The 83,251-nt window shown below is 50.1% G+C and carries 72 protein-coding genes, 1 tRNA gene and 5 pseudogenes; 41 read left to right on the top strand and 37 right to left on the bottom strand.

From position 1 onward, the window contains the following. The 5 genes from BGE37_RS25345 to BGE37_RS21185 all read right to left on the bottom strand — a co-directional run. A partial coding sequence (locus tag BGE37_RS25345; protein WP_157944754.1) for a protein YahH occupies positions 1-248 on the bottom strand: 248 nt, incomplete at its 3' end. Positions 249-273: 25 nt separating this feature from the next. Next, positions 274-1,692 carry a DUF1116 domain-containing protein gene (locus BGE37_RS21200; RefSeq protein ID WP_105288416.1) on the bottom strand — a complete coding sequence of 473 codons (1,419 nt, stop codon included), beginning with the start codon at positions 1,690-1,692 and terminating at the stop codon, positions 274-276. After that, positions 1,692-3,239, bottom strand: coding sequence for an acyl-CoA synthetase FdrA (gene fdrA / locus BGE37_RS21195; protein ID WP_105288415.1), 1,548 nt, complete (start codon positions 3,237-3,239; stop codon positions 1,692-1,694). The genes BGE37_RS21200 and fdrA overlap by 1 nt, the downstream gene beginning before the upstream one ends. Further along, positions 3,229-4,092, bottom strand: a complete 864-nt coding sequence (locus tag BGE37_RS21190; protein ID WP_105288414.1) for a DUF2877 domain-containing protein — start codon at positions 4,090-4,092, stop codon at positions 3,229-3,231. Before BGE37_RS21190 ends, fdrA begins: the two co-directional genes overlap by 11 nt. Positions 4,093-4,131: 39 nt before the next feature. Further along, positions 4,132-4,737, bottom strand: a complete 606-nt coding sequence (locus BGE37_RS21185; protein WP_105288413.1) for an ankyrin repeat domain-containing protein — start codon at positions 4,735-4,737, stop codon at positions 4,132-4,134. Positions 4,738-4,994: 257 nt separating this feature from the next. Here BGE37_RS21185 and BGE37_RS21175 point away from each other — a divergent pair, with 257 nt between their 5' ends. Together BGE37_RS21175 and BGE37_RS21170 are read left to right on the top strand one after the other, a co-directional pair. Continuing rightward, positions 4,995-5,492, top strand: a complete 498-nt coding sequence (locus BGE37_RS21175; RefSeq protein ID WP_039021042.1) for a DUF1097 domain-containing protein — start codon at positions 4,995-4,997, stop codon at positions 5,490-5,492. 91 nt (positions 5,493-5,583) lie between these two features. Next, positions 5,584-6,516 carry a LysR substrate-binding domain-containing protein gene (locus tag BGE37_RS21170; protein ID WP_032183360.1) on the top strand — a complete coding sequence of 311 codons (933 nt, stop codon included), beginning with the start codon at positions 5,584-5,586 and terminating at the stop codon, positions 6,514-6,516. Between the two features lie 41 nt (positions 6,517-6,557). Here the strand turns inward: BGE37_RS21170 and BGE37_RS21165 are convergent, their stop codons facing one another. From BGE37_RS21165 to betT, 3 genes are all read right to left on the bottom strand, one after another. Further along, a complete protein-coding gene (locus tag BGE37_RS21165) occupies positions 6,558-7,646 on the bottom strand; it encodes an EAL domain-containing protein (RefSeq protein WP_000146382.1) in 1,089 nt (362 codons plus the stop codon). Between the two features lie 141 nt (positions 7,647-7,787). Continuing rightward, a complete protein-coding gene (ehaA, locus tag BGE37_RS21160) occupies positions 7,788-11,771 on the bottom strand; it encodes an autotransporter adhesin EhaA (protein WP_105288411.1) in 3,984 nt (1,327 codons plus the stop codon). Positions 11,772-12,343: 572 nt separating this feature from the next. Next, positions 12,344-14,377 carry a choline BCCT transporter BetT gene (gene betT / locus BGE37_RS21155; RefSeq protein ID WP_105288410.1) on the bottom strand — a complete coding sequence of 678 codons (2,034 nt, stop codon included), beginning with the start codon at positions 14,375-14,377 and terminating at the stop codon, positions 12,344-12,346. Positions 14,378-14,505: 128 nt separating this feature from the next. Here betT and betI point away from each other — a divergent pair, with 128 nt between their 5' ends. The 4 genes and pseudogenes from betI to BGE37_RS21130 all read left to right on the top strand — a co-directional run. Beyond that, the gene (gene betI / locus BGE37_RS21145) at positions 14,506-15,093 is read left to right on the top strand and encodes a transcriptional regulator BetI (protein ID WP_001355152.1); all 588 of its coding nucleotides are present in this window, start codon (positions 14,506-14,508) and stop codon (positions 15,091-15,093) included. A gap of 13 nt (positions 15,094-15,106) precedes the next feature. Further along, entirely contained in the window at positions 15,107-16,579 is a 1,473-nt protein-coding gene (gene betB / locus BGE37_RS21140) for a betaine-aldehyde dehydrogenase (protein ID WP_105288409.1), read from the top strand. Between the two features lie 13 nt (positions 16,580-16,592). Beyond that, positions 16,593-18,281, top strand: a complete 1,689-nt coding sequence (gene betA, locus BGE37_RS21135; RefSeq protein WP_032183353.1) for a choline dehydrogenase — start codon at positions 16,593-16,595, stop codon at positions 18,279-18,281. Positions 18,282-18,488: 207 nt separating this feature from the next. Continuing rightward, positions 18,489-18,743, top strand: a pseudogene (locus tag BGE37_RS21130) (hypothetical protein); the annotation flags it as partial. A gap of 318 nt (positions 18,744-19,061) precedes the next feature. Here BGE37_RS21130 and BGE37_RS21115 read toward each other — a convergent pair. The 4 genes from BGE37_RS21115 to rclR all read right to left on the bottom strand — a co-directional run bounded on the left by BGE37_RS21115 (position 19,062) and on the right by rclR (position 23,279). Next, positions 19,062-19,757, bottom strand: coding sequence for a LutC/YkgG family protein (locus BGE37_RS21115; protein WP_032183351.1), 696 nt, complete (start codon positions 19,755-19,757; stop codon positions 19,062-19,064). Beyond that, positions 19,750-21,177, bottom strand: a complete 1,428-nt coding sequence (locus BGE37_RS21110) for a LutB/LldF family L-lactate oxidation iron-sulfur protein (RefSeq protein WP_000023919.1) — start codon at positions 21,175-21,177, stop codon at positions 19,750-19,752. The genes BGE37_RS21115 and BGE37_RS21110 overlap by 8 nt, the downstream gene beginning before the upstream one ends. 10 nt (positions 21,178-21,187) lie before the next feature. Continuing rightward, positions 21,188-21,907 (bottom strand): (Fe-S)-binding protein, encoded by a 720-nt coding sequence (locus BGE37_RS21105; protein WP_001102123.1) that lies wholly within the window; start codon positions 21,905-21,907, stop codon positions 21,188-21,190. A 517-nt stretch (positions 21,908-22,424) separates the two neighbouring features. After that, positions 22,425-23,279, bottom strand: a complete 855-nt coding sequence (rclR, locus tag BGE37_RS21100; RefSeq protein ID WP_032183347.1) for a reactive chlorine-specific transcriptional regulator RclR — start codon at positions 23,277-23,279, stop codon at positions 22,425-22,427. A 225-nt stretch (positions 23,280-23,504) separates the two neighbouring features. Here rclR and rclA point away from each other — a divergent pair, with 225 nt between their 5' ends. The 3 genes from rclA to rclC all read left to right on the top strand — a co-directional run bounded on the left by rclA (position 23,505) and on the right by rclC (position 25,780). Further along, on the top strand, positions 23,505-24,830 hold the full coding sequence (gene rclA, locus BGE37_RS21095; protein WP_105288408.1) for a reactive chlorine resistance oxidoreductase RclA: 1,326 nt from the start codon (positions 23,505-23,507) through the stop codon (positions 24,828-24,830). A gap of 108 nt (positions 24,831-24,938) precedes the next feature. Next, positions 24,939-25,175 carry a reactive chlorine resistance periplasmic protein RclB gene (rclB, locus tag BGE37_RS21090; RefSeq protein WP_000474001.1) on the top strand — a complete coding sequence of 79 codons (237 nt, stop codon included), beginning with the start codon at positions 24,939-24,941 and terminating at the stop codon, positions 25,173-25,175. A gap of 11 nt (positions 25,176-25,186) precedes the next feature. Next, positions 25,187-25,780 carry a reactive chlorine species resistance protein RclC gene (rclC, locus tag BGE37_RS21085; protein ID WP_001355150.1) on the top strand — a complete coding sequence of 198 codons (594 nt, stop codon included), beginning with the start codon at positions 25,187-25,189 and terminating at the stop codon, positions 25,778-25,780. 159 nt (positions 25,781-25,939) lie between these two features. On the opposite strand, the gene BGE37_RS21080 is transcribed toward rclC, so the two are convergent. Next, on the bottom strand, positions 25,940-26,809 hold the full coding sequence (locus BGE37_RS21080; RefSeq protein WP_123057345.1) for an aldo/keto reductase: 870 nt from the start codon (positions 26,807-26,809) through the stop codon (positions 25,940-25,942). A gap of 248 nt (positions 26,810-27,057) precedes the next feature. On the opposite strand from BGE37_RS21080, the gene BGE37_RS21075 reads away from it, so the two are divergent. Next, positions 27,058-27,915 (top strand): helix-turn-helix domain-containing protein, encoded by an 858-nt coding sequence (locus BGE37_RS21075; RefSeq protein ID WP_032183341.1) that lies wholly within the window; start codon positions 27,058-27,060, stop codon positions 27,913-27,915. 120 nt (positions 27,916-28,035) lie between these two features. On the opposite strand, the gene fdeC is transcribed toward BGE37_RS21075, so the two are convergent. Next, positions 28,036-32,289, bottom strand: a complete 4,254-nt coding sequence (gene fdeC, locus BGE37_RS21070) for an inverse autotransporter adhesin FdeC (RefSeq protein WP_105288406.1) — start codon at positions 32,287-32,289, stop codon at positions 28,036-28,038. Between the two features lie 565 nt (positions 32,290-32,854). On the opposite strand from fdeC, the pseudogene BGE37_RS21065 reads away from it, so the two are divergent. Together BGE37_RS21065 and BGE37_RS21060 are read left to right on the top strand one after the other, a co-directional pair. Further along, positions 32,855-33,415: pseudogene (locus BGE37_RS21065) on the top strand (aldo/keto reductase); the annotation flags it as partial. A gap of 207 nt (positions 33,416-33,622) precedes the next feature. Beyond that, positions 33,623-33,979, top strand: a complete 357-nt coding sequence (locus BGE37_RS21060) for a hypothetical protein (RefSeq protein ID WP_001038968.1) — start codon at positions 33,623-33,625, stop codon at positions 33,977-33,979. Between the two features lie 288 nt (positions 33,980-34,267). Here BGE37_RS21060 and BGE37_RS21055 read toward each other — a convergent pair whose 3' ends face one another. Next, positions 34,268-35,194: a LysR family transcriptional regulator gene (locus BGE37_RS21055; protein ID WP_001307603.1), complete on the bottom strand. Its 927-nt coding sequence runs from the start codon at positions 35,192-35,194 to the stop codon at positions 34,268-34,270. A gap of 156 nt (positions 35,195-35,350) precedes the next feature. On the opposite strand from BGE37_RS21055, the gene BGE37_RS21050 reads away from it, so the two are divergent. The 5 genes from BGE37_RS21050 (at position 35,351) to ykgO (ending at position 38,928) form a co-directional block, all read left to right on the top strand. Beyond that, positions 35,351-36,271, top strand: a complete 921-nt coding sequence (locus tag BGE37_RS21050) for an alpha/beta hydrolase (RefSeq protein ID WP_000860032.1) — start codon at positions 35,351-35,353, stop codon at positions 36,269-36,271. 172 nt (positions 36,272-36,443) lie between these two features. Then, complete coding sequence (locus BGE37_RS21045; RefSeq protein WP_105288405.1) at positions 36,444-37,586, top strand: NADH-dependent flavin oxidoreductase; 1,143 nt, start codon at positions 36,444-36,446, stop codon at positions 37,584-37,586. Positions 37,587-38,058: 472 nt separating this feature from the next. Then, the gene (gene ykgR, locus BGE37_RS26040; RefSeq protein ID WP_000662258.1) at positions 38,059-38,160 is read left to right on the top strand and encodes a small membrane protein YkgR; all 102 of its coding nucleotides are present in this window, start codon (positions 38,059-38,061) and stop codon (positions 38,158-38,160) included. 364 nt (positions 38,161-38,524) lie between these two features. Then, the gene (locus BGE37_RS21030; protein WP_000803998.1) at positions 38,525-38,788 is read left to right on the top strand and encodes a type B 50S ribosomal protein L31; all 264 of its coding nucleotides are present in this window, start codon (positions 38,525-38,527) and stop codon (positions 38,786-38,788) included. Continuing rightward, a complete protein-coding gene (gene ykgO, locus BGE37_RS21025) occupies positions 38,788-38,928 on the top strand; it encodes a type B 50S ribosomal protein L36 (protein WP_000866436.1) in 141 nt (46 codons plus the stop codon). The genes BGE37_RS21030 and ykgO overlap by 1 nt, the downstream gene beginning before the upstream one ends. 34 nt (positions 38,929-38,962) lie before the next feature. Here ykgO and ykgL read toward each other — a convergent pair whose 3' ends face one another. Beyond that, positions 38,963-39,190: a protein YkgL gene (ykgL, locus tag BGE37_RS21020; protein WP_105277152.1), complete on the bottom strand. Its 228-nt coding sequence runs from the start codon at positions 39,188-39,190 to the stop codon at positions 38,963-38,965. A gap of 825 nt (positions 39,191-40,015) precedes the next feature. Between ykgL and ecpR the strand changes: the two genes are divergently transcribed. The 7 genes and pseudogenes from ecpR to BGE37_RS20980 all read left to right on the top strand — a co-directional run bounded on the left by ecpR (position 40,016) and on the right by BGE37_RS20980 (position 47,452). Next, entirely contained in the window at positions 40,016-40,558 is a 543-nt protein-coding gene (gene ecpR, locus BGE37_RS21010; protein WP_024166199.1) for an ECP biosynthesis operon DNA-binding transcriptional regulator EcpR, read from the top strand. A 74-nt stretch (positions 40,559-40,632) separates the two neighbouring features. Then, entirely contained in the window at positions 40,633-41,220 is a 588-nt protein-coding gene (gene ecpA / locus BGE37_RS21005) for a common pilus major fimbrillin subunit EcpA (protein WP_105288404.1), read from the top strand. A gap of 57 nt (positions 41,221-41,277) precedes the next feature. Further along, positions 41,278-41,946, top strand: coding sequence for a fimbrial chaperone EcpB (gene ecpB / locus BGE37_RS21000; RefSeq protein WP_105277149.1), 669 nt, complete (start codon positions 41,278-41,280; stop codon positions 41,944-41,946). A gap of 25 nt (positions 41,947-41,971) precedes the next feature. Next, a pseudogene (gene ecpC, locus BGE37_RS20995) lies at positions 41,972-44,497 on the top strand (fimbrial usher EcpC). Continuing rightward, complete coding sequence (gene ecpD / locus BGE37_RS20990; RefSeq protein WP_105277147.1) at positions 44,487-46,130, top strand: fimbrial adhesin EcpD; 1,644 nt, start codon at positions 44,487-44,489, stop codon at positions 46,128-46,130. The pseudogene ecpC and the gene ecpD overlap by 11 nt, the downstream one beginning before the upstream one ends. Continuing rightward, positions 46,099-46,809 carry a fimbrial chaperone EcpE gene (gene ecpE / locus BGE37_RS20985; protein WP_105288403.1) on the top strand — a complete coding sequence of 237 codons (711 nt, stop codon included), beginning with the start codon at positions 46,099-46,101 and terminating at the stop codon, positions 46,807-46,809. Before ecpD ends, ecpE begins: the two co-directional genes overlap by 32 nt. 313 nt (positions 46,810-47,122) lie before the next feature. Beyond that, complete coding sequence (locus BGE37_RS20980) at positions 47,123-47,452, top strand: YkgJ family cysteine cluster protein (protein ID WP_001307600.1); 330 nt, start codon at positions 47,123-47,125, stop codon at positions 47,450-47,452. Between the two features lie 248 nt (positions 47,453-47,700). Here the strand turns inward: BGE37_RS20980 and BGE37_RS20970 are convergent, their stop codons facing one another. After that, positions 47,701-48,315: a YagU family protein gene (locus BGE37_RS20970; RefSeq protein ID WP_001019923.1), complete on the bottom strand. Its 615-nt coding sequence runs from the start codon at positions 48,313-48,315 to the stop codon at positions 47,701-47,703. Positions 48,316-48,720: 405 nt separating this feature from the next. On the opposite strand from BGE37_RS20970, the gene paoA reads away from it, so the two are divergent. The 4 genes from paoA to paoD are packed head-to-tail and all read left to right on the top strand — an operon-like array spanning position 48,721 to position 53,524. Continuing rightward, positions 48,721-49,410: an aldehyde dehydrogenase iron-sulfur subunit PaoA gene (gene paoA, locus BGE37_RS20960; protein WP_000070682.1), complete on the top strand. Its 690-nt coding sequence runs from the start codon at positions 48,721-48,723 to the stop codon at positions 49,408-49,410. After that, positions 49,407-50,363, top strand: a complete 957-nt coding sequence (paoB, locus tag BGE37_RS20955; RefSeq protein WP_000643332.1) for an aldehyde oxidoreductase FAD-binding subunit PaoB — start codon at positions 49,407-49,409, stop codon at positions 50,361-50,363. The genes paoA and paoB overlap by 4 nt, the downstream gene beginning before the upstream one ends. Continuing rightward, positions 50,360-52,558 (top strand): aldehyde oxidoreductase molybdenum-binding subunit PaoC, encoded by a 2,199-nt coding sequence (paoC, locus tag BGE37_RS20950; RefSeq protein ID WP_000667032.1) that lies wholly within the window; start codon positions 50,360-50,362, stop codon positions 52,556-52,558. The genes paoB and paoC overlap by 4 nt, the downstream gene beginning before the upstream one ends. A gap of 9 nt (positions 52,559-52,567) precedes the next feature. Next, on the top strand, positions 52,568-53,524 hold the full coding sequence (gene paoD / locus BGE37_RS20945) for a molybdenum cofactor insertion chaperone PaoD (RefSeq protein ID WP_105288402.1): 957 nt from the start codon (positions 52,568-52,570) through the stop codon (positions 53,522-53,524). A 178-nt stretch (positions 53,525-53,702) separates the two neighbouring features. Here paoD and BGE37_RS20940 read toward each other — a convergent pair whose 3' ends face one another. Further along, positions 53,703-54,830 carry an MFS transporter gene (locus BGE37_RS20940; protein WP_123057344.1) on the bottom strand — a complete coding sequence of 376 codons (1,128 nt, stop codon included), beginning with the start codon at positions 54,828-54,830 and terminating at the stop codon, positions 53,703-53,705. 141 nt (positions 54,831-54,971) lie between these two features. Further along, complete coding sequence (locus BGE37_RS20935; RefSeq protein ID WP_122987197.1) at positions 54,972-56,030, bottom strand: alpha/beta hydrolase; 1,059 nt, start codon at positions 56,028-56,030, stop codon at positions 54,972-54,974. A gap of 264 nt (positions 56,031-56,294) precedes the next feature. Here BGE37_RS20935 and BGE37_RS20930 point away from each other — a divergent pair, with 264 nt between their 5' ends. Together BGE37_RS20930 and ykgR (BGE37_RS20925) are read left to right on the top strand one after the other, a co-directional pair. Further along, positions 56,295-57,179, top strand: a complete 885-nt coding sequence (locus tag BGE37_RS20930; protein WP_001119037.1) for a LysR family transcriptional regulator — start codon at positions 56,295-56,297, stop codon at positions 57,177-57,179. Positions 57,180-57,408: 229 nt separating this feature from the next. Then, a pseudogene (gene ykgR / locus BGE37_RS20925) lies at positions 57,409-57,477 on the top strand (small membrane protein YkgR); the annotation flags it as partial. Positions 57,478-57,889: 412 nt separating this feature from the next. Here ykgR (BGE37_RS20925) and BGE37_RS20920 read toward each other — a convergent pair. Together BGE37_RS20920 and BGE37_RS20915 are read right to left on the bottom strand one after the other, a co-directional pair. Then, positions 57,890-58,168, bottom strand: a complete 279-nt coding sequence (locus BGE37_RS20920) for a hypothetical protein (RefSeq protein ID WP_032183320.1) — start codon at positions 58,166-58,168, stop codon at positions 57,890-57,892. 163 nt (positions 58,169-58,331) lie between these two features. After that, complete coding sequence (locus BGE37_RS20915) at positions 58,332-59,054, bottom strand: SDR family oxidoreductase (protein ID WP_032183319.1); 723 nt, start codon at positions 59,052-59,054, stop codon at positions 58,332-58,334. Between the two features lie 98 nt (positions 59,055-59,152). On the opposite strand from BGE37_RS20915, the gene BGE37_RS20910 reads away from it, so the two are divergent. After that, the gene (locus BGE37_RS20910) at positions 59,153-60,052 is read left to right on the top strand and encodes a LysR family transcriptional regulator (protein WP_032183318.1); all 900 of its coding nucleotides are present in this window, start codon (positions 59,153-59,155) and stop codon (positions 60,050-60,052) included. Between the two features lie 127 nt (positions 60,053-60,179). Here BGE37_RS20910 and BGE37_RS20905 read toward each other — a convergent pair. The 3 genes from BGE37_RS20905 to proB form a co-directional block, all read right to left on the bottom strand. Further along, a tRNA-Thr gene (locus BGE37_RS20905) sits at positions 60,180-60,255 on the bottom strand. A gap of 114 nt (positions 60,256-60,369) precedes the next feature. Then, complete coding sequence (gene proA / locus BGE37_RS20900; protein ID WP_105288399.1) at positions 60,370-61,623, bottom strand: glutamate-5-semialdehyde dehydrogenase; 1,254 nt, start codon at positions 61,621-61,623, stop codon at positions 60,370-60,372. Between the two features lie 10 nt (positions 61,624-61,633). Beyond that, on the bottom strand, positions 61,634-62,737 hold the full coding sequence (proB, locus tag BGE37_RS20895) for a glutamate 5-kinase (RefSeq protein WP_001285288.1): 1,104 nt from the start codon (positions 62,735-62,737) through the stop codon (positions 61,634-61,636). 287 nt (positions 62,738-63,024) lie between these two features. Here proB and phoE point away from each other — a divergent pair, with 287 nt between their 5' ends. Beyond that, positions 63,025-64,080 (top strand): phosphoporin PhoE, encoded by a 1,056-nt coding sequence (gene phoE / locus BGE37_RS20890; RefSeq protein ID WP_105288398.1) that lies wholly within the window; start codon positions 63,025-63,027, stop codon positions 64,078-64,080. A 38-nt stretch (positions 64,081-64,118) separates the two neighbouring features. Here phoE and crl read toward each other — a convergent pair whose 3' ends face one another. From crl to gpt, 3 genes are all read right to left on the bottom strand, one after another. After that, positions 64,119-64,520, bottom strand: a complete 402-nt coding sequence (crl, locus tag BGE37_RS20885; RefSeq protein WP_000174676.1) for a sigma factor-binding protein Crl — start codon at positions 64,518-64,520, stop codon at positions 64,119-64,121. A gap of 57 nt (positions 64,521-64,577) precedes the next feature. Next, on the bottom strand, positions 64,578-65,822 hold the full coding sequence (frsA, locus tag BGE37_RS20880) for an esterase FrsA (RefSeq protein ID WP_000189544.1): 1,245 nt from the start codon (positions 65,820-65,822) through the stop codon (positions 64,578-64,580). A 91-nt stretch (positions 65,823-65,913) separates the two neighbouring features. Beyond that, a complete protein-coding gene (gene gpt, locus BGE37_RS20875) occupies positions 65,914-66,372 on the bottom strand; it encodes a xanthine phosphoribosyltransferase (RefSeq protein WP_001291990.1) in 459 nt (152 codons plus the stop codon). A gap of 260 nt (positions 66,373-66,632) precedes the next feature. Between gpt and pepD the strand changes: the two genes are divergently transcribed. Next, complete coding sequence (gene pepD, locus BGE37_RS20870; RefSeq protein ID WP_001293012.1) at positions 66,633-68,090, top strand: cytosol nonspecific dipeptidase; 1,458 nt, start codon at positions 66,633-66,635, stop codon at positions 68,088-68,090. 56 nt (positions 68,091-68,146) lie between these two features. On the opposite strand, the gene prfH is transcribed toward pepD, so the two are convergent. The 5 genes from prfH to lafU all read right to left on the bottom strand — a co-directional run bounded on the left by prfH (position 68,147) and on the right by lafU (position 72,575). Next, positions 68,147-68,761 (bottom strand): peptide chain release factor H, encoded by a 615-nt coding sequence (gene prfH / locus BGE37_RS20865; protein WP_000602123.1) that lies wholly within the window; start codon positions 68,759-68,761, stop codon positions 68,147-68,149. After that, on the bottom strand, positions 68,758-69,897 hold the full coding sequence (locus BGE37_RS20860; protein ID WP_198598471.1) for an RNA ligase RtcB family protein: 1,140 nt from the start codon (positions 69,895-69,897) through the stop codon (positions 68,758-68,760). The genes prfH and BGE37_RS20860 overlap by 4 nt, the downstream gene beginning before the upstream one ends. A 317-nt stretch (positions 69,898-70,214) precedes the next feature. Then, positions 70,215-70,667 carry a GNAT family N-acetyltransferase gene (locus tag BGE37_RS20850; RefSeq protein WP_088542288.1) on the bottom strand — a complete coding sequence of 151 codons (453 nt, stop codon included), beginning with the start codon at positions 70,665-70,667 and terminating at the stop codon, positions 70,215-70,217. After that, complete coding sequence (dinB, locus tag BGE37_RS20845) at positions 70,664-71,719, bottom strand: DNA polymerase IV (protein WP_105270901.1); 1,056 nt, start codon at positions 71,717-71,719, stop codon at positions 70,664-70,666. Before dinB ends, BGE37_RS20850 begins: the two co-directional genes overlap by 4 nt. A 70-nt stretch (positions 71,720-71,789) precedes the next feature. Next, positions 71,790-72,575: a putative lateral flagellar export/assembly protein LafU gene (lafU, locus tag BGE37_RS20840; RefSeq protein WP_161399933.1), complete on the bottom strand. Its 786-nt coding sequence runs from the start codon at positions 72,573-72,575 to the stop codon at positions 71,790-71,792. Between lafU and BGE37_RS20835 the strand changes: the two are divergent. The 3 genes and pseudogenes from BGE37_RS20835 to BGE37_RS20825 all read left to right on the top strand — a co-directional run. After that, positions 72,541-74,259, top strand: a pseudogene (locus BGE37_RS20835) (flagellar biosynthesis protein FlhA); the annotation flags it as partial. The gene lafU and the pseudogene BGE37_RS20835 overlap by 35 nt on opposite strands. Positions 74,260-74,363: 104 nt before the next feature. Then, positions 74,364-74,642: a type II toxin-antitoxin system HicA family toxin gene (locus BGE37_RS20830; protein ID WP_000598759.1), complete on the top strand. Its 279-nt coding sequence runs from the start codon at positions 74,364-74,366 to the stop codon at positions 74,640-74,642. Continuing rightward, positions 74,635-74,991: a type II toxin-antitoxin system HicB family antitoxin gene (locus BGE37_RS20825; protein ID WP_001030482.1), complete on the top strand. Its 357-nt coding sequence runs from the start codon at positions 74,635-74,637 to the stop codon at positions 74,989-74,991. Before BGE37_RS20830 ends, BGE37_RS20825 begins: the two co-directional genes overlap by 8 nt. A gap of 22 nt (positions 74,992-75,013) precedes the next feature. Here BGE37_RS20825 and BGE37_RS20820 read toward each other — a convergent pair whose 3' ends face one another. Beyond that, on the bottom strand, positions 75,014-75,763 hold the full coding sequence (locus BGE37_RS20820) for a C40 family peptidase (protein WP_064735797.1): 750 nt from the start codon (positions 75,761-75,763) through the stop codon (positions 75,014-75,016). A 209-nt stretch (positions 75,764-75,972) separates the two neighbouring features. Between BGE37_RS20820 and dinJ the strand changes: the two genes are divergently transcribed. From dinJ to dpaA, 3 genes are all read left to right on the top strand, one after another. Then, on the top strand, positions 75,973-76,233 hold the full coding sequence (gene dinJ, locus BGE37_RS20815; RefSeq protein WP_032183287.1) for a type II toxin-antitoxin system antitoxin DinJ: 261 nt from the start codon (positions 75,973-75,975) through the stop codon (positions 76,231-76,233). A gap of 2 nt (positions 76,234-76,235) precedes the next feature. Beyond that, a complete protein-coding gene (gene yafQ / locus BGE37_RS20810) occupies positions 76,236-76,514 on the top strand; it encodes a type II toxin-antitoxin system mRNA interferase toxin YafQ (protein WP_057696079.1) in 279 nt (92 codons plus the stop codon). 155 nt (positions 76,515-76,669) lie between these two features. After that, the gene (gene dpaA, locus BGE37_RS20805) at positions 76,670-77,410 is read left to right on the top strand and encodes a peptidoglycan meso-diaminopimelic acid protein amidase (RefSeq protein ID WP_001225681.1); all 741 of its coding nucleotides are present in this window, start codon (positions 76,670-76,672) and stop codon (positions 77,408-77,410) included. Here the strand turns inward: dpaA and BGE37_RS20800 are convergent. Continuing rightward, on the bottom strand, positions 77,381-78,148 hold the full coding sequence (locus BGE37_RS20800; protein WP_000333380.1) for a class II glutamine amidotransferase: 768 nt from the start codon (positions 78,146-78,148) through the stop codon (positions 77,381-77,383). The genes dpaA and BGE37_RS20800 overlap by 30 nt on opposite strands. Before the next feature lie 205 nt (positions 78,149-78,353). After that, positions 78,354-78,932 carry a D-sedoheptulose 7-phosphate isomerase gene (gene lpcA / locus BGE37_RS20795; RefSeq protein ID WP_000284050.1) on the bottom strand — a complete coding sequence of 193 codons (579 nt, stop codon included), beginning with the start codon at positions 78,930-78,932 and terminating at the stop codon, positions 78,354-78,356. Positions 78,933-79,171: 239 nt separating this feature from the next. Here lpcA and fadE point away from each other — a divergent pair, with 239 nt between their 5' ends. Further along, complete coding sequence (gene fadE, locus BGE37_RS20790) at positions 79,172-81,616, top strand: acyl-CoA dehydrogenase FadE (RefSeq protein ID WP_000973094.1); 2,445 nt, start codon at positions 79,172-79,174, stop codon at positions 81,614-81,616. 42 nt (positions 81,617-81,658) lie between these two features. On the opposite strand, the gene ivy is transcribed toward fadE, so the two are convergent. After that, positions 81,659-82,105, bottom strand: a complete 447-nt coding sequence (gene ivy / locus BGE37_RS20785) for an Ivy family C-type lysozyme inhibitor (RefSeq protein ID WP_001308392.1) — start codon at positions 82,103-82,105, stop codon at positions 81,659-81,661. 180 nt (positions 82,106-82,285) lie between these two features. Here ivy and yafV point away from each other — a divergent pair, with 180 nt between their 5' ends. Further along, entirely contained in the window at positions 82,286-83,056 is a 771-nt protein-coding gene (gene yafV / locus BGE37_RS20780; RefSeq protein WP_105288396.1) for a 2-oxoglutaramate amidase, read from the top strand. Positions 83,057-83,184: 128 nt separating this feature from the next. On the opposite strand, the gene BGE37_RS25690 is transcribed toward yafV, so the two are convergent. Further along, positions 83,185-83,251: hypothetical protein (locus BGE37_RS25690; protein ID WP_231347632.1), on the bottom strand; the 67-nt coding region annotated here is incomplete at its 5' end.

Here is an 83,251-nt window from a genome sequence, read left to right as displayed (position 1 = left end):
TGCGCTACGCTTATCAGGCCTACAGATTCTTGTGCCATTCGTAGGCCGGATAAGGCGTCCACGCCGCATCCGGCAATCGTGACAAATGCCTGATGCGCTACGCTTATCAGGCCTACAGATTCTTGCGCCACTCGTAGGCCGGATAAGGCGTTCACGCCGCATCCGGCAATGGTGACAAATGCCTGATGCGCTACGCTTATCAGGCCTACAGATTCTCGCGCCACTCGTAGGCCGGATAAGGCGTTCACGCCACATCCGGCATGAACATGTCAGTCAGACGCCGTAACGTTCGCACCAGCCAAGAATGGCTTTCTCGAAGCAGGCGAATGGTGGATGCACAATGCCCGCGCCAATCATGCCGACGCCTGCATCTTTATGGGCAATGGCGGTGTTGATCACCGGCAGAATGCCACTGCTACCCACGCGGGTGATGTCGATTGCCGTCGGCACACCCATAAAACCGAGCAGCGGAATGGTCACGTTGGGGTTTTCGCCGAGAGTGATTTCGCACATCTGACGGGAGAAATCGATAGCCTCTTCCACCGTACCGCCCACCAGCGCGACGATTGCAGGCGCGGTCGCCATAGCAAATCCACCAATGCCGTAGGTTTCGGTGATGGCGCTGTCGCCAATATCCAGCCCCGAATCTTCCGGCTTATAACCGGCAAACATCGGGCCGATGACCTGTTGCGCCGGGCCGGTAAACCACTGCCCCGGCAGGCCGCTGACTCGCAGGCCGAACTCGACACCATTACGCGCCATCGTGGTCACCACGGTGCTGTATTCGATGCCGTGCGCCGCATCCATCGCCGCTTTACACATCGCCATCCACGTCGGGCCGGAGAAGTAGTCGCTGCTGGCGACAAACTCAAACACTTCGCGCTGTTGCTCGACGGAATAACCCGCCTGAATAATCCCCGGCGTCAGCGCCTGAATCAGCAGCGTCGTCCCGGCGTTATTGCGGTTATGGCATTCATCGCCCATATGCAGCGCCTGCGCCAGCATCAAGCGCAGATCAATCTCACCGAGAATTTTCATCGCGTCACGCAGCATTGGCCCCTGCACATCGCGCATCCAGTTGAGGCGGTCAATCACGCTCTGATCGTTGGCACCCATACGCAAAATCTTCGCCATCTGCTCGCTCATATTGGTGTAAGCGATGTTGCCGAAGGTTTTGTTTTTCACGATGTGCATAAACATCGAGGCAGAGGTAACACCCGCCATCGAACCCACGCAGTCATGCTCGTGGCACGGCGAGAAAGTGATCTCCCCGGAAGCCGCCAGTTCAGCCGCCTCGTCAAGATCTTTCGCCAGCCCTTCGAACACCAGCGCCCCGGTGACCGCGCCTTTCATCGCGCCGCACATTTTTTCCCAGGTCACTGGCGGCCCGGCGTGAAGAATGGTTTTCACCGTCATGCCTGGCACCACGTTAATCGCCTGATCAAAACCAATCAGCACCGGATGCGACTGGATAATGCGTTCCAGCGCCTGCTGGTTAGCGGCGGCGATTTTGTCTGCCAGCGGCGAATCGGCAATGTTGTCCAGTGCCTGCACCACCTGCATATTGCCCTGCCCCGGCGGCGTCCAGTCGAGTTGGGTTACTTCTACATGCTGCTTTTTCAGATCATCGCTAAACATAGCGATGCCGACATTAATAACGTTCAACGGTTGGCTAAACAGTGACTGGCTCATCAGGCTTCCTCCCCTTTGCAAATAAATTCACGCGCCAGCAATCCGGTATTGGTGCTGCTGCTGGCCAGAATCACCCCGGCATCAAGCAGCATCTGGCTTTGTTGTGCTAACGATGGCGTATCGAGATCGGTACCCAGCACATAGGCGAGAATGATCAACTCGCGGCCTTCGGCGGCAGCGATCGCTTTCGCTTCTTTGATCGCCTCGATGGTGGAACCGACCGGATCTTCATGCGATCCAAATCCGAGCACAAAATCCATCACGATCACCGCCACTTCTGGATCGCGCGCTTCTTCGATCAACCGGCTGATGCGGTTGGTGGGGTCAATCATTGGATGCGGCTTGCCGTTGGTGAAGTCGTCATCGCCAAAGTCGAGGAAGGTGTGTTTGATGCTGCGGTTGATATCTTGCAGGCGGAATTCCGGATCGGGCTGAATGTTGCTGTAGACATCGCCATGTTTTTCCATCACCGCGAACATGGTTTCGTCACACAGCGTACCGCCGCAGAACAGTCCTCGAATGTATTTCTGCTGCGGTTGCAGGCGAGCGCGCACGTCAGCAATCAACGGCTGGTTCAGCGTATGCAGCTCGAGATGTTCCTGTTTCACGCCGGAGAGCATCACCGCTTTCAATGCCGCCTCTTTACTGCCGCGGGCAAACTGTAGCCCCTGCTCATCCACTGGTGTTTCGCCACGGCCGAGGAAGCAGACCACCACCGGCTTGCGGCAGGCGCGTGCGCGTTCCAGCACTTTGCGGGCCACCGCAGGCGCAGGCGGTTTGGAGATAAGTACAATGATTTCAGTTTGCGGATCGTTTTCCAGCATCCCGATGGCGTCGAGCATCATCAGGCCGCCGATTTTCTCGCTCAGGTCGCGCCCGCCGGTGCCAATCAGTTGCGAAATGCCGCCACCAAATTCATGAATGCGGACGCTCAGCTCCTGGCTACCGGTGCCGGATGCGCCAACAATACCGATGTTGCCGCGACGCACAGCGTTACCAAAGCAGAGCGCCGCGCCGTTGATAATCGCCGTGCCGCAGTCTGGCCCCATCATCAGCAGCCCTTTTTCGTGGGCCAGTTGCTTGAGCGCCAGTTCATCTTCAACTGAGACATTATCGGAAAACAGCATCACGTTAAGATCGTTTTGCAGCGCCTGACGTGCTTCGCGAGCGGCAAACAGACCGTTGACCGAAATCACTGCCAGGTTATTTTCCGGGATATGCTTTTTGGCGCTGGCAATCGTGGCATAACGCGCCTCGTGCGAGCCGCTTTGCGCTTTGCTGTTGAACAGTTCTTCAATCTCCACCAGCAACTGCTCGTTGTCTGCGCCCGCTTTGCCGTTGATGACAATCATCAGGTCGCCGTTTTTCGCCTGCTCCAGCTCCGGCGTCAGCAGCCCTAAATTCTTCAGCACGCCTTTGTTCATTTCTGTCGCCATCGCCACAAATGCCTGCTCGACGCCGTCGAGTTTATTTGCACGCGTGGAGATAGACATCAGCGAGACAGAATCAAAATAGGTATTCGGTTTAATGACTATTTTAACTGACATAATTCCCTCCGTAGGTTTGGCTCAGCGCACAACCATCGGCCATGCCATACAGCATGTCGCAGCCGGAACTGGAGCCAATATGTTTAATTTTTTCTATTGCCTGAGTTGCGTTCCCAGGTATGTCATAAATAATGTTATGAATAAAACGATGAATATTTTCCCGGCAGCGTTGTTGTAATGCGGCTTCCAGCGTTATGGCACTTAATAACGTGGTATTATTTCTGCCGTGTTGCAGACCGAGATAAAATTCCTCTTTGTATTTTTCCGCCGGATGCCCAGGAACAAATAAAATAAGCGCCAGACCTGTTAAATAATCGTCGGCTGATGGCGTAAGGCCAATCCCTAACCCCATCATACTGACGACCGCTGAGGCGATATTTTGTTTATCGTTTACGGCCTGAATAACTGCCCGTCGTTTAATATGTAATTCTTTATTTAACGCCTGATAAAACGGATTATCGCCGCGATAATTAAACAGGGTTTCATTTTCCCCCAGGTGCTGATGAATAATGTCGTGCCACTGTTGCCAGGCGATAAGGTGAAAATTTTCAGCGGTCATTTGCAAAGCTGGGGACAGCCAACGCTGGCAATGACTCATCTCTATATGAAGATGTTGACCAACCGTAATACCTTGATCATCAAACTGAACCTTATCACCATGACGGAACAGACCATCAAAGTGAGTGAGTGCCAACCGACAACTGTTTGGCGCATTGTCGTACTCTTCACAAAGCAGCGTTAGCAACTGCTGGCGAACCGGGAGTGCGATATTTACCGCTCTGGCAAAGACCTGTTCAACCTGTCCTTGCCCCCGCTGTACCAGAAAATCTGCATCCGCAGTTAGCGCCCACACACACCGTCTTTCTGGTGTGTTGATAGCAAACCTCCCGGTTTATGCGCCTGCGGCAATCAGCAACTGAGCAATCTCTTCAAAGCCCCGTTCCCGTGCCAGTTCCAGCGGCGTTTTACCATATTTATCCGTCATGTGCGGGCTGGCACCGTGTTCCAGCAATAACTGGACAATCGCCTGCTGTTTTATCCCGCCATCATTAAGCACAATTGCTTCCAGTAGCGGCGTCCAGCCAACATGGTTGGTCTGGTTAACGTTAATCTCCGTATGCGCCAAAAGCTCTTTTACAATACTTAAATGGCCTTTTTCACAGGCAGGCGTCAGGCCGACACCGCCGAAACGGGTTACACAATTAAGGTCTGGTTTAGCCGGTAAAATAATCCGTAACAGGGTTAAATCGCCGGTCAGGCAGCTCATTAAAAAAGGATTTAAACAGGTCTGGTCTTGTTTATTAATATCCGCACCGGCATCAATTAACGCCTGAACGCAAGCATATTGCTGATATAAACTTGCCAGCGTAATTGCCGTTTTCCCCTGGCGATCGCAGGTATTAATATCGACACCCAGAGCAAGGCAGGCTTTTACTTTATCGATATCACCCTGTTGCGCAGCCAATAAATAGTCGGCAGGTAGATTTTTTATACTCATTAACATTCCCCTGGTTTTTGTGGCTGTTTTCGATGAATTGAGAATAGCAACGATAATCTGATAAAAGAACCCGCTTAAATTTAATTCGCCGTATTTCGCCTTTTTGTTGAATGATGTTCAACAATCTTTTCGCAGTGTGCGGTAGTGCAATATTTGTTTCTTTGACCCGATACCCTTCCACTCAATCAGGTTTTATTTCTCTATAGTCTGCACATGTAAGAGTAGCTTTCGTCCATGTCTAACCAGAGGGGAACAAGATGAACGGACTCACGGCAACGGGTGTCACCGTCGGTATTTGTGCAGGGCTTTGGCAGTTAGTGTCTTCACATGTTGGGCTTTCTCAGGGATGGGAATTATTAGGAACCATTGGCTTTGTCGCCTTTTGCAGTTTTTATGCCGCAGGCGGCGGTAAATCGGGGTTTATCAGAAGCCTGGCGGTTAATTATTCCGGGATGGTGTGGGCGTTTTTCGCCGCGCTGGCTGCCGGTTGGCTGGCCTCGGTGAGTGGGATTTCCGGCTTCTGGGCGAGCGTGATTATGACTGTACCCTTCTCGGCGGTGGTGGTCTGGCAAGGACGTTTCGGTTTACTGTCTTTTATTCCCGGAGGCTTTCTCGGCATGACGCTATTTTTTGCCAGCGGGATGAACTGGACGGTGACATTACTGGGTTTTCTGGCGGGTAACTGCGTGGGGATAATTTCAGAATATGGCGGACAAAAATTAAGCGAAGCGACGACTAAACGCGACGGGTATTAAAAGTTATTCAAAAATGATTATCTATCTTTAACCGATACCTCTACAGTCATAGCTGGAGAAATTCATAGTAGATAATGGCGGGAATGGTTTAATGAACTCAATTTTTACCGAAGAGAATCTGTTGGCATTTACTACCGCTGCGCGTTTTGGCAGCTTCAGTAAAGCCGCAGAAGAGTTGGGTTTAACCACTTCCGCCATTAGCTACACCATCAAGCGAATGGAAACAGGGCTGGATGTGGTGCTGTTCACTCGCAGTACCCGCAGCATTGAGTTAACGGAGTCCGGGCGTTATTTTTTCCGCAAAGCTACCGACCTGCTGAATGATTTTCACGCCATCAAACGCAGCATCGATACTATTTCGCAGGGCATAGAAGCGCGTGTGCGTATTTGTATTAATCAGCTGCTTTATACGCCCAAACACACCGCACGCTTATTACAGGTACTGAAAAAGCAGTTTCCAACCTGCCAGATTACCGTCACCACCGAAGTGTATAATGGCGTCTGGGATGCGATTATTAATAATCAGGCGAATATCGCTATCGGCGCACCCGACACGCTGCTGGACGGCGGCGGCATTGATTACACGGAGATTGGCGCGATTCGCTGGGCTTTTGCTATCGCCCCGGATCACCCGTTAGCCTTTGTGCCGGAACCCATCGCCGAAAGCCAACTGCGTCTCTATCCTAATATCATGGTGGAAGACACCGCGCATACGATTAATAAAAAAGTGGGCTGGTTGCTGCATGGGCAGGAGTCGATTCTGGTGCCAGATTTCAACACCAAATGTCAGTGCCAGATTTTAGGCGAAGGAATTGGTTTTTTGCCGGATTACATGGTCCGCGAGGCGATGGCGCAAGCGCTACTGGTTACCCGACAAATTCATAACCCGCGCCAGGATTCGCGCATGTTACTGGCAACTCAACACTCTGCCACCGGTCAAGTGACGCAGTGGATTAAAAAGCAGTTTGCGCCAAAGGGTATATTAACAGGGATCTATCAGGATTTACTGCATCGGGAGAATTGATATCTACCAACCTCCCGATGCGCTGTGAATAGCGGTTTACATCAACCACCTGCTTTCATTACCCATTCAGAGATAAATTTATTACCCGGTACTGGCGGAGAGTACAAATAGCCCTGCAAAAAGTGAACGCCTTTGCCGATCATTAAATCCGCCTGCTCCTGGGTTTCTACCCCTTCCGCCACGATACTCAGACCAGGCTTACGCGCCAGTTCGACAATATTGTCCACAATATGACCGGAAATTTCGTCGACACTCGCCATTTGCACAAACGACTTGTCAATTTTAATAAAATCGACCGGAAACGCCTGCAGATAACGATAGGTCGCATAACCCGTACCAAAGTCATCCAGCGCAAAGGTAATGTTGTGCTGATGAAGGCTGTCAAATATCGCTCTGGCTTCTGGCGTTACCGGAATGGGGTTGCGTTCCGTTAGCTCAAGAACCAGCTTGATTTTATCGTTACCTAATTTCTTGACCAGGTTCAGACACTCTTTTTCAAATCCTGCGGCCAAAAAACATCCTGCCGAGACGTTGATTCCAATATGGAAATTATCCGGCAGCAAATGTTTTACTGGCATCAGAATATCCGCAGTCTGTTTCATCAGCTGGCGAGTCATTATGACAATAAGACCGGATGACTCCGCCAGAGGAATAAACTGATCCGGTGGGATAATTCCCGTTTGCGGATGTTCCCAGCGAACAAGCACTTCACAGCCCGTCAGTACCCCTGTCTGCGCGCAGAAAACGGGCTGGATCCACGGTTTGAATTCGTGATTTTCCAACGCCAGACTGATGGCTTCAGGCGTGACGATATGGTGACAACGGTTATCAGGAATATAAAAATTATTTTTATTTCCCTTGCCACTGATGACTTGCGGATGATATTGAAAAAAGATATCCCGCCAGAAAGTAATATCACTCTGGATGCCTAATTTTTCATACAACTGCTTCTTCTGATGTGAAATTGTCTTTGCGCTACGATTTCTGTATTGTGATATTTCTGTAACCGACATTCCCTCCATTAGCAGCTTGAGTAAAAGCCGTTCTTTTTCGGACACGATACCAGGCAAGGTCAAATTAACCGTTGCCCCGAACTCTTCCAAAAAAACACTCAAATCATGCGAAGCCATTGAACACACCTTGATGAAATCTTGTGCGCCAGCTAAATCTGCTTGTCTTCACTCTAACTGATAAAGCTGACTGCAAGAAAATGACACAGAGAGCCGAATTATCTCCCGTTCGGCTCTCTCTCCTTTTACTCATTATTCAGATCAGAATTGCCACTTAATGCCCACCATTGCAGAGGTGTCATTATATCCTCTATCGGCAACCTGAACGCCCACATTCCCCCAGACATTCAGGTTGGCATTTAGCTGTCCTTCCACCCCGGTTTTTATCTCAGCAATATTTCGGGCGCCATCCTGAGTGACGGAGACGCCATCCATGCTGGTGCTGAAATCCTTACTGTTATGCAGCCAGTTCACTTCTACAAACGGCTGGAACTCGCGGGATTTACCCTCATCCATTTTATGGTGGCTCTTCAGCCAGGTTTTTACGCCAAGTCGGGTTTGAACATTGCCATCACCGTTGCTATGAACGAGGGTTCCGTTGCTTTCGCGGTGATTATCGGCTTTGACTCCCATCCAGGTAACCTGTGCTTGCGGCTGAACATACCATTCATTACGCGTTCCCTGGCTGCCATTAAATTCAGCTAATTTGTGTTTGTATCCAGCTTCCAGTGAAGCGGTAAATCCTTTTGATTTATAGGATTCACTTTGTAAGTCATCCCCTTTCACTGTGTTATCAAACCAACTGTACTGCGCCCAACTGTCGAGATACGCGCCATTACGCGACTCGTCATCGGCATACCAGGTGGCATAGAGGCCTGTGCTATATCCGTTCACACTCGCTTTTGCACGATAACCAGTTCGCGAGGAAATGGTTTTGCTGTCGCTGTTGCCATATCCCGCCATGACCCCAACATGCCAGCGATCGCTGCCGTTTTGGCTCCACTGCGCGATATCGCCTCCCAGTTGCAGAACATAGCGATTGCTTTGGGTTTTCAGCTGGCCGCTGCCATCACGCCATTTATTATGACCACCTTCATGGCGCATCCACATAGTGGTTTGTTTCTGCTCACCCGTCACCATGTCGGTATAGTACGTATTACCCAGACGCTCATGCAGACGCGTGTTGAACATGGTATTCGCTGCTGCAAGGTTCGCAATGTAGCTACCCGCCTCCGGTCGCAGGTCATTATCCACATTCAGATCCGGACCCGGCGTAGGTGTCGGGTTAGGGTTCGGCTCTGGATTCGGGTTTGGCTCCGGATTCGGCATCGGGTCGGGCTCCGGCTGCAGTTCAGGAGAATCACTGCCGCTGGTCAGATACCAGTTACCGCTATTTGCCCCCTGTCCACGCGCGAGAGTGTAGTCATATGCCCCCGCAACGATACGCCCAGCCTGAACAAATTCGCCCTCAGACTTACCGTCTACATGGATAAGTTCGATACCGTTAAGGGTTTTCGCACCTGTACCGCCAGCGTTATTCACCGTAACGGCAGTCGTGCCGCTAGTATCGCCCTCGACAACCAATTTATCGGTTACTGAGTCATCGCCATTCAGTACCGTATTCATTACTAGTTGACCGTTATTACCGTGGTAGTTCCCCTTCACCACCAACACGTTGCCAGCTTGCTGTCCTGACATTCCGGTCATCAGCGTACCGTTGTTGGTCAGATTGCCACCCAGGGTGTAATTCACTGGTGCAGCCGCTCTTTTTTCAGCGCTATTATTCAGCGCCAGGGTGCCGTTGTTCTCAATGTTTGCGTTACCCATTCCCTGCGCATGACTAACCAGGACATTAGCCGAGCTAGCAATGTTCACATTCGCCGTCAGGTTGCTATTATCGCCCGCTATGTCCAGCGTGCCGCCCTGGATATTCAGTTCCCCGTCGCCGCTTAACGAACCGCTTGAAGTCCCCCCGTTGGCAACCGTCAGAGTGCCGCCGTTTAAGTTCAGCAACGAATCGGCGCTAGCCTTGAGCGTACCCACGGTCTGGCTGTGACCATTCATATCCAGTTCAGTCTCTGCCGCCAGACGCAGTTCATGGGTATTACCCAACACGTTATCGTTATTCAACAAAAGCGTCCCGCTACGCAGATCGGTAACACCGGTATAGTCATTGTCTTTGTTTGAAAGCGATACGGTCTGACCTTTCTGGCTGCTGAAGGCCAGGTCACCACTGCCGGTAACCTTTGCACTGAGATCGGCGGCATTCTCGCTCTTACCGTTGGCACTCAGCACCAGGGCGTCACTGTCGGTAGCCTGCAAATCAAGCTGGGTCAGGCCGTAACCGATATACAGACCGTCATTGTTTACCCCACTCGTCAGGCGATAATCATAAGTGCCGACGGCCGCTTTTTGCCCATTCTGCTGAATATCACGCTGTGATCTGCTGGAGAGGATTTGCCCATTTTTATTCTGTAGTTGAAGATTACCCGCATCCCCCAGAACTTCCGCACCCTGTGCATCAACCAGCTTAATGGTGCTGTTACCATCATCGACTTCAGTGAGCGATAACGCAGAGTCAATATCACGAGAAACAGAGCGTACAACGTCACTGTCAGTAACCTGAATCACACCCTCGCCGCGCAAATCCAGCGTTTTACTAACGTTGACCGTCCCTTCTGTCATCTGCGCGCCAGCGGCCAGGGCACCAAAATCAACGGTTCCGCCCGAGAATCCCAGAGTGCTAATGGAGTGAGCGCCCTTACCCACTGTTATCTGGCTTCCCTGACCCGCAGTGATCCCGCCTTTCTGCAGAAACTCAGCATTTTTTTCCAGGTTAAATGTCGTGTTCTGGAACGCCAGTGAACCCTGGAACCAGTCTGTATAAGCAAACTCATCGAAGGAGAATTCGTGATTCCCCATGTTTATTTCAACAATGCCTTTACCTTCAAGATCGTTATCAAATACCCAATCTTTGTTGGCATTAATTTGCAGTTTGCCATCAACATCCAGTTCTGCACGGCCGATGTTCTTATCTTCAGAAATAACAGCGACAGCATCGGAAGCGACATCAATATATCCGCTGAATGCATAGTTATTGCCGGTCAACTCCACCGTCCCACTGTCGATACTTATTGTACCGTTGCCGGAAATCTTATTGGCAAAGGTCATGCTATCGTCAGCCTTCAGGTGTAATTTCCCGCGGTTGGTGATTTCTGCTGTACCTATATTTTGGGTGATCCCTAAAGCCCCGTTTTTCTCAATTTTGACTTTACCGCTAAAGGCGGAGTTATCCCCGGTTAAGTAAGTTGTACCATTGAGCGCATTGATATAGCCCAGGCCCTCGCTGCCACTGACAATATCCGCGGAAATAGTCGCGTTTTTATCCGTGTGGTTTAAAGTGATTTTCTTATCTGATGTCGAAGCCCACACAAACTCAATTTTTTCGGCATCAATAATCCCTGCCGCTTTCGCATCACTCCCTTCCTGGGCACCTAACGCCAACTCAGAGTTGGTGCTTAAACTAATAGTCGGCGCAGAAACTTTACCGCCTTCTGAAACGGCAAGTGTTGTATCGGAGTTTTGGTTATAATAGCCCAGGCTAATTTGCTTACTGGCATTAACTTCACCGCCGTTATTAACTGACAGGTACTGATTACCACCGTAACTGCTGTAAACGCCCATAAAGAAGGTTTCAGAATTTACCTGGCTGCCTTCACCACTGACATTTCCCTGCAAATAGGTCAGACGACTGGTGCCCTTAACATGGATTTTGCCGCCATTGGAGACGTTAAAATAGCCGCGATCATGCCAGGAGCCGGAGTTTGAGTCATATAAATCATCTGCATACAACTCACTACCAGCATTGGAGACGTTCAGGAAACCTGTACCTTTCAGCAGGACGTCAAGCTGACCATTGATATACACTTTCCCTCCGGTGATATCCAATCCACCACCAGAATTGAGCGTAAAGCGTGGACGCGAGGTGTCTGTTACGTTAATAACCAGATTAGCATTATCAGTCACCGTAATACGGTAATCGATGTTCTGATCGGTTTTGCCGTAATCAACAGTCTTATCCTGGTTCACGATGAAATCACCAGAGAACGCCAGAGATGAATATAAACTTATCGCGCTAATTAAAACAGCCCGGGACTTTTTTCCTTTTACTCTGCTCCCCAGCTCCGAGCAGACGCTCCAACAGTTACGGGACCTGTTCCACTTTAGCCGATATATTTTATTCATCACAATCTCCAGCAATACATCCAAATAAAACTAAGATTGCATAAACAGCAACGCATTAAATGCCATTCCGGTTACTGTTCATCGCATATAAAAATTCAAAAATTTTGCATAGCATTGACAACCACATATCTGAGTATGTAGTTCAGAGGGTAATAAAATAGCAAGTTACTACTGAAAACTTATTTTAAGTTAACACTATTAACTTTATCATTACATTCCACCCAGTCTCGAATACATGCGCATTATATGTATCCAGGAACTCAAATCAACTCAAAATATAAACAAAAGCAGGAGGAATACATTTAATATACAGCCGGTAAAAGTGGTAACTCTTATTAGGTATCAAAATATAAGAATCGTCTTATTAATAAATATATAACTCTATAGGACTGAATCCATTCAGCTAATGCAAAATAAAATCGTTAATTAATAAAATATAAAATCATGAAGTGATACAAGAGGAATTGCAGGATATGACATGACAATCATATATAATATATGCATAATTTTTTACAGCGAGTCAATGATTTCCGCGCCATATGCAGACATGGCGCGGTTTTATGCAAAAATAATCACACGTCCGGGAACATTACGCTATTACCCGGCGCTTCACGATGGAGATGGATAAAGTTTAGGTGCCGCTCGTACTGATCGAGAATATCGGTGATCACCTGCTCTTTGCTGTAGTCCATCAGGTCGTTGCCCTGGCTGCCTTCTAACAGGAAGGTTTCCAGCCGGTAGTAGGTCGATTTACCGCTACGTGCGCGGTAGGTAAAGCCCGGCACCGAATATTGCTGCGGCCAAATCTGATAGACAAAGTTTTGCTCTTCGCCCATATGCACCAACAAATCCAGATGCCCCAACTGTTGTCCCTCTTCCGGCGGCAGGCTTTTTAGCTCCACGTACGCGCCGCGCAACCGCAGCTCCTGCGCCACTTCTTCCATTGCCGGGTAACAGACCGTCTCCATCATCTGTTTAGTGTAACGCGTGCCCGGATAATTCATCAGGCGCGAGAGACGTTTTTTCCAGCTCAGGCGATCCTGAAGCCCCAGCGGTCGCGGCGCGGTATCACGGTTGGCACTTTCACGGCGGTAATCTTCTACCTTCAGAGATTTATACAATCCCGCCATCACGAAGAAAATCACAAAGCTGAACGGCAGCCCCATGATTACCGTGGTGTTTTGCAGCGCGGATATCCCGTTGGTCATCAGCATGCCAAGCGTCAGCAGACCAATGGCAACCGACCAGAAGACACGCAGCCAGCCCGGCGCGTCGCTGTTGATATCTTTAAGCTGCGAGGTGAAATTCCCCAGCACCAGCGCCCCGGAATCCGCCGAAGTTACGTAGAACAGCAAGCCAGTGATGGTGGCAACCGAGGCGCTAAAGGTAAATGCCGGATATTGCGCCAGCAGGCTGTAGAAGCCGCGCTCCGGATGGACCATCGCTTCCTCGGCAAATGCCGCGCCGCCGTGGATGATTTCATACAGCGCGCTATTGCCGAATACCGAGAGCCATAACAGCGTGAAGGTAAACGGAATAATCAACGTGCCCAGCACGAACTGGCGAATGGTACGCCCGCGCGAGATACGCGCCAGGAACAGGCCGACAAACGGCGACCATGCCACCCACCATGCCCAGAAGAAGAGCGTCCAGTTATTCATCCACTCAACCGGACGGTCGAAGGCAAAACTGTTGAGCGTCATTCCCATAAAGCGATTCACATAGTCGCCAACGTTCAGCACCAGCGCATTAAGCAGGAACGAGGTGTCGCCCATAAACAGCACGAACAGGATCAACCCCAGCGCCAGCGCAACGTTGAGTTCCGATAACACGCGAATGCCCTTATCGACACCGGAGGTGACAGAGATCGTTGCGATGATCACCGACAAGGCGATCAGTGCCGCTTTCGCCGCCATCGAATCGGGAATATCAAACAGTACGCTCAAGCCATAGTTAAGCTGCACCACGCCAATACCGAGCGTGGTCGCAATACCGAAAATGGTGCCGATTACCGCCGCGATATCTACCGTGTGACCAATCGGCCCGTTGATCCGTTTGCCGAAAATAGGATACAGCGCCGAGCGGATCGTGAGCGGTAAATTATAACGATAGCTAAAGTATCCAAGCGCCATGCCCATCAGCGCATACATCGACCAGCCGGTTAAGCCGTAGTGAAACAGCGTCCAGACCATCGCCTGACGCGCGGCCTCAATTGTCTGTCCCGCGCCTTCCGGCGGCTGCATATACTGCGTGACCGGCTCAGCAACGGAGAAGAACATCAGATCAATACCAATCCCGGCAGCGAACAGCATCGCCGCCCAGCTCAGTAGACTGAATTCCGGTTTGGATTGTTCAGGCCCGAGCTTCACCGAACCAAAACGCGAACAAGCGATGCAGACCACAAAGACAATATAGAGCGTTGCCGCCAGCAGATAGTACCAACCGAAGGTTTTAGAAACCCAGTCCAGCGTGCGGCCAATCCACAGGGCCGAGAAGTCGCGAAACAGGATCGTTGTCAGGGAAAACAACAAAATCAGTCCGGCGGAGGTGTAAAACACCACCGGATTGATTTTGTCCTTTTCCCTGCTGTGCGAAAGGTCTGTCATCCAGTATCCCCACTGTTATTGTTACCATTTAAAATCAAATTAGTAACAATTAAGACACATTTTATATTGAACGTCCAATCAATAACGGCTTTAATAGATTAACAACGCTGATGAATGGAGTGGCAAAAATGCCCAAATTGGGGATGCAGTCGATCCGGCGCAGACAACTGATCGACGCCACGCTGGAAGCAATAAATGAAGTAGGTATGCACGATGCGACGATCGCGCAGATTGCCCGCCGGGCGGGCGTTTCCACCGGGATCATTAGCCACTATTTCAAAGATAAAAATGGTCTGCTGGAAGCAACCATGCGTGATATCACCAGCCAGCTGCGTGACGCGGTCTTGAACCGCTTACACGCGCTACCGGATGGCAGCCCTGAGCAGCGATTACAGGCGATTGTTGACGGAAATTTCGATGAGACTCAGGTCAGTAATGCTGCGATGAAAGCCTGGCTGGCGTTTTGGGCCAGCAGTATGCATCAGCCGATGCTTTACCGTTTGCAGCAGGTGAGCAGCCGCCGCTTGTTGTCGAATCTGGTGAGCGAATTTCACCGCGAGTTACCGCGCAAAGAGGCACAGGAGGCAGGTTATGGCCTGGCCGCGCTGATTGACGGTTTATGGCTGCGCGCGGCATTGAGCGGTAAACCGCTGGATAAACCTCTCGCACACTCGCTCACCCGCCACTTTATCACTCAGCATTTACCCACCGATTAACCGAGGAGACGTGATGTCCCGAATGGCAGAACAGCAGCTTTATATACATGGTGGTTATACCTCCGCCACCAGCGGTCGCACCTTCGAGACCATTAACCCGGCCAACGGTAACGTGCTGGCGACCGTGCAGGCCGCCGGGCGTGAGGATGTCGATCGCGCCGTGAAGAGCGCCCAGCAGGGGCAAAAAATCTGGGCGGCGATGACCGCCATGGAACGCTCGCGCATTCTGCGTCGGGCCGTTGATATTCTGCGCGAACGCAATGACGAACTCGCTAAACTGGAAACCCTCGACACCGGGAAGGCGTATTCAGAAACCTCAACCGTCGATATCGTTACCGGCGCGGACGTACTGGAGTACTACGCCGGGCTGATCCCGGCGCTGGAAGGCAGCCAGATCCCGCTACGCGAGACGTCGTTTGTTTATACCCGCAGTGAACCGCTGGGCGTGGTCGCCGGAATTGGCGCATGGAACTACCCGATTCAGATTGCTTTGTGGAAATCCGCTCCGGCACTGGCCGCAGGCAACGCGATGATATTCAAACCGAGCGAAGTTACCCCGCTTACCGCGTTAAAGCTGGCTGAAATCTACAGCGAAGCGGGCCTGCCGGACGGCGTATTTAACGTGTTGCCGGGCGTAGGTGCGGAAACCGGGCAGTATCTGACCGAGCATCCGGGCATCGCCAAAGTGTCGTTTACCGGCGGCGTCGCCAGCGGCAAAAAGGTGATGGCTAACGCGGCGGCCTCTTCCCTGAAAGAGGTGACCATGGAGCTGGGCGGTAAATCGCCGCTGATCGTTTTCGACGATGCAGACCTCGATCTCGCCGCCGATATCGCCATGATGGCGAACTTCTTTAGCTCCGGTCAGGTGTGTACCAATGGCACCCGCGTCTTCGTTCCGGCGAAATGCAAAGCCGCGTTTGAGCAGAAAATACTGGCGCGCGTTGAACGCATTCGCGCGGGCGACGTTTTCGATCCGCAAACCAACTTTGGCCCGCTGGTCAGCTTCCCGCATCGCGATAACGTGCTGCGCTATATCGCCAAAGGTAAAGAGGAAGGCGCACGCGTGCTCTGCGGCGGCGATGTGCTGAAGGGTGATGGCTTCGATAACGGCGCATGGGTTGCACCGACCGTGTTCACCGATTGCCGCGACGAAATGACTATCGTGCGCGAAGAGATCTTCGGCCCGGTGATGTCGCTCCTCACGTATGAGTCTGAAGACGAAGTGATTCGCCGCGCCAATGATACCGACTACGGTCTGGCGGCGGGTATCGTCACGGCGGATCTGAACCGCGCGCATCGCGTCATTCATCAGCTGGAAGCCGGCATTTGCTGGATCAACACCTGGGGAGAATCCCCGGCGGAGATGCCCGTTGGCGGTTACAAACACTCCGGCATTGGCCGCGAGAACGGCGTGATGACGCTCCAGAGTTATACCCAGGTGAAGTCCATCCAGGTTGAGATGGCTAAATTCCAGTCCATATTCTAACCAGGAGGTTTATTTGCAATTTGACTACATCATTATTGGCGCCGGCTCTGCCGGCAACGTCCTCGCGACACGTCTGACTGAAGATCCGAACACTACCGTGCTGCTGCTTGAAGCGGGCGGCCCGGACTATCGCTTTGACTTCCGTACCCAAATGCCCGCTGCGCTGGCGTTCCCGCTACAGGGTAAACGCTATAACTGGGCGTATGAGACCGAGCCGGAACCGTTTATGAACAACCGTCGCATGGAGTGCGGACGCGGTAAGGGGCTTGGTGGATCATCACTGATCAACGGCATGTGTTACATCCGTGGTAACGCGCTGGATCTCGATAACTGGGCGAAAGAACCCGGTCTGGAGAACTGGAGCTACCTCGACTGTCTGCCCTACTATCGCAAGGCCGAGACTCGCGATGTGGGCGAGAACGACTACCACGGCGGTGATGGCCCGGTGAGCGTCACCACCTCCAAACCCGGCGTCAATCCGCTGTTTGAAGCGATGATTGAAGCGGGCGTGCAGGCGGGCTACCCGCGCACGGACGATCTCAACGGCTATCAGCAGGAAGGTTTTGGCCCGATGGATCGCACCGTCACGCCGCAGGGCCGTCGCGCCAGTACCGCGCGCGGTTATCTCGATCAGGCCAAATCGCGCCCTAACCTGACGATTCGTACTCACGCTATGACCGATCACATCATTTTTGACGGCAAACGCGCGGTGGGCGTCGAGTGGCTGGAAGGCGACAGCACCATTCCGACCCGCTCGGCGGCGAATAAAGAAGTGCTGTTATGTGCAGGCGCGATTGCTTCACCGCAGATCCTGCAACGCTCCGGCGTCGGCAACGCTGGACTGCTGGCGGAGTTTGATATTCCGCTGGTGCATGAATTACCTGGCGTCGGCGAAAATCTTCAGGATCACCTGGAGATGTATCTGCAATATGAGTGCAAAGAACCGGTTTCCCTCTACCCTGCCCTGCAGTGGTGGAATCAGCCGAAAATCGGTGCGGAGTGGCTGTTTGGCGGCACCGGCGTGGGTGCCAGCAACCACTTTGAAGCAGGTGGATTTATCCGCAGCCGTGAGGAATTTGCGTGGCCGAACATTCAATACCACTTCCTGCCGGTAGCGATTAACTACAACGGCTCGAATGCGGTGAAAGAGCACGGTTTCCAGTGCCACGTTGGCTCAATGCGCTCGCCAAGCCGTGGGCATGTGCGGATTAAATCCCGCGACCCGCACCAGCATCCGGCGATTTTGTTTAACTACATGTCGCACGAACAGGACTGGCAGGAGTTCCGCGACGCGATTCGCATCACCCGCGAGATCATGCATCAACCGGCGCTGGATCAATACCGTGGCCGCGAAATCAGCCCCGGCGCGGAATGCCAGACAGATGAGCAGCTCGATGAGTTTGTGCGTAATCACGCCGAAACCGCCTTCCACCCATGCGGTACGTGCAAAATGGGGTACGACGAGATGTCCGTTGTGGATGGCGAAGGCCGCGTGCACGGGCTGGAAGGATTACGCGTAGTCGATGCGTCAATTATGCCGCAGATCATCACCGGCAATCTGAACGCCACGACCATTATGATTGGCGAGAAAATGGCGGATATGATTCGCGGACGAGAAGCGTTGCCCAGAAGTCTGGCGGCGTATTTTGTGGCGAATGGGATGCCAGTAAGAGCGAAAAAACTGAATCGCGATTTGAACTAACGCAGGAACTTACAAGATTGAGAGTTACCGTTCTACGATAAGGACCGAATCCTTATATAAAAAACATAGGTAACTCTCATGCTTCATATCCAGTATTCATGATGCTGGTTTTTTGCTGATGTTTTTACCAGAATATTCCTGATACAGACTATTAATTCAAGCTTATCTGCGACAGATTTCATTTTCTGGATATATTATGAGTGACAAATCAAACAGGATATCGATCTGATTGAAATTTTATTTTATCTGAAGAAAAAGATTCGTGTTATTCTGTTTATTATAGCTGTTTGTATGACAATGGTGCTATTATTTCTGTACATCAATAAAGACAATATAAAGCTGAGTTACAGCCTAAAAATAAACCACACAACATCAGGCATACTTGTAAGCTGTGATAGCAATAATAACTTTGCCTGTCAGACCACAATGACTGAAGATGTTATTCAGCGAATTACGAGTTTTTTAGACCAGTACTAATGCTAAAAATTGCCTTGTCAAAAAAATGGTAGATGAATACAAACAAAACTCTGGGCAGTAATAAACAGCATTCTGATAGAGAGTGCCTGTATAAAGCTGAAGTGACAATGACCGGGAAGGGAGCCCGTCTTCAGGAATGGATTCCTGTCTTTTTCACTGTAAATATCCTGGCATTATTAATGTCAGGATATTTACAGAAGAGCAGCATAACCATGACGGAACGGGGTTAAGTCAGGTTGTCCTTAACGCTATTCACAACCTCGTATACCGCCTTCAGGTTTATGTCCAGACTTCATATCTCTCTCAGCAATCCTCAATAATCAGATACACCGCTTTCACCGGACCATGAACCCCGACGACTTTGATAAGCTCAATGTCCGCCGTTGAACTAGGACCACTGATGATGTTAATACATGACGGCATTCGTTCACCGGCCTGCGCTTTCTGATGCAATTTTTCTGCGAGTTGCGCTACACGCGGCAGGATTGTGCTTTTACGCAGGATAAAAAGAGAAGATTCCGGGAGCAGGCTCAATGAACGCCCGCGCCCGGCGGCGGAAAAAAGAACCACGCCACCCGATTCGGTTAAACCATATTCAGCATATACGACGCCCACTTTAGCCTGCTCTGCTTGTGATATGTTCTCAATACCTTTCGCCGGATCCCAAACAACGGCATTGCATTCCTGCTGCAAACGTTCGCTAATCCCCAATTCCTCCAGCCTCGTGTCACCGCTAATCACGACCGACTGCTCTCCCAGCTCTTTACACAGACATATTGCAGCTTCTGCGGCCTGCGCCTCGCTGGTCAGTTCACAGCGCGTCAACATAACATCGCTGGCAAACTGGATAAACGCGTCACAGCGCTGCTGTTGGTTAAGTTCGGTAAGCCGCTCGTTAGCATAGTTGTTAAGCGGCGCATCTTCTGCTTGCGGTTCAAGTCGCTGCGGGCGACCCAGTGCCTGAGCAACGTTATTCAAAAATTCGCTCCGATTATCCATTCTTTTTCTCCTGCGCCTGATGTTTCTTAAACCAACTACGGAAACTCTCTCCGTCAGCTTCAGGAAGATCGCGTGCTTCCATCCAGTCGCTAATCGCGCCAAATTTGAGTGGTGTTTTGCCGCCATTGATAAACCAGCTTGCCGCATGAGCACCAGCCATCATCCCGACTTTCCACAATCCTGGATGACTATTGGCATAAGCGAACATTTTTATCGCCCGTTGCTCTGCTTTTGCGGTGATCCCTTTTTCAGCCATCACCCGACGATGACGCAAAATCAGTTTTGACAGCGGAATACGCACCGGACACACGCTGTCACAAGCTGTGCATAAAGAGCAGGCGTAGGGTAAATCTTTAAAATCTTTATAGCCGCCAAGTAACGGGGAAATCACCGCACCAATTGGCCCTGGATAAATAGAGCCATATCCATGACCGCCAATATGGCGATATGCCGGACAAGTATTCATACAAGCCCCGCAGCGAATACAGCGCAGCACATCCCGAAATTCAGAAGCCAGCACCTCAGAACGCCCGTTATCGACAATAACCAGATGAAACTCTTCAGGACCATCAACGTGCCCCGCTTCGCGCGGTCCTGTCAGCCAGGTGTTGTATCCCGTCAAACGTGCACCAACGGCACTGCGCGCCAGCATGGTGATCAATACATCTACCTCGGCAAACGTGGGGGCAATACGCTCCATTCCCATCACTGCAATATGCGTTTTAGGCAGCGTGGTACACATTCGCGCATTACCTTCATTGGTCACCAGGCATACCGAACCGGTCTCTGCCACCGCGAAATTACAGCCGGTAATACCTATTTCAGCACTGAGGAAATCTTCGCGGATTTTTTGCCGAATGAATAAGGTCATCGCTTCAGGCGTTTCCGGCCCCTCATAACCCAGACGTTCGTGTAGCACTCGACGGATCTGATGGCGATCTTTATGAATTGCCGGGACCACAACATGAGAGGGCGGATCTTGATCCAGCTGGAGAATGTATTCACCCAGATCGGTTTCAATCACCTGAATACCAGCATCCTGCAACACATGATTGACACCAATCTCTTCGGTCACCATCGATTTAGATTTCACCACCTTCCGGGCATTTTTGCGTTGGGCGACCTGTAAAATGTAGCGGGTGGCGTCTTCTTTGGTTTTTGCAAAATAGACGTGACCGCCGTTTTGCGTCACTTTTTCAGAGAGCTGGTACAGATAAGCGTCGAGATTACTCAGAACATGATCACGTATCTGGGCGGCCCGGTCGCGCCACTCCTCCCAGTGCCCTAATTCATCGACCATTTTTTGCCGATTTGCCCCAATACGCTGCTGCGCGTTTGCCACCGCTTTGCGCATGATCGGATCTTCAATTTGCTGACGGATGCGTGTCTTAAAATCTGTATTACTGGTTTTGATCGACATCTTTATATCCTCAGCGGCTCATCAGCACTTCAGCAATATGCATCACTTTGACTTTCTGCCCTTCCCGTTGTAATCGTCCACTGATGTTCAGCAGGCAACTCACGTCAGCACCAATTAAATACTCAGGGCGGACTTCCATCAGGTGCGCAACCTTTTCTTTCACCATCTCGCCGGATATTTCGGCCATTTTGACCGAGAACGTGCCGCCAAATCCGCAGCAGGTATCCTGTTCAGCAAAGGTCAACAGCTCCAGTCCACGCACATTTTTCAGCAGCGTAAGTGGCTCGTCCTTCACCCCCAGCTTACGGGCCAGGCTACAAGATGGGTGATACACCGCTCTCCCTTGCAAACTGGCACCTACATCGACTACCCCTAATGTATTAACAATAAAAGAGGTGAGATCCTGCATACGCGCGGCAACCTTTTCGGCACGTGATGCCCATTCAGGCTCATCCGCCAGATACGTTGGGTAACTTTTTACGGCATAGGTACAGGAGCCAGCCGGTGAAATAATGGGATCGTCGTTATCCTCCAGTGCGGCGATCAGATTTTTCATCCCTGGAATCGCTTCTTTGATATAACCACTATTGATCGCAGGCTGACCGCAGCATCCCTGTTTCTCCGGGAAATTTACGCGACAGCCGAGTTTTTCCAGTAGCAGCACGGAGTCTCGTGCCATTCTTGATTTCAGGGCGTCACCAATACAGGTGACAAAGAAATTGACATTCACAACTAATACTCCATTACTTCATGCCCATTTATGCCCGATGCTTCCCCCCACCTGGGGATCAATCATCAATAAATATGGCGTTCTTTTTTAATTGGCTAGCAACATACCACCCCTCATTTGTATGACAAATGATAATCTTTCATCCAAACTTCAAATGCAATAACTAATTTTATTTCTTTCGGCATCGCTCACATTTTATAGGGAAATCGACGATCATTTTTGGCATAAGAAATTCATTTAAAAAGGCCACATCCCTTATACCTATTCAGAGCTACTTATTCAGGGGTTGTTGAGATATACAATGATGGTGTACTAACAAAATCACCGGCAATAATCAGGTATCAAGTAATAGTCGGCATTTTATTTAATTAAAGCAATTTAGTTTGCGTTTTTATTTACATACTGGGCCTGCATTCTTCAAAAAAACATATAAAACACAGTTGGAAATAGAAATAGTTGAAAGGCTCACAACACCCGGAATGCTGATTATCTTTGCTCCGATTCCTGGCGGTTTTATTCAGGGTGCAAGCTGTCTGACTCTTTCCCGATATTCTCCCGGGGTACAACCAAACTCGCGGACAAACGCCTTGTGAAAAGATGATTCACTGGCATAGCCTACTGACTCAGCGATCACCACAACAGGGAACGTTTCCCGGGAAAACATCTGGGCCGCTATTTGTAGACGCAACTTTGTTAATACAGCCAGCGGCGTGGTTCCGGAAACATCACGGAAAAGCTGGGCAAAACTTGCCCGGGACATGTGGGCGATGCTGGCCAGCGATTCGACGGTCCAGGCGTGTCCTGGCATTTCCAGCATTTGCTGTATTACCGCACCAAGACGTGGATGCAGAAGCAAACTGAGAATGTTTTTCTCAGTATTAACCTGTGCAATCCACTCACGCACCGCGAGGGTAAAGAATGTAGCGCAGATCTGGCTACACAGTGCATCCACTCCCGGCATTGCCGATCTGGACTCCTGTTGTAAAAACGGGATCGCCTCCCTCAGCCAGTTATATTCCACGCTGTGGTTAACCGGTGCTAAAAACAGCGTTTCCGGCAAAGACGTTAAAAAATAACGCGCCGAATGTTGTAGCCGAAGAGTGCCACAGACAATACAGGTCGATTCATTATCGACATGACTCAGGCGATGAGCTGAATTTTGTGGTAGCAGGACCACATTTCCCGGGCGTAATGTAAAAATCTCCCCCGTCGGCATTTCCAGCTTCGCCGCTCCTTGCGTTAACGCATGCCAACGAATAACCGATAATTCCCCGGCACCATGTGGAAGCTGCCAGTCACTTCCTAACACGCAATTCTTATCGATCGTTCCTTGTGGAGCGTTAAGCATCAACAAACGGCTAAGGGCATCCATATCAGACTCCTGAGTGGTTTTTGATTACAAACACCAACAATCTTAGACAATAATTAATCTAATACCATCAAATGGTTAATCATGATTTTTGTTTTGTGATTCTGATTAATAAAAAGAAAATACCAGACGATAAGACAAAATATCAAGCGTTGTGAAGAAATGTTATTTGCTCTTTTGCGTCTATAGTCATGATGTCAAATGAACGCGTTTCGACAGGAAATCATCATGAATAAATATCAGGCAGTTATTATTGGTTTTGGCAAGGCTGGAAAAACATTAGCCGTCACGCTGGCAAAAGCAGGTTGGCGTGTGGCTCTCATCGAACAATCAAATGCAATGTATGGCGGGACCTGTATTAATATCGGCTGTATCCCAACCAAAACATTGGTTCATGACGCACAGCAGCACACAGATTTTGTCCGTGCCATACAGCGTAAAAATGAAGTGGTTAATTTTTTACGTAATAAGAATTTTCATAATCTTGCGGATATGCCCAATATCGACGTGATCGACGGCCAGGCGGAGTTTATCAATAATCATAGCCTGCGTGTTCATCGGCCTGGGGGAAATCTGGAGATTCATGGCGAGAAAATTTTTATTAATACCGGTGCACAAGCCGTGGTTCCGCCAATTCCTGGAATTACCACCACGCCTGGTGTATATGACAGCACCGGATTACTTAATCTAAAAGAATTGCCTGGGCATTTAGGTATTTTGGGCGGCGGATATATTGGCGTTGAGTTCGCCTCTATGTTCGCTAATTTTGGCAGCAAAGTAACCATTTTAGAGGCATCTTCGCTGTTTTTGCCTCGGGAAGATCGGGATATTGCTGATAATATCGCGACGATTTTACGCGATCAGGGCGTCGATATAATCCTCAATGCCCATGTGGAGCGAATCAGTCACCATGAAAATCAAGTGCAAGTGCATAGCGAGCACGCCCAACTGGCGGTGGATGCACTGTTAATAGCTTCCGGTCGTCAACCGGCTACCGCTTCGTTACATCCAGAAAATGCAGGTATCGCAGTAAACGAGCGCGGGGCAATTGTCGTTGACAAGCAATTACATACCACCGCAGACAATATTTGGGCGATGGGAGATGTTACCGGCGGGCTGCAATTTACTTACATTTCACTGGATGATTACCGCATTGTACGTGATGAGTTACTGGGTGAAGGCAAACGTAGTACTGATGATCGGAAAAATGTGCCTTATTCCGTATTTATGACACCGCCCCTGTCCAGGGTTGGTATGACAGAAGAACAAGCCAGAGAGAGTGGTGCTGATATTCAGGTGGTGACATTGCCTGTAGCTGCAATTCCGCGCGCCAGAGTGATGAACGATACCCGTGGGGTATTAAAAGCGATTGTTGATAATAAAACCCAACGTATATTAGGGGCATCACTGCTGTGTGTTGACTCCCACGAGATGATTAATATAGTGAAAATGGTGATGGATGCCGGGCTGCCTTATAGCATATTACGCGATCAGATATTTACTCATCCGTCGATGAGCGAATCACTCAATGATCTATTTTCATTAGTCAAATAAACTCAAAATCAGACGCCAGGACAAATATTCTGGCGTCTCAGAGAAAAGAATCTTATTAATTCCTTGTTATTATATAACTTCTTAATCACTTCATTGATGGTATTTTATATGTTTAAAAAACCTGTTTTATTTGCAACACTATTATCTGGCGTTATGGCATTTTCCACCAATGCAGATGATAAAATAATTCTGAAACATATCAGCGTCTCGTCAGTATCAGCATCACCGACAGTTCTGGAGGATGCCATTGCTGATATAGCCAGAAAATATAATGCTTCATCCTGGAAAGTCACATCGATGCGAATTGATAATAATTCAACCGCAACAGCAGTATTGTATAAATAAGGATGTTCACAATGGAAAAATACCTGCACCTGTTAAGTCGGGGAGATAAAATTGGCCTGACATTGATTCGTCTGAGTATTGCGATTGTTTTTATGTGGATTGGGTTATTAAAGTTTGTCCCTTACGAGGCAGACAGCATTACACCATTCGTCGCAAACAGTCCACTAATGTCGTTCTTTTATGAACACCCGGAAGACTATAAACAGTATCTGACTCACGAAGGCGAATACAAACCAGAAGCAAGGGCATGGCAATCGGCCAATAATACCTATGGTTTTTCCAACGGTCTTGGCGTCGTGGAGGTGATTATTGCTCTGCTGGTTTTGGCTAATCCTGTCAATCGCTGGTTAGGTTTATTGGGAGGGCTGATGGCATTTACCACACCGTTGGTAACACTCTCATTTTTAATCACCACCCCGGAGGCATGGGTACCCGCATTGGGTGACGCTCATCATGGTTTCCCTTATTTATCTGGTGCTGGTCGCCTGGTATTGAAAGATACTCTGATGCTGGCAGGTGCTGTCATGATAATGGCAGATTCGGCGCGGGATATTCTTAAACAACGCAGTAATGAATCCAGTTCAACGTTAAAAACTGAATATTGATAATCCGAACACTGTCTGTTGTTCACTTTTTCAGGCGTCAGGCTCCCTTTCTGATGATGAAGCCTGACGCCATATTACCGGAGATATGACAGAGTGAAGATCAATATCACTCCCCTGTTAAAAGATTCTTGTCGTCTCAGGTAAAATAAGTGATTAATATCAATCATGTATTTTTACAGCAAGACAACCACGAACAAACTCAGGATTAAAATGTTTTACCGATTCCCCAACATAACCCAAATCAAGCGAACTAATTTGCGCCATTTCTTTCTCTGTCAGTGAGAAATCCCAGATAGCAAAATTTTCTTCGATACGCTGTTGATGTGTCGATTTCGGAATAACGACCACTCCCCGTTGAATATTCCAACGCAGAATGACCTGAGAAATCGATTTTTGATGGGCATCTGCAATATTCTGAAGCAGACTATTTTCAAAGGTTTTATGTCTTCCACCGCCTAACGGAGCCCATGCTTCAGGCTGCACGTTATAATACTTCATGGTTGCCAGCGCCTCTGGTTGGGCAAAATAGGGATGCAACTCGACCTGGTTGACCATCGGTTTAACTCTTACCGTCTCACAAAAGTTCGCCAGAACATGAGGGTAGAAATTGGAAACCCCAATCGCTTTTAATTTTCCCTCTTCATAGGCATCTTCGAGTGCACGCCACGCACTAAAATAATCGCGCATGGCCTGGTGTAATAAATAGAGATCGAAGTATTCCAGTCCCGATTTTTTTAATGATGCTTCAATACCTGCTGCTGCAATATCCTGATTCAACATATCCTGCACCCACAATTTAGACGTTATAAATAACTCTTCTCGGGTACATAAACCTTCAGATATGGCTTCACGAACGGCTTCACCGACGGCATCTTCATTACCGTATACCGCTGCAGTGTCGATGAGTCGATAACCCGTGCGGATAGCATTCAACACTGACTGTTTGCACACGTCTTTATCGGTAACCTGAAAAACACCAAATCCCATCATCGGCATTTTCAGATTGTTACTTAATACGGAAAATTCCACTGTCAGTCCCTCCATTAGGTATGAACAATGAGTCTACGTTAAAACGTAACCTCAAATTAGTATGTGGATTTTGATATCACTTATGCAAAAAATTCATTAATAATGTAGGACTGAAACCTCTCTATTTTCGGGGACAACGAAGCAGACGCTACCAGTGCTTTTGCCTTCGCCCTTGCTGTTTTTGATACACTTAGGGCCCAGGGCATAACGAAAATGTGCGATATGACAAAGAATTAACGGAGAATGTGATGATCAGGCAGAAGATTCTACAGCAGCTCCTGGAGTGGATTGAGTGCAATCTTGAGCACCCTATTTCAATCGAAGATATCGCACAGAAATCTGGCTACAGCAGACGCAACATCCAGCTTCTGTTCCGAAATTTCATGCATGTGCCTTTGGGAGAATACATTCGCAAACGAAGGCTTTGTCGCGCCGCCATTCTTGTCCGGCTCACCGCGAAATCTATGCTTGATATTGCACTCTCTTTGCATTTTGATTCACAGCAGTCATTCAGCCGCGAATTTAAAAAGTTATTCGGCTGCTCTCCCCGTGAATACCGCCACCGTGATTATTGGGATCTCGCAAATATCTTCCCTTCTTTTTTAATACGTCAACAGCAAAAGACGGAGTGTAGATTAGTCAACTTTCCTGAGACGCCTATTTTTGGCAATTCATTTAAATATGATATTGAAGTGTCGAATAAATCACCGGATGAAGAAGTCAAACTGCGACGTCATCATTTAGCCAGATGTATGAAGAATTTTAAGACGGATATCTATTTCGTCTCCACGTTCGAACCGTCAACAAAATCGGTCGATTTGCTCACAGTTGAAACTTTTGCCGGTACGGTATGCAAACAAACCGATTCAGAGATGTCGAAAGAGTGGACAATTAACCGAGGACTGTATGCCTCTTTCCGCTATGAAGGTGAGTGGGAGCACTACCCTGAATGGGCGCGAAACCTCTATCTGATGGAATTACCTGCCAGGGGGTTAGCCAGAGTGAACGGCAGTGATATTGAGCGATTTTATTACAATGAAGATTTCGTAGAAAAGGATAGCAATGATGTTGTTTGCGAAATATTTATCCCTGTTCGTCCGGTTTAGTTATCGCTATGTCTAAATGAATTTATAACAAGACTACTGTCAGGCAATTCAATAAATAATGGCGTTGAAGATGTCAACGCCATTATTGTTTATTAGAATGTTACTTTCATACTCTTAATATTATTTCATCGCCTCCTCGCCCGTTGCCGTATTGGCATCCACCGCGGTAATGGTCACCGTCACTGGCTTCATTTCGTACCCGCCATAGGTCAGGGCGTTAAATGTGAACGTATAGACACCAGGCTTGCTGGTACTAAATGTACGCGTGATTTTTCCGCTCACGAAATGGTCATTTTTCGACGGCAGGAACTGATAATCCTTCTCCGTCACCCCTTCCGGCGTCTGAATGTCGACCCACATATTCCCGCCAACGGGGTTATTTGCCGACATCAGGGTCACCTCCAGCTTCGCAGTCGATTTCCCATCCGCCACCAGCGAAGGCACATTAGATGATGCGGTGAGCTGCGCGTTTTTATCATCCGCGACGAATTTAGCTTCGGCGGTTTTCGTTGATACCTGACCGTTGTTCTGACTCACTTGCGCCGTGAGTGTATATGTCGCCGCAACAGTCGTGGTGGCGGTGAAAATAGCCTGCCCTTGCTCATTCGTTGTCGCAGTGCCATTCGGTTCCAGGTTTAACGAAGCCGGGCTGGCGGTCAGCGTCACTTCGCTATCTTTCACCAAATTCTTATTGGCATCAGTCACCGTAACTTTATACGTTTGTTTGGCTTTGCCGTCCGCCAGTGCATAGTTGCCAATCACCTCAATACTGGAGACGGTTGCGGTAGCCTTATCGGCTACAAACGTTATAGTCTGCGTATTCGAAGGCTGGCTATTCCCTGCCGATGCCGTGATCTCATACGTTCCGGCAGTCACTGAAACCACCTGCAACTCTGCTTTCCCCTCATCGTTGGCTTTCACCCAGACATTATCGCCAGTAAGCGGCTTGACACCCCGGGGCAGATTAAATGTCACCAGAGTTCCTGGAACAGGGTTACCGTTTTTATCCTCAACGGTCGCCGTCAGCGTAAAGGCATCTTTGCCGTTTGCCACTTTTTGAACGGCGGTGTCTACCTGCAGGTTTGCCTGACCGGTGCTGGCATCCGCGTTGAATTTCACCGTGACCGTCTTCTGAGAGTTTTTCACCGCGGCCGCGATTTCAAGTTCCCCTGCAACGGTTGATATCAACTCAATATCCGCTTTACCTGCCGCATTGGTTGTTACTGTATTCCCCGTCTTGCTAGTCACACCCTGCGGTAAAGTCAGCGTAACTTCTTGCCCCTGCAACGGGTTACCATAGCTGTCCACGACGGTCAGGGTTACCTGGTTAGCAGACTGTCCATTTGCCAGTTGGTTATTCACCTTCACCGCCATATCACTGATCACTGCCCGGGAAGCGTCGCCTGCAACATTCAGCACCAATGGCTGAGCAACGGCATTTTGGCCGTTCACGCGTGGCATGACAGACAACTGACCTGCAGCCGATCCCAGCGTTAAGGTCGCCACGTAGACCCCATTACCTTTCTCTGTCCAGTTACCTGCTGAAGGACGCTCACTCCCCGTGCTGGCGGCACCGCTAAACACGGGTGCATCGAGTTTCAGGTTACTAACAGGGTTGCCATACGCATCCTTCACGGTGAAGGTAAGTTCCGTCGTCGTTTTAACCGTTGGAGTCTTATTGTCCGCAACAAGCGTAGAGTTCGCTGATGACATCTCCCCGGCGATGACCGTCAACTGCGCGGCTTCGGTGGCTGCTGGCTGGCCGTTGAAGAGCGGCATGACACGAAGTTCGCCCGTCTTTCCGCCTGTGGTCAACGTAGCAACATAGGAACCGTCACCTTTTTCGGTCCAACTGGAAATAGTCGCCCCTTCAGAGGCGGTCCCCGTCAAACTTGCCGACAACGAAAGACCACTGATAGCGTTGCCATGCGCATCTTTCGCCACCAGCGTCACGGTTGTGCTTTCGCCTGCTTTTACGCGATCTGCGGCTACAGACACTGTCGACTGGCCTGAAGATAACGCATCAGCCACCACGGTTACTTTTGCCGCGTTTGCTGCCGCATCCTGTCCATTTAGCTTCGGCATAACTTCTAATTCACCCGCCGTAGAGCCGAGAGTAATCTGCGCAGTCCACGTCCCATCACCATTATTTGTCCAGCCAGATGCCGTAGAACCAGCAGCTGCTGCGCCCGATAATGACGGTGCATCCGGATTGAGGCCTGTTACAGGGTTGTCATTGGCATCTTTTGCCGTCCAGATTGCCGTAAGCGTACCGCCGACCACCGGTTTATCAGGATTCAGGGTGATGGACGAGTGTGCTGCATCAAGCGGCCCGGCAACGAACTTCAGCGTTTGTTGTAATGTGCCCAGCTGATACTGCTCGCTGAAGGCACGCACAACAACGTTTCCGGCACGGGTCGAAGAAACCGTGGCGCTGTAAACCCCTGGTTTTATTTCCGAAATGGCACCAACGGTTACACCATTAGTGTCTTGCGGAACAAGTCGCAGGCGGCTGGCTTCTCCCGTCACCGGATTACCCTCGGAGTCCACCGCTGTCAGTGTCAGCGTGTAGGCTTGCTGACCATCAGCAACCACGTCACCTGACGGCTCGTTAGCGCTCAGGGTGGAGTTTGCCACATCCATCATCGTGGCCCGCAGTTCTGCAGTGACGGTTTTGCTCATGCCATCAACGCTAACAGTAATCGTTGCCTCACCTGACTGCGTTCCGGTCGTAAAGACAGACTGGTACACCCCTGCTTCAGTTTCGGTGAACTCACCCAGTGTGGGTTTTGCCTGTGATTTAGTGGCCTTCAGGGTACGAGTCACAATATTTCCAGCCGGTTTGAAGGATAGTTCAGTCTTGATCTGATCTTTCATGCCCTTGACTGGCTGGCCCTCTGCGTCGCGCAGAGACAGCACCAGCGGCTTTTGCTCATTACCGTTAGCAAGCATTTGAATACGGCTCTGACCGTCAAGCGTTAACGCCGTACGATCGGCGCTCATACCAGCTCCGCTAATAACCACTTCTGTCTGCACACGTTTCGAGGCATTGCCTTTGTTATCGTAGGCAACTGCTGAAATCGCATAATAATTGTCTTTGCCTGGACGGTAAGCCGGGAGCGTTACTTGCCACTGACTACCCTGACCGGTAATTTTGCCACCTTCAGCCAGTAATGACGGCGCTTCCCACTGCACATTTTTCAGTCCGTGAGTTGCTTTGCTGACCACAAGCCCCAGGGAAACCGTCTGACCGCCCTTGCCTTCAATACGCTCAGGCAGAGCAATACGGATCACTTCAGATTTGCGGTACTCAAGAACGATGTTGTTATTACGCTCAACCAGGTCATAGCGGCTGCCTGCCAGCATTCGACGCTCGCGAATGCTGTCTGTATCGAGTTGTTTTTGCAGAGGTTCGCCAATTCGGTAGTTAACTTCCAGGCCAAAGCGAGTGTCATTCTCACCACTCTTGCCCTGCTTATGCCCGGCGCTCAGTGTCAGAAGAGGCACTGGTGTATAGGTTACCTCGGCAGAAATAGCATGCGGGTCTTTCTGGCGTTTATCTTTACCAAACAGCCCGACTTCATCGCCATAATACTGCTCATACATCAGGCTTGCGCCAAGCTGCGGCCAGGCAGGTAAATAGCCCTCAGCACGAATATCCCAGCCATTCGCCGGGCGTTCCTGATAATCCTCAACATCCGGCGATTTTTTCCAGCCAGAAGCCCGGATATAACCATTGGCGCTCAGTTTCAAATAATCACGCCAGTATTCCGCACCAACACCAATGCGGGTATGACTACGGGATAAATCATGATCGATAAAAGTATTCACCCCCGCCATCCAGTCATTTCCTGAAAAATGACGCCAGCCAAAACCAATATTTGACTGAGTACGATCGTCGGTACGATGTATTGCCCCCTGAGTGAACAACATATTTGTCGGCGTGTCATAAATCGGATAAAGCATTTCCAGCGAAGAATCCTTCAGCGAGAAATCTTTATCGACATTCAGTTTGACGCGCGCTGTACCATATTTCCCGAGCCACTCCTGTATTTCCTGGTTAGCTTTAGCGGTGGCCATTCCGGTAATAAAATTACGTGTCGCATCGCTATCTGGCTGACTGCTTAAAAATGTCCCGGCATTCGCGGCAAGCGACGCGACATTTTTCTCCACGTTATTATCAGCAGTTACCGTAGTATTTTCCATGCTCAATCGTGGCTGAACCGCATGCTGCGCATGTGCCGCCATTACTGGGGTAAAAGTGACTGCGAGTGGGAAAAGAACCTGAACAGAGATATTTGCCCACGCCACGCAGCGGGCCAGAACTGAATAACGAAATCGTGGTTGTTTATGACCTGTTTTATAACGTGACATTGAGATAATTTCCTGATGAACGAATTAACGAACATAGGCAGACACAAATAATGGTGTCTGCTTGTCAGAAAAACCGGGGATTTCCCGGTTTCCTTTTCCGCAGAAAAGGAAATACCTTTATGTAAGAAAGTACACCGCCACCTAATATATCCAGTGCCTGTAGCCACTCATCAGGTGGTTGGGCGCGGGATTATATTTTTATTTATGGGTGAGAATTTAGCTTTTTGTGCAAACCATTAAATAGATACCTAAGTTATATTTCTTACTCTGCGGACAGTGAATAATTCATTATTCAGAGTGAATAATAATGACCTACCTTTAATTAGCAACTATCGGAAATACGTCGAAGTAGGTATATACGCCAGGATAAACCGATATATTTTTTATGGATATTCATTTTCCTTCATCAGACTGTGAATTGCAGGGATATCGAACTTGCACGACTCATCGCAACACTCAAACAGATTTATGAATTTCGTTCATAACCCCTGACAAATCCTGCCGTCTAATCGCGTGACTCCCTTTACGTTATGCTTCTCATGAACGATAACGAAAGGATAACACCATGCAAAAAGTAAAACTGAACAACGGTATTGAAATGCCCCTGTTGGGCTTTGGTGTATTTCAGATGACCGATGCCGCCGAATGCGAAAGAGCGGTCATTGACGCTATTAACAGCGGTTATCGACTGATTGACACCGCCGCCTCTTATCAAAATGAAATCCAGGTCGGGAACGCACTGAAACAAAGCGGTATCGCCCGTAACGAACTCTTTGTCACCACGAAACTCTGGTTGCAGGATACCAGTTACGAAGGGGCCAAAGCCCAGTTCGAACGCTCTCTGAATCGACTGCAACTTGATTACGTTGACCTGTACTTGATTCACCAGCCATATGGCGATGTCCACGGAGCCTGGCGTGCCATGGAAGAGCTGCAACAGGCCGGTAAAATTCGCGCTATTGGCGTAAGTAACTTCCATCCTGACCGACTGGCTGACCTTATCGCCTTTAATAACGTCGTTCCGGCGGTAAACCAGGTTGAAGTTAACCCTTTCAATCAGCAGCTACAGGCCGTTCCCTGGATGCAAAGTCGTGGCATTCAGCCAGAAGCCTGGGCACCGTTTGCGGTTACAGGGCGGTAAGCGATTATGCATCTACCTATTTACGTCGGTCACTCAGTCAGAGTCTTGCCCATATTCAATGAGGTTCAACACCGCAGCCAATGAAAAGTAGGCCATGCGGGGATTAATAGCATTACTCATTAATCAATCGCTCTTTTCATTTACGTGCTCTTTATGTAACATATTGCTTTTATTGATCTTCCTGGAGTTTGCATGAATAAGAATCTCATCCTCGCATTTGCATTATTTTCCTTACCTGTATTTGCAGAAGAAGATCTGGGGCCAGGCAAATATGTTTGTGACATTAGGATTTCCAGCCTGGATACCGCTACTCAAATTCTGTCAAAATCCGCAACAGTTCTCGATAATGGAAACAATTTCATCGTTCAAATGCCAAATGGAGATCAATTGTACTCTCCAGATCTGGAAAATGTTGATGATGGTATAAAACAAAAAGCAACAATAGGTGGAGTGACATTTATTCGTCGTCCAACTTTTAACGATCGCTTCATCGTGGAAGATGGAAATACAGGATTCTTCTATAAGATGCGAAACTGCGAGAAGAAATAAAGGAAGTTTGATAGCGATATCCTCCTGATTTTCAGGCTTTGTACCTGTTCAAGACTTACAACTACAAGCCGCTACGTGTTAACGCCTCCCAAAATAACCACCGTTAACCGTAGCGGTCATAGATACTATTATTTTAGCCACATTACTGGTGATAATGATAATTGATATTATGGCCGTATAGAAAATAAGCATTAATTATCAGAAAGTTTATTATGTAAACGCGTCCTAATGATTACGTTATTCCTCTTACCGATATTCGCCCAGAGCAACCATCAATTACACATATCATCAATTTTCGAGTTTTACTCTTTTCTCCACCATAAAATCAATAAAAGCACGAACTTTAGAGGGCATTCTCACCCGTGATGAAACATAAATATAAAATCCAGGAAATGAAACAGCCCAATCCTCAAGAATCGGCTGTAACTTGCCCGCATTGATATGTTCAGCGATTGCAAAATCCAGATGTTGAATGATACCCGTTCCATTCAGCGCCATTCGTATCATGCTTTCGTCATCATTAGAAATATACTTACCTGAAACCTCTATTTCGAACTCTTCATTACCCCCCACAACATTAGAAAACTCCCATGCAGAGAGTGCACCGCTACTTTTATGCCGCAACCGAAGGCAATTATGGTTACTCAGTTCCTGAGGCGTTTCAGGAATACCGTGTTCTTTTAAATAATCTGGCGATGCCACAGTAACCAGTTTAATAAGCGGAGAAACAGGAACGGCAGTCATATGCTCATCCAGTCCTTGCTCAAGACGTATGCCCACATCACAGCCGTCCGCAATAATGTTAGATAAACCGTCATCCATAATGAGTTCTATCTTTGTTTTGGGGTAACGAGTAAGAAACTCGCCAATATGAGGCTCAACAAGCATCCGTGCTGCAACACGGGAGGAATTTATTCTCAACAGGCCTGTAGGTTCAAGTTGGGTATCACCAACATCTTTCAAAGCATCATCAATTTGCCCCAAAGCCGACACCAGCACTTCATACAGACGCTGTCCTTCCTCAGTAAGCGACATATTGCGGGTCGTACGGTATATCAGCTTGGTGTTAAGACGTTCCTCAAGAGATTTTAAATTCTGGGACAATGCGGCCCGCGTAATACCCATTTCAGAAGCGGCTCTGGAAAAACTGCCGGCACGAACAATCAGCGCAAACCAGGCAAGAGAAGGCAAAATTGAAGGCTCTATTTTCATCATTGTAAACCTTAACTTAACACTGTGATAGATATTAGACCATTGATGATAACCAATACAAGTCATACTATTACGCCGTTCTCGATATGAACACAAATGCCAGTTGCGGATAATAGAAATGATATTTAAATCTGTTTAGGCAAATCCCTGGAGCTTGAAATGAAAACGGTTTCGATAAAACACACTTACTGGGATATAGCTGCTGATATCTATTTCCCTGACGATTTTAATAGTGAAAAAAAGTATCCTGCCATTATCAGTGCCCATCCAATTGGAAGCTGCAAAGAACAGACATCGGGTAGTGTGTATGGTGCCGCCCTGGCAAAAGCTGGCTTTATCGTCATTGCTTTTGATGCCAGTTTTCAGGGAAGCAGCGGTGGAGAACCGCGTTATCTGGAAGATCCAACAATGCGAGTAAAAGACTTCAGCATTGTCGTTGATTACCTTACCACCTTACCTTACGTTGATGCCGGGCGTATTGGTGTACTGGGTATTTGTGGTGGAGGTGGATATGCCATTAATGCCGCAATGACAGAACGTCGGATTAAAGCCATTGGTACTGTCACGGGTGCTAACTACGGGCGTCTTATGCGTGAGGGATTTACAGCGTTTAATCCTATCGGAGCACTCGAAGCAATGGCGCAACAAAGAACAGACGAAGCTAACGGCGCAAAACTTCGCGTAGATGATTTGCTCCCTTCTTCTCCGGAAGCAGCTCTTGAAGCGGGATTAACAGAAATAGACCTTTTTGAAGCAACAGAATATTATCGTTCGCCACGAGGCTGTGCGCCTAATGGGGTAAATCGTTCGCTATTTTCACATCAGACTGTTGCCGTGGGCTGGGATGCTTTTCATCTTGCAGAAGTCCTGTTAACTCAACCACTAATGGTTGTAGTGGGCGATAGAGTGGGCGCTTTTGGTGCCTATCGTGACGGCTGCGAAATTATTGGTCGTGCAGCCTCAAAACATAAAGAGTTGGTCGTGGTTGAAGGTTATTCACATTACGACCTGTATGATAAGCCAGAACCTGTGAAACAGGCGCTCGATAAATTAATTCCTTTTTACAAAACACATTTGTAATAACCTTGCAGGGAGATTCATTATCTCCCTGAGATTTATCCTTTATTGACTACACGACAATAATAAAATTACTCAAAAAGAATTCTATTAAAGGAAAAAAGCATCAAAAAGTAGCAACTCAACTTATTAAGATTATACGCATTAAAATCAGATAAACATTTGAGGTATTGTTATGATAAATAAACACCCATCATTGTTTTCTCCTTTTATGCTGACAGAAAAAATAAAGCTACGTAATCGTATCGTTATGGCCCCTATGACGACCTGGTCAGCTAATCCTGATGGAACCATCTCTGAGCAAGAACTCGAATTTTATAAACGTCGCTCACAAAATGTTGGTTTAGTAATAACAGGATGCACCTATGTCACGCCAAGCGGCATTGGGTTTACTCATGAATTTGCCGCATATGACGACCGTTTCATTAACAGCCTTGAAAAGTTAGCTGCTGCAGCCAAAAGTGGCGGTGCTCCGGCTATTTTGCAGATTTTCCACGCCGGTAATAAAGCCATCCCGGAGCTTGTGCCAAATTACGATGTTATTAGTGCCAGCGCATCAAGCGTAAAATCTGGTGACTTTATGAAGAGAGTGGTACAAAGCAGGGAAATGACTGAAAACGAAATTCAGGAAACCATTAGAGCATTCGGAGATGTCACAAAAAGGGCGATTAAAGCAGGTTTTGATGGCGTTGAACTTCATGGTGCGCACGGATTCCTTCTGCAGAATTTCTTCTCCCCTCTATTTAACCAGCGTAATGACCGATGGGGAGGAGATCTTGAAGGACGTATGCGCTTCCCGCTGGCCGTATTACAGGAAGTAAAAAATGTAGTCTATGAATATGCGAAAAAGCCCTTTGCCATCGGTTACAGAATATCTCCTGAAGAATCTGTAACAGGGGGGCTGCGGATAGAGGATACTTATAAACTCCTTGATCGGCTCATTTCATCCGGTATTTCGTATATACATACCTCGCTGGTCAGTATTAACGATAGCTACCCTGTTGAGTCGCCAAATGGCCCCCGAACTATTGAATTGATTTTAAATCATATTGCAGGCAGAGTGCCGGTAATCGCCGCAGGTAAAATACGCACACCTTCTCAGGCTCAAGAAGCAATTTCCGCTGGCCTGCCACTTGTTGCGATCGGTAAAGGGCTGGTGATAAATCCAGAATGGGTGACTTTAGCTGAATCAGGTAGAAGTCATGAAATTCAAACAGCCCTTAATCCACAACGCGTTCCTGAATTAACCATTCCGGATAAACTATGGGATCAAATTCAGGCATCGAAAGGAACTGGCTGGTTTCCGTTAATGGATTAAATATCTATTACTCTCCCGAGAGTAAAACTATCAAACCAATGAGTAACCGATACAGCCTCGCAAATTCTTTCAGATAATTAACCCGTCACTGCGGCACGTTCTCTCATAAGGCGTGCCTGCTGTGTAATCCAGTATGTATCCGGCATACTTGACGGTTTAATAGAACTCAATTCCTTTCCCAGGTAACCAACAACGATATCTTGTATAACACCCCAGGAGATACGACATTATGATGAGATGAGGTATGCTCCTCAGCGCCAATCAACGCCAGGGCTGGGCCAGTTTTGAGATCAGACTCATTCCCGGACTGACTTCAGGCGACATATATCAATGACGTTGGGGCAATAAAAGATAGCCGATGTAATACATCTATTCAAATTTGTGATACATGTCAAAAAATTGGTTGACCAAACTCGTTATTTATATAAGGGCACTTACGAAGTGCACTCTTTTTTAAAGCGAGGAAGTACCAATGAAAGAGAATAAAGTACAGCAAATCAGTCATAAACTGATTAATATCGTTGTTTTTGTCGCAATTGTAGAATACGCCTATTTATTTCTCCATTTCTATTAATAACGGCAATAAACTGTTCACTTCAGTGATATTTAAAATATGCATCCTCTCCCTTTTTTTTAAGTGATTATTATATCCGTGGGAGAGGAATACACGCTATCAGGTAATCAATCAAACTGCGATAAATCATCGGCCAGTAAAGTGGAGATAGCCTCCATTCTCGAAAAATTCATACTCTCAGCGAAACCATCATCAATCACTCATCCAGGCGTTTATGGGAGCGTCGCCAATGGCTGCTAACAATGCCAGACTTCCCCGTTGCCGAAATTCCACATACCACAAATGGTCACAGGGATTGGGTGTTGAAATGATCCGGATGAGCATGTATCTTTACGGTTATGTTATAACATAACAGGTAAAAATGATGAAACCCAATATCCATCCTGAGTATCGTACTGTGGTGTTCCACGACACCAGCGTTGATGAGTACTTTAAAATCGGCTCGACTATCAAAACAGACCGTGAGATTGAGCTGGATGGCGTAACGTATCCGTACGTAACAATTGATGTCTCTTCGAAATCGCACCCGTTCTATACAGGGAAGCTGAGAACAGTGGCATCAGAAGGAAATGTTGCACGGTTCACCCAACGTTTTGGTCGTTTTGTTAGCACGAAAAAGGGGGCGTGATGAAAGTCCTTAACTCTCTGCGTACCGCAAAAGAACGCCATCCAGACTGTCAGATTGTGAAGCGAAAAGGACGGCTGTATGTGATTTGTAAATCTAATCCACGTTTTAAGGCCGTTCAGGGGCGTAAGAAAAAGCGTTGATTCATAATTCGCCGGATTAACGATATTTGTCTGATTAATAATCAGACCGGATTAATGTTGGTGTATTGATTACACCAACATTAATTTTCCTGGAAATATATTCTTTAAGTTCATTTAAAGCCAACTGCCTGACGTTTCTCTCCGAATATTCCATTATATTAATGTTGATTTGTTGACCAACTTCGCCCCTGTATGCTGGTATCAACTCTCTTTTAGACTGAACAAGCCACTCCGCCCCCTCCCTTTGCGGAGCAGCCTGCATTTACACTCAAACTGTTAAGATGATAAATGTGGTAAATCTGTTGGTACTAACATAAAAACGTTTACGCCACAGGAACAGCCTGATCCACCGGTAACCCCATCGCCGACGTTCGAGTGCCAGTTAGAGTAACGCGCACAGATGACTGCACGCAGTGCCCTGTCAAAGAGGCCATCGTTCCTGTGACAGCTGGCAGCCTTCGTTTAACTTCACTTAATTTGGCTCTTGGGGGGGCTTACCGAACAGATGACGTAGTCACACCTATTCAATTTTTCACCACTTATTGGAGTAAACACCCATAACCATTTTGTGCGGCATGTTAATCCATTAAAACACCTTATTTATTGTCAAATCTTCTTTAATGATGGTCAATAATAGTTTTATGTTCTATTTATTATCATTAAAACTTGTTTTTTTACTAGTCGAGCACAAAACGCATTAAGACTATTCCTAACACCTCAGGGCAAAGTTCCTGGCTAATATAAAATGCAAGTAAGAATTGAACGTTATATTGCCAATAACCTTATGAAACTGAATGTCTTTTTCTTCTTATCAAAAAAGCAATATTTTCATTTTTAGTAAATATTGACTTAACCATGGAATTCCTTTTCTGTTCACATATTGACACTCATCAGGAAAAAAACATAAATTTAAGCCCAATCGAAAATAATTAAAACTTAATCTCGTTTAACCTATATTGATATGTGCTACGTATCTTATTTACTTCCGATTTACTAACAACACTGAATGTACTTGTAAAAATTACAGGTTTGGAAAGTAGTGACATGGCAAAATGATTACAGCAGGGACTATGAGGTTAAAAACCATATGGAATATCAAAACCGTTCTGATAAATACATCTGGTCTCCCCATGACGCCTACTTCTATAAAGGACTCTCTGAACTGATTGTGGATATCGACAGATTAATTTATCTATCGCTGGAGAAAATTAGAAAAGATTTCGTGTTTATCAATCTCAATACGGATTCTTTAACTGAGTTTATAAACCGTGATAACGAATGGTTATCCGCGGTAAAGGGGAAACAAGTCGTATTGATTGCGGCCAGAAAGTCAGAAGCCTTAGCAAATTATTGGTATTACAACAGCAATATTAGGGGCGTGGTATACGCTGGGCTGAGTCGTGATATTAGAAACGAATTGGCCTATGTGATTAATGGCAGGTTTCTCAAAAAAGATATTAAGAAAGATAAAATCACGGACCGGGAAATGGAAATTATCCGCATGACGGCCCAGGGAATGCTGCCTAAATCGATTGCCAGAATTGAAAATTGTAGTGTGAAGACAGTGTATACCCATCGGCGTAATGCTGAGGCCAAGCTGTACTCAAAAATATATAAGTTGGTTCCGTAAACTCCAGGCAAGTTAGTTTTAAAAAATGACTCACAGGGACATCATGTCCTCAATTTAACTCGGGAAGAAAAGCAATGAAAAAAAAGGTTCTGGCAATAGCTCTGGTAACGGTGTTTACCGGCATGGGTGTGGCGCAGGCTGCTGACGTAACAGCTCAGGCTGTAGCGACATGGTCGGCAACAGCCAAAAAAGACACCACCAGTAAACTGGTGGTGACGCCACTCGGTAGCCTGGCGTTCCAGTATGCCGAAGGCATTAAAGGCTTTAACTCACAGAAAGGTCTATTTGACGTGGCTATTGAGGGTGACTCAACGGCTACCGCCTTTAAACTGACCTCACGTCTTATCACCAACACCTTAACCCAGTTGGATACCTCAGGTTCCACACTGAATGTGGGCGTGGATTATAACGGCGCGGCAGTCGAAAAAACTGGCGATACCGTGATGATCGATACCGCCAACGGCGTACTGGGCGGCAACCTTAGCCCGCTGGCTACCGGTTACAATGCCAGCAATCGTACCACCGCACAGGATGGTTTCACCTTCTCCATCATCAGCGGTACCACCAATGGTACCACCGCAGTAACCGATTACAGCACTCTACCGGAAGGCATCTGGAGCGGCGACGTTAGCGTACAGTTCGACGCGACCTGGACCAGTTAATCTCTCTGATGTACCAGCAGGGGTAGCCCCCCTGCTTTATTCCTGGACGGAATTGTTATGAAAAAGCACCTTCTGCCTCTCGCTCTGCTGTTTGCCGGAATATCTCCGGCCCATGCGCTGGATGTCGGCGATATATCATCGTTTATGAACAGTGACAGCAGCACGCTGAGCAAAACAATCAAAAACAGTACCGACAGTGGTCGCCTCATCAATATCCGTCTCGAACGGCTCTCTTCACCGCTTGACGACGGGCAGGTTATCGCAATGGACAAGCCGGATGAGTTGCTACTCACTCCCGCCAGCTTGCTGCTACCCGCCCAAGCCAGCGAAGTGATCCGCTTCTTCTATAAGGGACCAGTAGATAAAAAAGAGCGCTACTACCGCATTGTCTGGTTTGATCAGGCCCTCAGTGATGCGCAGCGCGATAATGCCAACCGCAGCGCTGTGGCCACTGCTTCCGCCCGCATCGGCACCATTCTGGTCGTCGCCCCCCGCCAGGCGAACTACCGCTTTCAGTACGCCAACGGCTCCCTGACAAATACAGGAAATGCGACGCTGCGGATCCTCGCCTACGGCCCCTGCCTGAAAGCCGCCAATGGTAAGGAGTGTAAAGAGAACTACTACCTGATGCCGGGCAAGTCGCGTCGTTTTACCCGCGTGGACACGGCGGATAACAAAGGACGGGTTGCACTTTGGCAGGGTGATAAGTTCATTCCCGTGAAATAGATAGCTGTGCAGATGGATAACGACAATGCCTTTACGACGGTTCTCCCCAGGACTGAAAGCCCAGTTTGCCTTCGGCATGGTCTTTTTGTTCGTTCAGCCCGATGCCAGCGCTGCTGACATAAGCGCGCAGCAAATAGGTGGGGTGATTATTCCGCAGGCCTTCAGTCAGGCGCTTCAGGACGGCATGAGCATCCCGCTCTATATTCATCTCGCCGGTAGCCAGGGTCGCCAGGACGATCAGCGAATCGGCAGCGCTTTTATCTGGTTGGATGATGGACAGTTACGCATCCGGAAAATACAGCTGGAAGAGAGTGAAGATAACGCCAGTGTCAGCGAACAAACTCGACAGCAACTGATGACTCTGGCCAACGCCCCGTTCAATGAGGCCCTTACCATCCCCCTGACTGACAACGCGCAGTTGGATCTCAGCTTGCGCCAACTGCTGCTGCAGCTGGTGGTCAAGCGCGAAGCACTGGGCACCGTACTACGCTCACGTAGCGAAGACATCGGGCAATCCAGTGTTAACACCCTCAGCAGTAACCTGAGCTATAACTTCGGCATCTATAACAACCAGTTGCGTAACGGCGGGAACAATACATCCAGCTATCTGTCGCTAAATAACGTGACAGCACTGCGCGAACATCATGTGGTGCTCGACGGCTCGCTGTATGGGATCGGTAGCGGTCAACAGGACAGTGAATTATATAAAGCGATGTATGAACGCGATTTTGCTGGTCACCGATTTGCCGGTGGAATGCTCGACACCTGGAACTTGCAGTCCTTAGGGCCGATGACCGCCATTTCAGCAGGGAAGATTTACGGCCTTTCCTGGGGAAACCAGGCCAGCTCCACCATCTTCGACAGCAGCCAGTCGGCCACGCCAGTGATCGCCTTTTTACCGGCGGCGGGCGAAGTACATCTCACCCGTGATGGGCGGCTACTAAGCGTTCAGAACTTCACCATGGGCAATCATGAAGTGGATACCCGAGGTCTACCGTACGGTATTTACGATGTGGAAGTTGAGGTGATCGTTAACGGTCGCGTGATCAGCAAACGCACCCAGCGGGTCAATAAGCTGTTTAGCCGGGGGCGCGGTGTCGGTGCGCCGCTGGCGTGGCAGATATGGGGCGGCAGCTTTCATATGGATCGCTGGTCGGAAAACGGGAAAAAGACGCGACCAGCTAAAGAGAGTTGGCTAGCAGGAGCCTCGACCTCCGGCTCACTGAGTACGCTTAGCTGGGCGGCAACGGGATATGGGTACGATAATCAGGCAGTAGGTGAAACCCGTCTGACGCTGCCGCTTGGGGGAGCAATCAACGTTAACCTGCAAAACATGCTGGCCAGTGACAGCTCATGGAGCAATATCGGCAGCATCAGCGCCACACTACCGGGAGGCTTCAGTTCGCTGTAGGTTAACCAGGAGAAAACCCGCATTGGCAATCAATTGCGGCGTAGCGATGCCGACAACCGTGCAATCGGCGGCACACTCAACCTGAACTCACTGTGGTCGAAGCTGGGCACATTCAGCATCAGCTACAATGATGACCGCCGCTACAACAGCCATTATTACACGGCAGATTACTATCAAAGTGTTTACAGCGGTACCTTTGGTTCGCTTGGCCTGCGAGCCGGTATTCAGCGCTATAACAACGGCGACAGCAGCGCCAATACAGGGAAATATATCGCTCTCGATCTCTCGCTACCTCTGGGCAACTGGTTTAGCGCAGGGATGACTCATCAAAACGGCTACACCATGGCAAACCTGTCAGCACGCAAGCAGTTTGATGAAGGAACCATTCGCACTGTTGGTGCCAATCTGTCACGAGCCATCTCCGGCGATACCGGTGATGACAAAACCCTCAGCGGTGGGGCGTATGCACAGTTCGACGCTCGTTACGCCAGCGGAACGCTGAACGTCAATAGCGCGGCGGACGGCTACGTCAATACCAACTTGACCGCCAATGGCAGCGTCGGCTGGCAGGGTAAAAACATCGCTGCCAGCGGGCGGACTGATGGCAACGCTGGGGTGATATTCAACACCGGGCTGGAGGACGACGGTCAGATCAGCGCCAAAATCAACGGGCGGATTTTCCCGCTTAACGGCAAGCGCAACTACCTCCCGCTCTCTCCGTATGGGAGATATGAGGTGGAGTTGCAGAACAGCAAAAACTCACTCGACAGCTACGATATCGTCAGCGGCCGCAAAAGCCATCTGACCCTCTATCCAGGCAATGTCGCCGTCATTGAGCCAGAGGTGAAGCAGATGGTTACCGTCTCCGGTCGTATCCGTGCAGAAGACGGCACACTGCTGGCTAACGCACGGATTAACAACCATATCGGCCGAACCCGAACCGATGAAAACGGCGAGTTTGTCATGGACGTGGATAAGAAATACCCCACTATCGATTTTCGCTACAGTGGCAATAAAACCTGCGAAGTGGCACTGGAACTCGACCAGGCGCGCGGTGCCGTCTGGGTCGGTGATGTGGTCTGCAGCGGCCTCTCATCGTGGGCGGCGGTGACGCAGACAGGAGAAGAGAATGAGAGTTAACCTACTGATAGCGATGATAATCTTTGCGCTATTCTGGCCAGCAACCGCGCTCAGAGCTGCAGTGAGCAAAACAATCTGGACGGATGCACCGGCACGCGAGTTTGTGTTTGTCGAAAACAACTCAGACGACAACTTTTTCGTCACGCCTGGCGGGGCGCTGGATCCGCGCCTGACCGGTGCCAACCGCTGGACCGGTTTAAAATACACTGGCTCAGGAACCATCTATCAACAAAGCCTCGGCTACATTGATAACGGTTACAACACCGGCCTTTATACCAACTGGAAGTTTGATATGTGGCTGGAAAATTCGCCGGTTTCATCTCCTTTAACTGGCTTGCGCTGCATCAACTGGTACGCAGGGTGTAATATGACCACCAGTCTTATCCTGCCGCAAACCACCGACGCCAGTGGATTTTATGGCGCGACGGTGACCAGCGGCGGCTCGAAGTGGATGCACGGCATGTTGTCAGACGCGTTTTACCAGTATCTGCAACAAATGCCCGTTGGCAGCAGCTTTACGATGACCATCAATGCCTGCCAAACCTCAGTGAACTATGACGCCAGCAGCGGCGCGCGCTGTAAGGATCAGGCCTCCGGCAACTGGTATGTTCGCAACGTCACCCATACGAAAGCAGCAAATTTGCGGTTGATAAATACCCACTCGCTGGCGGAGGTATTTATCAACAGCGACGGAGTACCGACTCTGGGCGAAGGGAACGCCGACTGCCGGACGCAAACCATCGGCAGCCGTTCAGGATTAAGTTGTAAGATGGTTAACTATACCCTGCAAACAAACGGGCTCAGCAACACCTCAATCCATATATTCCCGGCGATCGCCAACTCGTCGTTAGCCTCGGCCGTCGGGGCGTACGATATGCAGTTCAGTCTGAATGGTAGTTCATGGAAACCGGTGAGCAATACCGCTTATTACTACACCTTCAACGAGATGAAGAGCGCAGACTCGATCTATGTTTTCTTCTCGAGCAACTTCTTTAAGCAGATGGTGAACCTGGGGATCAGCGATATCAACACCAAAGATCTATTCAACTTTCGCTTTCAGAACACCACATCACCGGAGTCTGGCTGGTATGAATTTTCTACCTCCAACACGCTGATTATCAAACCCCGTGATTTCAGCATCAGTATTATCTCCGATGAATATACTCAGACACCGTCGCGGGAGGGATATGTTGGCAGCGGCGAGTCGGCACTCGATTTCGGCTATATCGTAACCACCAGCGGTAAAACAGCTGCCGACGAAGTGCTGATCAAGGTGACCGGACCCGCGCAGGTGATTGGCGGACGCTCCTATTGTGTCTTCAGCTCCGATGACGGTAAGGCGAAAGTACCGTTCCCGGCGACGCTTTCCTTTATTACCCGCAACGGAGCTACAAAAACCTACGATGCCGGGTGCGATGATAGCTGGCGGGATATGACCGATGCGCTGTGGCTAACCACACCGTGGACTGATATCTCTGGCGAAGTGGGGCAGATGGATAAGACCACTGTCAAATTTTCGATTCCAATGGATAACGCCATTTCGCTGCGTACGATAGATGATAACGGCTGGTTTGGCGAAGTTAGCGCTTCAGGAGAGATTCATGTTCAGGCGACATGGCGTAACATTAACTAAGGCCCTGCTGACAGTGGTCTGTATGCTGGCGACACCTTTGACACAGGCGATTTCGGTCGGCAATCTGACTTTTTCACTGCCGTCCGAGACTGACTTTGTCAGCAAACGTGTAGTGAATAACAACAAAAGCGCGCGGATATACCGTATTGCCATCAGTGCCATCGATAGCCCAGGCAGCAGTGAATTGCGCACTCGACCGGTGGATGGTGAACTGCTTTTCGCTCCCCGCCAGCTGGCGTTGCAGGCTGGTGAGAGTGAGTATTTTAAATTTTACTATCATGGCCCCCAGGATAACCGCGAGCGCTACTACCGGGTCTCATTTCGCGAGGTCCCCACTCGCAACCAGACAAGACGCAGCCCAACCGGCGGCGAGGTCAGCACTGAGCCGGTGGTGGTGATGGATACCATTCTGGTAGTACGACCTCGTCAGGTTCAGTTTAAATGGTCCTTCGACCAGGTGACAGGAACGGTAAGTAACACCGGCAACACGTGGTTTAAGCTACTGATTAAACCAGGATGTGATTCGACCGAAGAGGAAGGCGACGCCTGGTATCTACGTCCGGGAGACGTAGTTCATCAGCCTGAGTTACGTCAGCCGGGGAATCATTATCTGGTCTATAACGACAAATTCATTAAGATTAGCGATTCCTGTCCTGCTAAGCCCCCTTCGGCGGACTAAGACTTATCCATCGGACGAGGGAAGAATTCCACCTCAGAGACTCAAATAATCGTTTAAATGATGTGGAAGCGATCGTCAATGTCACCTGTAATGATGGGCTTTCTCATATGTACACCATAGTGTTCAGGAGACACGGAAAAGTGCCAGGCAGCCTGCTAACGAGTGGTTTCTTCACGAATTAGTACGTAAAATCGGTAACGGCTGGAAATCATTCAATACTCACACTATCGAAAGTTCCCCAGCCAACCGCGGTACGTTCTTACATACGATGTACCGCTGTTCTCTTTACGATTTATAGCTGTACTGGTGAATTATGAGCAATCTGAATCCATGCATGACGTGTGGTGCCTGTTGTGCATTTTTCCGCGTCTCTTTTTACTGGGCCGAAGCCGACGATGCTGGCGGTACCATTCCCGCCAGGCTCACTGAACAAATATCCCCTTTTCACCGATGCATGAGCGGTACCAATCAGAAAAACCCCAGATGTATTGCCCTTGCAGGAACACCGGGCAAAAATGCCTGCTGCACGATATATAAAAATCGATCGTCCACGTGCAGAGAATTCGCCATGTCTGGTGAGAACGGAGAAGTCAATGAGGCTTGCAATCGTGCAAGAGCTAAATACGGGCTGACACCGTTATAAAGATGCAATAATTAATTGCACTGCCCCGCCAGCTATAATCGCGGGGCTTCGTTTTTCAGGGATAACAAAACCCGAAACTTCTTCCATCTGCCAGCAACAATGCCTCTTCCTCTATAGGGTTCTCCGGATCTACAGCATCCTGAAGTAGCGCGATGTACTCACTGGCTATCTGCATCAGAAAGTTAAAAACAATGTTTTTAACCTATAAAAATGGCGCTGTATTTGCGCCATTTTTATCATTCAATGCATTATCTGTTTGAGCCTAAAGGGATCTCAGGGTCTGGCTCATGAGTAATTCTGTTTCGTAAATCTCTGCGAATAATTTCAATGGACCAGAACCAGACTAAATGTCCAAAAATTTCAGAAACATTCTCATACCACGGGAGATCAAACAGAGGTGGCGTCAGTCCCATGAGAGGGAATGAAATCATATGAACAAAAAGTTGGGCTAAAGCACCTGCCAGTAAGCCCTGCCAGAGTTTAATTTTTGGAAATACTTCAGCGACCACACAATAACCGACAGCAAACACTATCGAAAAGATAATGTGCGTAACACCAACCCAGTTAAAGACATGCCCGGCAAAGGTATAAACAGCCGAATTTGGATCTGTCAGTCCCAGCCAGTCTCGAAGAAAAATATACGGAGGATTGAGAAAATTACGGGAGCAATCAATTTGCCCAGCAGCCCTGATTAATGATTCCGGGCCACACGCTGCATTAAACATATCCACCGGGCTACGTGGCGGCAATGGAACTTCAGCCCCCCACTTCACAAATGCGGAAACAACGCCAGCAATTAGCCCAATGAATGCAGCAAGACCATAACGTCTGCGGTTCGGTGGAGTTTGTTCAAATATATTCATATTTACCCTGTTTGTTTCATTATGTTGTACACCTCTTCAGGAGTATTCATAAAACAAGATAAATGTAAAGAACTGTATTGTTTTGTATAATGCAATGGTGACTAATCGCCAATTAATATAAGCACCATCATTTCTCCCTATTTTTATGTTAGAAGTGACAACGACTTGCAGGGTGATGCAGAGCTGACAATCACAGGTTTCCTTATCGGTTTTTGCATCGCACAACTAAAGCAATAAACTAGCTCCCGTCATCGGCGAATATGAATTAATTAGCCGGGCTCATAGCTGCATTCGCGTTTTAAGAATAATCCTCCTGCTCTCACCGACTATGCTTAACGTTTAAAAAAGCATCAACACTCTCGCAACGCACTCTTATTTTCCCCTTTAGAATACCGGAGGCCTGGTATGAGCAACCAAGGCGAATACCCCGAAGATAATCGGGTTGGGAAGCACGAGCCGCACGATTTTAGTTTGACCCGCCGCGATCTGATTAAAGTGAGCGCCGCAACGGCGGCGACCGCCGTGGTTTATCCTCATTCTACGCTTGCGGCAAGCGTTCCGGCAGCTACACCCGCGCCAGAGATAATGCCCCTGACACTTAAGGTGAACGGCAAAACCGAGCAGCTTGAGGTGGATACCCGAACCACGCTACTGGACGCTTTGCGTGAAAATCTGCATCTGATCGGTACCAAGAAAGGTTGCGATCACGGACAGTGCGGAGCCTGTACCGTACTGGTCAATGGTCGCAGGCTTAATGCCTGCCTGACGCTGGCAGTCATGCATCAGGGGGCCGAGATCACCACCATTGAAGGCCTGGGTTCACCAGAGAATCTTCACCCCATGCAGGCGGCCTTTATCAAGCATGATGGCTTCCAGTGCGGCTACTGCACCTCCGGGCAAATTTGCTCATCAGTAGCGGTGCTAAAAGAGATTCAGGACGGCATTCCCAGTCACGTCACGGTCGATTTGGTTTCCCCTCCAGAAAGAACTGCCGATGAGATCCGTGAACGTATGAGCGGCAACATCTGTCGCTGTGGTGCATACGCTAACATCCTTGCCGCCATTGAAGACGCTGCGGGGGAGATAAAATCATGAAGGCGTTTACCTATGAACGTGTGAACACCCCTGCCGAGGCGGCACTTAGCGCTCAGCGCGTACCCGGCGCAAAATTTATCGCTGGCGGGACCAATCTGCTGGACCTGATGAAGCTGGAAATTGAAACGCCAACCCACCTTATCGATGTGAACGGGCTCGGGCTCGATAAGATTGAAGTGACCGACGCGGGTGGGCTGCGCATCGGCGCACTGGTACGGAACACCGACCTGGCGGCTCACGAGCGCGTGCGTCGTGATTACGCGGTACTCTCCCGCGCTCTGCTCGCTGGCGCGTCTGGTCAGTTACGTAATCAGGCAACCACCGCAGGTAATCTGCTCCAGCGCACGCGCTGCCCCTATTTTTACGACACCAATCAGCCCTGCAATAAGCGCCTGCCCGGGAGCGGCTGCGCGGCACTTGAAGGCTTTAGCCGTCAGCACGCGGTGGTAGGCGTAAGCGAAGCCTGCATTGCCACCCATCCGAGCGATATGGCGGTCGCAATGCGGTTGCTGGATGCGGTGGTGGAAACCATCACGCCGGAGGGAAAAACTCGCAGTATCACACTGGCTGATTTTTATCACCCACCGGGGAAAACGCCGCACATTGAAACCGCCCTGCTTCCCGGTGAGCTTATCGTTGCGGTGACGTTACCTCCGCCGCTCGGCGGAAAACATATCTACCGCAAGGTGCGCGATCGCGCCTCCTACGCCTTTGCCCTGGTATCGGTCGCGGCGATTATTCAGCCTGACGGCAGCGGGCGCGTCGCGCTGGGCGGAGTAGCACATAAGCCCTGGCGCATTGAGGCTGCGGATGCTCAGCTATCCCAGGGGGCGCAGGCCGTGTATGACGCGCTGTTCGCCAGCGCCCATCCCACCGCTGAAAATACCTTTAAACTCCTGTTGGCGAAGCGAACGCTTGCCTCCGTACTGGCTGAAGCGAGGGCACAGGCATGAAATTTGATAAACCCGCAGGGGAAAACCCGATCGATCAGCTGAAGGTTGTCGGTCGTCCCCATGACCGCATCGACGGACCGCTGAAAACTACCGGCACGGCACGCTACGCCTACGAATGGCATGAAGAAGCCCCCAACGCCGCCTATGGCTATATCGTCGGTTCCGCCATTGCCAAAGGACGCCTCACCGCCCTAGATACGGACGCCGCGCAAAAAGCGCCGGGCGTACTGGCTGTCATTACCGCCAGTAACGCTGGGGCACTCGGCAAAGGCGACAAAAACACCGCCAGGCTGTTAGGCGGCCCCACTATTGAGCACTATCATCAGGCCATTGCGCTGGTAGTGGCCGAGACCTTCGAACAGGCGCGAGCGGCGGCCTCGCTGGTGCAGGCGCACTATCGCCGTAATAAAGGAGCTTACTCCCTGGCGGACGAGAAACAGGCCGTCAGTCAGCCGCCGGAAGACACGCCCGATAAAAACGTTGGTGACTTTGACGGGGCTTTCACCTCCGCTGCAGTGAAAATTGATGCTACATACACGACCCCGGACCAGAGCCATATGGCGATGGAGCCGCATGCCTCGATGGCCGTCTGGGATGGAAATAAGCTTACCCTCTGGACCTCAAATCAGATGATTGACTGGTGCCGCACCGATCTGGCAAAAACGCTGAAAGTGCCCGTGGAGAATGTGCGTATTATCTCCCCGTATATCGGCGGAGGGTTTGGCGGCAAGCTATTCCTGAGAAGCGATGCGCTGCTGGCGGCCCTCGCCGCCCGTGCGGTGAAACGTCCGGTTAAAGTGATGCTCCCCCGCCCCACTATTCCCAATAACACCACGCACCGCCCCGCCACCCTTCAGCACCTGCGTATCGGTGCCGACCAGAGCGGGAAAATCACCGCTATCTCACATGAAAGCTGGTCCGGAAACCTGCCCGGCGGCACGCCGGAAACGGCGGTACAGCAAAGCGAATTACTCTACGCAGGGGCAAACCGTCATACCGGCCTGCGGCTCGCCGCGCTTGATTTGCCGGAAGGGAACGCCATGCGTGCGCCCGGCGAAGCCCCCGGTCTGATGGCGCTCGAAATCGCGATCGACGAACTGGCGGAAAAAGCGGGCATCGATCCCGTCGAGTTTCGCATCCTGAATGACACTCAGGTTGACCCCGCCGACCCGACGCGCCGCTTCTCTCGCCGTCAGCTTATCGAGTGCTTGCGCACCGGAGCGGATAAATTTGGCTGGAAGCAGCGCAACGCTACACCCGGACAGGTGCGCGACGGGGAGTGGCTAGTCGGCCACGGTGTTGCGGCGGGCTTTCGCAATAATCTGCTGGAAAAATCGGGTGCTCGGGTTCACCTCGAACAAAATGGCACCGTTACCGTAGAAACGGACATGACCGACATTGGCACCGGCAGCTACACCATTCTGGCCCAGACGGCAGCGGAAATGCTTGGCGTACCGCTGGAGCAGGTTGCGGTTCACCTCGGCGATTCCAGTTTCCCGGTTTCTGCGGGTTCTGGTGGACAATGGGGCGCGAATACCTCCACCTCCGGCGTTTACGCCGCCTGTGTGAAACTTCGCGAAATGATTGCCTCGGCGGTCGGGTTTGATCCTGAGCAGTCGCAGTTTGCCGACGGCAAGATTACCAACGGTACCCGAAGCGCCACGCTACATGAGGCCACCGCAGGCGGCAGACTGACAGCGGAAGAGAGCATTGAGTTCGGCACTCTCAGCAAGGAGTACCAGCAATCGACCTTTGCCGGGCATTTTGTGGAGGTCGGCGTGCATAGCGCGACGGGAGAAGTTCGGGTCCGGCGTATGCTCGCCGTGTGCGCAGCGGGGCGCATTCTGAATCCGAAAACTGCACGCAGCCAGGTCATTGGCGCGATGACTATGGGCATGGGCGCGGCACTGATGGAGGAGCTGGCGGTAGATGACCGTTTGGGCTACTTCGTTAATCACGATATGGCGGGGTATGAGGTGCCGGTTCATGCGGATATCCCAAAACAGGAGGTGATTTTCCTGGATGATACCGACCCCATCTCCTCCCCGATGAAGGCCAAAGGTGTCGGTGAGCTGGGCCTGTGCGGCGTGAGCGCGGCTATCGCCAACGCGGTGTATAACGCCACCGGTATTCGGGTACGGGATTATCCCATCACTCTGGATAAGCTGCTCGATAAACTGCCGGATGTGGTTTAAGGAGGAACAATGTCATACTCGCTTTTTGACAAAGACGAGCACTGGCATAAGCCAGAGCAGGCGTTTCTCACCGATGACCACCGGACCATTCTGCGCTTCGCCGTAGAGGCGCTAATGTCCGGTAAAGGAGCGGTGCTGGTGACGCTGGTGAAGATACGCGGCGGCGCGGCGCGCCCGCTCGGAGCACAGATGGTGGTGCGCGAAGATGGTCGTTACTGCGGTTTTGTCTCTGGCGGCTGCGTGGAGGCCGCTGCCGCTTTTGAAGCGCTGGAGGTGATGGGCTCAGGCTGCGATCGCGAAATTCGCTATGGCGAAGGTTCGCCGTGGTTTGACATCGTTCTGCCCTGCGGCGGTGGGATCACGCTGACGCTCCATAAACTACGCTCGGCACAGCCTCTGCTCGCCGTGCTGAACCGCCTGGAACAGAGAAAACCGGCGGGTCTGCGCTACGATCCGCAAGCTCAATCGCTGGTGTGCCTGCCCACGCAAACCCGAACGGGCTGGAATCTCAATGGCTTTGAGGTGGGGTTCAGGCCATGCGTCAGGCTGATGATTTACGGACGTTCTCTTGAGGCGCAGGCAACCGCGAGTCTTGCAGCAGCCACAGGCTATGACAGCCATATCTTCGATATTTTTCCGGCCTCAGCCAGCGCTCAGATCGATACCGATACGGCGGTCATTTTGCTGTGCCATGATCTCAACCGGGAGCTGCCAGTGTTGCAGGCCGCGCGAGAGGCAAAACCCTTTTATCTCGGCGCATTGGGCAGCTATCGAACCCACACGTTACGTCTGCAAAAGCTCCACGAGCTAGGATGGTCCAGGGAGGAGACAGCGCAAATCCGGGCACCCATCGGGATATTCCCCAAAGCCCGGGATGCGCATACTCTGGCACTCTCCGTGCTGGCAGAAGTCGCTTCTGTACGTCTCCATCAGGAGGAGGATTCATGCCTGCCCCCGTCGTCGTGATCCTTGCGGCCGGGCGTGGAGAGCGCTTTCTCGCCTCCGGGGGAAATACCATAAATTAAGAGAAAAATCTGCAGTAGCCGTTTTAGAAAATCACCTAAATCGTTTAAAAGAGCGCCCAACCCATAGTGGGCGCTCATCGCCTTGTGTAACTTATTCAGCAACGCGCGCCCTCGCCGGACTAAAGCGCACCGGCCTTCTGGCGTGCGGTAACAAAGGTCAGTACGCCAGCGCAAAGGAGCAGCACGCTACTCATAGCAAACGTGCTCTGCCAGCCAAGGCGGTCAAACACAATGCCTCCTGCCGTTGATCCAAGGGCGATGGCGAGCTGAATCACCGCGACCATGAGCCCGCCTCCGGCTTCGGCGTTGTCAGGCAACGTACGCGCAATCCATGTCCACCATCCGGTTGGCGCGGCGGTGGCCAGCATGCCCCAGAGTCCTAACAGCAGCGAGACCGTCCAGACGTGATGCCCGATAAGCATCAGACCGATAGCAATGACGGCCATAAGTCCGGGTATGGCCATCAGCGTGGGGTAGAATTTTCTGTTGAGAAATGCCGAAACAACCAGCGTGCCAATAAAACCGGCCACGCCGATAATCAGCAAAATCAACGACAAGCCTGAGGAATTAACCCGTGTCACCGACTCCAGAAACGGGCGCACATAGGTGAATAGCGCAAACTGCCCCATGAAAAACAGGCCACAAGCTATCATGCCGACCACAACCATGCGGCGGCTAAATAAGCGGAATACCGTGCCAAATGACGTGTGGCTTTTATTCGCATCCATACTGGGCAGGCTGATGCACTGCCAGATAAAGGCGACAACCGCCATGGGCACCAGGCACAAGAAAGCGCCTCGCCATCCGACCGTAGCCCCCAGATAGCTTCCCAGCGGCGCGGCCACGACCGTCGCCAGCGCATTACCGGCATTGAAAATCGCCAGCGCACGCGTGACCTGTTGCTGCGGCACCAGACGAATCGCCGTTGCCGCAGACATCGACCAGAATCCGCCAATAGCCACACCAATCATCGCACGACCGACCATATACATCAGATAACTGGAAGCCAGCGCAATAATAAGCCCCGAGACGGCCATCAGAACCGTCATCCCCAGCAGCAGGAACTTACGATTCATCTTTCCAGCTAGCGTTGAAAGCGTCAGGCTGGTCAGAACCGCCAGCGCGCCGGAGATAGCAATCCCCTGCCCTGCCAGCCCCTCCGTCACGCCTAAATCGCGGGTAATCGGCGTGAGCAGGCTGACGGGCATAAATTCAGAAGCAATCAGCACAAACACGCACAGGGTCATGGCAAAAATACCGCCCCAGTATGCGTGCTGATGATGAGGTGATGGTGTTTGGCTTAGTGTCGACATAGTGAAATTTCACAAAGATCAGGATAAAAGCCACCGGCCATAGACCGGTGGCTTTGCATCAATTCAGGAGAGGTTTTATTTCAGTTTGGTCTGGAAAAATTGTTCGAACTTCGCGAAAGGTATTTTTCCGGCCACGTTATCGTACAGGTCCACGTGATTTGCCCCTGGTACCACCACCAGCTCTTTGTCTTTACTGCCAACCGCCTTGTAAGCATCTTCAGCAAAATAGCGTGAATGCGCTTTCTCACCGGTCACAATCAGCGTCGGAATGGTGATTTCACTGGCGTAGCTCAACAGCGGCATATTCATAAATGACAGCGGCATCGTTGCCGTCCACGCCCCGGTAGAGTTAACGGAACGTTCGTGGAAGCCGCGCGGCATGCGATAGTAGTCAAAGAACTCTTTCAGTACCGGATGAGGATTTGCCGGCAGCGTTTCTGGCAGAATACGCTCGCCCGCACTGACCTTGCCGTTGCTGTCGACATTAATATCATGACCACCGTGAGCGAACGTTCCGCTCTGCGCATCCTTCCAGCGCTGTTCATTCAGATATTGCAGAACAGCACGACGGTCGGCGGTAGAATAACGGTCTTTGCCATCCCCCACACCATGGCCCATCGCCCGGCTCATGTCATACATCACGCTGGTAGCTACCGCTTTAACGCGGGTATCCATCGCCGCGTCGTTCAGCGCCATGCCGCCCCAGCCACAAATACCGAGCAGCCCGATACGGTTGCGATCTACCTCTTTTTGCAGCCCTAAGAAATCCACCGCCGCGCTGAAATCTTCAGTGTTGATATCCGGTGAAGCGACGTTTCGCGGATAGCCGCCGCTTTCCCCGGTGTAAGAAGGATCGAACGCCAGGGTAACAAACCCTCGTTCCGCCAGCGTCTGCGCATACAGGCCGCTGGATTGCTCTTTCACCGCGCCAAATGGCCCACTGACCGCAATCGCCGCCAGCTTGCGATCGCCACGGTCTTTAGGCAGGTAAAGATCGCCCACTAAGGTGATGCCATATCGGTTCGGGAACGAGACTTTACGGTGATCGACTTTCTGGCTCTCGGCGAACGTTTTATCCCATTTATCTGTCATGGACACAGGGGCATTAGGATTGGTTGAATCAGCATAACTCATTGTCGTGACTCCACTTAATGATGCGAAAAGCAGCATGGTCGGCATCGCGATTTTTAGCGTTCGGGTGAAGGCTTTCATAAAAATCCCCATAAAAAACAACAGAGAGATACAGGTTTCCGACGGACAACACTGCGGTGCTTTACTTTGATGGGGTCATTATAGTGAGCAGAATTAGTGCTGATTAGGGGGCGATTAATGCTAAGATTAATACCATATTGTTATAAATTAATGCGGAGATTGCCGGCATGAAGGGGGGATGTTTCAATGGCGAAAAGGGAGAACTACAACGAGCTGTACCTGTTTATGCAGGTGGTGCGGGAAGGCAGCTTTACCGCAGCGGCTCAGCGGCTGGGTCTTGCTCAGTCAGGAGTCAGCCGTTCTGTTCGCGAGCTTGAAGAAAGGCTCGGCGTCCAGCTGCTGGTGCGCACCACGCGTAAACTGTCGCTGACGCAAGCAGGCGAGCAGCTCTACCAGAAGACGGCATCTGGATTTGAAATGTTAGATCTTGGGCTTGCCACACTGGCGCACTATCGAGAGACGCCCTCCGGCACGGTGCGTATCAATGCCAGCCAGCACGCGATTGATAAATGCCTGCTGCCAAAGCTGGCGGTATTTAAACAGCGATATCCTGATATCCGGCTTGAACTGATAAATGAGAGCCGGTTCGTCGATATCATCGAGGAAAGATTCGATGCTGGTGTCCGCCTGGGGCCTGAAGTCGGCCAGGGTATGGTCGCGGTACGCATCACGCCCGATATGGAGATGGCAATTGTGGGGACTCCGGAACATTTTCGTCGCTATGGTTTTCCGCAAACCCCGGCGGATTTAAAGGCGCATCCCTGTATCGCCTATCAGTTTGCCGACGGCAGCGTATACCAGTGGGAACTCAATCAGGATGATAAAAAAATCACTCATCGCCCTGAAGGGCAATGGGCCCTATCCGACAGCTATATGGAAGCAGAAGCCGCACGGCTGGGCCTCGGATTGGCCTATGTTCCTGTTGAACTGGTTGCGGATGATTTAGAACACGGTAAGCTTATCAGAGTGTTGCAGCGTTACAGCCTGCGAATGGAGGGATTGTTTCTCTATTACCCTCATCGCAACGTCTCCCCCGCTCTGCGGATGGTCATTGATACATTGAAAATCTGAACGTTAACAACGACCGACTCTTCACTGTGCAATATTGTGTCAGGTAGTCACTCTGCGTTCAATTCCAGGGGCCGCTTTGAGCGAGAAAGAGCGGACTTATCTGTACAAGGGGACTATCCAGCAATGGAGATCACCCATAAGAAAAAAGTACCTGGCTCCCTCGACAACCTTCATCCGGGAATTTAGCCTCAATCAACATTTTTATATCTGTCAGGTTACTTCATTATGAAAACCGATCAATATCGTTGTTTTTGTTGCAATAGTAGAATACGCCTATTTATTCCTCCATTTCTATTAATAACGGCCATAAACCGTTCACTTCACTGATATTTAAAATATGCATCCTTTTCCTGCTTTTCAAGTTGTTCAGCGGCGTAAGAAAACGTATTAAATATGAATTCGACGATTTAACCATTTCTGTCTGATTGGTAATCATCTGTGATTAATGCTGGTCTATTGATTACGCCAGCATTAACCGCTTAGGGATGTATTCTTCCTGATCATATACATCCCTCGAAAAAGAGAGAAAATAAAACTGTGTCCAATATTACTCTACCACTCCAGACCGAAGTATCGGTAGAATTAGCAGAACGACTGGTACAATAGATTGGGATAGCGTCATTTGTCAGGTATTCCATTGCCTGACAAATGACAATTTTGAGTCAATAGACGTGCTTCTTGATCATGTCTTACAAATTATACCATGAACCTTATGAAGCATCATTTTTACTGACTGGTGTTAACTTTGCTATCATATAAACTCTGTTCTTAAAAAACGCGCCCAGAATTTTATATGATTTCCCTTGTTTTTCTGCCTGTAAAGAAATTTCTTTTTCAGTGCTGTTAATGGTTGAACCGACGGCAGTAATCTTTTTGGCGACGCTACTGAATGATAATAAAGACAGTGTAACCACAACAATTAAAGAACAGATAGTATTCACGTTAATTCTCCTGACAATTGAGAGGGTGAGTTTTATATACATAGGTATTAAACATGAGTCATATTTACTCCAAGAGAAAACACTCCTTCTGTAATTAAACCTTCATCTCCTTCGGGGTGAGCAATACATAATGCATCTTGCTATGCAAAACAGGTGGATATCAATTTTCCTCCCGACCTATTTAATAAAACGTGAATATAAAAGTTATTCTTCAGTTTGCAGATGCAGTAGGTCTGATGGTAATTTCGGTTGTATCAACGCTTTCGGGAGATTCAATAATATGCCTTACAGCACGGGCAATATCCGCGGGTTGAAGTGCAACAGAACGGTAGGCGTTCATTGACTTCATGGTTTCCACATGGGTAATGGTTGAAGCCAGTTCACTTTCTACAACCCCAGGATTTACGCAGGTCACACGGATTTTCGAGCTTTCCTGCCGTAAGCCATCAGAAATAGCCCGTACTGCAAATTTTGATGCGCAATAGACTGCGCCTGTGGGCACAACAGAAAGGGCACCAATAGAACCAAGATTGATTATCTGACCGGAACCCTGTGCTTCCATCACCGGAAGTACAGCGCCAATTCCCCAAAGTACGCCTTTGATATTCACGTCAATAGTGAGCTCCCATTCATTTTGTTTTCCTGCTGCAAGCGGTGAAAGCGGCATAACGCCCGCATTATTGATAAGAACATCAACTCGCCCCCAGCTATCCAGCGCTGCTTGCACGAAATCTGCCATGGACTGTCGGTCTGTGACATCCAACTCCCGCGCTTTAGCAATTCCTCCTGCGCGGCAGATTTCTTTTGCAATGGCTTCGATACGCTCAAGTCTGCGTGCTCCCAGTAAAACCTTTGCACCTGCCGTTCCCAGCTCTCTGGCAATACCTTCCCCAATACCACTTGATGCGCCGGTGATTAATATGACCTTATCCATTACGTTCTCCTTCAAATGTGTTCGGAGAGAGAATAGAACTTTATGATTGGTTCCAGTATCCTGCTTTCAATGTACTCAATGGTTAGCGGCATTAAACAATGAAAATCGATCTTAATCTTTTACCCATTTTTATCGCGGTAGCAGAAGAGAGTAATTTCAGTAAAGCCGCCGCACGACTGGGCGTTACCCGTTCAGCGGTCAGTCAGGGAATAAGACGTCTTGAAGATGCATTCGGGACAATGCTTGTAATGCGGACCACGCGCTCAGTTAATTTGACGGAAGCGGGAGAACGGCTGCATAAATCGTTGTCATTACCTTTATCCGGTATTGAGGCAGCGTTCGAAGAGATGGTCTCTGACCATGTACCACGTGGACATCTCAGAATCGCGGTGACGTCGATAGCAGAAGAATTTCTTTCAGGTCCGCTAATCGCTTCGTTTGCAGCTGCCAATCCAGCCGTTACGCTTGATATTGTTGTCACGGATGAGGAATTCGATATCGTTGCCGCAGGTTACGATGCTGGCGTAAGGCTCGGAGAGGTCATTGAAAAAGACATGATTGCTGTTCCCCTTACCGGTAAGCAGCGTGAGATGGTCGTTGCCTCTCCCTCCTATCTCGCAGCCAACAGCACACCTGTTCATCCGCGCGAACTTGTGAATCATAAGTGTATCGGCTGGCGTCAGTCCCCGGAGGTTGCGCCTTATCGCTGGCCATTTGAAGAAAACGGTAGAGCTTTCGACCTTGCGATTGAACCGCAGATTACGACGAATGATCTGCGTCTGATGTTGAGGCTGGCTCTTGCCGGCGGAGGAATAACAATTGCCACTCAGGAAACGTTCAGGCCATATATTGAAAGCGGTAAGCTTGTATCGCTGCTTGATGACTTTCTTCCACAATTTCCGGGCTTCTATCTGTATTTCCCACAGCGTCGCAATATTGCACCAAAGCTCCGCGCCCTGATTGACCACGTCAAGGAATGGCGGCAGCAATTGGCTTAAATGTCTGCACCTGCACTGCCTGATGTCAGAACAGTATTTTGAGAAATTGCCAGGGTTACAATGGCACAAATACGGCACAGGAGGAAAACGTGGTGTAATTGAATGTGAGGTAACTTATTGATTTAAATGGTGCCGATAATAGGAGTCGAACCTACGACCTTCGCATTACGAATGCGCTGCTCTACCAACTGAGCTATATCGGCCCTGAAAGGACATGTTCACGAGCGTGAATCACGGTGGACAAGGTTAAAACTAACCGGGCGATGCGTCAATGGCCTTGTGAATCAAATGGCTACTTTTGCATCACCCGGTTTTATTTATGCACGAATGGTGTAATCACCAATGCCGATCCACTTGTAGGTGGTCAGAGCTTCCAGCCCCATTGGGCCGCGCGCGTGGAGTTTTTGTGTGCTTACCGCAACTTCCGCACCCAGACCAAACTGGCCGCCGTCGGTAAACCGCGTAGAGGCGTTAACGTAAACAGCGGAGGAATCCACTTCGTTGACAAAACGCTGGGCATTACGCATATCGCGGGTCAGGATCGCATCGGAGTGTTGCGTACCGTGTTCACGAATATGGGCGATGGCATCGTCAAGATCGCTGACGATTTTGACGTTCAAGTCTAATGACAGGAACTCATCGTCATACTCTTCGGCTTTAACAGCCACCACCTTCGCGGGGCCTGCCTGCAACTGCGCCAGCGCAGTTGCGTCAGCGTGTAATGTCACGCCGCTTTCCGCCATTTGCTTGCTTAATGCGGGCAGGAAGCTATCTGCGATGTTTTTATTTACCAGCAACGTTTCTACCGTATTACACGTGCTCGGGCGCTGAGTTTTCGCGTTGACAATCACTTTCAATGCTTCAGCGATCTCTGCACTTTCATCAACGTAAATATGGCATACGCCTATACCACCTGTGATTACCGGAATCGTCGACTGCTCGCGGCACAGTTTATGCAACCCAGCCCCGCCGCGTGGGATCAGCATGTCGATGTATTTATCCATACGCAGCAGTTCACTGACCAGCGCACGGTCAGGATTATCAATCGCCTGCACGGCACCCGCCGGTAAACCGCAGGATTTCAGGGCGTCCTGAATCACCGCCACCGTTGCAGCGTTAGTGCGACAGGTTTCTTTGCCGCCACGCAGAATCACTGCATTACCGGTTTTCAGGCACAGCGAAGCGACATCAACCGTCACGTTCGGGCGCGCTTCATAAATCACGCCAATCACCCCCAGCGGCACGCGACGGCGTTCCAGGCGCAGGCCACTGTCCAGCACGCCACCATCAATCACCTGCCCCACCGGATCGGCGAGGTTACACACCTGGCGCACATCATCGGCAATGCTTTTCAGCCGTGCGGGCGTCAGTGCCAGGCGGTCAAGCATCGCTTCGCTAAGGCCATTGGCACGCGCGTCAGCAACATCCTGGGCGTTAGCATTGAGGATGCTTTCGCTTTGTGCTTCCAGTTCATCGGCGATTTTTTCCAGCACGCGATTTTTTTCGCGACTGGAGAGTTGCGCTAAATTATACGAGGCTTGCTTCGCGGCAATGCCCATTTGTTCCAGCATCGGCTGCTCCTTAACGGGTAATCATATCATCACGGTGAACGGCAACCGGGCCGTATTCATATCCCAGTATTGCATCAATTTCTTGCGAGTGGTGTCCGGCAATACGGCGTAATGCATCGCTGTTGTAACGACTGACGCCGTGGGCGATATCGCGACCTTCGAGGTTGCAAATGCGAATGACTTCACCACGCGAGAAGTTGCCGGTTACGCTTTTAATGCCTTTCGGCAACAGGGAGCTGCCGCGTTCAAGAATGGCGGCGGTTGCCCCTTCATCTACCGTGATTTCACCCGCAGGTGGCGCACCGAAAATCCAACGTTTGCGGTTTTCAAGCGGAGTCGCCTGGGCATGGAACAGCGTACCGACGGAAATACCTTCCATCACATCACCAATGACACCCGGCTTACTGCCCGCGGCAATAATGGTGTCGATACCCGCACGGCAAGCCACGTCAGCGGCCTGCAATTTAGTGCTCATGCCGCCGGTTCCAAGACCTGAAACGCTGTCACCGGCAATCGCGCGCAGTGCGTCATCAATGCCGTACACATCTTTAATCAGTTCTGCCTGCGGATTGCTACGCGGGTCAGCGGTATACAAACCTTTTTGATCGGTCAGCAACAACAGTTTATCGGCACCTGCCAGAATCGCCGCCAGCGCCGAAAGGTTATCGTTATCGCCGACTTTAATCTCTGCAGTAGCGACAGCATCGTTCTCATTAATTACCGGGACAATGTTGTTATCGAGCAGCGCACGAAGGGTATCCCGCGCGTTAAGGAAGCGTTCACGGTCTTCCATATCAGCACGAGTTAGCAGCATCTGCCCGACGTGAATGCCATAAATCGAAAACAGCTGTTCCCACAGTTGAATCAGTCGACTCTGCCCTACCGCCGCCAGAAGTTGTTTCGAGGCGATAGTCGCTGGCAGTTCCGGGTAACCCAGGTGCTCACGTCCGGCGGCAATCGCCCCCGACGTCACAATTACAATCCGATGCCCGGCGGCATGTAGCTGCGCGCACTGGCGAACAAGTTCAACGATATGGGCACGGTTCAGGCGGCGCGATCCGCCTGTTAGCACACTGGTGCCGAGTTTTACCACCAGCGTCTGGCTGTCACTCATGATTCTCTGCCATTCAATTTTAGGGAAAATGATATCAAACGAACGTTTTAGCAGGACTGTCGCCGGTTGCCAACCATCTGCAAGCAAAGCATGGCGTTTTGTTGCGCGGGATCAGCAAGCGTAGCGGCAGTTGTTTACGCTTTTATTACAGATTTAATAAATTACCACATTTTAAGAATATCATTAATCTGTAATATATCTTTAACAATCTCAGGTTAAAAACTTTCCTGTTTTCAACGGGGCTCTCCCGCTGAATATTCGCGCGTTAATTAAAATCAGGAATGAAAATGAAAAAGAGCACTCTGGCATTAGTGGTGATGGGCATTGTGGCATCGGCATCCGTACAGGCCGCAGAAATATATAACAAAGACGGTAATAAACTGGATATCTATGGCAAAGTTAAAGCCATGCATTATATGAGCGATAATGACAGTAAAGATGGCGACCAAAGTTATATCCGTTTTGGTTTTAAAGGCGAAACACAAATTAACGATCAACTGACCGGTTATGGTCGCTGGGAAGCAGAGTTTGCCGGAAATAAAGCAGAGAGTGATACTGCTCAGCAAAAAACGCGTCTTGCCTTTGCCGGGTTGAAATATAAAGATTTGGGTTCTTTCGACTATGGTCGTAACCTGGGGGCGCTGTATGACGTGGAAGCATGGACCGATATGTTCCCGGAATTCGGCGGCGATTCCTCCGCGCAGACAGACAACTTTATGACCAAACGCGCCAGCAGTCTGGCAACGTATCGGAACACCGACTTCTTCGGCGTTATCGATGGTCTGAACTTAACCCTGCAATATCAAGGAAAAAACGAAAACCGCGACGTTAAAAAGCAAAACGGTGATGGCTTCGGCACGTCATTGACATATGACTTTGGCGGCAGCGATTTTGCCATTAGTGGGGCCTATACCAACTCCGATCGCACCAACGAGCAGAACCTGCAAAGCCGTGGCACGGGCAAGCGTGCAGAAGCATGGGCAACAGGCCTGAAATACGATGCCAATAATATTTACCTGGCAACTTTCTATTCTGAAACGCGTAAAATGACGCCAATCTCTGGTGGTTTTGCCAATAAGACGCAGAACTTTGAAGCAGTCGCTCAATACCAATTCGACTTTGGCCTGCGTCCATCGCTGGGTTATGTCTTATCGAAAGGGAAAGATATTGAGGGCATCGGTGATGAGGATCTGGTCAATTATATTGATGTCGGTGCTACATATTATTTCAACAAAAATATGTCGGCCTTTGTTGATTATAAAATCAACCAACTGGACAGCGATAACAAATTAAATATTAATAATGATGATATTGTCGCGGTTGGGATGACCTATCAGTTTTAATGGAGATTGCCGGATGCGGCGCATCCGGCACTTTTCACTCACGCGGTTAACTTCACCGGCTCATCACGAAAATCATCCGCCGGTTCAAGCTTCAGATTCAGCGTCGACAACAGTTCACGCAGCTTCTCGTGAAACTCACGCAGGGTATGTTCCAGTCGCTCAACCACTTCGGCATCTTTTACCGGAACACTCTTCCAGTCGCCTGCTTTATCGAACAGACCAAACTGGTAACTGTAAGTAAAACGGGATTCCTGCGCTTCCAGTTCCATCCACCAGCCCCAAAACTCACGCACTTCCGGCGCTGGTTTCACGTTGACGCATACAGCCAGACAATCGAAAAAGAATCGATTATCTTCGCACTTACCTTCACGAATATAGGGGCCTAGTGCGGTAAATTTTTTGATCAATCTGCTTTTCGGGTGTCCACTCGGTAACGTCATTGCGATCTCCTGTTGTGATGCACCTGTTTTACCAAACTGGTAAAATTTAGCAAATTTTTAACACAATCGTTTTTCGATCCAGCTCGTGATTTCCTGAAGACCTTTGTCAAAATTCCGATACACCGGATTAAATGGAATCTCTAACAATTTACCATCAGCAGATGATGAGGTGATTAAGCGTGAGTCCTCTTCCGGGCTGAACGGATCGTTCTTCCAGTAGCCTGATAACATTGGCGTCGGGCAGCGACGGCCCAGCAATCCTTGCACTTTTAATGAATAACGATTCAGTTCCACACGCAACGCTTCATCGGAAGCATCATGCATCCCCAAACGACTCGCCAGAACGTCAAGATACATTTCCGGCACCTGTTGCTGGCACTTAAAATCACTCAACAGGGTATGAACTACCGGACCAAGACAAGCAACCGCTTTCAGACGCGGCGATTCAAGATATGCCAGACGCACAGCAACGTTAGCGCCAAAACGGAAACCAAAGGCCGCGACACGGGTGTGATCCACCCACGGGACGTTAGGCAGCGCCTTTAAGACGTGCTGATGCAACAGGCTGGAGTCCTGGGTGAGCTTCCATTTTGAAGAAAAGCCCACCGACGGCATATCAATAGTCAGCATCGCAATGCCGCGCGGGGCAAAATAACGTTCATACAGACTGTAATAATCCGTCTGCATCGCATCCAGACCACCACACATTAATACCGTCGGGAACGGGCCATCGCCTTTCGGCATATGCAAAAAGCCGGTGATGGGCGCACCGCCTGGTACGGTAAACTCCATCTGCCGCATCGTGCCCGGCAGACGTTGGGCGGCCTCTTCATAGGCACGGTTTGACAAAGCCTGCGCTTGCTCGGCCAGGTCATCCCCTTTCAGATGAGGATAGGCGGCAATGTTGTACAACGTGGCCGCATGCAGCCAGTGACGACCACTGAGTTGTGGATCTTCTTCCGCACAAGCTTTTTGTTGCCACACCATCGCCTGGGTGGCCCATTCATAAATCCAGTTGCCGCCGCGGTAGCCAATCACCGTATCGTATAAATCATCGTCGGTACGTTCAGCATCGCTCATCACAATACGCGCCTGAACGTCGAGGATTTCACGTGGGTCAATGCCGCGCCAGATCCACATCAGACGGTTTATCATGCGATACCAGTGGGGGATGGTTTTACCATCAAGGGCCGACTGCACAGGCGGTTGTGCGCCGTGATTAAAGCGGCGGACTAGCGTCGAGGTTTCAGGATGTTTAAAGCGGGGTTTGAACAGGGTTTCGCTCAGGTTTGCCTGTGTCATGGATGCAGCCTCCAGAATACTTACTGGAAACTATTGTAACCTGCCTGAAGTTAAAAAGAACAACGCCCGGCAGTGCCAGGCGTTGAAAAGATTAGCGACCGGAGATTGGCGGGACGAATACGACGCCCATATCCCACGGCTGTTCAATCCAGGTATCTTGTGGGATATCAACAACATAATCATCAACCAGCGGACGACCTGCCGGTTTAGCGAAGATGGTGACAAAGTGCGCTTTTGGATACATTTCACGAATCGCAACCGCAGTACCGCCGGTATCCACCAGATCATCAATAACGATGAAGCCTTCGCCATCGCCTTCTGCGCGTTTCAGCACTTTAAGCTCGCGCTGGTTGTCGTGATCGTAGCTGGAAATACAAACGGTATCGACATGACGAATACCCAGTTCACGCGCCAGTAACGCACCCGGTACCAGACCGCCACGGCTTACGGCAATAATGCCTTTCCATTGTTCAGAAGGCATCAGTCGGCTTGCGAGTTTACGTGCATGGATCTGCAACATGTCCCAGGTGACGATGTATTTTTCGCTCATGTGAAGTGTCCCAGCCTGTTTATCTACGGCTTAAAAAGTGTTCGAGGGGAAAATAGGTTGCGCGAGATTATAGAGATCTGACGCACTAAAAACCAGTATTTCACATGAGTCCGCGTCTTTTTACGCACAGCCTCTCCCTGACGCGGGATAAAGTGGTATTCTCAAACATATCTCGCAAGCCTGTCTTGTGTTGACAACATTTTCTGCTAACCCTGTGACCTGCAATACTGTTTTGCGGGTGATCGACAAGGAGACTTAACGTGTCTGAACTGTCTCAATTATCTCCACAGCCGCTGTGGGATATTTTTGCCAAAATCTGTTCTATTCCTCACCCGTCCTATCATGAAGAGCAACTCGCTGAATACATTGTTGGTTGGGCAAAAGAGAAAGGTTTCCATGTCGAACGCGATCAGGTGGGTAATATCCTGATTCGTAAACCTGCTACCGCAGGTATGGAAAATCGTAAACCGGTCGTCTTACAGGCCCACCTCGATATGGTGCCGCAGAAAAATAACGACACCGTGCATGACTTCACTAAAGATCCTATCCAGCCTTATATTGATGGCGAATGGGTTAAAGCGCGCGGTACCACGCTGGGCGCGGATAACGGCATTGGTATGGCCTCTGCACTGGCGGTTCTGGCTGACGAAAACGTGGTTCACGGCCCGCTGGAAGTGCTGCTAACCATGACCGAAGAAGCCGGTATGGACGGGGCGTTCGGCTTACAGAGCAACTGGTTGCAGGCTGATATTCTGATTAACACCGACTCCGAAGAAGAAGGTGAAATCTACATGGGTTGTGCTGGGGGTATCGACTTCACCTCCAACCTGCATTTAGATCGTGAAGCCGTTCCGGCTGGTTTTGAAACCTTCAAATTAACCTTAAAAGGTCTGAAAGGCGGTCACTCCGGCGGTGAAATCCACGTTGGCCTGGGTAACGCGAACAAACTGCTGGTGCGCTTCCTGGCGGGACATGCAGAAGAACTGGACCTGCGTCTTATTGATTTCAACGGCGGCACACTGCGTAACGCCATCCCGCGTGAAGCCTTTGCGACCATCGCTGTCGCAGCTGATAAAGTCGACGCACTGAAAACGCTGGTGAATACCTATCAGGACATCCTGAAAAACGAGCTGGCAGAGAAAGAGAAAAATCTGGCCTTGTTGCTGGACTCTGTTGCGAACGATAAAGCTGCCCTGATTGCGAAATCTCGCGATACCTTTATTCGTCTGCTGAACGCCACCCCGAACGGTGTGATCCGCAACTCCGACGTGGCAAAAGGTGTGGTTGAAACCTCCCTGAACGTCGGTGTCGTGACCATGACCGACAACAACGTAGAAATTCACTGTCTGATCCGTTCTCTGATCGACAGCGGTAAAGACTACGTGGTGAGCATGCTGGATTCGCTGGGTAAACTGGCTGGCGCGAAAACCGAAGCGAAAGGCGCATATCCTGGCTGGCAGCCGGACGCTAATTCTCCGGTGATGCATCTGGTACGTGAAACCTATCAGCGCCTGTTCAACAAGACGCCGAACATCCAGATTATTCACGCGGGCCTGGAATGTGGTCTGTTCAAAAAACCGTATCCGGAAATGGACATGGTTTCTATCGGGCCAACCATCACCGGTCCGCACTCTCCGGATGAGCAGGTTCACATCGAAAGCGTAGGCCATTACTGGACACTGCTGACTGAACTGCTGAAAGAAATTCCGGCGAAGTAATTTTTTGATTTGCTGCCGGATGGCGTTTGATCGTCTTCCGGCAGTTTCATCCTTTCTTATCCTTCGATAAAAGCCATCCCTGTAAACGTCCGTCGCGGGTTGCCACGTTCAATCTGGTGATGGAACATTCGCCGCTGCGATTTCAGCGCCGCGCTATTTTCCTGTTGCTGTTGCTCCAGCTTCCAGGCAATCAGCAATCGCGCCAGCCGTTTGTTGGCATGTTGGCTGCGCTCTGACTGAACCTTCACGCTAATCCCGGATGCCAGATGCGTGGCGCGTACCGCCGAGTCGGTTTTATTGACATGTTGACCGCCCGGCCCCGACGAACGCAGCGTCTCATAACGGATTGCATCCGATTGTTCCTGCTCATCAGCGGTAAAACGCCCAATGCCCAGAAACCAGTTTTTGCGCCCATGATGAGGCCGATACGGGCTTGGGCAAATCCACTGAATAGTGCCGCACCAACTTTCGCTTAATGCCCATGCGTTATCGCCATCCAGAGAAATCAGCGCCGAACGCAGCGTGTCAGAGTAGCGGCCCGTTTCTGTTTCCAGCACCGTTACCGCGACGTCTTGTCGGGTAGCTTCTTTAATCAACCTGTCCAGCGCCTTTTTCACTGCGAGACAACATTCTTCCGGTCCCTGAGCTGAGGAGAGTTGCAGCAAGATCATCCTTTTTTCCCTCCACTGTTTTTGAGCGTCAGCACCGGACGCAGTCGCGCGGCAGGAATAATTAAACCGGCCTGCACCAGACATTGCACCACACTTTCAGCCGATTTATAGGCTTGTGGCGCTTCTTCAAAGATGAGTTGTTTATCGCGACAAATTACCCGACCGCCAAGTTCAGTACGTGAGAGTTGCGTCGCCGTGTATTTCGCTGCCAGACGCCCTTTACACTCGGTGCGCCCCCATTTACGCCCTGCCCCATGCGCCAGTGAGTGAAGCGTTTTTTCGTTCGCAACAGGTTTAACCAGCCAGGAGTAATCACCGCGTGAACCGGGAATAATCACCAGACCGTTGTCATCCGGCGTAGCCCCTTTACGGTGTAACCATCCTTGTTGATCGCCGATTCGACATGCGCTAACAAAGTTATGCGCCACATCCAGAACCGAATTTCCGTTGGCCTTAACTTGTTGCATTATGCGCAAAGCGATCAGCTGGCGATTAATACGCGCAAACGCCAGCGCATCATCATGTTCCGCAATATAACTTAGCGCGTCGTCACTGCCTTCCGGCAAACCATGATGCGAAAACGAGGCAATATGCCGCTGTAAAATAGACTGCCCTAAACCACGCGAGCCGCTATGGACCAGCAGTTGCAGATGCTGCGCATCCAGACCTGACAGTGCAAACAGTTCCGCATCGATGATTTGATCAATCTGTTGCAGTTCTGCAAAGTGGTTACCGCCACCGATAGAGCCAAGCGCGCAGCGCCACGGATGCTGTGCAAACGCTGACGGCAGGTTTTCCTCCAGCCAGCTTTCTTCAGCAACGTCATCCAGCGCAGATAATCGCTTTTCAAACTTATCGGCGTTGTATTTACGCGCGAGAATATCTGTTTGCCATAGCGCCATACCGCAGCCGATATCATTGCCGACCAGTGCCGGGTAAAAACGGCCTACGGAGAAGAACGCTGCGCCAATCGGATAGCCGCGTCCTGGGTGTAAATCTGGCATCCCTACGACGCGTTGCATGTCGGGTAAATTTGCCGTGGTGTGTAATTGTTGGATCGCTGAACTCTCGATCCACAGGTCATCAGATGCGATGGTAAATACCGCATCGGATAAGGGACGAATATATTTGCCCATGTACCATTCCATTTATACTCGTCATACTTCAAGTTGCATGTACTGCGACTGCGTTCGTTCACCCCAGTCACTTACTTTAGTAAGCTCCTGGGGATTCACTCGCTTGTCGCCTTCCTGCAACTCGAATTATTTAGAGTATATAAATATAAAAATCAGGAAATGGCAGACGAATCCAGGGCAAGAAAAAAAGAATTAATCCTGGAAAGGTCTGCAAAGAGTCATTGATAAAGGATTTTTCATGATTTACCTCCTTGCAGTTTGTGGAATAAGAAAACGCGCACATATTAGGCGGGCGTTATTTTCATTGCAAGCTGGATTTAGTGTTGCGGTTTATATCGCATATGAAAATTAGTAAACCACGCTCCCCGGCATTCAACGCGCTGCTGCTTAACTGTCTGAAAACCATAACGTTCAAAAAAGGGTTTTGCGGTTATGCTGGCATCTACCGTAAGTTCGGATTCAGACTTAATCAAAGGTTTTAACAAAGCGCTGGCAACCCCGCAGCGGTTGTATTTCGGATCAACAAATAACATATCGATATAATGCTCAATGCAGGTAATAAAGCCGACCAGTTGTGTATTAATCACCGCAACCCGCACTTGTGATTTCGCGAGTTTCTCTTTCCATCGATGTTCATCAATCTGCGCCCAGGCGGCAATTTGTTGTGGTGAATAATGCTGACTGGCGGTCATCGTAACCGCTCTAATAAAAATAGCGCATAGCTGCTGAAAATCGCCAGGCTGATAGTCTCTTATTTGTATATTATTCATAATCCCAGCACCAGTTGTCTTTCCATTTGCGGATCAAGCAACGTCACATGCAGCCCCACCAGTCGCACACCGCGTCCGCCCCGGCGTTCATCCCAGGTTTTACGCGCAGTGGCGATCAAGTCAGCTTTATTCAGCCGCGGCCAGACGTGTTCCTGGGTGGTTTGCTGAAAATCGTCGAACTTTAATTTCACCCCCTGGCGGGCAATCAGTAAATCAGGTTTTACCTTTGCCAGACGACGCTCCAGTTCAGGGTAAAGCCGCTCGATGATCGCTTCACATTCAGACCAGTGATGAATATCTTCCGCCATGGTGCGTTCTACACCGACGGATTTTCGCAACCTTTCGCTGTTAACGTCGCGCTCGTCAATCCCCTGACTACGCTCCCACAAAATGCGACCAAATTTGCCAAAGCGTTTAAGCAACGTCACCAGATCACACTTTTGTACATCGCCGCAGGTCCGCAGCCCCATCGCTTCCAGTTTTGCCGCCGAGACTTTGCCGACACCGGGAATTTTTGCCAGCGGTAAGGTTTGCAGAAATGCCGGGACGTCCGCCGGCGTAATCACAAACTGTCCGTTGGGTTTATTCATATCAGAGGCGATTTTGGCGAGAAACTTGACCGGCGCAACGCCCGCAGACGCCGTCAGTTGCAGCTCGTTGAAGATCGTCTGGCGGATTTCCTGAGCGATAAGGGTCGCAGAGCCGTGGCAATGTACGCTGTCGGTGACGTCGAGATAGGCTTCATCCAGTGACAGCGGCTCAATACGCGATGTGTAGCGAGAGAAGATTTCGCGGATATGATTTGACGCTTCTTTGTAGGCGTCAAAGCGCCCTGGAAGCAAGGTGAGATGCGGACACAGTTTGAGCGCCATGCCGGTTGGCATTGCGCTACGCACGCCAAATTTACGCGCGGGATAATTGGCGGTGCTGATCACCCCCCGGCGTTCGCGGCTGCCGCCAATAGCAATAGGGATATCGCGCAGGGCGGGATTGTCGCGCATCTCCACCGCGGCGAAAAAGCAGTCCATATCCACATGAATGATTTTACGCATTGCTCACCTCTCAACACTGGTAAAGTATACAGTGATTTCAGAGTTTGAGAAATGCGTAAAGATTCAGCATTTAACGCGTTCGCTGCGAAAGCACCTGCTGCTTATCCAGCTTTTTCACCAGCGGCTGCACCACCTTATCCCCATGCTGACCAAAATATTGATACAACGTATCAGACGCGCTTTTGGTGAGCACCATAATCTCAATGCGCCGGTTACCCGCACTTTGCGGATTTTTCGTGTCCAGCAGCATCTGGTCCGCCATTGCGCTCACCTGCATCACTTTATCTTCCGGCATCCCGGCCTCTTCCAGCACCCGACGAGCCGAGAGCGCACGATCGCCCGAAAGGTTCCAGTTGTTGTAGATATTGCTTTTATAGGCCATCGCATCGGTATGCCCGGTAATAATAATTTTGTTATCGAGCGAGTCGAATACCGGCGCGAGCTCCACCAGCAGAGTTTTAAAGAACGGCATAATCTTCGCGCTGCCGCGTTCAAACATATTGCGGTTCTGGTCATCTTTAATCAGCACGCGTAATCCCTGCGGGACAATCTCCATCTCCAGATTGGCTTCCATATGCGCATCGCGGGCGATGGTGTTGATACTGGTCGCCAGCTCGCCAAGCTCAGTGGCGGACTTCTTCTTCAGTAGCGCCGTTTTCTCGTTGACGTCGCGGGCTTTTTTCTCCGTCTCTTCCGGCACCGCCACGGTGGCAGGTTTCAGCGGATGCGTCGGGCTGATTTTATTTAACGGCGATAGCCCGCCGCCATTGAAAATCGACTGCCCGTGCAGCGCGGCGATAATGCTTTCACGCTCGGATTTACTGACGCTGTTGACAATCAACTTTATTGTCGTCACCAAAGGGGCTGAGCGTATTTCCGAGGTTTCTGCCCGCTTTACCCTGGACGCGATGCCCGGCAAGCAAATGGCGATTGACGCCGATCTTAACGCCGGGTTGATCAACCAGGCGCAGGCGCAGACCCGCCGCAAAGATGTTGCCAGCGAGGCCGATTTCTACGGCGCGATGGACGGGGCATCGAAGTTTGTGCGCGGGGATGCCATCGCCGGGATGATGATTCTGGCGATCAACCTGATTGGCGGCGTTTGTATCGGGATCTTCAAATACAACCTGAGCGCCGATGCCGCCTTCCAGCAATATGTGCTGATGACCATCGGCGACGGCCTGGTGGCGCAGATCCCGTCCCTGCTGCTTTCCACCGCGGCGGCGATTATCGTCACCCGCGTCAGCGACAACGGCGATATTGCCCATGACGTGCGCCACCAGTTGCTGGCAAGCCCGTCGGTGCTCTACACCGCCACCGGGATTATGTTCGTGCTGGCGGTGGTGCCGGGAATGCCGCACTTCCCGTTCCTGATGTTCAGCGCCCTGCTTGGTTTTACCGGCTGGCGAATGAGCAAACGCCCGCAGGCGGCGGAGGCGGAAGAGAAAAGCCTCGAAACGCTGACCCGCACCATCACTGAAACCAGCGATCAACAGGTCAGTTGGGAAACCATTCCGCTGATCGAGCCCATCAGTTTAAGCCTCGGTTACAAGCTGGTGGCGCTGGTGGACAAAGCGCAGGGCAACCCGCTCACCCAGCGTATTCGCGGCGTGCGGCAGGTGATTTCCGACGGCAACGGCGTGCTGCTGCCGGAGATCCGCATTCGGGAAAACTTCCGCCTCAAGCCCAGCCAGTACGCCATTTTCATCAACGGCATTAAGGCTGATGAAGCGGATATTCCGGCGGATAAACTGATGGCCCTGCCCTCCAGCGAAACCTACGGCGAGATTGACGGCGTGCTGGGGAACGACCCGGCGTACGGGATGCCGGTGACCTGGATTCAGCCCGCGCAGAAGGCGAAGGCGCTGAATATGGGGTATCAGGTGATCGACAGCGCCAGCGTAATTGCCACGCATGTGAATAAGATTGTGCGCAGCTATATTCCTGATTTGTTTAACTATGACGATATTACTCAGCTGCATAACCGTTTGTCGTCAATGGCACCGCGCCTGGCAGAGGATTTGAGTGCGGCGCTGAATTACAGCCAGTTGCTGAAAGTGTACCGGGCACTGCTGACCGAAGGCGTTTCCCTGCGCGATATCGTCACCATCGCCACCGTGCTGGTCGCCAGTAGCACCGTCACCAAAGATCATATTCTGCTGGCGGCCGATGTGCGCCTGGCACTGCGGCGCAGCATTACCCATCCGTTCGTTCGCAAGCAGGAGCTGACGGTGTATACGCTGAATAATGAGCTGGAAAATCTGCTGACCAACGTGGTGAATCAGGCGCAACAGGCCGGCAAAGTGATGCTCGATAGCGTGCCGGTTGACCCAAATATGCTCAACCAGTTCCAGAGCACGATGCCGCAGGTGAAGGAGCAGATGAAAGCGGCAGGTAAAGACCCGGTGCTGCTGGTGCCGCCGCAGCTGCGCCCGTTGCTGGCGCGTTATGCGAGGTTATTTGCGCCGGGGTTGCATGTGCTGTCGTATAACGAAGTGCCGGACGAGCTGGAGTTGAAGATTATGGGGGCGTTGAGTTGATTGAGGATTCTTTTCCATACTTTGCAGCACCTGACACCATTAATTGACGTCACACTGCAAAGAGACTACGATGACACCATACAATGACGTCATGGATTGATAGTATGATTAAGGTCAGCGCGCTAGGCTCTCGTCATAGAAAAACATTCGACGATGTAATGACGGAGCCGCCAAAATCTGGAATTAAATGGGATGATGTTGTTGCTCTCATTAAAGCGGTGGGTGGATCAATAAAAAATAACAACGGCTCCAGACGAAAATTTCAGATTGGAACGACCAAATTCAGCACACATGAGCCGCATCCAAAGAATGTGATGGATAAAGGCGCAGTAGCAGGTCTTAAGGAGTGGTTTGTTAACTGTGTAGGGGTAGATTATGAATAAAGCATCGAACATTATCACAATTAAAGGTCAACCAGCCGCAGTGACATTTGAAGCCGATATCAACGCATTTCGCGGCAAGTTCCTCAATGTAAACGGTTATTGTGACTTTGTAGCCACAAGTATTGAGGCATTATATCGTGAAGGCGAAAGCGCTCTGGATGAGTGGATGGCGGATTGTGAAGAGGACGGTATTGCCCCTTTTCGTGAAGAAGAAGAGCAAAAACGCCTGACGCTTCGTGTGCCGCATCACATCGATTCGCGGCTGACCATCGTCGCCAGACAACATTCCATTTCAAAAAACCAGCTCATTATTGATGTCTTAGAACGTGAGTTTTCAGCCCAGATGTAAACAGGTCGTCAATATTACCCATTTACAAAATCGTCTCTTCCGTCAAAATCCGCCGCGCGCCTAAAAAATGATCCTGCCAGAAAGGTTCAGCTAACCGACTTACCCGAATGGTTTCCCCGGTGCGCGGCGACTCGATAAACTGACCGTCTCCCAGATACACGCCCATATGGTCGGCAATCTCGCGGCTGTGAATATGGAAAAACAGCAAATCTCCCCGGCGCAGGTCGTTATTTGCCACAATGGTTGCCCGACGGTAGTGATACATCTCATTGGCCGTGCGCGGGAGTTTCGCCTCGAGGATCTTGTTGTAGGCATAAAAAACCAACCCGCTACAGTCGAAGCCTTTATCAGGCCGCGTACCTCCCCAGACGTAAGGCTTACCAAGCTGCTGCTCCAGACGGTGAATCGCTACTTCGGTGATGTTATGCAGATGGTCGCTGCTTAAGAAATGGTTGTTTTCCGCCAGCGCCTGCCAATGTTTATCGCTCAACTTCAACGGTGCAGGGAACCACTCAGGATGCTGTTTTATCTGCTCCCGGTTGTGCTGGCGCAGCGCCCTTCTGCTTTGTGCATCGCCTTCCACAATGTAGCTGGCCTGTTTTTTCAGATGCGCGTGGTATCGCTTTAGCAATCGCGTACGGTTTTGCATCCGCTGGCGGGCGGCGTAGCTGAAAGAGATATGTGATGCGGTGGCGCTGGCAAATGAAGAAAACGGCAAGCAAAGCAACAATAATCCCGACAACACAAAAGAGGGAATCGACGGCAAAGACATTCTCAATAATGGCTGGTCATGCATTGATGTTGCAGTGTATCCCGGCCCGTACCTGAACAAACTTAATAAACCATTATTATAAAATTAATAAATATATTTCAGTTAATTATGTAAAAACATCCGTTTATTAAATTACTCATGGATTGTCGTTGTTGCTCATTTGAGCTACAATTCAAGCTGAATAAATATACAGCACAGGAGATACCCCAATGGCTGCTAACGCGTTTGTTCGCGCCCGAATCGATGAAGATCTGAAGAATCAGGCGGCGGACGTACTGGCCGGGATGGGGCTGACCATCTCTGACCTGGTTCGCATAACCCTCACAAAAGTCGCGCGTGAAAAGGCATTGCCGTTTGATTTACGCGAGCCTAATCAATTAACCATTCAATCAATTAAAAACAGCGAAGCTGGCGTTGATGTTCATAAGGCCAAAGACGCCGATGATTTATTTGATCAATTAGGAATTTAAATATGATTCAAAGGGATATTGAATACTCGGGACAATTTTCAAAGGATGTAAAACTTGCACAAAAGCGTCATAATGATATGAATAAATTGAAATATCTTATGACGCTTCTTATCAATAATACTTTACCACTTCCAGCTGTTTATAAAGACCACCCGCTGCAAGGTTCATGGAAAGGTTATCGCGATGCTCATGTTGAACCGGACTGGATCCTGATTTACAAACTTACCGATAAACTTTTACGATTTGAGAGAACTGGAACTCACGCGGCGCTATTTGGGTAAAGCCCGCTTCCGATGAAATTTGTAAACCCTGCGCCGACAGGCTTGCGTAAAACTCTTTTGGTGATAATGTGAGCCTTCCAAATCCAGACTATTCCGATTTGGGATCCATTTTGCCGTCCTGGCGTGTGTAACCGTTTTATCAAGGAATAAGCAGTATGCGTAAAATCGCATTAATTCTTGCGATGTTGTTGATCCCGTGCGTTTCGTTTGCCGGTTTGCTGGGCAGCAGTAGCTCGACCACGCCAGTGAGCAAAGAGTATAAGCAGCAGTTGATGGGCTCCCCTGTCTACATCCAGATCTTCAAGGAAGAGCGCACTCTCGATCTCTACGTCAAAATGGGTGAGCAATATCAGCTGCTCGACAGTTATAAAATCTGTAAATATTCCGGCGGATTAGGGCCTAAACAGCGTCAGGGCGATTTCAAAAGCCCGGAAGGGTTTTATAGCGTCCAGCGTAATCAGTTAAAACCAGACAGCCGTTACTACAAAGCGATTAATATTGGATTCCCCAATGCTTATGACCGTGCGCATGGTTATGAAGGGAAATACCTGATGATTCACGGCGATTGTGTTTCCATCGGCTGCTACGCGATGACCAATCAAGGTATTGATGAGATCTTCCAGTTCGTTACTGGCGCGCTGGTGTTTGGTCAGCCAAGCGTGCAAGTGAGTATTTACCCGTTCCGCATGACCGACGCCAACATGCAGCGCCATAAATATTCCAACTTTAAGGACTTCTGGGAGCAACTGAAGCCGGGCTACGACTACTTTGAACAAACCCGTAAGCCACCGACCGTTTCTGTGGTCAATGGTCGTTACGTGGTCAGCAAGCCGTTAAGCCACGAAGTGGTGCAGCCACAGCTGGCATCAAACTACACGCTCCCCGAGGCAAAATAAGCGCCATTCGCCTGGCATAATCTTTTGCCAGGTTTCATTGCCCGTCAGCGGCTGTGTCGCAATCACCGTGACCACATCATTCGGTGTGGTCTGCGAGCTGAAGTCGATTTCCACATCCTGATCCAGCAACGTTGCCACGCCAAACGGCGCGCGGCGGGTGATCCAGTGCAGATTGGTCGAGCAATACGCCATTACATAGCGTCCGTCCGAAAGTAGCATGTTGAAAACGCCCTTCTGCCGCAGTTCATCCGCCAGTGAGGCGATATATTTAAACACTGCCGCCATGTTGCCTGGTGTGCGCGGGTAACGCTGTGTTAATTTATGCAGCAGCCAGCAAAAGGCTTTTTCGCTGTCGGTTTCACCTACCGGACGGAAGTTGCCGGTTTCCAGTGACTTGTACCCCGTCAGTTGCCCGTTATGGGCATAAGTCCAGTTGCGTCCCCATAACTCGCGGGTAAACGGGTGAGTATTTTCCAGCGCCACCTCGCCCCGATTGGCCTGGCGAATATGAGCCACCACCGAACAGGATTTTATCGGGTAGTCCTGGACAAGTTTGGCGATGGGGGAATTAAAGCTGGGTTGTGGATCTTTAAATGTGCGACAGCCTTTACCTTCGTAAAAGGTAATGCCCCAGCCATCTTTATGTGGCCCGGTTCCACCACCACGCTGCACCAGACCGGTGAAACTAAAGCAGATATCGGTAGGGACGTTAGCGCTCATCCCGAGCAATTCGCACATGGGTAACCTCCACAACAGCGGGAGCGCATGGCCCCCGGCGAAGATTGATTTAAGAATTTTCAGGTCGGATGCGGCGTGAATGCATTATTCGGCCTACGGTTCGGGTACAGATTTGTAGGCATGATAAGACGCGTCAGCGTCGCATCAGGCATCAGCGCACAAGTGCCGGATGCGGCGTAAACGCCTTATCCAGCCTACGCCAGACTTACTTAACCATCTCTTTTTCAATTAACTGGATCAGGATATGGATCACTTTAATGTGGATCTCCTGAATGCGGTCGGCATAACCAAAGTGCGGAACGCGAATTTCAATATCCGCCGTGCCAGCCATTTTGCCGCCATCTTTACCGGTCAGGGTGATCACTTTCATCCCCTTCTCACGCGCCGCTGCGATCGCTTTGATCACGTTTGCAGAGTTACCGGAGGTAGAGATCCCCAGCAATACATCGCCTTCGCGACCTACCGCTTCAACGTAGCGGGAGAAAATATCATTGAAACCGAAATCATTACCGACGCAGGAAATATGACTAACGTCAGAAATGGCAATCGCCGGATAGCCCGGACGGTTTTCACGGTAGCGCCCCGTCAACTCTTCGGCAAAGTGCATGGCGTCGCAATGGGAACCGCCATTACCGCAGGAAAGCACCTTACCACCGGCTTTAAAGCTATCTGCTAACAGGACCGCCGCGCGCTGAATGGCGTGAATATTGGCGTCATCTTTTAAAAAGTTAGCCAGCGTTTCCGCCGCTTCGTTCAGTTCGTTACGAATAAGATCCTGGTACATGAGGATATCCTTCAGCATAAATGTAATAGACAAAATGCAGTGTACCGGATACCGCCAAAAGCGAGAAGTACGGGCAGGTGCGATGACCAGGACTTTTTGACCTGAAGTGCGGATAAAAACAGCAACAATGTGAGCTTTGTTGTAATTATATTGTAAACACATTGCTAAATGTTTTTACATCCACTACAACCATATCATCACAAGTGGTCAGACCTCCTACAAGTAAGGGGCTTTTCGTTATGATGATTTTGAGTATTCTCGCTACGGTTGTCCTGCTCGGCGCGTTGTTCTATCACCGCGTGAGCTTATTTATCAGCAGTCTGATTTTGCTCGCCTGGACAGCCGCCCTCGGCGTCGCTGGTCTGTGGTCGGCGTGGGTACTGGTGCCTCTGGCCATTATCCTCGTACCGTTTAACTTTGCGCCTATGCGTAAGTCGATGATTTCCGCACCGGTATTTCGCGGTTTCCGTAAGGTGATGCCGCCAATGTCGCGCACTGAAAAAGAAGCGATTGATGCAGGCACTACCTGGTGGGAAGGCGACTTGTTCCAGGGTAAGCCGGACTGGAAAAAGCTGCATAACTATCCGCAGCCGCGCCTGACCGCTGAAGAGCAAGCGTTTCTCGACGGCCCGGTAGAAGAAGCCTGCCGGATGGCGAATGATTTCCAGATTACTCATGAGCTGGCGGATCTGCCGCCGGAGTTGTGGGCGTACCTTAAAGAGCATCGCTTCTTCGCGATGATCATCAAAAAAGAGTACGGCGGGCTGGAGTTCTCGGCTTATGCCCAATCTCGTGTGCTGCAAAAACTCTCCGGCGTGAGCGGGATCCTGGCGATTACCGTCGGCGTGCCGAACTCATTAGGCCCGGGCGAGCTGCTGCAACATTACGGCACTGACGAGCAGAAAAATCACTATCTGCCGCGTCTGGCGCGTGGTCAGGAGATCCCTTGCTTTGCACTGACCAGCCCGGAAGCGGGTTCCGATGCGGGCGCGATTCCGGATACCGGGATTGTCTGCATGGGCGAGTGGCAGGGCCAGCAGGTGCTGGGGATGCGACTGACCTGGAACAAACGCTACATTACGCTCGCGCCAATTGCGACCGTGCTTGGGCTGGCGTTTAAACTTTCCGACCCGGAAAAACTGCTGGGTGGCGCAGAAGATTTAGGCATTACCTGTGCACTTATCCCGACCACCACGCCAGGCGTGGAAATTGGTCGTCGCCACTTCCCGCTGAACGTACCGTTCCAGAACGGACCGACGCGAGGTAAAGATGTCTTCGTACCGATCGACTACATTATCGGCGGACCAAAAATGGCCGGGCAAGGCTGGCGGATGCTGGTGGAGTGTCTCTCCGTGGGGCGCGGCATCACCCTACCTTCCAACTCAACCGGCGGCGTGAAGTCGGTGGCGCTGGCAACGGGCGCGTATGCGCACATTCGCCGTCAGTTCAAAATCTCTATCGGTAAGATGGAAGGGATTGAAGAGCCGCTGGCGCGTATTGCCGGTAATGCCTACGTGATGGATGCTGCGGCATCGCTGATTACCTACGGCATTATGCTCGGTGAAAAACCTGCCGTGCTGTCGGCTATCGTTAAGTATCACTGTACCCACCGTGGGCAGCAGTCGATTATTGATGCGATGGATATCACCGGGGGTAAAGGCATTATGCTCGGTCAGAGCAACTTCCTGGCACGAGCTTACCAGGGCGCACCGATTGCCATCACCGTTGAAGGGGCCAACATTCTGACCCGCAGCATGATGATCTTCGGTCAGGGAGCGATTCGTTGCCATCCGTACGTGCTGGAAGAGATGGAAGCGGCGAAGAACAATGACGTAAACGCGTTCGATAAACTGCTGTTCAAACATATCGGTCACGTCGGTAGCAACAAAGTTCGCAGCTTCTGGCTGGGCCTGACGCGCGGTTTAACCAGCAGCACGCCAACCGGCGATGCCACTAAACGCTACTATCAGCACCTGAACCGCCTGAGCGCCAACCTCGCCCTGCTTTCTGATGTCTCGATGGCTGTGCTGGGCGGCAGCCTGAAACGTCGCGAGCGTATCTCGGCACGTCTGGGGGATATTTTAAGCCAGCTTTACCTCGCCTCTGCCGTTCTGAAGCGTTATGACGACGAAGGCCGTAATGAAGCCGACCTGCCGCTGGTGCACTGGGGCGTACAGGATGCGCTGTATCAGGCAGAGCAGGCGATGGACGATTTACTGCAAAACTTCCCGAACCGCGTGGTTGCCGGGCTTCTGAATGTGGTGATCTTCCCGACCGGACGTCATTATCTGGCACCGTCTGACAAGCTGGATCATAAGGTGGCGAAGATTTTACAAGTGCCGAACGCCACCCGTTCACGTATTGGTCGCGGTCAGTACCTGACCCCGAGCGAGCATAACCCGGTTGGTTTACTGGAAGAGGCGCTGGTGGATGTGATTGCCGCCGACCCAATTCATCAGCGGATCTGTAAAGAGCTGGGTAAAAACCTGCCGTTTACCCGTCTGGATGAACTGGCGCATAACGCGCTGGCGAAGGGGCTGATTGATAAAGATGAAGCCGCTATTCTTGTGAAAGCTGAAGAAAGCCGTCTGCGCAGTATTAATGTTGATGACTTTGATCCGGAAGAGCTGGCGACGAAGCCGGTAAAGTTGCCGGAGAAAGTGCGGAAAGTTGAAGCCGCATAATTGAATAACGGAGCCGAAAGGCTCCGTTTCTTTATCCGCTAATTATTTAAAATTAAAGCCATCCGGATGGTTTTCCAGGCTGCCGGTCAACGCCGCGAACAGCACCGTTTTACCATCAATAGAAAGCGCATCGTTCACATTCAACCAGGTGAGTTTCTCTTGCGACGTTTTCTCATCAATGGTCGAGAACAGCCCCGTCATCTGATTAGATTTCTCGGACCACATCACAGCGATACGTTGCGAGCCACAGTCATGCGGTTTGCACGCGCTCATCACCTGATACGTCTCATCTCCCAACGTTACGGTTTGTGCAGGGGTATAAGTCCCGCCTTTCATCACCCAGGCAGGCAGCTTATGCCCTTGTACCATCTGATTAAATGCAGCTTTGGTGGTTTCGCCCTTTGCAAGGCTGCTAATGGTTAAATCATCCTGCGCCATTGCACTGGTGGCGATGACCAGAGCGGCGACTGTCGTTATTGCCTTAAACATCATTCCTCCCGAGCTTATCCTGCCCATGTTATTAACCTCCTAAAGCCTGGCGATAACACGATAATTTGCAAATCAGATATTTCCAATATCAGCATTTGTTATCAATTTATTCTGCGCTAAGGCAACTGCCTGATAAGGTGTTAGAGTTATAAAACCCTTCACATAAAGGAGTTGTACACCGTGCCTGGTTTGAAGATTACGCTTTTGCAGCAACCACTGGTGTGGATGGATGGTCCTGCCAACCTGCGCCATTTTGATCGTCAACTAGAAGGTATTACCGGGCGCGATGTGATCGTTCTACCGGAGATGTTTACCAGCGGCTTTGCCATGGAAGCGGCCGCTTCGTCGCTAGCACAAGATGACGTAGTGAACTGGATGACAGCCAAAGCGCAGCAGTGCAATGCGTTGATTGCAGGCAGTGTTGCATTACAAACGGAGTCTGGTACGGTTAACCGCTTTTTGCTGGTTGAACCGGGCGGCACGGTACATTTTTATGATAAGCGTCATCTGTTCCGAATGGCAGATGAGCATCTGCATTATAAAGCGGGCAATGCGCGAGTGATTGTGGAATGGCGCGGCTGGCGTATTTTGCCGCTGGTGTGCTACGACTTACGTTTTCCAGTGTGGTCGCGCAATCTCAACAATTATGACCTCGCCATCTACGTCGCCAACTGGCCTGCACCGCGCTCTCTGCACTGGCAGGCATTGCTGACAGCCCGCGCGATTGAGAATCAGGCGTATGTGGCGGGATGCAATCGCGTCGGCAGCGATGGCAACGGCTGCCATTATCGCGGTGACAGCCGGGTGATTAATCCACAGGGCGAGATTATCGCTACTGCCGACGCGCATCAGGCAACGCGCATTGATGCGGAGCTGTCGATGGCGGTGTTAAGGGAATATAGAGAAAAGTTTCCGGCATGGCGGGATGCGGATGAGTTTAGGTTGTGGTGAGTGGGGGTTGTGTTTAGGGCCGGGGAGAGTTGGGGTATGACTACGAAAGCCCGCTCTCCTGCGACCACTTTTATCATAGGAGTGTGGAAGTGCTTTTCCATCAATCGCGATGACGTCTCAGGGAAAGATTACGAAAGCCCGCTCCCCGCAAGGACTGACGCCAGATACTTTCTGTCCATGGCTGCTTTTCGCATC

The organism is Escherichia sp. MOD1-EC6300 (assembly GCF_002965045.1).
GTDB lineage: Bacteria > Pseudomonadota > Gammaproteobacteria > Enterobacterales > Enterobacteriaceae > Escherichia > Escherichia coli_F.
The sequence above is the reverse complement of the archived record's forward strand: the minus strand, read 5'-3'. Positions and strand labels throughout refer to the sequence as shown.

Bases quoted from the DNA above. Each gene is read 5' to 3' on its own strand.
- gpt (WP_001291990.1), bottom strand. From the start codon at position 66,372: ATGAGCGAAAAATACATCGTCACCTGGGACATGTTGCAGATCCATGCA.
- BGE37_RS20940 (WP_123057344.1), bottom strand. From the start codon at position 54,830: ATGACCCTGTGCGTGTTTGTGCTGATTGCTTCTGAATTTATGCCCGTC.
- phoE (WP_105288398.1), top strand. From the start codon at position 63,025: ATGAAAAAGAGCACTCTGGCATTAGTGGTGATGGGCATTGTGGCATCG.
- BGE37_RS20935 (WP_122987197.1), bottom strand. From the start codon at position 56,030: ATGAGTTATGCTGATTCAACCAATCCTAATGCCCCTGTGTCCATGACA.
- BGE37_RS20800 (WP_000333380.1), bottom strand. From the start codon at position 78,148: ATGTGCGAATTGCTCGGGATGAGCGCTAACGTCCCTACCGATATCTGC.
- BGE37_RS21185 (WP_105288413.1), bottom strand. From the start codon at position 4,737: ATGAGTATAAAAAATCTACCTGCCGACTATTTATTGGCTGCGCAACAG.
- BGE37_RS21030 (WP_000803998.1), top strand. From the start codon at position 38,525: ATGAAACCCAATATCCATCCTGAGTATCGTACTGTGGTGTTCCACGAC.
- paoD (WP_105288402.1), top strand. From the start codon at position 52,568: ATGTCATACTCGCTTTTTGACAAAGACGAGCACTGGCATAAGCCAGAG.
- dinJ (WP_032183287.1), top strand. From the start codon at position 75,973: ATGGCTGCTAACGCGTTTGTTCGCGCCCGAATCGATGAAGATCTGAAG.
- BGE37_RS20910 (WP_032183318.1), top strand. From the start codon at position 59,153: ATGAAAATCGATCTTAATCTTTTACCCATTTTTATCGCGGTAGCAGAA.
- lpcA (WP_000284050.1), bottom strand. From the start codon at position 78,932: ATGTACCAGGATCTTATTCGTAACGAACTGAACGAAGCGGCGGAAACG.
- rclR (WP_032183347.1), bottom strand. From the start codon at position 23,279: ATGGATGCCCTTAGCCGTTTGTTGATGCTTAACGCTCCACAAGGAACG.
- ykgL (WP_105277152.1), bottom strand. From the start codon at position 39,190: ATGCAGGCTGCTCCGCAAAGGGAGGGGGCGGAGTGGCTTGTTCAGTCT.
- BGE37_RS21110 (WP_000023919.1), bottom strand. From the start codon at position 21,177: ATGTCGATCAAAACCAGTAATACAGATTTTAAGACACGCATCCGTCAG.
- fdeC (WP_105288406.1), bottom strand. From the start codon at position 32,289: ATGTCACGTTATAAAACAGGTCATAAACAACCACGATTTCGTTATTCA.
- BGE37_RS20850 (WP_088542288.1), bottom strand. From the start codon at position 70,667: ATGAATAATATACAAATAAGAGACTATCAGCCTGGCGATTTTCAGCAG.
- ivy (WP_001308392.1), bottom strand. From the start codon at position 82,105: ATGTTTAAGGCAATAACGACAGTCGCCGCTCTGGTCATCGCCACCAGT.
- BGE37_RS21055 (WP_001307603.1), bottom strand. From the start codon at position 35,194: ATGATGAAAATAGAGCCTTCAATTTTGCCTTCTCTTGCCTGGTTTGCG.
- BGE37_RS21165 (WP_000146382.1), bottom strand. From the start codon at position 7,646: ATGGCTTCGCATGATTTGAGTGTTTTTTTGGAAGAGTTCGGGGCAACG.
- BGE37_RS21050 (WP_000860032.1), top strand. From the start codon at position 35,351: ATGAAAACGGTTTCGATAAAACACACTTACTGGGATATAGCTGCTGAT.
- BGE37_RS21075 (WP_032183341.1), top strand. From the start codon at position 27,058: ATGATCAGGCAGAAGATTCTACAGCAGCTCCTGGAGTGGATTGAGTGC.
- ecpB (WP_105277149.1), top strand. From the start codon at position 41,278: ATGAAAAAGCACCTTCTGCCTCTCGCTCTGCTGTTTGCCGGAATATCT.
- fdrA (WP_105288415.1), bottom strand. From the start codon at position 3,239: ATGTCAGTTAAAATAGTCATTAAACCGAATACCTATTTTGATTCTGTC.
- proB (WP_001285288.1), bottom strand. From the start codon at position 62,737: ATGAGTGACAGCCAGACGCTGGTGGTAAAACTCGGCACCAGTGTGCTA.
- rclB (WP_000474001.1), top strand. From the start codon at position 24,939: ATGTTTAAAAAACCTGTTTTATTTGCAACACTATTATCTGGCGTTATG.
- paoC (WP_000667032.1), top strand. From the start codon at position 50,360: ATGAAATTTGATAAACCCGCAGGGGAAAACCCGATCGATCAGCTGAAG.
- yafQ (WP_057696079.1), top strand. From the start codon at position 76,236: ATGATTCAAAGGGATATTGAATACTCGGGACAATTTTCAAAGGATGTA.
- BGE37_RS20930 (WP_001119037.1), top strand. From the start codon at position 56,295: ATGGCGAAAAGGGAGAACTACAACGAGCTGTACCTGTTTATGCAGGTG.
- BGE37_RS21200 (WP_105288416.1), bottom strand. From the start codon at position 1,692: ATGAGCCAGTCACTGTTTAGCCAACCGTTGAACGTTATTAATGTCGGC.
- BGE37_RS20825 (WP_001030482.1), top strand. From the start codon at position 74,635: ATGAATAAAGCATCGAACATTATCACAATTAAAGGTCAACCAGCCGCA.
- rclA (WP_105288408.1), top strand. From the start codon at position 23,505: ATGAATAAATATCAGGCAGTTATTATTGGTTTTGGCAAGGCTGGAAAA.
- ykgR (WP_000662258.1), top strand. From the start codon at position 38,059: ATGAAAGAGAATAAAGTACAGCAAATCAGTCATAAACTGATTAATATC.
- ecpD (WP_105277147.1), top strand. From the start codon at position 44,487: ATGAGAGTTAACCTACTGATAGCGATGATAATCTTTGCGCTATTCTGG.
- BGE37_RS20860 (WP_198598471.1), bottom strand. From the start codon at position 69,897: ATGGGCAAATATATTCGTCCCTTATCCGATGCGGTATTTACCATCGCA.
- prfH (WP_000602123.1), bottom strand. From the start codon at position 68,761: ATGATCTTGCTGCAACTCTCCTCAGCTCAGGGACCGGAAGAATGTTGT.
- paoB (WP_000643332.1), top strand. From the start codon at position 49,407: ATGAAGGCGTTTACCTATGAACGTGTGAACACCCCTGCCGAGGCGGCA.
- frsA (WP_000189544.1), bottom strand. From the start codon at position 65,822: ATGACACAGGCAAACCTGAGCGAAACCCTGTTCAAACCCCGCTTTAAA.
- BGE37_RS20980 (WP_001307600.1), top strand. From the start codon at position 47,123: ATGAGCAATCTGAATCCATGCATGACGTGTGGTGCCTGTTGTGCATTT.
- BGE37_RS20970 (WP_001019923.1), bottom strand. From the start codon at position 48,315: ATGAATATATTTGAACAAACTCCACCGAACCGCAGACGTTATGGTCTT.
- BGE37_RS21045 (WP_105288405.1), top strand. From the start codon at position 36,444: ATGATAAATAAACACCCATCATTGTTTTCTCCTTTTATGCTGACAGAA.
- rclC (WP_001355150.1), top strand. From the start codon at position 25,187: ATGGAAAAATACCTGCACCTGTTAAGTCGGGGAGATAAAATTGGCCTG.
- BGE37_RS21060 (WP_001038968.1), top strand. From the start codon at position 33,623: ATGAATAAGAATCTCATCCTCGCATTTGCATTATTTTCCTTACCTGTA.
- BGE37_RS20830 (WP_000598759.1), top strand. From the start codon at position 74,364: ATGATTAAGGTCAGCGCGCTAGGCTCTCGTCATAGAAAAACATTCGAC.
- BGE37_RS21175 (WP_039021042.1), top strand. From the start codon at position 4,995: ATGAACGGACTCACGGCAACGGGTGTCACCGTCGGTATTTGTGCAGGG.
- ecpE (WP_105288403.1), top strand. From the start codon at position 46,099: ATGTTCAGGCGACATGGCGTAACATTAACTAAGGCCCTGCTGACAGTG.
- ecpA (WP_105288404.1), top strand. From the start codon at position 40,633: ATGAAAAAAAAGGTTCTGGCAATAGCTCTGGTAACGGTGTTTACCGGC.
- betI (WP_001355152.1), top strand. From the start codon at position 14,506: ATGCCCAAATTGGGGATGCAGTCGATCCGGCGCAGACAACTGATCGAC.
- fadE (WP_000973094.1), top strand. From the start codon at position 79,172: ATGATGATTTTGAGTATTCTCGCTACGGTTGTCCTGCTCGGCGCGTTG.
- betT (WP_105288410.1), bottom strand. From the start codon at position 14,377: ATGACAGACCTTTCGCACAGCAGGGAAAAGGACAAAATCAATCCGGTG.
- BGE37_RS20820 (WP_064735797.1), bottom strand. From the start codon at position 75,763: ATGTCTTTGCCGTCGATTCCCTCTTTTGTGTTGTCGGGATTATTGTTG.
- ykgO (WP_000866436.1), top strand. From the start codon at position 38,788: ATGAAAGTCCTTAACTCTCTGCGTACCGCAAAAGAACGCCATCCAGAC.
- ehaA (WP_105288411.1), bottom strand. From the start codon at position 11,771: ATGAATAAAATATATCGGCTAAAGTGGAACAGGTCCCGTAACTGTTGG.
- dpaA (WP_001225681.1), top strand. From the start codon at position 76,670: ATGCGTAAAATCGCATTAATTCTTGCGATGTTGTTGATCCCGTGCGTT.
- BGE37_RS21170 (WP_032183360.1), top strand. From the start codon at position 5,584: ATGAACTCAATTTTTACCGAAGAGAATCTGTTGGCATTTACTACCGCT.
- crl (WP_000174676.1), bottom strand. From the start codon at position 64,520: ATGACGTTACCGAGTGGACACCCGAAAAGCAGATTGATCAAAAAATTT.
- proA (WP_105288399.1), bottom strand. From the start codon at position 61,623: ATGCTGGAACAAATGGGCATTGCCGCGAAGCAAGCCTCGTATAATTTA.
- BGE37_RS20915 (WP_032183319.1), bottom strand. From the start codon at position 59,054: ATGGATAAGGTCATATTAATCACCGGCGCATCAAGTGGTATTGGGGAA.
- betB (WP_105288409.1), top strand. From the start codon at position 15,107: ATGTCCCGAATGGCAGAACAGCAGCTTTATATACATGGTGGTTATACC.
- paoA (WP_000070682.1), top strand. From the start codon at position 48,721: ATGAGCAACCAAGGCGAATACCCCGAAGATAATCGGGTTGGGAAGCAC.
- BGE37_RS21115 (WP_032183351.1), bottom strand. From the start codon at position 19,757: ATGGATAATCGGAGCGAATTTTTGAATAACGTTGCTCAGGCACTGGGT.
- dinB (WP_105270901.1), bottom strand. From the start codon at position 71,719: ATGCGTAAAATCATTCATGTGGATATGGACTGCTTTTTCGCCGCGGTG.
- ecpR (WP_024166199.1), top strand. From the start codon at position 40,016: ATGGAATATCAAAACCGTTCTGATAAATACATCTGGTCTCCCCATGAC.